The 105,825-nt window shown below is 46.0% G+C and carries 108 protein-coding genes and 1 riboswitch (1 of these 109 running past the window's edge); of the genes, 65 read left to right on the forward strand and 43 right to left on the reverse strand.

Features of this window, described 5'->3' with window-relative positions:
* Together panE and KIT90_RS22040 are read right to left on the reverse strand one after the other, a co-directional pair.
* A protein-coding gene (gene panE, locus KIT90_RS22035) for a 2-dehydropantoate 2-reductase (protein WP_285378736.1) crosses the window boundary here: on the reverse strand, positions 1-717 show its 5' portion. Its footprint begins 174 nt before the window's first position; the window shows 717 of its 891 coding nt (coding positions 1-717); the start codon lies at positions 715-717; the stop codon falls past the left edge of the window.
* A gap of 108 nt (positions 718-825) precedes the next feature.
* Positions 826-1,626 carry an outer membrane protein OmpK gene (locus KIT90_RS22040; protein ID WP_045414476.1) on the reverse strand — a complete coding sequence of 267 codons (801 nt, stop codon included), beginning with the start codon at positions 1,624-1,626 and terminating at the stop codon, positions 826-828.
* Between the two features lie 323 nt (positions 1,627-1,949).
* Between KIT90_RS22040 and KIT90_RS22045 the strand changes: the two genes are divergently transcribed.
* The 4 genes from KIT90_RS22045 to KIT90_RS22060 are packed head-to-tail and all read left to right on the forward strand — an operon-like array spanning position 1,950 to position 5,188.
* Entirely contained in the window at positions 1,950-2,546 is a 597-nt protein-coding gene (locus KIT90_RS22045) for an LON peptidase substrate-binding domain-containing protein (RefSeq protein ID WP_020195471.1), read from the forward strand.
* Positions 2,543-3,901: a DUF4397 domain-containing protein gene (locus KIT90_RS22050; protein ID WP_285378737.1), complete on the forward strand. Its 1,359-nt coding sequence runs from the start codon at positions 2,543-2,545 to the stop codon at positions 3,899-3,901. The genes KIT90_RS22045 and KIT90_RS22050 overlap by 4 nt, the downstream gene beginning before the upstream one ends.
* A gap of 46 nt (positions 3,902-3,947) precedes the next feature.
* Positions 3,948-4,532: an RNA polymerase sigma factor gene (locus tag KIT90_RS22055; protein ID WP_005529413.1), complete on the forward strand. Its 585-nt coding sequence runs from the start codon at positions 3,948-3,950 to the stop codon at positions 4,530-4,532.
* A complete protein-coding gene (locus tag KIT90_RS22060) occupies positions 4,529-5,188 on the forward strand; it encodes a ChrR family anti-sigma-E factor (protein WP_020195474.1) in 660 nt (219 codons plus the stop codon). The genes KIT90_RS22055 and KIT90_RS22060 overlap by 4 nt, the downstream gene beginning before the upstream one ends.
* 56 nt (positions 5,189-5,244) lie before the next feature.
* On the opposite strand, the gene KIT90_RS22065 is transcribed toward KIT90_RS22060, so the two are convergent.
* From KIT90_RS22065 to KIT90_RS22080, 4 genes are all read right to left on the reverse strand, one after another.
* Positions 5,245-6,597: an MFS transporter gene (locus KIT90_RS22065; protein WP_020195475.1), complete on the reverse strand. Its 1,353-nt coding sequence runs from the start codon at positions 6,595-6,597 to the stop codon at positions 5,245-5,247.
* Positions 6,598-6,668: 71 nt separating this feature from the next.
* Positions 6,669-7,214 carry a peptidylprolyl isomerase gene (locus tag KIT90_RS22070; protein WP_009707446.1) on the reverse strand — a complete coding sequence of 182 codons (546 nt, stop codon included), beginning with the start codon at positions 7,212-7,214 and terminating at the stop codon, positions 6,669-6,671.
* Positions 7,214-7,786 (reverse strand): YajG family lipoprotein, encoded by a 573-nt coding sequence (locus KIT90_RS22075; RefSeq protein ID WP_005436640.1) that lies wholly within the window; start codon positions 7,784-7,786, stop codon positions 7,214-7,216. Before KIT90_RS22075 ends, KIT90_RS22070 begins: the two co-directional genes overlap by 1 nt.
* A gap of 39 nt (positions 7,787-7,825) precedes the next feature.
* Positions 7,826-8,980 carry a methyltransferase gene (locus KIT90_RS22080; protein WP_285378738.1) on the reverse strand — a complete coding sequence of 385 codons (1,155 nt, stop codon included), beginning with the start codon at positions 8,978-8,980 and terminating at the stop codon, positions 7,826-7,828.
* Positions 8,981-9,186: 206 nt separating this feature from the next.
* Between KIT90_RS22080 and bolA the strand changes: the two genes are divergently transcribed.
* The 9 genes from bolA (at position 9,187) to nqrM (ending at position 17,235) form a co-directional block, all read left to right on the forward strand.
* Positions 9,187-9,495, forward strand: coding sequence for a transcriptional regulator BolA (gene bolA, locus KIT90_RS22085; RefSeq protein ID WP_005436644.1), 309 nt, complete (start codon positions 9,187-9,189; stop codon positions 9,493-9,495).
* A 472-nt stretch (positions 9,496-9,967) separates the two neighbouring features.
* Positions 9,968-11,308 (forward strand): Na(+)-translocating NADH-quinone reductase subunit A, encoded by a 1,341-nt coding sequence (locus KIT90_RS22090; protein WP_032803016.1) that lies wholly within the window; start codon positions 9,968-9,970, stop codon positions 11,306-11,308.
* Positions 11,309-11,311: 3 nt separating this feature from the next.
* A complete protein-coding gene (locus KIT90_RS22095; protein ID WP_005436648.1) occupies positions 11,312-12,553 on the forward strand; it encodes an NADH:ubiquinone reductase (Na(+)-transporting) subunit B in 1,242 nt (413 codons plus the stop codon).
* Positions 12,543-13,328 (forward strand): Na(+)-translocating NADH-quinone reductase subunit C, encoded by a 786-nt coding sequence (locus tag KIT90_RS22100; protein ID WP_009707443.1) that lies wholly within the window; start codon positions 12,543-12,545, stop codon positions 13,326-13,328. The genes KIT90_RS22095 and KIT90_RS22100 overlap by 11 nt, the downstream gene beginning before the upstream one ends.
* On the forward strand, positions 13,328-13,960 hold the full coding sequence (locus tag KIT90_RS22105; protein WP_285378739.1) for an NADH:ubiquinone reductase (Na(+)-transporting) subunit D: 633 nt from the start codon (positions 13,328-13,330) through the stop codon (positions 13,958-13,960). The genes KIT90_RS22100 and KIT90_RS22105 overlap by 1 nt, the downstream gene beginning before the upstream one ends.
* Positions 13,961-13,967: 7 nt before the next feature.
* The gene (nqrE, locus tag KIT90_RS22110) at positions 13,968-14,564 is read left to right on the forward strand and encodes an NADH:ubiquinone reductase (Na(+)-transporting) subunit E (protein WP_005436652.1); all 597 of its coding nucleotides are present in this window, start codon (positions 13,968-13,970) and stop codon (positions 14,562-14,564) included.
* A gap of 33 nt (positions 14,565-14,597) precedes the next feature.
* A complete protein-coding gene (nqrF, locus tag KIT90_RS22115) occupies positions 14,598-15,821 on the forward strand; it encodes an NADH:ubiquinone reductase (Na(+)-transporting) subunit F (protein ID WP_005436653.1) in 1,224 nt (407 codons plus the stop codon).
* Between the two features lie 153 nt (positions 15,822-15,974).
* On the forward strand, positions 15,975-16,979 hold the full coding sequence (locus tag KIT90_RS22120) for an FAD:protein FMN transferase (protein WP_005436654.1): 1,005 nt from the start codon (positions 15,975-15,977) through the stop codon (positions 16,977-16,979).
* 22 nt (positions 16,980-17,001) lie between these two features.
* Positions 17,002-17,235 (forward strand): (Na+)-NQR maturation NqrM, encoded by a 234-nt coding sequence (gene nqrM / locus KIT90_RS22125; protein WP_005436655.1) that lies wholly within the window; start codon positions 17,002-17,004, stop codon positions 17,233-17,235.
* Positions 17,236-17,307: 72 nt separating this feature from the next.
* Here the strand turns inward: nqrM and KIT90_RS22130 are convergent, their stop codons facing one another.
* On the reverse strand, positions 17,308-18,522 hold the full coding sequence (locus KIT90_RS22130) for a diguanylate cyclase (RefSeq protein ID WP_041058936.1): 1,215 nt from the start codon (positions 18,520-18,522) through the stop codon (positions 17,308-17,310).
* A gap of 208 nt (positions 18,523-18,730) precedes the next feature.
* Between KIT90_RS22130 and dinB the strand changes: the two genes are divergently transcribed.
* On the forward strand, positions 18,731-19,759 hold the full coding sequence (dinB, locus tag KIT90_RS22135; RefSeq protein WP_020195479.1) for a DNA polymerase IV: 1,029 nt from the start codon (positions 18,731-18,733) through the stop codon (positions 19,757-19,759).
* On the opposite strand, the gene KIT90_RS22140 is transcribed toward dinB, so the two are convergent.
* Complete coding sequence (locus KIT90_RS22140; protein WP_285378741.1) at positions 19,756-21,681, reverse strand: ATP-dependent DNA helicase RecQ; 1,926 nt, start codon at positions 21,679-21,681, stop codon at positions 19,756-19,758. The two genes, dinB and KIT90_RS22140, sit on opposite strands and share 4 nt — an antisense overlap.
* 76 nt (positions 21,682-21,757) lie before the next feature.
* Between KIT90_RS22140 and KIT90_RS22145 the strand changes: the two genes are divergently transcribed.
* Both KIT90_RS22145 and KIT90_RS22150 read left to right on the forward strand, forming a co-directional pair.
* Positions 21,758-22,237 (forward strand): GreA/GreB family elongation factor, encoded by a 480-nt coding sequence (locus KIT90_RS22145; protein WP_038895679.1) that lies wholly within the window; start codon positions 21,758-21,760, stop codon positions 22,235-22,237.
* 59 nt (positions 22,238-22,296) lie between these two features.
* Positions 22,297-23,040, forward strand: coding sequence for a YggN family protein (locus KIT90_RS22150; protein WP_020195482.1), 744 nt, complete (start codon positions 22,297-22,299; stop codon positions 23,038-23,040).
* A 77-nt stretch (positions 23,041-23,117) separates the two neighbouring features.
* Here KIT90_RS22150 and KIT90_RS22155 read toward each other — a convergent pair whose 3' ends face one another.
* A complete protein-coding gene (locus KIT90_RS22155) occupies positions 23,118-25,658 on the reverse strand; it encodes an Ig-like domain-containing protein (RefSeq protein ID WP_285378744.1) in 2,541 nt (846 codons plus the stop codon).
* 370 nt (positions 25,659-26,028) lie between these two features.
* Between KIT90_RS22155 and KIT90_RS22160 the strand changes: the two genes are divergently transcribed.
* The gene (locus tag KIT90_RS22160) at positions 26,029-27,393 is read left to right on the forward strand and encodes a sodium-dependent transporter (RefSeq protein WP_005436738.1); all 1,365 of its coding nucleotides are present in this window, start codon (positions 26,029-26,031) and stop codon (positions 27,391-27,393) included.
* Positions 27,394-27,486: 93 nt separating this feature from the next.
* On the opposite strand, the gene KIT90_RS22165 is transcribed toward KIT90_RS22160, so the two are convergent.
* From KIT90_RS22165 to tsaA, 5 genes are all read right to left on the reverse strand, one after another.
* Positions 27,487-27,678, reverse strand: a complete 192-nt coding sequence (locus tag KIT90_RS22165) for a DUF4250 domain-containing protein (RefSeq protein WP_010449802.1) — start codon at positions 27,676-27,678, stop codon at positions 27,487-27,489.
* On the reverse strand, positions 27,678-27,884 hold the full coding sequence (locus KIT90_RS22170; protein WP_005529380.1) for a YaeP family protein: 207 nt from the start codon (positions 27,882-27,884) through the stop codon (positions 27,678-27,680). The genes KIT90_RS22165 and KIT90_RS22170 overlap by 1 nt, the downstream gene beginning before the upstream one ends.
* A 113-nt stretch (positions 27,885-27,997) precedes the next feature.
* Complete coding sequence (locus tag KIT90_RS22175) at positions 27,998-28,666, reverse strand: tellurite resistance TerB family protein (protein ID WP_285378745.1); 669 nt, start codon at positions 28,664-28,666, stop codon at positions 27,998-28,000.
* 171 nt (positions 28,667-28,837) lie between these two features.
* Positions 28,838-30,553, reverse strand: coding sequence for a proline--tRNA ligase (locus KIT90_RS22180; protein ID WP_285378747.1), 1,716 nt, complete (start codon positions 30,551-30,553; stop codon positions 28,838-28,840).
* 111 nt (positions 30,554-30,664) lie between these two features.
* The gene (gene tsaA, locus KIT90_RS22185) at positions 30,665-31,360 is read right to left on the reverse strand and encodes a tRNA (N6-threonylcarbamoyladenosine(37)-N6)-methyltransferase TrmO (protein ID WP_132697947.1); all 696 of its coding nucleotides are present in this window, start codon (positions 31,358-31,360) and stop codon (positions 30,665-30,667) included.
* Between the two features lie 125 nt (positions 31,361-31,485).
* Between tsaA and KIT90_RS22190 the strand changes: the two genes are divergently transcribed.
* The 3 genes from KIT90_RS22190 to KIT90_RS22200 all read left to right on the forward strand — a co-directional run bounded on the left by KIT90_RS22190 (position 31,486) and on the right by KIT90_RS22200 (position 33,690).
* On the forward strand, positions 31,486-31,746 hold the full coding sequence (locus KIT90_RS22190) for a type B 50S ribosomal protein L31 (protein WP_009707432.1): 261 nt from the start codon (positions 31,486-31,488) through the stop codon (positions 31,744-31,746).
* Between the two features lie 3 nt (positions 31,747-31,749).
* The gene (gene ykgO / locus KIT90_RS22195) at positions 31,750-31,875 is read left to right on the forward strand and encodes a type B 50S ribosomal protein L36 (RefSeq protein WP_009847431.1); all 126 of its coding nucleotides are present in this window, start codon (positions 31,750-31,752) and stop codon (positions 31,873-31,875) included.
* 228 nt (positions 31,876-32,103) lie between these two features.
* Positions 32,104-33,690 (forward strand): AbgT family transporter, encoded by a 1,587-nt coding sequence (locus KIT90_RS22200; RefSeq protein ID WP_009707431.1) that lies wholly within the window; start codon positions 32,104-32,106, stop codon positions 33,688-33,690.
* A 52-nt stretch (positions 33,691-33,742) separates the two neighbouring features.
* Here the strand turns inward: KIT90_RS22200 and KIT90_RS22205 are convergent, their stop codons facing one another.
* From KIT90_RS22205 to KIT90_RS22215, 3 genes are all read right to left on the reverse strand, one after another.
* A complete protein-coding gene (locus KIT90_RS22205) occupies positions 33,743-34,468 on the reverse strand; it encodes a MipA/OmpV family protein (RefSeq protein WP_285378755.1) in 726 nt (241 codons plus the stop codon).
* Between the two features lie 95 nt (positions 34,469-34,563).
* The gene (locus KIT90_RS22210; RefSeq protein ID WP_258472773.1) at positions 34,564-35,007 is read right to left on the reverse strand and encodes a YaiI/YqxD family protein; all 444 of its coding nucleotides are present in this window, start codon (positions 35,005-35,007) and stop codon (positions 34,564-34,566) included.
* Entirely contained in the window at positions 35,004-35,297 is a 294-nt protein-coding gene (locus tag KIT90_RS22215) for a hypothetical protein (RefSeq protein WP_009707429.1), read from the reverse strand. The genes KIT90_RS22210 and KIT90_RS22215 overlap by 4 nt, the downstream gene beginning before the upstream one ends.
* 922 nt (positions 35,298-36,219) lie before the next feature.
* On the opposite strand from KIT90_RS22215, the gene KIT90_RS22220 reads away from it, so the two are divergent.
* A complete protein-coding gene (locus KIT90_RS22220) occupies positions 36,220-36,705 on the forward strand; it encodes a GNAT family N-acetyltransferase (RefSeq protein ID WP_005436752.1) in 486 nt (161 codons plus the stop codon).
* Here the strand turns inward: KIT90_RS22220 and KIT90_RS22225 are convergent.
* Both KIT90_RS22225 and KIT90_RS22230 read right to left on the reverse strand, forming a co-directional pair.
* Positions 36,665-36,964: a DUF3301 domain-containing protein gene (locus KIT90_RS22225; RefSeq protein ID WP_009707427.1), complete on the reverse strand. Its 300-nt coding sequence runs from the start codon at positions 36,962-36,964 to the stop codon at positions 36,665-36,667. The two genes, KIT90_RS22220 and KIT90_RS22225, sit on opposite strands and share 41 nt — an antisense overlap.
* A 13-nt stretch (positions 36,965-36,977) precedes the next feature.
* Entirely contained in the window at positions 36,978-38,015 is a 1,038-nt protein-coding gene (locus tag KIT90_RS22230) for a DUF3549 family protein (protein ID WP_285378816.1), read from the reverse strand.
* 76 nt (positions 38,016-38,091) lie between these two features.
* On the opposite strand from KIT90_RS22230, the gene KIT90_RS22235 reads away from it, so the two are divergent.
* A complete protein-coding gene (locus tag KIT90_RS22235; protein ID WP_264403565.1) occupies positions 38,092-38,406 on the forward strand; it encodes a YqcC family protein in 315 nt (104 codons plus the stop codon).
* A gap of 5 nt (positions 38,407-38,411) precedes the next feature.
* Entirely contained in the window at positions 38,412-39,179 is a 768-nt protein-coding gene (gene truC, locus KIT90_RS22240; protein WP_005436758.1) for a tRNA pseudouridine(65) synthase TruC, read from the forward strand.
* A 91-nt stretch (positions 39,180-39,270) separates the two neighbouring features.
* On the opposite strand, the gene KIT90_RS22245 is transcribed toward truC, so the two are convergent.
* From KIT90_RS22245 to map, 3 genes are all read right to left on the reverse strand, one after another.
* Positions 39,271-39,654: a DUF3461 family protein gene (locus KIT90_RS22245; RefSeq protein ID WP_005436760.1), complete on the reverse strand. Its 384-nt coding sequence runs from the start codon at positions 39,652-39,654 to the stop codon at positions 39,271-39,273.
* A 152-nt stretch (positions 39,655-39,806) separates the two neighbouring features.
* Positions 39,807-42,431: a bifunctional uridylyltransferase/uridylyl-removing protein GlnD gene (gene glnD / locus KIT90_RS22250; RefSeq protein ID WP_009707424.1), complete on the reverse strand. Its 2,625-nt coding sequence runs from the start codon at positions 42,429-42,431 to the stop codon at positions 39,807-39,809.
* A gap of 100 nt (positions 42,432-42,531) precedes the next feature.
* Positions 42,532-43,410, reverse strand: a complete 879-nt coding sequence (gene map, locus KIT90_RS22255) for a type I methionyl aminopeptidase (protein WP_285378756.1) — start codon at positions 43,408-43,410, stop codon at positions 42,532-42,534.
* Positions 43,411-43,806: 396 nt separating this feature from the next.
* On the opposite strand from map, the gene rpsB reads away from it, so the two are divergent.
* From rpsB to KIT90_RS22360, 21 genes are all read left to right on the forward strand, one after another.
* Positions 43,807-44,535: a 30S ribosomal protein S2 gene (gene rpsB, locus KIT90_RS22260; RefSeq protein ID WP_005529366.1), complete on the forward strand. Its 729-nt coding sequence runs from the start codon at positions 43,807-43,809 to the stop codon at positions 44,533-44,535.
* A gap of 131 nt (positions 44,536-44,666) precedes the next feature.
* Positions 44,667-45,512: a translation elongation factor Ts gene (gene tsf / locus KIT90_RS22265; RefSeq protein ID WP_005436775.1), complete on the forward strand. Its 846-nt coding sequence runs from the start codon at positions 44,667-44,669 to the stop codon at positions 45,510-45,512.
* A gap of 152 nt (positions 45,513-45,664) precedes the next feature.
* On the forward strand, positions 45,665-46,396 hold the full coding sequence (gene pyrH / locus KIT90_RS22270; protein ID WP_005436777.1) for a UMP kinase: 732 nt from the start codon (positions 45,665-45,667) through the stop codon (positions 46,394-46,396).
* A 98-nt stretch (positions 46,397-46,494) separates the two neighbouring features.
* Complete coding sequence (gene frr / locus KIT90_RS22275) at positions 46,495-47,052, forward strand: ribosome recycling factor (RefSeq protein ID WP_005436779.1); 558 nt, start codon at positions 46,495-46,497, stop codon at positions 47,050-47,052.
* Between the two features lie 96 nt (positions 47,053-47,148).
* Positions 47,149-47,904 carry an isoprenyl transferase gene (locus KIT90_RS22280; protein ID WP_005436781.1) on the forward strand — a complete coding sequence of 252 codons (756 nt, stop codon included), beginning with the start codon at positions 47,149-47,151 and terminating at the stop codon, positions 47,902-47,904.
* 12 nt (positions 47,905-47,916) lie between these two features.
* Positions 47,917-48,759, forward strand: coding sequence for a phosphatidate cytidylyltransferase (locus KIT90_RS22285; protein ID WP_005436782.1), 843 nt, complete (start codon positions 47,917-47,919; stop codon positions 48,757-48,759).
* A 51-nt stretch (positions 48,760-48,810) separates the two neighbouring features.
* Positions 48,811-50,016 (forward strand): 1-deoxy-D-xylulose-5-phosphate reductoisomerase, encoded by a 1,206-nt coding sequence (ispC, locus tag KIT90_RS22290; protein WP_285378759.1) that lies wholly within the window; start codon positions 48,811-48,813, stop codon positions 50,014-50,016.
* Positions 50,016-51,374, forward strand: a complete 1,359-nt coding sequence (gene rseP / locus KIT90_RS22295) for a sigma E protease regulator RseP (protein ID WP_270050074.1) — start codon at positions 50,016-50,018, stop codon at positions 51,372-51,374. The genes ispC and rseP overlap by 1 nt, the downstream gene beginning before the upstream one ends.
* A gap of 44 nt (positions 51,375-51,418) precedes the next feature.
* Complete coding sequence (gene bamA, locus KIT90_RS22300) at positions 51,419-53,833, forward strand: outer membrane protein assembly factor BamA (RefSeq protein WP_009707420.1); 2,415 nt, start codon at positions 51,419-51,421, stop codon at positions 53,831-53,833.
* Between the two features lie 13 nt (positions 53,834-53,846).
* On the forward strand, positions 53,847-54,356 hold the full coding sequence (locus KIT90_RS22305; RefSeq protein ID WP_285378763.1) for an OmpH family outer membrane protein: 510 nt from the start codon (positions 53,847-53,849) through the stop codon (positions 54,354-54,356).
* Positions 54,357-54,362: 6 nt separating this feature from the next.
* Positions 54,363-55,394: a UDP-3-O-(3-hydroxymyristoyl)glucosamine N-acyltransferase gene (gene lpxD, locus KIT90_RS22310; RefSeq protein ID WP_180824718.1), complete on the forward strand. Its 1,032-nt coding sequence runs from the start codon at positions 54,363-54,365 to the stop codon at positions 55,392-55,394.
* Positions 55,395-55,568: 174 nt separating this feature from the next.
* A complete protein-coding gene (fabZ, locus tag KIT90_RS22315) occupies positions 55,569-56,021 on the forward strand; it encodes a 3-hydroxyacyl-ACP dehydratase FabZ (protein ID WP_009707417.1) in 453 nt (150 codons plus the stop codon).
* 1 nt (position 56,022) lies between these two features.
* On the forward strand, positions 56,023-56,811 hold the full coding sequence (gene lpxA / locus KIT90_RS22320; protein WP_009707416.1) for an acyl-ACP--UDP-N-acetylglucosamine O-acyltransferase: 789 nt from the start codon (positions 56,023-56,025) through the stop codon (positions 56,809-56,811).
* A 170-nt stretch (positions 56,812-56,981) separates the two neighbouring features.
* A complete protein-coding gene (gene lpxB / locus KIT90_RS22325) occupies positions 56,982-58,121 on the forward strand; it encodes a lipid-A-disaccharide synthase (RefSeq protein ID WP_285378766.1) in 1,140 nt (379 codons plus the stop codon).
* 9 nt (positions 58,122-58,130) lie between these two features.
* Positions 58,131-58,769, forward strand: a complete 639-nt coding sequence (gene rnhB, locus KIT90_RS22330) for a ribonuclease HII (RefSeq protein ID WP_005430230.1) — start codon at positions 58,131-58,133, stop codon at positions 58,767-58,769.
* A gap of 92 nt (positions 58,770-58,861) precedes the next feature.
* Positions 58,862-62,341 carry a DNA polymerase III subunit alpha gene (dnaE, locus tag KIT90_RS22335; RefSeq protein ID WP_009707413.1) on the forward strand — a complete coding sequence of 1,160 codons (3,480 nt, stop codon included), beginning with the start codon at positions 58,862-58,864 and terminating at the stop codon, positions 62,339-62,341.
* Positions 62,342-62,387: 46 nt separating this feature from the next.
* On the forward strand, positions 62,388-63,347 hold the full coding sequence (accA, locus tag KIT90_RS22340; RefSeq protein WP_005436807.1) for an acetyl-CoA carboxylase carboxyl transferase subunit alpha: 960 nt from the start codon (positions 62,388-62,390) through the stop codon (positions 63,345-63,347).
* Positions 63,348-63,450: 103 nt separating this feature from the next.
* The gene (gene tilS / locus KIT90_RS22345) at positions 63,451-64,797 is read left to right on the forward strand and encodes a tRNA lysidine(34) synthetase TilS (protein WP_285378769.1); all 1,347 of its coding nucleotides are present in this window, start codon (positions 63,451-63,453) and stop codon (positions 64,795-64,797) included.
* Positions 64,798-64,861: 64 nt separating this feature from the next.
* A complete protein-coding gene (locus KIT90_RS22350) occupies positions 64,862-65,176 on the forward strand; it encodes a cytochrome c (RefSeq protein WP_171370584.1) in 315 nt (104 codons plus the stop codon).
* Between the two features lie 223 nt (positions 65,177-65,399).
* Positions 65,400-65,738 carry a nitrogen regulatory protein P-II gene (gene glnB, locus KIT90_RS22355; RefSeq protein ID WP_005436810.1) on the forward strand — a complete coding sequence of 113 codons (339 nt, stop codon included), beginning with the start codon at positions 65,400-65,402 and terminating at the stop codon, positions 65,736-65,738.
* Between the two features lie 134 nt (positions 65,739-65,872).
* Complete coding sequence (locus KIT90_RS22360) at positions 65,873-66,721, forward strand: endonuclease/exonuclease/phosphatase family protein (RefSeq protein ID WP_264403551.1); 849 nt, start codon at positions 65,873-65,875, stop codon at positions 66,719-66,721.
* A gap of 27 nt (positions 66,722-66,748) precedes the next feature.
* On the opposite strand, the gene KIT90_RS22365 is transcribed toward KIT90_RS22360, so the two are convergent.
* The 3 genes from KIT90_RS22365 to gloB all read right to left on the reverse strand — a co-directional run bounded on the left by KIT90_RS22365 (position 66,749) and on the right by gloB (position 70,030).
* Positions 66,749-67,435 carry a YIP1 family protein gene (locus KIT90_RS22365; RefSeq protein ID WP_061008848.1) on the reverse strand — a complete coding sequence of 229 codons (687 nt, stop codon included), beginning with the start codon at positions 67,433-67,435 and terminating at the stop codon, positions 66,749-66,751.
* A complete protein-coding gene (locus tag KIT90_RS22370) occupies positions 67,432-69,018 on the reverse strand; it encodes a LysM peptidoglycan-binding domain-containing protein (protein WP_285378774.1) in 1,587 nt (528 codons plus the stop codon). Before KIT90_RS22370 ends, KIT90_RS22365 begins: the two co-directional genes overlap by 4 nt.
* A 253-nt stretch (positions 69,019-69,271) precedes the next feature.
* Positions 69,272-70,030: a hydroxyacylglutathione hydrolase gene (gloB, locus tag KIT90_RS22375; RefSeq protein ID WP_020195503.1), complete on the reverse strand. Its 759-nt coding sequence runs from the start codon at positions 70,028-70,030 to the stop codon at positions 69,272-69,274.
* A 39-nt stretch (positions 70,031-70,069) separates the two neighbouring features.
* Here gloB and KIT90_RS22380 point away from each other — a divergent pair, with 39 nt between their 5' ends.
* Positions 70,070-70,825 (forward strand): class I SAM-dependent methyltransferase, encoded by a 756-nt coding sequence (locus KIT90_RS22380; RefSeq protein ID WP_005436820.1) that lies wholly within the window; start codon positions 70,070-70,072, stop codon positions 70,823-70,825.
* Here the strand turns inward: KIT90_RS22380 and rnhA are convergent.
* Complete coding sequence (rnhA, locus tag KIT90_RS22385) at positions 70,822-71,286, reverse strand: ribonuclease HI (RefSeq protein WP_005446139.1); 465 nt, start codon at positions 71,284-71,286, stop codon at positions 70,822-70,824. The two genes, KIT90_RS22380 and rnhA, sit on opposite strands and share 4 nt — an antisense overlap.
* Before the next feature lie 58 nt (positions 71,287-71,344).
* Between rnhA and dnaQ the strand changes: the two genes are divergently transcribed.
* The 5 genes from dnaQ to KIT90_RS22410 all read left to right on the forward strand — a co-directional run bounded on the left by dnaQ (position 71,345) and on the right by KIT90_RS22410 (position 75,823).
* Complete coding sequence (dnaQ, locus tag KIT90_RS22390; RefSeq protein WP_005436825.1) at positions 71,345-72,061, forward strand: DNA polymerase III subunit epsilon; 717 nt, start codon at positions 71,345-71,347, stop codon at positions 72,059-72,061.
* A gap of 15 nt (positions 72,062-72,076) precedes the next feature.
* A complete protein-coding gene (locus KIT90_RS22395) occupies positions 72,077-73,327 on the forward strand; it encodes a TIGR03503 family protein (protein WP_285378778.1) in 1,251 nt (416 codons plus the stop codon).
* A 223-nt stretch (positions 73,328-73,550) separates the two neighbouring features.
* A riboswitch (cyclic di-GMP riboswitch) is annotated at positions 73,551-73,627 on the forward strand.
* Between the two features lie 38 nt (positions 73,628-73,665).
* The gene (locus KIT90_RS22400) at positions 73,666-74,646 is read left to right on the forward strand and encodes a hypothetical protein (RefSeq protein WP_285378780.1); all 981 of its coding nucleotides are present in this window, start codon (positions 73,666-73,668) and stop codon (positions 74,644-74,646) included.
* A gap of 177 nt (positions 74,647-74,823) precedes the next feature.
* Positions 74,824-75,216, forward strand: coding sequence for a DUF1353 domain-containing protein (locus tag KIT90_RS22405; protein WP_285378782.1), 393 nt, complete (start codon positions 74,824-74,826; stop codon positions 75,214-75,216).
* Between the two features lie 343 nt (positions 75,217-75,559).
* Positions 75,560-75,823, forward strand: a complete 264-nt coding sequence (locus KIT90_RS22410) for a hypothetical protein (protein WP_039840164.1) — start codon at positions 75,560-75,562, stop codon at positions 75,821-75,823.
* A gap of 105 nt (positions 75,824-75,928) precedes the next feature.
* Here the strand turns inward: KIT90_RS22410 and fadE are convergent, their stop codons facing one another.
* On the reverse strand, positions 75,929-78,373 hold the full coding sequence (fadE, locus tag KIT90_RS22415; protein WP_285378784.1) for an acyl-CoA dehydrogenase FadE: 2,445 nt from the start codon (positions 78,371-78,373) through the stop codon (positions 75,929-75,931).
* Between the two features lie 359 nt (positions 78,374-78,732).
* Between fadE and lpcA the strand changes: the two genes are divergently transcribed.
* Both lpcA and KIT90_RS22425 read left to right on the forward strand, forming a co-directional pair.
* Positions 78,733-79,308 (forward strand): D-sedoheptulose 7-phosphate isomerase, encoded by a 576-nt coding sequence (gene lpcA / locus KIT90_RS22420; RefSeq protein ID WP_005436835.1) that lies wholly within the window; start codon positions 78,733-78,735, stop codon positions 79,306-79,308.
* A gap of 61 nt (positions 79,309-79,369) precedes the next feature.
* Positions 79,370-80,215, forward strand: a complete 846-nt coding sequence (locus KIT90_RS22425) for a class II glutamine amidotransferase (protein ID WP_285378786.1) — start codon at positions 79,370-79,372, stop codon at positions 80,213-80,215.
* 84 nt (positions 80,216-80,299) lie between these two features.
* On the opposite strand, the gene purN is transcribed toward KIT90_RS22425, so the two are convergent.
* Together purN and purM are read right to left on the reverse strand one after the other, a co-directional pair.
* A complete protein-coding gene (gene purN / locus KIT90_RS22430) occupies positions 80,300-80,938 on the reverse strand; it encodes a phosphoribosylglycinamide formyltransferase (RefSeq protein ID WP_285378788.1) in 639 nt (212 codons plus the stop codon).
* A gap of 143 nt (positions 80,939-81,081) precedes the next feature.
* Positions 81,082-82,122 (reverse strand): phosphoribosylformylglycinamidine cyclo-ligase, encoded by a 1,041-nt coding sequence (gene purM, locus KIT90_RS22435; RefSeq protein WP_005436839.1) that lies wholly within the window; start codon positions 82,120-82,122, stop codon positions 81,082-81,084.
* Positions 82,123-82,301: 179 nt separating this feature from the next.
* Here purM and upp point away from each other — a divergent pair, with 179 nt between their 5' ends.
* Positions 82,302-82,928: a uracil phosphoribosyltransferase gene (upp, locus tag KIT90_RS22440; RefSeq protein WP_005445324.1), complete on the forward strand. Its 627-nt coding sequence runs from the start codon at positions 82,302-82,304 to the stop codon at positions 82,926-82,928.
* A gap of 145 nt (positions 82,929-83,073) precedes the next feature.
* Here the strand turns inward: upp and KIT90_RS22445 are convergent, their stop codons facing one another.
* Positions 83,074-84,327: a uracil-xanthine permease family protein gene (locus KIT90_RS22445; protein ID WP_009707401.1), complete on the reverse strand. Its 1,254-nt coding sequence runs from the start codon at positions 84,325-84,327 to the stop codon at positions 83,074-83,076.
* Between the two features lie 235 nt (positions 84,328-84,562).
* Between KIT90_RS22445 and KIT90_RS22450 the strand changes: the two genes are divergently transcribed.
* Positions 84,563-85,831, forward strand: coding sequence for a DUF2066 domain-containing protein (locus KIT90_RS22450; RefSeq protein ID WP_285378791.1), 1,269 nt, complete (start codon positions 84,563-84,565; stop codon positions 85,829-85,831).
* A 159-nt stretch (positions 85,832-85,990) separates the two neighbouring features.
* Here KIT90_RS22450 and KIT90_RS22455 read toward each other — a convergent pair whose 3' ends face one another.
* Genes KIT90_RS22455 through KIT90_RS22470 form a run of 4 tightly spaced genes read right to left on the reverse strand, consistent with a single transcriptional unit; the run spans position 85,991 to position 88,845 of the window.
* Entirely contained in the window at positions 85,991-86,431 is a 441-nt protein-coding gene (locus KIT90_RS22455) for a DUF2069 domain-containing protein (RefSeq protein ID WP_005436847.1), read from the reverse strand.
* A 19-nt stretch (positions 86,432-86,450) separates the two neighbouring features.
* Positions 86,451-87,023, reverse strand: coding sequence for an NAD(P)H:quinone oxidoreductase (gene wrbA, locus KIT90_RS22460; RefSeq protein WP_285378793.1), 573 nt, complete (start codon positions 87,021-87,023; stop codon positions 86,451-86,453).
* The gene (gene arsC / locus KIT90_RS22465; RefSeq protein WP_180824740.1) at positions 87,024-87,374 is read right to left on the reverse strand and encodes an arsenate reductase (glutaredoxin); all 351 of its coding nucleotides are present in this window, start codon (positions 87,372-87,374) and stop codon (positions 87,024-87,026) included.
* Positions 87,375-87,390: 16 nt separating this feature from the next.
* Positions 87,391-88,845 carry a M48 family metallopeptidase gene (locus KIT90_RS22470; protein ID WP_033005399.1) on the reverse strand — a complete coding sequence of 485 codons (1,455 nt, stop codon included), beginning with the start codon at positions 88,843-88,845 and terminating at the stop codon, positions 87,391-87,393.
* A 269-nt stretch (positions 88,846-89,114) separates the two neighbouring features.
* Between KIT90_RS22470 and KIT90_RS22475 the strand changes: the two genes are divergently transcribed.
* Both KIT90_RS22475 and KIT90_RS22480 read left to right on the forward strand, forming a co-directional pair.
* Positions 89,115-89,351, forward strand: coding sequence for a sulfurtransferase TusA family protein (locus tag KIT90_RS22475; protein ID WP_009707396.1), 237 nt, complete (start codon positions 89,115-89,117; stop codon positions 89,349-89,351).
* 1 nt (position 89,352) lies between these two features.
* Positions 89,353-90,423, forward strand: coding sequence for an AI-2E family transporter (locus tag KIT90_RS22480; RefSeq protein WP_005436858.1), 1,071 nt, complete (start codon positions 89,353-89,355; stop codon positions 90,421-90,423).
* A gap of 64 nt (positions 90,424-90,487) precedes the next feature.
* Here KIT90_RS22480 and bcp read toward each other — a convergent pair whose 3' ends face one another.
* Both bcp and KIT90_RS22490 read right to left on the reverse strand, forming a co-directional pair.
* Positions 90,488-90,958 carry a thioredoxin-dependent thiol peroxidase gene (bcp, locus tag KIT90_RS22485; protein WP_005433058.1) on the reverse strand — a complete coding sequence of 157 codons (471 nt, stop codon included), beginning with the start codon at positions 90,956-90,958 and terminating at the stop codon, positions 90,488-90,490.
* 16 nt (positions 90,959-90,974) lie between these two features.
* Complete coding sequence (locus KIT90_RS22490) at positions 90,975-91,517, reverse strand: glycine cleavage system protein R (RefSeq protein ID WP_005436861.1); 543 nt, start codon at positions 91,515-91,517, stop codon at positions 90,975-90,977.
* Between the two features lie 408 nt (positions 91,518-91,925).
* Here KIT90_RS22490 and dapA point away from each other — a divergent pair, with 408 nt between their 5' ends.
* Both dapA and bamC read left to right on the forward strand, forming a co-directional pair.
* Positions 91,926-92,804, forward strand: coding sequence for a 4-hydroxy-tetrahydrodipicolinate synthase (dapA, locus tag KIT90_RS22495; RefSeq protein ID WP_009707394.1), 879 nt, complete (start codon positions 91,926-91,928; stop codon positions 92,802-92,804).
* Positions 92,805-92,870: 66 nt separating this feature from the next.
* The gene (bamC, locus tag KIT90_RS22500; protein WP_005436864.1) at positions 92,871-93,890 is read left to right on the forward strand and encodes an outer membrane protein assembly factor BamC; all 1,020 of its coding nucleotides are present in this window, start codon (positions 92,871-92,873) and stop codon (positions 93,888-93,890) included.
* A gap of 128 nt (positions 93,891-94,018) precedes the next feature.
* Here the strand turns inward: bamC and KIT90_RS22505 are convergent, their stop codons facing one another.
* Genes KIT90_RS22505 through KIT90_RS22520 form a run of 4 tightly spaced genes read right to left on the reverse strand, consistent with a single transcriptional unit; the run spans position 94,019 to position 96,462 of the window.
* Complete coding sequence (locus tag KIT90_RS22505; RefSeq protein ID WP_033005406.1) at positions 94,019-94,222, reverse strand: DUF2897 family protein; 204 nt, start codon at positions 94,220-94,222, stop codon at positions 94,019-94,021.
* Positions 94,219-94,917 (reverse strand): M15 family metallopeptidase, encoded by a 699-nt coding sequence (locus KIT90_RS22510; protein WP_285378796.1) that lies wholly within the window; start codon positions 94,915-94,917, stop codon positions 94,219-94,221. The genes KIT90_RS22505 and KIT90_RS22510 overlap by 4 nt, the downstream gene beginning before the upstream one ends.
* A gap of 39 nt (positions 94,918-94,956) precedes the next feature.
* Positions 94,957-96,093, reverse strand: a complete 1,137-nt coding sequence (dapE, locus tag KIT90_RS22515; protein ID WP_285378798.1) for a succinyl-diaminopimelate desuccinylase — start codon at positions 96,091-96,093, stop codon at positions 94,957-94,959.
* Between the two features lie 18 nt (positions 96,094-96,111).
* Entirely contained in the window at positions 96,112-96,462 is a 351-nt protein-coding gene (locus KIT90_RS22520) for an ArsC family reductase (RefSeq protein ID WP_005436871.1), read from the reverse strand.
* A 304-nt stretch (positions 96,463-96,766) separates the two neighbouring features.
* On the opposite strand from KIT90_RS22520, the gene KIT90_RS22525 reads away from it, so the two are divergent.
* Positions 96,767-97,054 carry a helix-turn-helix domain-containing protein gene (locus KIT90_RS22525; RefSeq protein WP_005445349.1) on the forward strand — a complete coding sequence of 96 codons (288 nt, stop codon included), beginning with the start codon at positions 96,767-96,769 and terminating at the stop codon, positions 97,052-97,054.
* Between the two features lie 38 nt (positions 97,055-97,092).
* Here the strand turns inward: KIT90_RS22525 and KIT90_RS22530 are convergent, their stop codons facing one another.
* Both KIT90_RS22530 and KIT90_RS22535 read right to left on the reverse strand, forming a co-directional pair.
* On the reverse strand, positions 97,093-97,425 hold the full coding sequence (locus tag KIT90_RS22530; RefSeq protein ID WP_285378801.1) for a DUF4156 domain-containing protein: 333 nt from the start codon (positions 97,423-97,425) through the stop codon (positions 97,093-97,095).
* 1 nt (position 97,426) lies between these two features.
* Positions 97,427-97,780, reverse strand: coding sequence for a DUF2956 domain-containing protein (locus tag KIT90_RS22535; RefSeq protein WP_039986318.1), 354 nt, complete (start codon positions 97,778-97,780; stop codon positions 97,427-97,429).
* Between the two features lie 143 nt (positions 97,781-97,923).
* Between KIT90_RS22535 and KIT90_RS22540 the strand changes: the two genes are divergently transcribed.
* Together KIT90_RS22540 and KIT90_RS22545 are read left to right on the forward strand one after the other, a co-directional pair.
* Positions 97,924-98,409 carry a DUF2919 domain-containing protein gene (locus KIT90_RS22540; RefSeq protein ID WP_027726641.1) on the forward strand — a complete coding sequence of 162 codons (486 nt, stop codon included), beginning with the start codon at positions 97,924-97,926 and terminating at the stop codon, positions 98,407-98,409.
* 44 nt (positions 98,410-98,453) lie between these two features.
* Complete coding sequence (locus KIT90_RS22545; RefSeq protein ID WP_005436880.1) at positions 98,454-99,356, forward strand: Dyp-type peroxidase; 903 nt, start codon at positions 98,454-98,456, stop codon at positions 99,354-99,356.
* Positions 99,357-99,433: 77 nt separating this feature from the next.
* On the opposite strand, the gene melR is transcribed toward KIT90_RS22545, so the two are convergent.
* Positions 99,434-100,444: a transcriptional regulator MelR gene (gene melR, locus KIT90_RS22550; RefSeq protein WP_285378805.1), complete on the reverse strand. Its 1,011-nt coding sequence runs from the start codon at positions 100,442-100,444 to the stop codon at positions 99,434-99,436.
* A 328-nt stretch (positions 100,445-100,772) separates the two neighbouring features.
* Here melR and KIT90_RS22555 point away from each other — a divergent pair, with 328 nt between their 5' ends.
* From KIT90_RS22555 to KIT90_RS22570, 4 genes are all read left to right on the forward strand, one after another.
* Positions 100,773-102,125, forward strand: coding sequence for an alpha-glucosidase/alpha-galactosidase (locus tag KIT90_RS22555; protein WP_285378808.1), 1,353 nt, complete (start codon positions 100,773-100,775; stop codon positions 102,123-102,125).
* An 88-nt stretch (positions 102,126-102,213) separates the two neighbouring features.
* Complete coding sequence (gene melB, locus KIT90_RS22560; protein WP_285378810.1) at positions 102,214-103,641, forward strand: melibiose:sodium transporter MelB; 1,428 nt, start codon at positions 102,214-102,216, stop codon at positions 103,639-103,641.
* Positions 103,642-103,793: 152 nt separating this feature from the next.
* On the forward strand, positions 103,794-104,927 hold the full coding sequence (locus tag KIT90_RS22565) for a flagellin (RefSeq protein ID WP_039840105.1): 1,134 nt from the start codon (positions 103,794-103,796) through the stop codon (positions 104,925-104,927).
* 263 nt (positions 104,928-105,190) lie between these two features.
* Positions 105,191-105,825 (forward strand): flagellin (locus tag KIT90_RS22570; RefSeq protein ID WP_285378813.1); only part of this gene is annotated, 635 nt, incomplete at its 3' end.

Raw genomic sequence — 105,825 nt, forward strand, 5'->3', positions numbered from 1 at the left:
TGTTGCGTTCACCACTTGCAGAACAGTGGTGTGAAGAGAATCAAAATCGATCTTTATCCCTTCTTTATTCATTACCTCTACCAACTCGCGAGTGATGTTCGCCAACTCGGTGGCAAATTCCGGAGCGGCAAGCTCACCATTTTTACATTGATGAATGGCCGTCAGGGGGTTGATAGCACAGTTGATCGCAAGCTTGGTCCACAGGGCAGCGTTGATATTTGGGTTCCAATTGACCTCTGGCAAAGCGTGATTCATCACCTCCGCTAAGAAGTCACATTGAGCACCTTTAGCATTAAAACCACCTAGTTGAGTATTTCCCTGACCAGTATGCAGAACCTGCTCTTTACTTGGTTTGTAAGCACCGTGTGTTGTTGTGGCAGCGATTAATGGATTATCAGCAAGTTTGGTTTCGATGAGTTGTGCGGTTCCCATTCCGTTGTGCATCAACATTATGATGGTGTCAGTGTTGATATAAGGAAGAAGAGGCTCAATCGCGGTTTCCACTTGCCATGCTTTTACTGTCACAACAATCAGATCTGCACTTTGAACAGAAGGGACGTGCTGATTAGAAAAATTGATTGCAGTATTGTCATCAAGTTGGAGCAACTGCTCGCTGTTTGAGCTTCTTCCCCATAAGGAAACATTGTGTCCCGCAAGTTTGAATTTAGTCGCCCAAAGTGAGCCAACGGCTCCTGGACCTAAGATGAGAATATTCACCAAACGCTCTCATTAAAAAGGTTTGCTGCAAGGATAATGAGGGAAAAAATGAAAGCAAATAAAAATGGCGCCAAGAGGCGCCATTTTTTGGGGAACTTATCGGTTCTATTAGAACTTGTAAGTTACAGCTAGGTAGTGACCGAAACCAGTAGATTTGAAGCCGTCAGTGTCTTTGATACCGTAAACGTCTTTGTAACCTTTCAGGCCGTAACCCACTGCGAAGCGGTCTGAGTGCCAGTAAATACCGTTAAACATAGCACCGCCGTTGCTAGCAGTAGAGTACTCATCTTTCATACCGAATTGGTAATCGATGTAACCTTGGTAAGAGATGAATGAACCGTTCTCGAAGAAGTAGAATGGCTTGAACCAGTTAGTCGAGATTTGGAAACCGTTCCAATCTTTTTGGTTACCTTGGTATGTACCGTATAGGTTTAGGCCGATTTTGCCCAACCAAGGAACCATTACGTCAGAACCAATACCAACTTTTTGGTTGTTTACAGAGAATGGGTTAGTTTTGTAATCAGTACCATCCCACTCAAATAGAGTTGCAACGTATAGCTCTTGAACTGGACCGAAAGATAGGTCTTTACCAGTTAGGCCGTCGATAGACATACGTGGAGCAAATTTCATAAAGATCTTAGGATCGCCAGCTTTGTCGCTGCCTTTATCTGACGCTAGGTTAAATACGTCAACGTAACCGTAAAGATCGAAAATACCAGAGCGACCGCCAAATTCCATTTCTAGGTAGTCATGAGATGACTCACCTGGAAGTTCATCGAATGCACCCATTAGGTTGAACTGCATCCACTTGTAATCGTTCTTGTGGATATCGCCGTCTGAGTAGTCAGCAGCCATAACTGGAGCTGAAGTAGCCGCTAGAAGGCTAAGAGCTAAAAGTGATTTACGCATAAGGGGACTCTCTATGTTTGTAATGATTCAGAACACGCAATCTGTGCTGCGCTTTCCAATTGGCGGGAATAATAGCGATAAAAATCCCAAATGAAAGTGATAAAGGATGCAAAAATGAAGGTTTTTCGTGAGCATTGTCACGAAACAAGTTTATTTCACGGAACTTTTTGTTTGTTGCATTGATTTGCAATAAATATGTGACGCATGTCGTTTGCGTAATCGTTTTTATGACTTTTTAAGCCAGTCGATTAACCAACACAAATCGTTAGTGATCTGACTAATAGGCCATTCGTATCAGTTGAGGAACCAAAGAGGACGTTTGAATGAAAGAAGTCATGTTATTCCCATTAACCTCAGTCGTTTTACCAGAAGGCAAAATGAATCTGCGTATTTTTGAACCTAGATACAAACGCATGGTGAAAGAATGCAGCCTCCAAGATTCAGGTTTTGGCGTTTGTCTCGTTGGTAATGACGGCGATCCGAAAGCTGTGGGAAACGTGTCATCCATCGGAACCTTGGTCACCATCGTTGATTTTGAAACACTCAGTGATGGGCTTCTTGGTATTACCGTGGCGGGAGAGAGACGTTTTATTGTCAAAAGGGTGAGGGCTGATTCTGATGGCCTTCGCCACGCTGAAGTCGAGTGGTTAGATAACTGGCAAGAGCCAAGGTCTCATCCCGACTTCCTCTATTTAAGTCATCAACTCGCTCATGTGTACGAACAATTTCCTCAATTAGGGACGCTTTACCAACACCGCTTTTACGACGATCCATCATGGGTCGCCCAAAGATGGCTTGAACTTCTTCCACTAGATTGTGAGCTGTTTGAGCAGTTGGTTGGAGCAGAGGATTGCCTTCCTGCATTGCACTTTCTTAATGATGCCATAGAAGCCCCACTTCAAAGAGAGACTAGGATATGAAAGGACTTACAAAAACCGCAGTAACTTTGGTTGCTGTGCTAGGGATTGCTGCGTGCGGGTCAGACAGCGACTCGATTGAGTATTCGAATTTGCAAGCGGTACATGCTTCTTCTGATGCGCCTCTTGCAAATGTATGGATTAACGACCAAGCCGCTCTGACGGGCGTCGATTACGGTGTCGGGTCTGGTTACGTGAGGCTTCCTGAAGGGGCAAACTCAGTACAGGTTGATGTGCAGTTGCCAGGTGGAGATGTCGCGACGGTCGTAGACAAAACAACGCTCGATCTGGACTCGGATCTTAATTACACCGCATTTGTTGTGGGTGATGCTTCTGGAACACCAAACCCTGTTGAACCTCTTATCGTGACTCGAAGCGCGACTTCCATGGCTGATGCAAACAGTCTAGACGTTCAGGTGGTACATGCTGCTTCTGGCGTACCAGCTGTTGATCTTTACGTCACTGAACCCGGTGCAGCGTTAGCAGACTCGTCACCGATTACTAATCTAGCTTATAAAGCGTCGACGGACGTGCTGAACATTCCTGCAGGCGAGTATCAAGTGAGACTAGCGGTGGGTGACAAAGTAGAGTTTGACTCGGGAACTATTTCTCTACCAGCCAATGCTAACTTGACGATCGCTGCTATTAAGACGGGGGATTCCAACAGTACTTCTCCGGTGAAGTTAATGGTATTGGATGGTTCTGGCTCTTCTATACTTGAAGATACGGGAAGCCAAGCAGAGGTGCGCGTTGGTCATTTAGTCGACGATGCACCTGTTGTTGATGTTCATGTTGACGGTGCTGCGTTTGCTCCGCTTGCGGATTTGGAGTTCAAACAAATTCGTGGGTACTTAGACCTTGCGCCAAAAGCATACGATATTGATGTGTTTGTTGATGGTACAACGACGGATCCAATTATCGATGTTGACGGATTAGAAGTGAAAGGCGGTATGGATTACAGCATCTATGCAGTTGGCGTTGTAGCCCCTGCAATCGCAATCGAACCGCTTGTAGTCGAAGACATGCGCCGTGCAGTCGCAACCAGCGCGACGTTAAATGTTACGCACGCAGCAGCGAATCCAGTGGCTGAAATGGTAGACATCTATCTCACAACCAGCGCAGGAATCGACGGAAGTGATCCAGCAATAGCAAACTTCGCGTATAAAGATAGTGTGCAAGGCGTGTACGTTGCCGAAGGTTCTTATTTTGTCACTGTGACAGTGGCGGGAGACCCAAATACAGTAGCGATTGATTCTGCACCTGTAACGGTAATGAACGGCGTCGTATATCAAGTAGTCGCCATTGATGATGGCAATAACGGTGGCTTCAATCTTATTGTTGATGACATCACCGACTAGGACGAAAGGGGGAGGGGGAAACTCCTCCCAATGATTAAGGCTGATTATGATGAGTGAAAGCCCACAAAAGCTCGGGCGAAGCGAATGGAACGATTATATGGACAAAGTGAAAGCGCGAGACAAAGACGCTTTCGCCTTCGTATTTCGTTTTTATGCACCAAAGCTTAAGCAGTTCGCCTACAAACATGTTGGTAATGAGCAAGTTGCAATGGAAATGGTGCAAGAAACCATGGCGACTGTTTGGCAAAAAGCTCATTTATATGACGGCACAAAAAGTGCATTGTCGACATGGATCTATACCATCATCCGTAACCTTTGCTTCGACCTTTTAAGGAAACAGAAAGGTAAGGATTTACACATTCATTCTGATGACATTTGGCCGTCAGATTACTACCCACCTGATTTGGTTGACCATTATTCACCTGAGCAAGACATGCTCAAAGAACAGGTAGTCAAATTTTTAGACATACTGCCGAAAAACCAAAGAGAAGTACTCCAAGCGGTGTACCTTCAAGAACTTCCACACCAACAGGTCGCAGAGTTGTTCGACATACCTTTGGGCACCGTGAAGTCTCGCTTGAGGCTAGCGGTAGAAAAGCTAAGGCATTCGATGCATACGGAGCAATTATGAACAAACATCCAGACAAAATATTGTTAGAGGCATATGCTTCGGGAAGTATTGATGCGGTTTCTGGTCTGGTGGTTGCCACTCACCTAGAAACTTGCCCTAAATGCCGAGCTTATGTCAATCAACTAGAAGCGGCTCAGGCCAGTGCGGTGAACGATATACCATCTGTTTACGACTCTGAGTTCGATAGCATGTTTAACGACATCATCACTGCAGAACCAACGTCTGACAGCATCATCATTAGAGATGTCGCCAAAGTCATGGTCGCAGGCAAAGATTTCAAACTACCGAAAACACTGAGCCGTTTTTCAGACTTGGTGGGCGAATGGAAGAGCTACGGGGGTAAAGTCTACAGTGCGCAAGTTGATTTAGGGGAAGAAGCGCGCGTCAACCTGATGTACATCAGCGAAGACGTAAGAATTCCGCAGCACACGCATAAAGGTCAGGAATCAACGTTAGTTTTACACGGTGGCTTCAGTGATGAGGACGGGCATTATGAAGTTGGGGATGTACTCGTACGAGATGCATCTGTAAAACATAGCCCATTTACTAAGCCTGGCGAAGATTGCTTATGCCTAACTGTGTTGACAGAGCCAATGATCTTCACCCAAGGCGTCGCCAGAATATTTAATATGTTTGGCAAAGGCATGTACCCGTAAATAGTTAACGGTCAAAAAAACCACCGAAGTCGGTGGTTTTTTTCAACTGTTTTTCTTTAGTCCCTTTGCCTTGCTTTTTCGAGTAGTTCGGTAAAGTAATGGCGTAAAGAATAGAGCATGATCAAACTTGGAACGACCATGACTGCGGTAATCGCAAAGAATGTTGTCCAGTCATTCAGATAATCAACTAATTCGCCACTGAATGATGCTAGTGTCGTTCGTCCAAAGTTACCCAGTGAAGCTAGCAACGCGTATTGAGTAGCTGAGAAAGCTTGCCCAGTCAAAATCGTTAAGAAGGAAACAAAAGCGACGGTCGAGAAAGCAGTCGTAAAGTTATCGACAATGATTGTTGCTAGGAACAAGTGTTCGTTCGGGCCCACCTTCGCAATCCAAGCAAACATCAAGTTACTTGCCGCCATGGCGATACCGCCAATCATCAGGCCACGCACAATACCAAACTTAACGTTGAACATGCTGCCAACAAAGGTGAACAGCATGGTCGCGCCCCAGCCAATCAGTTTCGAGTAGTAACCAATCTGTTCGTTGCTGAAACCAATCTCTTTGTAGAAGGCGATCGACATACGTCCCAAGAAGGCTTCACCAATCTTGAATAGGAAAACAAACAAAAGCAGGGTGATGGCAACACGAACGCCATTTCGGTTAAAGAAGTCTAAGAAGGGTTCTACAACCGTTACAGTAAACCAAGCCACTACTTTAGAACCCACTACTTCTTTATGGCGTTGCTCCGCTTCAGATTGAAGTTGTTCTCGTTGAGTTTTCGGTTCACCGACCAATAGAGTAAAAATCATCAGTAAAACGACAATAAATGCCATTCCGTAGTAGACACCGTTCCAACCGATACTGTCAGCGTTGATGAAAGCTAAATAGCCTGGTAAGGAATAACCTGTCCACCAACCAATCACCGCCATAGCTGAAGCTTGCGGAAGCTTAGATTGCTCCGTTTTAGGGAAAGTATCGATACGAAATGCATCAATGGCAATATCTTGTGTTGCGGAAGCCGTAGCAATACACAGAGCAAGAAGTGACGTTAACATCAGGTTTTCTGCTGGGTTTACGCCGGCAATAAACAGCGTGGCAACTAAGACGATGCTTTGGCATAAGAAAATCCAACTGCGTCGCTGTCCCAATAAACGATGCAAAACAGGCAATTTGACGCGATCGACCAATGGCGCCCACAGAAAGTTGATCGCGTAGACCGCGAATACACTACCAAAGTAGCCGATTGCAGAAAGTGTTAAGCCAGCATCTTTCAGCCAGCCTGACATATTTGAACCGATAAGCACCCATGGAAAGCCGCTGGAACAGCCAAGCATGAAAACCCAAAGTAGGCGTTTATCGAGGTAACTTTTTACCGTTTCCAACCAAGTGATGGAAGGTAATGAAGACATAAATCAATCCGTTAAAATAGAGCCACTAAAAGAGAAAGCCCTTCGAATATTCAAAGGGCTTATGGTTTTGGCTATTTGAGTAGTGTTGCTTTGGTGATGACGATTTGCGTCTCTGGGACATCGCGCATGCGACCGATAGATTTGGTTGGCTGAGCGGCCATTTTTTGAATGACATCGAAGCCCTCAGTGACTTCGCCAAATACTGCATAACCAGGTGGACGAGCACCATAGTTTAAGAAGTCATTGTCGACGAGGTTAATAAAGAACTGGCGTGTTGCAGAATCAGGAGCGTTTGTACGTGCCATCGCGATGGTTGCACGGTCATTGTTCAAACCGTTGTTACCTTCGTTTTTGATTGGCGCATAAGTTTTTTGCATCTGCATATCTTGATTAAAGCCGCCACCTTGCGCCATAAAACCAGGAATCACACGATGGAAAATCGTACCTTCGTAGCTGCCGTCTTCCACGTATTTGAGGAAGTTAGCGACAGTAATCGGTGCTTTTTCTTCATTGAGCTCCACAGTGAAGTTACCTAGAGTGGTTTCAAACGCCACTTTAGGACCAGCAAAAACGCTGCAGCTTAATAGCGCGAGAGAAAGAATGGCTTTGCGTAGCATTAGAATCGCTCCTGCATGTATTGACGAAGCTCAGGGTCATTCGCGATTTCTTTCAAAGTAAGAGCAACAACATCATTAAGAGTTTGCTCAATATCAGAGTCTGAAGCGCTTAGTGTGCCTGAACGTTTAGCAGTACCAGTATAGGTCTTAACTAGCTTGCCTTGCGGAGTTTCTGCTGTGATTTCTAAAACCACTTTTGCGTCCATCTCGTTTTCCATTACAGAGTGCTTCACGTTTACTAATGCTTCTTGCACTTCAAGTTCAATCGAGTTGTCGCTGTTCAGATCAGAGTGGAAACCTTGAGAAGAGAATTGCTTCTCCAATGCTTCTTCAAGAGAAATACGTAGGTTCTGCTTCGCGTGAAGCGGCAAAATGTTTGAGCGACCGTTGTCGACTAGCGCAACGTATTGTGCGGCGCGCACATCTTTACTGGTTAGGCTGTAGCTTTTACCTTGCACGATAGGGTTAGTGCTAAGCGTTGTTTCAGGCATCAGGTTCAGTTGAGGTTGCTGTTGTGGCGCAGAACATGCAGCAAGCAAGGCAACCGAAGCCGCTAGTACCAGTTTTTTCATCTTATTATTCCTTTTAAACATTTTGCTAAAGTCAGGACTTTATTGCTTAGCGCCTAATTTAGCAGGATTTTTCGTTGCCTGTAAAATCACGAACTTATTGTTAGAAGCGACTAATTTCACATTTTTGTCGCCGAATAGACGTTTCAGCTTTGCATCGTAACCAAGGTGACGGTTACCTATGACCAATAACTTCCCACCTTGGTTCAGAATTTGTTTTGAGTCACAGAACATTTGCCAAGCGATATGGTCTGTAATGGCCTGTTGCTGATGGAAAGGTGGGTTACACATCACCATACATGTGCTTTCAGGTTTGAAGTCGTCTAAACAGTTGTTCGCGATACATTCAATATCTCGGCCTTCACCTAAGTTAGCGATAAGGTTTTGCCTTGCAGACTCCACCGCCATGAAGCTCTCATCAACACAAGTTAGGTGAGCTTTTGGATTTAACTGCCCCATTTTGATGGACAACACACCATTACCACAGCCCAAGTCGATAATGTTCTTCAACTCAGGATCTTGAGGTAGGTGCTGCAACATAAAGCGTGCACCTAAATCCAAGCTTTCACCTGAGTAAACATTTGGCAGGTTTTTCAGTCGGATGTTCTCTCCGTCTACGCCCCAGACTGTCATCGGATCTACGGCATGGATCGGCGCAGTTGCATGGGAAAACACCAAACGATGCTTTTTCCATGCAAGGGAGGTGGTGGTTTCACCCAAGTATTTTTCGAAGAGCTTCAGAGTAGAAGTGTGGATCTCTTTGGCTTTGTTCACCGCAATAATAGGGCAAGAGGCCGGAAGCGATTTACGCAATTGACTTAACAACCAAACCAAATGGCGGTTGCTTTTCGGCAATTGCATCAAAACCAAATCTGTATTCTCAGGGATCTCATCCATCGTACTGAGAAAGGCAACTTGCTTACATTGGTTATCTTCGAGGTTTTGTTTGGCACCTTTATGAGAAATAAAAGAGTCACTCATCAATGTGACATTATGTTTCTCTGAAAACCAGCATGCCAACGCGCCGAAATTATCATTGATAACCACGATGTTTTGATTCTCTGGCAGCGCTAATTCTTCTACGTGATTGATAAGATACTCATCACCCGCATCCCATGCTTGAAGAGTCTCATTGGAGCGCTTTGGGAAACGATGTAGCGTGAGGCTACGATCGTGAAGGTCTAATTCGGTTTTCATAACTAAACGTAAGTGGATTTGGAAATTAGTGATTATTGTCGCAAATGATGAAGATTCAAGATACAAAAAGCTGTCAAATTTACTGATTTTCACAGGCTTTTAGCGAACTGTGTGGATTATGAGAAGGTAGAGCAAGGAGGTTTCGTTGATTTCATTTGTCAAACTAGAGTATATACTTACCGGACTAGTATCGATGAGGACTGAATATGATCCAAGAAATCATAGAAAAGAAACTGCATAGTGAGCTGCAACCTAATTATTTGAAAGTGATCAATGAGAGCTACATGCACAATGTTCCGCCGGGTTCTGAGAGTCACTTCAAAGTGATTGTTGTCAGTGATGCGTTCGCGGGTCAGCGCCTTATTGGTCGACATCGTCAGGTGCACACAGTGCTTGCTGATGAACTCGATAATCACATTCATGCGTTGGCGATTCATACTTACACTAACGAAGAGTGGAAATTAGAGCAAGATGGCGCGCCAGATAGTCCTATGTGTATGGGTGGCGGTCGTTAAACCGGCTTTAACTCGCTGATTTGAAAAAGATGGTTTCGGCCATCTTTTTTTGTTTTACATCTTTTCGGGATTAAAATGTGGCACAAATGAAGGTTAAAAAATGTGTTAACAGTGTTTCAACAAATGAATGAAAATTAATGCATGTTTCAAAGCGTGAATGTTTTATTTCCATGACAGATGCAAGGGATTTGGCATTTGTGCGATGGGTCAAAGTTATGACTATTCTTTAACCTTTTACACTCGATTCTACCGAAATAAACCCACCTTTCCTAAGATTGGTCATGGCATCAAGTTCCCAAAAAATGCTAGACTACCGCACCTGATAAATCTCGCCTAATATTTGTGACGAGATAATTAATAGGATGTTGCGATTTTGATGTTTTAAACAGCATCGAAACCGGACACTGATGTCGTGTCTAAAAGTTACGCAATCAAAAGAATCTTTTTCCCGATAAAAGTAGTGCAAGTGCGTATGATTACAATAAAGAAGGGCTTGGATCTTCCTATCGCAGGAACTCCATCCCAGGTGATTAATGATGGTAAGACCATCAAAAAAGTCGCCTTGCTTGGCGAAGAGTACGTTGGCATGCGTCCTACCATGCATGTCCGCGTTGGTGATGAAGTGAAAAAAGCGCAAGTTCTTTTTGAAGACAAAAAGAACCCTGGCGTTAAGTTCACAGCTCCAGCAGCCGGTAAAGTGATCGAAGTTAACCGTGGCGCTAAGCGTGTTCTTCAATCTGTAGTGATTGAAGTGGCAGGCGAAGAGCAGGTGACATTTGATAAGTTCGAAGCAGCTCAACTAGCAGGTCTAGATCGCGAAGTGATCAAGACTCAATTGGTTGAATCTGGCCTTTGGACCGCTTTACGTACTCGTCCGTTCAGCAAGGTTCCAGCAATCGAATCAAATTCTAAGGCTATCTTTGTAACTGCGATGGATACTAATCCACTAGCAGCCCAGCCTGAGTTGATCATTAATGAACAACAAGAAGCATTCGTTGCCGGTCTAGACATTCTTTCAGCCCTGACAGAAGGCAAGGTTTACGTATGTAAATCTGGCACTAGCTTGCCACGCTCTTCTCAGTCTAACGTAGAAGAACACGTCTTCGATGGCCCTCACCCAGCAGGTCTTGCTGGCACCCACATGCATTTCCTATACCCAGTAAATGCACAAAACGTGGCTTGGAGCATCAACTACCAAGACGTTATCGCGTTCGGTAAGTTATTCCTTACTGGTGAGCTATACACAGATCGTGTTGTATCTCTTGCTGGTCCTGTAGTGAATAACCCACGTCTTCTTCGTACTGTTGTAGGTGCTTCTCTTGAAGACCTAACTGACAGCGAATTGATGCCAGGTGAAGTTCGTGTGATTTCAGGCTCTGTACTTTCTGGTACTCAAGCGTCTGGTCCACATGCTTACCTTGGTCGTTACCATCAGCAGGTTTCTGTCCTGCGTGAAGGTCGTGAGAAAGAACTGTTTGGCTGGGCTGTTCCTGGCAAAAACAAATTCTCAATCACTAAATCTTTCCTGAGTCACATCTTTAAAGGTCAGTTGTTCAACATGACAACGACAACTAACGGTAGTGATCGTGCAATGGTTCCAATTGGCAACTACGAGCGTGTAATGCCTCTTGATATGGAACCTACTTTGCTACTTCGTGATCTATGTGCAGGCGATACAGACAGTGCTCAAGCACTGGGTGCGCTTGAACTGGATGAAGAAGATCTAGCATTGTGCACCTTTGTATGTCCTGGTAAATACGAGTACGGTCTGCTACTTCGTGAATGCCTAGATACCATTGTGAAGGAAGGGTAATCCATGCTTAAGAAATTCATAGAGGATATCGAGCATCATTTTGAACCAGGCGGCAAACACGAAAAATGGTTTGCACTGTACGAAGCAGCGGCAACGCTTTTCTACACGCCAGGTCTAGTAACAAAACGTAGCTCGCACGTCCGTGATAGCGTTGACTTAAAACGTATCATGATCATGGTTTGGTTCGCGGTATTCCCAGCAATGTTCTGGGGTATGTACAACGCGGGTGGCCAAGCTATCGCAGCACTTAACCACATGTACGCTGGTGATCAACTAGCGACAGTTATCTCTGGTAACTGGCACTACTGGCTAACAGAAATGCTTGGCGGCACCATCGGTGCGGAAGCAGGCGTTGGCAGTAAAATGCTACTCGGTGCGACTTACTTCCTACCAATCTACGCAACAGTATTTATTGTTGGTGGTTTCTGGGAAGTGCTTTTCTGTATGGTGCGTAAGCACGAAGTGAACGAAGGTTTCTTTGTAACTTCTATTCTATTCGCACTTATCGTTCCACCAACGCTACCTCTATGGCAAGCGGCACTAGGTATCACATTTGGTGTTGTTGTTGCTAAAGAGATCTTTGGTGGTACAGGTCGTAACTTCCTGAACCCTGCACTTGCAGGTCGTGCTTTCCTATTCTTCGCTTACCCAGCTCAAATCTCGGGTGACGTAGTATGGACAGCTGCTGACGGCTTCTCTGGTGCAACTGCTCTTAGCCAATGGGCTCACGGCGGTAGCGGCGCGTTGATCAACAACATCACTGGCGCTCCTATCACTTGGATGGATGCTTTCATCGGTAACATCCCAGGTTCAATTGGTGAAGTATCGACGCTTGCTCTAATGATCGGTGCAGCGATGATCGTATACATGCGAATCGCTTCATGGCGCATCATTGCGGGTGTAATGATCGGTATGATTGCAGTATCGACACTGTTCAACGTGATCGGTTCTGACACCAACCCAATGTTCAACATGCCATGGCACTGGCACCTAGTTCTAGGTGGTTTTGCATTCGGTATGTTCTTCATGGCAACGGACCCAGTATCAGCTTCATTTACCAACGGTGGTAAGTGGTGGTACGGCATCCTAATCGGTGCAATGTGTGTGATGATCCGTGTAGTTAACCCAGCTTACCCAGAAGGTATGATGCTGGCGATTCTATTCGCGAACCTATTCGCACCTCTGTTCGACCATGTAGTTATCGAGAAGAACATCAAGCGGAGACTAGCACGCTATGGCAAGTAATAACGACAGCATTAAAAAGACGCTGGGTGTTGTTATCGGGTTGAGCCTTGTTTGTTCAATCATCGTATCAACAGCGGCAGTAGGCCTGCGTGATAAGCAAAAAGCTAACGCTGTCCTAGATAAGCAATCAAAGATTGTAGAAGTTGCTGGCATTGAAGCTGACGGTAAAAAAGTACCTGAGCTATTTGCTGAGTACATTGAACCTCGTCTAGTTGACTTCAAAACAGGTGATTTTGTTGAGACTGCGGGTGACGGTTCTACAGCAGCTAACTACGACCAACGTAAAGCAGCGAAAGATCCATCTGAGTCTATCAAGCTAACGGCTGAAGAAGACAAAGCTAAGATCCTACGTCGTGCTAACACAGGTATCGTTTACCTAGTGAAAAGCGGTGATGAAGTATCTAAAGTTATCATCCCTGTTCACGGTACTGGTCTTTGGTCAATGATGTACGCATTCGTTGCGGTTGAAACTGACGGTGACACTGTGTCTGGTATCACTTACTACGAGCAAGGTGAAACTCCTGGACTTGGTGGTGAAGTAGAGAACCCAGCATGGCGTGCTCAATTCGTTGGCAAGAAACTATTCGACGAGAACCACAAACCAGCAATCAAGATTGTTAAAGGTGGTGCTCCAGAAGGTTCTGAACACGGCGTTGACGGCCTATCTGGTGCGACACTAACTGGTAACGGTGTTCAAGGTACATTCGACTTCTGGTTAGGTGACATGGGCTTTGGTCCTTTCCTAGCAAAAGTTCGTGACGGAGGTCTGAACTAATGTCTAGCGCACAAAACATTAAAAAGAGCATTATGGCGCCGGTGTTGGATAACAACCCAATCGCGCTACAGGTTCTTGGTGTATGTTCTGCTCTTGCAGTAACAACTAAACTAGAAACAGCATTTGTAATGACACTAGCGGTAACATTCGTAACTGCACTGTCGAACTTCTCTGTTTCTCTAATCCGTAACCACATTCCTAACAGTGTGCGTATCATCGTTCAAATGGCGATCATCGCATCTCTAGTAATCGTGGTAGACCAAGTGCTTAAAGCATACCTATACGATATCTCTAAACAGCTATCGGTATTCGTAGGTCTGATCATTACGAACTGTATCGTAATGGGTCGTGCTGAAGCGTTCGCGATGAAGTCTGAGCCAATCCCATCTCTAATCGATGGTATCGGTAACGGTCTTGGTTACGGTTTCGTTCTTATCACTGTTGGTTTCTTCCGTGAGCTATTTGGCTCAGGCAAACTATTTGGCCTGGAAGTACTACCTCTAGTGAGCAACGGTGGTTGGTACCAGCCAAACGGCCTGATGCTACTTGCACCATCAGCATTCTTCTTAATCGGTTTCATGATCTGGGCTATCCGCATTATCAGACCTGAACAAATCGAAGCGAAGGAGTAAGGACGTCATGGAACATTACATCAGTCTGCTAGTTAAATCGATTTTCATCGAAAACATGGCACTGTCTTTCTTCCTAGGTATGTGTACTTTCCTTGCCGTATCTAAGAAAGTTAAGACCTCTTTCGGTCTAGGTGTTGCAGTTGTGGTAGTACTAACTATCGCGGTTCCTGTGAACAACCTAGTTTACAACCTAGTTTTGAAAGAGAACGCGTTAGTTGAGGGCGTAGACCTTAGCTTCCTAAACTTCATCACCTTTATCGGTGTAATTGCGGCACTTGTACAGATTCTAGAGATGGTTCTTGACCGTTTCTTCCCACCTTTGTACAACGCGCTAGGCATCTTCCTACCGCTGATCACAGTAAACTGTGCGATCTTCGGTGGTGTATCTTTCATGGTACAACGTGACTACAACTTTGCTGAATCTGTTGTTTACGGCTTCGGTTCTGGTGTGGGCTGGATGCTAGCAATCGTTGCTCTTGCAGGTATCCGTGAGAAGATGAAGTATTCAGATGTACCTCCAGGTCTACGTGGTCTAGGTATCACGTTCATCACTGTAGGTCTAATGGCGTTAGGCTTCATGTCTTTCTCTGGTGTTCAACTGTAAGTCGGGTAAACCGCAACAATTAAGGAATAGTCAATGGACATTATTCTTGGTGTAGTGATGTTTACTCTGATCGTACTTGCGCTAGTACTAGTGATTCTTTTCGCTAAGTCTAAGCTTGTACCAACAGGTGACATTACAATTTCTGTGAACGATGACCCTTCACTGGCGATCGTTACACAACCAGGTGGTAAGCTACTATCTGCGTTAGCTGGTGCTGGCGTATTCGTATCTTCTGCTTGTGGTGGCGGTGGCTCTTGTGGTCAGTGTCGCGTAAAAGTTAAATCAGGTGGTGGTGACATCCTACCTACCGAGCTTGACCACATTACTAAAGGTGAAGCACGTGAAGGTGAGCGTCTAGCGTGTCAGGTTGCAATGAAAACTGACATGGACATCGAACTTCCTGAAGAAATCTTCGGCGTTAAGAAGTGGGAATGTACTGTTATCTCTAACGATAACAAAGCAACATTCATCAAAGAGCTTAAGCTACAAATCCCAGATGGCGAATCAGTACCTTTCCGTGCTGGTGGTTACATCCAGATTGAAGCGCCAGCTCACCACGTTAAATACGCTGATTTCGATGTACCTGAAGAATACCGCGAAGATTGGGACAAGTTTAACCTGTTCCGCTACGAGTCTAAGGTAAACGAAGAAACGATCCGCGCATACTCTATGGCTAACTACCCAGAAGAGCACGGTATCATCATGCTTAACGTGCGTATCGCTACTCCGCCGCCTAACAACCCAGACGTACCACCTGGCATCATGTCATCGTTCATCTGGTCTCTAAAAGAAGGCGACAAGTGTACGATTTCTGGTCCATTTGGTGAGTTCTTCGCGAAAGACACTGACGCTGAAATGGTATTCGTTGGTGGTGGTGCAGGTATGGCTCCAATGCGTTCTCATATCTTCGACCAGCTAAAACGTCTGCACTCTAAGCGTAAGATGTCATTCTGGTACGGTGCACGTTCTAAGCGTGAAATGTTCTACGTAGAAGACTTTGATGGCCTAGCGGCTGACAACGATAACTTCGTATGGCACTGTGCACTGTCTGACCCTATGCCAGAAGATAACTGGGATGGTTACACTGGCTTCATTCACAACGTTCTTTACGAGAACTACCTACGTGATCACGAAGCACCAGAAGACTGTGAATACTACATGTGTGGTCCACCTATGATGAACGCTGCTGTAATCGGCATGCTAAAAGATCTAGGTGTAGAGGATGAAAACATCCTACTAGATGACTTCGGTGGTTAATCCCTCCAAGTGATTGAATCTATGGCTAGCTCTCTAAGAGCTAGCCATTATTTTTTGTAGAAAACACGACGATATTCAACAGTTGATATAGGAAATCGGTTTATCTCAAGAGAACCCATTTTCCATATCAATTTAACGACAATAGGAGTACAAGTGAAAAAGTGGCTTGTTGCATTCGCTTCTCTATTGGTTTTGGCTGGCTGTGAAAAGTCTGCGGATCAAATTCATCTAAGTGGCCCAACAATGGGCACAACTTACAACATCAAATACATTCAGCAAGATGGCCTACCATCGCCTGAAGCGCTCCAGACAGAAATCGATCGCCTACTTGAAGAAGTGAACGATCAAATGTCGACGTACCGTGAAGATTCAGAGCTTAGCCGTTTTAACCAACACACAACGAGTGAGCCATTCGAGGTATCACCACAAACTGCAACAGTAGTGAAAGAAGCGATTCGTCTAAACGGTCTTACTTTAGGTGCATTAGACGTCACTGTTGGTCCTTTGGTTAACCTTTGGGGCTTTGGACCTGAAGCGCGTCCAGATGTGGTTCCGACAGACGAAGAGCTAGCGGCTCGCAAAGCGAATACAGGTATCCATCATCTTTCTATTGAAGGCAATAAAATGTCTAAAGACATTCCAAACCTTTACGTTGATCTATCAACTATCGCAAAAGGTTGGGGTGTTGATGTGGTTGCGGATTACCTACAATCTGAAGGTATTCACAACTACATGGTAGAAGTTGGTGGTGAAATGCGTTTAAAAGGCATTAACCGTGAAGGTGTGCCGTGGCGTATTGCAATTGAAAAGCCAACCGTCGATGAGCGCTCAATTCAAGAAATTATTGAGCCGGGTGATATGGCAATTGCAACAAGCGGTGACTACCGTAATTACTTTGAGAGCAATGGTGTGCGATACTCTCACATCATTAACCCGCAAACAGGCAAACCAATCCATCATAAAGTGGTGTCTGTAACGGTACTGGATAAATCGTCGATGACGGCTGATGGTCTGGCAACTGGCCTAATGGTGCTAGGTGAAGACAAAGGCATGGAAATCGCGAACGAGAATAACATTCCTGTTTTCATGGTTGTGAAAACGGATGATGGTTTTAAAGAGCTGGCTTCGGAAGCATACAAGCCGTTCATGAAGAAATAACAACAGAAGTGAGCATGTCCTTATGAGTACATTTCTAATTACTTTTGCTGTCTTTGTTGCGGTGATTGCAGCGATGGCAGTAGGTTACATCTTCCAAAAGAAGGTTGTAAAAGGTAGCTGTGGTGGTCTTGGTGCAGTAGGCATCGAGAAAGTATGTAACTGCCCAGAACCATGTGATGCACGTAAAAAGCGAGAAGCCCGTGAAGCTGCGCGTGCTGAGAAGCTCGCAGCATGGGAAAAAGACCGCATTGCTTAATCGGCGATAATCAAAATAGAAAACCCAGCCTTGTCGCTGGGTTTTGTTTTTTTGTAATCGAGAAACAGGGCGCTATTGGTAGACAGTCTGGTTTCGACCACTTTCTTTCGCTTGATATAAACGGTCATCGGCCACTTTTATCTGTTGGTCTAGATTACCCTGTATATTTGATACGCCAACACTGATGGTCACTTGAATGTCTTCTTCCTGATACGGAATAGGGGTTTTCTCTACCCTTTGGCGCATTTGCTCTAAACGAGTGACGAAATCATCATAGCTTCCACAAGCTTGAATACAGAATTCTTCCCCACCAAAGCGAGCGATGACGTCTTCAGGGAAGTAAATCTTTAGGATATTCGCTACCATCACCAGTGCAGCATCACCGCCATCATGCCCGTAGTTATCGTTGACCTTCTTGAAAAAGTCGATGTCCAGCATAGCGATATTGCGCTTCTCACAGCCACCACAAGCTTGTCCAAACAAAAAGCGGCGGTTCCATAAACCAGTTAGAGCATCTTGGTTTGCCATTCTAAATAGCTCAGTGGTTGCTTCTTTCATGTCTAAGATTTGATGAACGCGGCAAAAGAATTCTTCTTGATTGAAAGGCTTATATAGAAAGTCATTCGCACCAGCCTTAAGAAAACGTGCGGTCATGGTGTGATCGTCGCTTCCTGAGATGCCTAATATAGCAAGTTGGTTCTTATCCAATTTCTGGCGCAACTCGCGAATCATGGTAATACCATCTTTTACTGGCATATCGTGGTCAGTCAGCACTAGGGTGATATCTGGGTTTTGCTCGATCAACTCGATGGCTTGTTGACCATTTTCAGCTTGCAACGTTTGGATGTACTGGTGTTCTAACAATTGAACAACGTGGCGACGAACCGTCATCGAATCGTCAACGACTAAGCACTTGTGTCGCTGATTATTGGTCAATCGTTTGATCAGTGGAAGGAGGTACGAGACGGAAGCCATACTGTCTTTTAGAATGTAGTCCAACACGCCCTTCGCCAGCATTTTTTCACGAACATCATCTTGAAACATTGCCGTAAGCACGATGACTTTTTGTTGATGAGCTAAAGAGAGATCGATGATTTCGCCTTCTTGGGCGTCAGGTAAGCAGTAATCTAATACCGCACACAACAGCTCTGGTTTAGTCGCTAAAATGGATTGAGCGTCCGCATAGCTCTCTGCAGCAAGTACCTCATAACCAGCCTGAGTTAAGATCTGTACGAGATAGTTTCTAAAGGCGCGACTGTCTTCGACGACCAGTATTTTATTACTCAAAGAAGTGTCCTTACTTTTTTAGTGTTATTTGAATCAATAATAACGAAATATGAATACATCGCTATTAAAAACTCCGACAAAAATTTCCAATATTGACTCCAGATAACAGTATTTCCAATACGTATATTTGCAGCTATACTGTGTTTTTGAACAGTGTATTTGTGTGTAGAGCGTGATTGAGCGAGTAAGAAAAATTATTCACGTAGATATGGATTGTTTCTATGCGGCGGTAGAAATGCGAGACAATCCAAATTACCGTGGGATTGCGCTTGCAGTAGGTGGCCATGAGAAGCAGAGAGGTGTCATCAGCACGTGTAATTATGAAGCACGTAAGTTTGGTGTACGCAGTGCAATGCCAACCGCAAGAGCATTACAACTATGTCCGAACCTCCTCGTCGTTCCGGGGCGCATGCACGTGTATAAACAAGTTTCTCAGCAGATTCGCGCCATTTTTGAACGATATACATCGCTGATTGAACCGCTTTCTCTTGATGAGGCTTATCTCGATGTTACCGACTCTACGGTATGTCGTGGTTCCGCGACCTTGATTGCGGAATCGATTCGCAATGATATCCGAAATGAGCTGGGAATTACTGCATCTGCAGGCATTGCTCCGATTAAGTTTCTTGCCAAAGTCGCCTCCGACATGAACAAACCCAATGGCCAGTTTGTGATTCCACCCGATAAAGTCCAAGAGGTGGTCGATAAATTGCCTTTGGAAAAGATCCCAGGTGTTGGCAAAGTGAGTTTAGAGAAACTCCATCAGGCTGGCTTCTATCTATGTGAAGACATAAAAAACAGTGATTACCGTGAACTATTGCGTCAGTTCGGCCGTCAAGGTGCTTCGCTTTGGAAACGCAGCCATGGTATTGATGATCGTGAAGTGGTGGTGGAACGTGAACGCAAATCGGTTGGAGTAGAGCGAACCTTTAGCGAAAACATTTCGACTTACGACGAATGTTGGAAGGTGATTGAAGATAAGCTGTACCCTGAACTGGAGAGACGCTTAGAAAAAGCCAGTCCAGATAAATCGATCATCAAGCAGGGTATCAAGCTCAAGTTTGCTGACTTTCAGCTCACAACGATTGAGCACATTCACCCTCAATTGGAACTGGATGACTTCAAAGTTCTGTTAAGAGACATTCTTAAGCGTCAAAACGGCCGAGAGATACGCTTGTTAGGCTTGAGTGTGATGCTCAAGCCTGAAGAACAAGCACGGCAATTGAGTTTCTTCTAAGCTCGCGCTAACTCAACTTGCTTTAGCACGTGTTCAAAAGAGATATTCGCCATTGAACCATAGCCCCGAAGTTTACTGGCTTTGAGTTGAGTGATGATTGGCGTGCTAATACCACATAGGAATCGAGCTACGGCGGCATTACTGATCGCCGTTGGTGAAAGCTGAACAAACTCATCAACCCAAGCGGATAAATGTGCCAGTTCAGGTTGCTCTTGTTGTGGCTGAGGGAATGATGCGACTTGTCCACGACATACTGAGCAGTGACCACATTGCGTCGGTGCATTGTGATCAGCAAAGTAATGCGCTAATTGATAGCTCAAGCAGTCAGATGATTGGAACAGATTCAACATCGTATGAATTCGTTCAATGTCTTTTTGTTCTTTAGATTGGAACAGTTCAACCAAATGTTGAGAGGTCGCTTCTTGGTTTTGAGTAACCGGGAGAACCGAATACACATCCGTTAGCTGTTTACTTTCTAATTCAATCCAACCGTTTTGGTGGAAGTAATCAAGCGCCGCAACCACACGGCTGCGCTCAGATTGATAGTTCATCCACAACGCTTCTAAATCCACTTGGCACCACACTTTCGCTTTGGTCGAGCAAGCAAAAATAGCTTCAATAAACTGGCGTCGCTCACCTTGGAACTGATTGAGGATGAAAGACCGGTCTTGCAGGAACTTGAAGCGATATTCCGCGAAATAACTGTATTTGGCTTCAATCACTTTTGCCAACTCTAGATAAACCAACAAGGTCTTCAGCGGCAGTTGGCGAATGTTGCTGTCGCGAGATAAGCGCAGCGCCATCACTTCCCACTGAGGCGTGTTCTCGCGAATTTGTTCCAGTACATAATTGATTGAGCTTGGCTCAGGCGTGTCGCCGTAAACAAAGTTCTCTAGTACCGTTAAGCCAGAGGTATTACCCAGAAGAATACATTCAGAACGTTGCCCATCACGTCCCGCTCGGCCAATTTCTTGTGCGTAGTTTTCGATAGATTTCGGTAAATCGAAGTGAATCACACGGCGAATATCGGATTTATCTACCCCCATACCAAAGGCGATTGTGGCGACAATGCAGTCGATTTGCGAGTCCATGAATTGTTGTTGGATTTTCTCGCGAATGTCGCTCTTCATTCCTGCGTGATAAGCGTGGGCATTGATACCTAAACGAATCAGGGAGTTAGCAACTTGCTCTGCGGTTTGCTGTTGAGTCACGTACACGATGCTTGGCAGTTTCGGTGCAGCAGCAATAATGTCGCTTAATTGAGTTAGCTTGTTTTCCTCTTCACATGGAAGTACTGAAATATCAAGGTTAGAGCGATAGAAACCGGTAACGGTAATATTCTCGCCAGCGATATCAAACTTACTTTGCATGTCCTCGATAACTGCTGGCGTAGCTGTTGCAGTCAGCAAGAGTGTTTGAGGGATATTCAGCTCACGCTGGTATTGCGGCAGTTTAAGGTAGTCAGGACGGAAGTTATGACCCCACTCCGAGATACAGTGCGCTTCGTCGACCACCATGAGAGAAAGTGGAATTTGACGAATGAACTCACGAAAACGTTCGTTCTTGAGCCGCTCTACCGAGATCATCAAAATCTTGATATGTCCATTCTTTACGCCAGCCATCACCTGTTGGGTTTCTTCACGGCTTTGGCTACTGTCGATAGATGCCGCAGCAATGCCTCTGCCTTGTAAGAAACTAAGTTGGTCTTTCATCAACGCAAGAAGCGGTGAAATCACCAACGTCAGATGTGGTAACTGAGTTGCAGGAAGCTGGTAACAAAGCGATTTCCCTGAGCCAGTTGGAAAGATGGCAGCGGCTGAGTGTCCGTTCATTACTGCTTCAATCACCGGTTGTTGGCCGGGTCTTAATGAGTCAAACCCGAACACGGATTGAAGCGTTTGCTGAAGCGAGTCACTTTGCATAATAGGGAAACCTTGGTTTGATGATAAACTGGGTTACATTAACACACCCTGAGTGCCAAACGCGCGCCCTAAAAGTATGAACAAAGTCGATTTAGTCCAAATAATCATTCAACAACTCGAAGATAAACTCCAAGTTGCTCATGCCTCGACTCAGAGAGCGATTGATGCCGCGACGGATGAAGAAACCGTGCCTGAGCATAAGTACGATACGCTAGCTTTAGAGGCTTCTTACCTCGCACATGGGCAAGCGATGCGCGTGCAAGAGAGTGAAGAAGAACTTCGCCAGTACCGCACTCTTGTGTTGCGTGATTTTGTTGATGCTCGTATCGCGGTTAGTGCTTATGTGGAATTAGTGGACGAGAACGATGTTGAAAAAGCCTTTTTTATCGGTCCTTGCTCAGGCGGGCTGACTGTCGAATGGCAAGGCAAAGAGGTGTTTGTTCTTACGCCGAAATCCCCCCTTGGTCGTGCTTTGATGGGCAAAGAAGAAGGGGAGGAAGTGGAGATGAAAATTGGCGATAAAACAACTTGTTATGAAGTCGTGACGATTTGCTGACATCCCACCCATAGGTGGCTGTTATAGTTAAACAGAATAACCATGAAAAAGAGAAAGTAATGAAGAAACTGCTCACGCTCTCCTTGTTGACTATCAGTGCTAGTGGCTACGCAGCTCAGTGTCGCGTTGATATTAACAACGAAGTTCGTATGGATGGTCAGAACTTAGAAATCGTACATGCTAATGGTGAAAAAGCGGTCGTCGATGAAGACAATAACCTGTTCATCAAAGGTGAAATGATCGAGCTAGACGATGATCAAAAAGCGGCAATTGAAAGTTACCGCGAGAAGATGAATGCTTATATTCCGCAAGCGAAACAGCTCGCGAGTGATGGCTTAGCCCTAGCAAATGACATCATCGATGATATCGCAGTAAGCCTTGATGCACCTGACTCGTTTGATAACGTTAAGGTGGCGGTAAAGGATTTCTTTGCCGATGTAGAAGCCCGTTACTACAAAGACGGTGATTTTATTCTACCTGCTGACAGTTTTGACGCGATGACAGAATCATGGTCAAAAGACTTCGAAAAGGCACAAGAAATCTTTAACAAAGAATTCCTAACCAGCGCATTTGACGCTTTGTCTGCCAAGATGAAAGAAGACGGTGGTTTGAACTTAACTGCGCTGTCTGAAAGCATGACGGAACTGCAAGCCAAGGTACAAGAACGCTTAGCTGAGCATTCGAAAGACGTCGAAAAACAAGCGGAGGATTTGTGTGAATCATTGGATGATATGGCAGGTGAAGAACAAGATCTGCTGAAGAAGATCCCAGCATTAAAAGATTACCAAGTCTTCACGATCTAATTCGCGAAACACAAATAACAAAGAGCGCCTGTTATCGGCGCTCTTTTTACATGGGTACTATTCAGTATCTATTCGAGTTATTCCGCATTCATCTGAGTTAGCTTATCGCCGACTGGTTTCGAGAAGTTGAAGCCATCGTGCTCATCCCAGTTGATCGACCATGTCATCACACCAGCGTAGTTCGGATAGTTAAACGCTGGTTTCACTGTGCCACATGAAGTGCCTTTGGTTAAGCAATCTAATGCGTCTAGGATGTTCTGTGTTGGCGCCTGACCTGAGTTCGCTGAGCTTGGCCCCGATGGTAAGCCAATCGCCACTTGGTCATCACGCAGTGGCTCAAACATGGTGCCATCTGCCAATTCAAAACCTTCAATCAGCATCTTAGACTGCGCTACCATCATATCCACTGATCCCTCTGGAGCCGAGCCAGACATGTATGGGTTTGGCAGGCCGCCGTTGTTGTATAGCTGAACGTGTAGAAGGTCGAGCGTGCTGCGTGTCTCGTTAATCACAGGAATGTACGCGCCCCAAATTCCGCTATAAGCAATGTAACCACCTTGTACGTAAGGGTGCTCAGGTGCCATGGTTAGGTACATATCGCCGCCCATGTTCTGCTCGATTTGCAACAAAGCACCACCCAAACGTGCTTGAATTTGCGAACCATGCAGCAGGTTAGAGCCACTTTCTAGATCCACATCCAAACCATCGAAGCCCCATTCGGCAATCAATGCGGTCAAGCTCGATACGAAGTTTGCTTCATCTTGGTCTGTGTTTAGCGTGATTGTGCCTTCTGCGCCTCCAAGAGACAGAACGAACTTCTTACCTTTAGCTTGCAGTGCGGCCATGTCTTGCTTGAATTGAGTTGGGTCTAGCGCAGGACAATCACTGTAGATGTCACCAGAGTACAGGTTGAAGTGCACGGTACCATCGCTGTTACGGTCGTTTTCTGCAAAGGCAATATCAATCACATCCCATGCATCAGACATGTCGGCGAGGCGGATAGGACAGCCTGCACCGTTCACGAAGTTGTGCCAGTAACCAATCAACTTATGACGTTTCTCAGTTTGTTCAACAACGGTAATCGATGCCGCATCAGAAAGCGCGGTTGTACCTGCAAGATCGGTGGCTTGAGCGCTTACCGTAAAGCTACCAATCGCGGCAGGTGTCCAGTTCGCCGAGTAAGGTGCCGTTGTGTCGGTTGCGACAACTGCACCGTTCACCATAAAGTCGACGTGTTTCACGCCAGAGGTTAGTGAGGTTGCATCTGCGCTTAGAACGAGATTCTTACCTAAACCGACGGTTTGACCTGCACTCGGTGACGTCAATGAAATCACCAAATCTTGGTCACTCACAGTCACATTAACGACAGACTCGGACGTATTGTTATCGTTGTTTGTGGCAACGGCTTTTAGTTGATTGGCACCAACTAGCGTTGCATTCCATAGAACGGAATATGGTGCTTGAGCAACCACACCTAAACTGGTGTCATTGGCGAAGAACTCTACTTGAGTCACGCTACCGTCTGCATCGCTGGCATCCGCCGAGACTTCAACGCTGTCACCTGCGAGTAAGACTTGTCCTTCGCTTGGTGCGGTTATAGCGACTTGAGGCGGTGTAGAACATGCACCTAGCCCAGTCCACGCATCCTGCCAGTACAAACCTTCACCCGGCTCATAAGCCCAGGCTGCATCAGAAGAACACCAACCTGCAACATCACAGCGGTATTTCTGGTTGAGATTAGAGACGAGTGTACCTGCTTCATAGCGGTTACCAGCTACATAAGGTACGGCATCCGCACAGCCACCAGAGCTAGAATCGCTGACGACGAGTGAGACTTCTTGGCTCATAGTTGTCAGGTTTGAATCATCGGTTGCTTGCGCTTTGAAGGTATGAGTATCGACTGCCGCCGTCCAGACGTATTCATATGGAGCCGCAGTATCGACGGCAACGGATTGGTTGTTTACGAAGAACTCAACTTGGGTGACTAAACCATCGCTGTCTGCTGCATCGGCCGTTACCGAAATAGTGTCACCTACACTTGGTGTTTCTGTACCCGTTGGGCTCGTTAGAGAAACGGTTGGAGGTGGTAGTTCGGTTTGCGGTTGAACGAAGATAGATACATTGGTTGTGGTTACCGCCCCTTCGTTGTCTGTGGCGATTGCCGTTAACTGAGAGACGCCCTCTACTGCTGTCCAGTCAGCTTGGAAAGGGGCTTGGGTAACAACAGCTACGGTCTGGTTACCAGCAAGAAATTCGACTTGAGCCACTTGGCCGTCTTCGTCAGCAGCGCTCGCTAACAAAGTGATTACGCTGCCTTCAGGGATCTGAGCGTTATCTGCAGGAGAGGAGAAAGACACCGTTGGAGGGAGGTTTGTACCGCCACCATCACATTGTCCAAGGCCTTTCCACGCCTCCCATGGGCCTGAGTTGTTTACCGGATCATTACCTTGTGTCCAGTAAGCAGCCTCATACGCAGCACCTTTGGTTTGCACTTGATCGCCAGAGTTATAGACGGTTGTGCTATCCCACGTTGATAAGTTTTGGCAGTTGTAGGCTTGAGCTTGATAGCTGACACTAAGAGCGGCTATCACTGCACCATGCAGTAGAGTGAACTTCATTTTTCTCTCCTTGAGTTACTCGATGTTCGTAAGAACATGAACAGATATAGTTAGATAACTAGTTGATAAATAGACCTCAGGAGAGAAATTCGAAGCGTTATGTTTCACTTTTCAACACGAAATCACGTTGAACTATTCGTACTTTACAACTCGGCTCATTATTTTTCGGCTCACTTCACGCTGATTTATAAATTCATCAAAAAGACAGAAAACGATACTTGGCGAATATGAGATGTACGTGAAAATTTACAAACTGAATGTCTGCTAATTGATTTGATTGTCGAGTAATTAACCTAGTGACTCTTGTTGAGTAGAAGATATTGCTATAGTGTACTAGTCAGCTAGTTCATTGATATTTTGTGTGAGTGGTATGACACAACAAACTTCTTCTCAGCCTCGTGAGCATTTTGGTTCGCGCCTTGGATTCATCTTAGCGGCAGCAGGTGCTGCAGTGGGTCTAGGTAACATTTGGGGCTTTCCTACCCAAGCAGCAAGCAACGGCGGTGGCGCTTTCTTGTTGGTGTACTTGGTGATGATTCTTATCGTTGCATTCCCAATGCTGGTGGTTGAAATGGCGATCGGTCGTCATGGTCAAGCAAACCCAGTAGACAGCATGCGTTCTCTAACAGACAACCCTGTGGGCAAGAAGCTTGGCGGCCTAGTTGGTTGGATTGGCCTGAGTGTGCCAAGTGCGGTTTTGGCGTTTTACTCGATTGTAGGCGGCTGGTTGATCTGCTTTATGTTGGGTGCAGTGACCGACATCATGGGCATGGAAGCGGCAACGCAATGGTTGAAAGGCTTCAGCGTTGAACGCAACTTGTTCGGTACGATTACATTTTATGTATTAACCATTTTGATCGTACAAGGCGGCGTGAAACAGGGCATTGAGAAGTGGTCTACGCGCCTAATGCCAGCACTGTTTGTTCTGTTTGGTTTGCTGTTCATCTACATCATGACGCAAAACGGTGCGATGGAAGGTTTGAAGCACTACCTAGTGCCTGATTTCGAGAAAGTATGGGATCGCAAACTAATCCTTGCCGCAATGGGCCAAGGCTTCTTCTCTCTGACCATCGGTGGCTGTTCGATGCTTATCTATGGCTCTTACCTAAGTAAGAAAGAGAACCTGCCGAAGATGGCGATGAACGTGACTATGGTCGATACCGCCGTTGCCTTTATTGCTGGTCTAGTGGTGATGCCTGCAATGTTCGTTGCGATGCAAAAAGGTGTTCAAATCTATGCAGAAGATGGTTCGCTGTTAAGTTCAGATACACTGGTATTTACAGTTCTACCGCTGATGTTTGATAGCTTAGGTTTGCTTGGCCAACTGTTCTCAATTGTGTTCTTCTTACTACTGACGATCGCAGCACTGACGTCTTCTATCTCGATGCTTGAATGCCCGGTTGCACTGGTGGGTGAGCGGTTCAACACGAAACGCAGCACGACAAGCTGGGTATTGGGTGGCCTGATTGCGCTGTTCAGTGTGGTTATCGTATTTAACTTCGGCGCACTGTTTGGCATGGTAGCGACCATCGCAACGCAATATCTACAACCAATGGCGGCGCTATTGTTCTGTCTATTTGGTGGTTGGGTATGGAATCGTCACTCAAAAATCAAAGAGCTTGAGCAAGGTTGTCCTGAGTTCACTCAAGGTTGGTTCGGTAAGTTGTGGCCAGCATACGTGAAGTTTGTTTGTCCGATTCTGGTAGCGACCGTTATTTGGGCTTCGTTCGGCTAATCAGCTTACGCAAAGTACAAAAGAAAAGGGCTTGATGCATCCATCAAGCCCTTTTTTCTATTCGTTGTTTACGTTGTCCGTCGCGATGAGCGATTAACGGAACTGACCTGCGTCAGGCAGAAAGTCAAAACCTGCTGTTGCCAGCTTTGCTTCAAGTGCTGCGCGGTCGATATCAAAGAATGCAACCAGCTTATCCAGATCACCACCGAAGTCGTCACGTAGCTTCATGTTGACGATGCTCATCAGCATGATTGGGTCCATGGATTCGAAATTCGCTAGATTCATTACTTATCCTCGAAATCAGAGATCAGTAGGTTTGCCGCAGCGAACGCCGCTTTTTCACGAACGTCTTTTGGTAGAGATTCGTCTGCCGCAACGTCATTCAGTGCTCTTACGGCACACGAGATTGCTTGAGGCACGTAAGCTTGATCGCCACTACCGATTTGAGCGTAAAGCTCACGAACTAATTCACAACAGCCGTATACTTGCATGGCTAAATCCTTAATAAATGATAACTGCTCTCAAATATACACATAGCCGTTTTGAAACTCAAAGCAGAGAATTGTTTTGGCTCAAGTTAACAAGCAACTTGAGCAAACATTCATCACTGCAACTGTGCTTCCAATTGATGCGTCACTTCTGGCGCAAGGTTTAGCTGCTTAGCAAGTTCCTGCAAATACGCTTTTTCCATAAAGTTTTGCTCATCGGCCACAATCAGTGATGCCAGATATATTTCTGACGCCTGTTGTGGAGAGGTCGCTAAGCGTGCGATTTCTGCCGGATCGAGAGGCTTATGTAGCTCTTGATGAACCAACTGTCTTACACGATCATCTGCTCCCATTTCTGTCAGTGCTTGTTCGATGCGAGCCATTTCTTCTTCATCGACATGGCCATCGGCTTTGGCTGCACCAATCATGGCTTTAAGGATCAGTTTTGCATGTTTGTTGTCATCAGGATCGAAGGTTTCGTTGACGCCTTGTGTATCTTGCTTCGCTTGCCAATCGTTGTAGACTTTGTAAGCCAGAGCACCTAGTGCCGCTGCGCCACCGACTTTGAGTGCGCCCGTACCGACTTTCTTGGCCATCTTTTTGCTCTTTTTAGAGCCCATTAACATGCCGATAAGGCCACCACCAATCGCGCCTGCGCCAAGCGTTTTTAGCTGGCTAGAACTTGATGATGATTTGATATTGCTCGTTTGTTTACTAAGCGCATCGCTACCTTGTTTAAGTAGGTCTGATTTGAGTGCTTGGTTAAGAAGACTTTTTAGATCCATGAGTAACCTCCTTACTAGATTGAATCCAGTGTAAGGTGATAAATCTGAACCAAAGATTAACAACGCAAATATTAGAGAGGGTCTACACACTTAGAAAATCAGACGTAAAAAAGGGCTGACCGAAGCCAACCCTTTTCATCGCTATATCCAGCACAGTGTGCTTAGTGCAGCTTATTGTAGTTGAGCTTTTACGTGCTCAACGATGTCTGCCATTGCAACGGCTGTCTTCTCACCAGAGCGGCGGTTCTTGTACTCGAAGTTGCCTTCTTTCATTGAACGATCACCGATCACGATAGTGTGAGGAATACCGATAAGTTCCATATCAGAGAACATTACGCCTGGGCGCTCTTTACGGTCATCGAATAGTACTTCGATACCCATAGCCGTCAGTTCAGCGTACAGCTTCTCAGCTGCTTCTTTCACTTCTTCAGACTTGTGCATGTTCATAGGAACGATAGCCACTTGGAAAGGCGCTAGTGCGTCTGGCCAAATGATGCCGTATTTGTCGTGGTTTTGCTCGATTGCAGAAGCAACAACACGTGAAACACCGATACCGTAACAACCCATTTCTAGGATTACGTTCTTACCGTCAGGACCAAGAACACCACAGTTCATTGCTTCTGAGTAAACGTTACCTAGTTGGAAGATGTGACCAACTTCGATACCACGCTTAAGCATTAGCGTACCTCGACCACATGGGCTTGGATCGCCTTCTACTACGTTACGTAGATCTTCAACTTGGCCTAGTTCGACGTCACGACCCCAGTTGATACCGAAGTAGTGCTTACCGTCGATGTTTGCGCCTGCGCCGAAGTCGCTCATTACAGCAACAGAGCGGTCTACGATGAATGGCAGTTCAAGGCCAACAGGGCCAAGAGAACCAGCGCCAGCGCCGATAAGTGCACGCATTTCCTCTTCTGTTGCCATCTCTAGTGGAGAAGCAACTTGAGGTAGGTTTTCTGCTTTCACTTCGTTTAGCTCGTGGTCACCACGAACGATAAGAGCGATGATGTCAGCATCTACTTCATCAGACGCTTTCACGAATAGAGTTTTTACTGTCTTCTCGATTGCTAGACCGTGTTGCTCTACAAGCTCCGCGATTGTTTTCGCGTTTGGCGTATCAACCAGCGTCATCTCTTGAGTTGGTTCAGCGCGCTCACCTGCAGGTGCTGCCGCCTCTGCTTTTTCGATGTTCGCTGCGTAATCAGACTCCGTAGAGAATGCGATTAGGTCTTCGCCGCTTTCAGCAAGTACGTGGAACTCTTGAGAACCACTACCACCGATAGCGCCAGAGTCAGCAAGTACTGGACGGTACTCAAGACCCATGCGATCAAATGCTTTACAGTAAGCATCGTGCATCGCTTGGTAAGATTTCTCTAGACCTTCTTTGTCGATGTCGAAGCTGTATGCATCCATCATGCAGAATTCACGTGCACGCATTACGCCGAAACGAGGGCGACGCTCATCACGGAATTTAGTCTGGATTTGGTACAGGTTTAGCGGAAGCTGTTTGTAAGAGCTCACTTCGTTACGCACAAGGCTAGTGATCACTTCTTCAGCTGTAGGGCTAAGAACAAACGGACGAGTATGACGGTCAGTAAAGCGAAGTAGCTCAGGACCCATCTTCTCAGAACGACCTGTCTCTTCCCATAGTTCAAACGGCTGAACAACGGGCATCAAAGTTTCGACTGCACCTGCATTGTCGATTTCTTGACGAACGATGTTTTCGACTTTACGCAGCACACGTAGACCAGTAGGCAGCCAGGTGTAAAGACCTGAAGCCAGCTTACGGATCATACCCGCGCGTAGCATGAGCTGGTGGCTCACTACTTCTGCGTCGTTTGGAGTCTCCTTCAGAGTAGAAAGAAGATAATTACTGGTACGCATTAAATTTATCCGTTTATTAAAGTTAGATACTCAAGCCAGAATGGACAGGAGTATGAAGGTCCCACAAGGGGAAAATTGTTAGCCGCTTATAATATCAGCCAAATGCCTTTGTCAAAAGCTTTCAATCGCAGTAACTGTTATTAAGTTATCGCTAACCATGAACTTAACGTTCAGATCGAACAAATTTACCGCATATTCCTTATTGTCAGGCTTGTTTTTCTTGTAAGCCGGACGAGGATCTTGCGCCAGAACCTGCTCGATCACCGTTTTGACATACTCAGTATCGTCACGCTTTTCGAGTGCCGCCAGTGCCACAGAAGAGAAGTCGACCTGTGATTTTTCAGGTTCGTCTTCCGCATAACCACCTTGTGCCTCTGCAATAGAATCTGAGTAGGGGATGTATGGTTTGATATCAACAATTGGCGTGCCATCGACCAAGTCTACGTTACCAAGATCCAAATAGATCTGATCGCCTTGCTTGCTGATACCTTTAACTTCTACCGCTGACATACCAATGCCATTGGGACGAAAGGTCGAACGTGAAGCAAACACACCAATACGCTCATTGCCGCCCAAACGAGGTGGGCGCACCGTTGGTTTCCATCCGGCTTCTAAATTCTGATCAAACAAAAACAACAACCAAACATGAGAAAACTGCTCCAATCCGCGCACGGCTTCTGGGCTATTTGCTGTGCCTTGAAGTTTGACGCGTGAGCGCGCGGCTGGCACCAAACGAGGTTGGCGAGGGACAGCAAATTTCTCTTTGTATGGGCTTTCAATAACGCCAATAGGCTCAATGGAATACATGGATACGTTGTCTTATGCATGGGAGATGGAAGCTAAAGTACCACAAAATTCCGCTTGCTTTTTTGTTGATAATGATTCTTAATTGCATTGTTATAACGTAACAATTAATCGAAAGGACAATTAATATGAAACCAGGTATCCACCCAGAATACCGCCCCGTGGTATTTCACGACACAAGCGTAGATGAGTACTTTGTTGTGGGGTCGACACTACACACTGATCGCACTATCGAATGGAAAGATGGCAAAACTTATCCATATTTCACTCTCGATGTATCATCCGCTTCTCATCCGTTTTACACCGGTAAGCAACGTGTGGTTCAAGCGGAAGGTCGTATTGCGAACTTTAATCGTCGCTTTGGTCAATTTAATAAAGATAAGGACTAAGAGATGAAAGTTGTTAAATCATTAAAGAGCGCAAAAAGCCGACACCCTGATTGCCAAATCGTAAAAAGAAGAGGGCGTTTATACGTTATTTGTAAGTCGAACCCGCGCTTCAAGGCGGTGCAGAAATAACCATAAATATCGTAATAATTTATGGGATGTAGTTACTTATAATGCTGATTTATGATCTATATGTGGGTGATATAACTATATTTTTATCGATAATAGGTCATAAATCCGCCTTTAAGTTACATTCTGTAACGTTTTGAACTTTCACTTAACCCTTGTGTCGAGTACCCTGCGCAAGCTTTATGACATTTTTGTCACAAATGCGCAGGAATAAATACAAGGAGGGAACAGATGAGTTCATCTGCTTCAATGAAACAAAACTCGCCAAAGAAGCCACTATTCACGCGCTTCTTAGATACAGTTGAATATTTGGGGAACCTTTTACCCCACCCAATCACACTTTTCGCCATTTTCTGTCTTGCAATCCTAGTTATGTCCGGTATCGCGGGCTACTTTGAAGTCGCAGTCATGGATCCTCGCCCAGAAGGCGCACCGGGTCGTGCAGCGGACGGTATGATTCAAGTAATCAGTCTGCTCAATGCTGACGGCTTAGAACTGATTGTTACTAACCTAGTGAAAAACTTTGTTGGCTTCGCACCGTTAGGTACGGTTTTGGTTGCGATGCTTGGTGTTGCCATTGCAGAACATTCTGGACTACTTTCTGCTGCAATGCGTGGCCTAGTAATGGGCGCTTCTCAGCGCATGGTTACCGTTACTGTTGTTTTCGCAGGTATCATTTCAAACACGGCTTCTGAGCTTGGCTACGTGGTATTGATCCCACTAGCTGCAATGCTGTTCCACTCATTAGGTCGTCACCCACTTGCTGGTCTAGCAGCCGCATTTGCTGGTGTATCTGGTGGTTACTCAGCAAACCTACTGATTGGTACGGTTGACCCACTGCTTTCAGGTATCACTGAAACAGCTGCACAGATGATTGACCCAACTTACACGGTAGGCCCAGAAGTAAACTGGTACTTCATGTTTGTTTCTACCTTCTTTATCGCGATTACCGGTGCATTTGTAACGGAGAAAATCGTTGAGCCGAAACTTGGCAAATACAACGATGAAGAAGCAGCGGAAGACCTGTCTCAAGACAAGATGGGTACGCTGACTGACGTAGAGAAGAAAGGCCTTAAACTGGCGGGTATCGCTGTTCTAGCAGTATCGGCGCTACTGGCATGGACTATCGTTCCTGCTGATGGTGTTCTGCGTTCTGATGCAGGCACGGTTGCAGGCTCTCCATTCCTGAAGAGTATCGTAGCATTCATCTTTGTGTTCTTCGCGATTCCTGGTTTTGTGTACGGCCGAGTGGTTGGCACAATGAAAAACGATCGTGACGTGATTGACGCAATGTCGAAGTCAATGTCTTCAATGGGTATGTACATTGTATTGGTATTCTTCGCCGCTCAGTTTGTTGCTTTCTTCAAGTGGACTAACTTTGGTCAAGTATTCGCAGTAGCGGGTGCAGACTTCCTACAAAGCATCGGTCTAACTGGCCCAATGTTGTTCTTCGCATTCATCCTAATGTGTGGCTTCATTAACCTTATGATCGGCTCTGCATCGGCACAGTGGGCTGTAACAGCACCTATCTTCGTTCCTATGCTAATGCTTGTGGGTTACGCGCCAGAAACGATTCAGGCGGCTTACCGTATCGGTGACTCAACGACGAACATCATCACTCCAATGATGAGCTACTTCGGTCTTATCCTTGCGGTAGCAACACGCTATATGAAGAACCTAGGTATCGGTACGTTGATTGCGACCATGCTGCCATACTCAATCTGCTTTATCGTAGGTTGGAGTGTGCTGTTCTACCTATGGGTATTCGTATTTGGTCTACCAGTTGGTCCTGGTGCGGCTACGTACTACACGCCTTAATTGGCAACCTCACTCAGCTCTCAAAGCCTGCGTTTATCGCAGGCTTTTTTGTTTAAAGTCCGGCGAAGCGATAAGTTAGGCCGACTTCAAACGACCAGCCCACATCACGCTGAATTAAAGGGCTGTCGCTATCGTGATGCACAAACTCAGCTTTAGAAATGCCAATCCAAGATGGTGTGAACTCATACAAACCGATAATTCCCGCTTGATAAACAAAAGTAGAATCGGCTTTGAACTCGTTTAACCCAGATGCAGCGGCCTCTTGTGCAGAGACACTGTAAAGGTGGTGAGAGAGCTTTTTGTCACGATAGTCGACTTCAAAGTATGGAGTCAGGGTAAAAGGTGGCAACCAAGTTTCTAACGTCCGACCGAGATGCAATTGAATTTCATAGCCATTGTGTTCTGAAGTGACATCATGCAAATAAGTCAGTCTCGCGCCAACCGTTCCTAAGGTAATACCAAGCTCGCCATTACCATCGCGGTCGTTGATGCCATTTGGCAAATCGGCAAAGGTATCGGAGACTTCTGCAAAACGCCAATTGGCCGATACGCCGACGTAGGGTAATGCTTGCCAGTTGGCTAAGCTGCCATCGATAAAACCTATCGGTCCTGAATAAAACAGATTCGGTGTTGCACCAAATTGAGGGGTGTCTTTGACGGAAAACACGCTTTCGCCATAGGTGACACTGCCGCCAACAATGCCAAAAGACTCATTGTTAGCCAATGAAAGAGGGCTCGATAAAAGCAAAGTGAGAGAAAAGGCAATCCGTGACTTCATAAATAAAACTCCGTTCTTGTTCTAACAACAAAGAACGGAGTTTTGTGATTCCTATTTCATCAACGAATGAATTTCGTGCGGGGGATGAGGCGTAATCAACGCTTGGCAAGGATTCTATCGAGGTGGTTAGCGAACTCTCTGCGTTCCGTTTGAGACAAAGCTGCAGGGCCGCCAGTCTGAATGCCACTTGAGCGCATGGTGTCCATGAAATCACGGATATTCAAGCGCGCTTTGATGGTGTCTTTGGTATATAACTCGCCTCGTGAGCTCAGTGCTTGAGCACCTTTGCTGATCACTTCGTCTGCCAATGGAATATCAGAGGTGATCACTAAGTCATTGACTTCGACACGACGAACAATTTCATTGTCGGCAATATCAAAACCAGCAGGGACTTGCAAGGAGTGGATATTGGCACGTTTTGGTACAGGTACCACATGGTTGGCTACAAATGTACATTCAACGCCTGTGCGCTCAGCGGCGCGTACAATCGTCTCTCTGATTACTTTCGGACAAGCATCCGCATCTACCCACAGCTTCATGATGTTTTCTCATTGAGTTTTGCTTCCAGTTCCTCTACTCGAGCAACCAACTTCGCCACGGTATTCTCCAGCGCAACAATGCGATCTTCTTCTTTCGGAGTTTGTACCGCTACTTCCACTTTAGGGATACGGTTTGCGCTCTTCCAACTTTTGATGGTTGCGATTAATGCAGGCATCGGCACGGGCGTTTTCATTCGTGCTTTTACCAGTGCCACAGTGGGCTCTTTGCCTTGCTGCTGTAGCTGCTCCATCACGGCTTCCAGCTCTTTAGTGACGTCTTGAGTTAACATAATTTGTCCCTACTAAAATGACTTCTATCATCATACTTTGCGCGGTTGATTTTAGCGAATAGCAATTTCGGCAGTGCCTTGTGCGAGATCTCTCACACGGGTTGTGAGAGAAAACGATTTCGTCATCAGCCAAACAGAATATTTTATACTTAAGTGTATGAAAAATATCGTTTTAACATGCTGTTAACTAAGTTTTTCAACAAAAGATTTTCTCGGGTAGATTGTGATTTAAAAGGAAAAGCGTAAATTAAACCTTGTCGGCAGGAAGCAGACATGGAACAGGAAAGCACCAAGGATTTGGTCATCGTCAGGACGACGATTTGATTATTCAGGATGAGTGATCAAGCAAGGAGCGTAGGACATTGTAAGGATACATTCATCAATAGGATGTTGATGACTAAGGATAGACAATGGACCCCTCATAGGATTGAGGTAAGGACAGCATCAGGACGATGCAAAGGACACCGCTCAAGGAACAAGTGATGTGTGCTAACGGGGAATGTTAGCTATCAGGATGATAAGGACACCGCTAGGACGGCGACGTAAGGACTAAGCTGACGGATTCAGCCACTATTATGGATGATGCATGGAGCACTAATTAGTAGCCGGACTGCTGCGAGTAAGACTATGGCCCCGATACTTTTGTGTCGGGGTCTTTCTTATTTATCGCGCTTTCATATTTTTGGATGATTGAAAGTAGGCGATATCACATTATTTATAAATTCCTCATAACACTGAATAAAAAACAATCCAGATCAATATCCTTTCCAATCAGTTGGTTTAACTTTCGGCTTCTCTAAAAGGCGTTATGTGCCGCATACAAATCGATGGCTTTTCAATCGATAGCTCTTGAGCTTCTGCTATGCGGATAAATTAAGTTTGCTGTAATCAAGGAACAGATGTGACCATAGTAACCAGAAGAATGCTTCTTCTACCCTACAATGAGTCGTTGCAACTAGAGTTCGTGATGTTGAATTGCTGCGCTAAAAATCGCGCAGAGATGAATGGACCTCATACCGTGTCTTCTGCCAAACAGTTGTTTGAGAAGATTCTGGACGATGAGAATGTCCACAGTATGGCGGTGCTTGAGAGTACCAGCCGTGATTATATGGGACACGTGTTCATTTCAAACCTAGATCATGAACCAGAGCTAGGGTTTATCTTTGATAAAGCTTATTGGGGTAAAGGGTTAGCGACAGAAGCGCTAAAGGCGTTTTTCCCGAAAGCGTGCCGTGAGCTTGGGCTACACAAAGTCAAAGCAAATGTGAATAGCCACCACAAAGCATCCATGGCAGTGCTGGAAAAACTAGGATTTACAAAAACGAGAGAAAGCAAGGACCTTTACGGCCCTTACTTTGAAATGGAATTTACAAGCGATGTGGCGGTAGGTGAAAGTTCAGCGGCCTAAACCCGATCATCGTTAACTCACCTTGGTAGCAATCATCACCAAGGGATGAAAACTCAAATTGATACACTGTATGCCAACGCCAGATTCCGTCTGGCGTTTTCAATTTATGCGCACCAAATGCAATGCTGACCAATTGCAAATCTAACTGATCGCACTTACGCGAAATAGCCGCTTTTGCCAACTCTGACTGGCGTCGTTGTTGCCAAAACAAAAAACAAAAAAAGCACAGTCCTAAAATGGCTAGTAGGTCACCGATCATCCCTAATCCTTCATTATCCCTTTGTTGCTTGCTGCAGTTTGACTAATGCCGTCGCTAGCTCTTCCGATGGGCTAGAGTGCAGCAAAGGTAGCAATACCATTCTTAGCTCTGGCAGCATAACTAAATCGGCAAACAATTGATTAAATAGGGCTTGGTTCCCTGTTTGTGCGAGGCGCAGCAAAAATTGCTCAGCGACGTTAACGTCAGCGAGTAGGTGCCAAGTACGGCCAGCGATGCCGATCAATACTTCTTGGTGGCTCAAACGTGGGCTTTGTAAAATTGCCTTCAAGATTGGCAAGGAAATCTCGGTTGGTGCACCCGCCAGAGCTCGAATCAAAGCAGAGAGTAAGAACAAGTCAGGTTCGTTGCTTTCGATTTCTTGCTGCGCTTTCTCCGCAATGCGCTCTGCCAAACGTTCTTGTAGGTCGACATGTTCAAGCGCGCCGAGTAGGGCGTAAAGTGGTTCATTAGGCAAGTGGTTAAGCGCTTTACGCAAAGTCACGGCATTTTGCTCTTTGCCTAAGCGTGCAGCCATATCAGTGATGCCTTGTAGACCAACCGTTTGCCAGTTGTCCCAACCTAGGTCACCGGTAAAGTAGTGCTGAGTGTGCTCGTAATACTGGCTGGTGGGTAAGTCTAAGTTCGCGCGAACTTGACTGTGGAAGACTGCCATCTTTTCTTCTGCAGGTTTAAACGTGTATGGGTTGTTAGAAAGCTTTTGTTGTTGCTCTTCCGACATTTCCTCACTCAGGCGAGTACCCATCGCTTCAACGACGTATTTAATGAAGTTTCCGATGTCGGATTGCTTAAGCAAACCACGCTCATCCAGCTCAAACTTTAGAAACCAAATCCAAGGCTGCTTTTGCTCATTCCAGTACGCGATTGCGAGGTGCGCTTTACGCTGCATTGGGAATGGGTAAGGGCACTGGCCTTTTTCCACATCCGCAAACACTTGTGCATCGATGGTTTTGATACGACGACCAAGGTCGAAGATTTGATATTCACAATGGCTGTTGTTTAACAGCTGAGTGAGTGTTTGAATGTTTTCCATTAAATACGACATCCTAATGTTCTTTTCACAAGAAATGGTATCATTCTCGGCTAATTCAAGGTTCGAGGCGGAATTAATGGCAACAAACACCCAATTGATCGACTTACTTCAACAACTTGAAGCACAATTGCGCCATCATGATCTGTGGCAGCACACTATGCCATCGGAAAGAGCACTGCAAAGTACGGAACCATTTGCTATTGATACACTTCATCCGCATGAGTGGCTGCAGTGGATCTTTATTGCCCGTATGCATGCTTTAGTGGAAAGTAACCAACCTTTGCCACGTGGCTTTTCTATTGAGCCGTATTTTGCAGAAGCGTGGAAACAAGAGCCGCATTACGCCGAGCTATTAGTGACTATTCGAACCATCGACGAACTATGTAAGTAACCTCAATGTCAGAACAAGAAACATCACCATCCGTTGAACCCGTTGTATTAGAGATCGTTTATCAGGACGAGTACTTTGTTGCGGTCAACAAACCTGCCGGAATGCTAGTGCACCGTAGTTGGTTGGATAAGCATGAAACTCAATTCGTGATGCAAACGCTGCGCGATCAAATTGGTCAGCATGTGTTTCCACTGCATCGCTTGGATCGCCCAACTTCAGGTGTACTTGTGTTTGCTTTATCCAGTGAAGTTGCTTCACAAGTCATGCCTATGTTTGCTGAGCACAAGATGGAGAAAACCTATCATGCGATCGTTCGAGGCTGGATCGAGGAAGAAGGCGTACTGGATTACGCTCTGAAAGTCGAACTCGATAAGATTGCCGATAAGTTTGCTTCGCAAGAGAAAGAAGCACAAGAAGCAGTAACGGCATACAAACCGCTGGCAAAAGTGGAAGTACCTTATTCAACAGGTAAGTTCCCGACCACACGATACTGTTTGATGGAAATGAAGCCAAAGACAGGGCGTAAGCATCAGTTGCGTCGTCACATGGCTCACCTACGTCATCCAATCGTTGGTGATACGACACACGGTGATGGCAAGCACAACAAGTTGTACCGTACCGAATTCGACTCTCATCGACTGTTGCTGCATGCATCAGAGTTGCGCTTTGTGCATCCGTTTACCGATGAAGAAATCGTGATGAAAGCCAATATCGATGAAACTTGGCAGCAGTTATTTGCGAGATTTGAGTGGGATGCATCGTTGGTGCAATAAGCGGTTAGGTTGATCCGCTATTCGCTGTATTAAACAAAGAAAGGGGTTGGTATCGGTACCAACCCCTTTTTAATTTTTCAGTCTTAATGTTTTATTTCAGCTTTTCTAGATCCGCTTCGATCTCGGCGATCTTGCTGGAAACGACTTTCTCCAAGTGACGAAGATCAGAGAGAATCTTTTCTTTTACATCCACTTCAGCCACTTTCACAGGCTTGGTGATCTTGTTTAGCTCATCGATCACAAGCGTCAGGTTACGGTTGATTTCGGTTACTTCTTTGTATTTATGACTGCCGCTATCCACTAATACATTTTTAACTTGGCGTGGGTATTTGAACTTCACACTCTTAGCGAAAAACTCGCCTTTCTGTTTGTGAAAGTAGATCTTTAGGACGTCTTTGTGTGCTTCTTGGCGCAGGGAGTAACGTTCAATCTGTTTCGGGTCATGGATGCCCAAACCAGTGAGGTGTGGATACATAGGCTACCTCTGTATATTGAATTGGAGTCCATACAACTGTAGCAGCCCATTTATGAGCTAGATAGCTGATATTTAGTCAAATTGCTCAACTTGTGGGCAAGATCGCTATCGTTCTTGCCCACCTTAGTTGTTGATCAAGCGTTGGTTTTCTCTCAAGCCGAAACTGGGTCAGAGAGTTTTTCAATCAGCTTTTCACGCAGCTCGTCTTGTTGCTCTTCACTGAGCCTGCCGCCGGCTTCACTCGTCAGAATAAACAAGTCTTCAGCGCGCTCACCAATGGTGGTGATTTTTGCTGCATGAAGGTTAATTCCCAAATCAGCAAAGGTACGACCCACTTTCGCCAGAAGCCCCGGTGTATCGAGAGCGACAAACTCCATCAAAGTGCGTTTTTTGCTCTTGGTTGGCAGGAAGTCGACTTTGGTTTTAACGTTGAAATGCTGAAGTTTATTTGGTGTACGGCGCGTCTTTATTTTTGTCGGACGGCCATCTTCCAGTACATGCGTAATGTGTTTAGTCACTGCACTGTGACGACCTTCTTCAATCGCTTTACCGTGTTGGTCTAGTACCATAAAGGTATCGAGTACATAGCCATCTTTACTGGTCATGATTTGTGCGTCATGTACGTTAAAGTTGCGACGGTCAAGCTCAGCAACGACGGTAGCAAACAGCGCTGGTTGGTCTGGGCTGTAAACGAATACTTCGGTACCGCCACGTGTGGCCTTCTTACTGATCAGAACCAACGGCTTACTTGGATCTTCCATACGAAGTAAATGTTCGCAGTGCCAAGCGATTTGCTTGTGAGTGTGACGCAAGAAGTAATCGGCTTTAAAGCGTTGCCACAGTACTTCAATTTCACGAGCAGAGAAGCCTTCTTTGCGTAATAGGGCGGACGCCATTTGTTGGTTATGACGAATACGCTCACGCACATCTACAGGGTTTTCTAGGCCACGGCGCAGCGCGCGTTGGGTGGAATAGAATAACTCTGCGAGCAAGGTGCGCTTCCAGCTGTTCCAAAGCTCAGGGTTGGTCGCGCAGATATCGGCTACCGTCAGACACACAAGGTATTCAAGGTACTCCTCATCACGCACTTGCTTGGCAAACTCGGTAATCACGTCCGGATCGTAAATATCACGACGCTGTGCAGTTACGGACATCAATAAGTGATGCCTTACTAGCCAACTTACCAATTTCGCTTCTGGCTTAGACAAACCGTGCTCAATACAGAAGTCGTATGCTTCACCTTCGCCGATCACCGAATGGTCACCGCCACGCCCTTTACCGATATCATGGAAAATCGCGGCCAGAATCAGTAGCTCTTTCTTCTGAATTCGAGGATAAACTTCGCAGCAAATTGGATGTTTACTGTGGTTCTCGGCGTAGCTGAAGGTATTAATGTGCTTGAGTAGACGAATACTGTGCTCATCCACGGTATATACATGGAATAGGTCGAATTGCATCTGACCGACAATTTGGCTCCACTGCGGAAGGTATGCCGCTAGTACGCCAAGCTTGTGCATTAAACTGAACGCCTTATGCAGCGCATTTGGATGACGACACAGCGCCATAAACTTTTCACGCGCTTCTGGAATAGTGTGCAAGAACTTGTTCAATCGACGACGTGCAGTACGTAACTGACGCAACGTAGGAGGGCTCACGCCTTCAATGCTAGAATCATTGGCGATGTGCAGGAACATATCCAAAATGGTTTCAGGACGAGCTTGGAACAGTGCAGGTTTGCGAGCCTCGATCAGTGAACCACGGCGTTGGAAATCTTCGTCGATAATTTCAGCATCTTGCGATGCACCTCCGTTGATGATGGCTTGGTCGAACAGTTTGAGCAGCATCTTATTCAGCTCTGCCACACGACGCAGGGTGCGGTAGAACTCCTTCATCATCATTTCGACGCCGCGATTGCCTTCACCAACATAACCAAGATGCTCCGCGACTTGCGCTTGGTGGGCAAAGGTTAAACGGTTGTCATAACGACGAAGCTCAATATGTAGGGCGAAACGTACGCGCCATAAGAAATCCTGACATTCAACCAGCTCGCGGTATTCCGCATCGGTCAGGAAGCCATAGCGGCTCATCTCTAGTAACGAGGTTGCGCCAAAGTGACGACGTGCCACCCAGCTTAAAGTGTGAATATCACGCAAGCCACCCGGCGTGGACTTGATATCGGGTTCGAGGTTGTAAGTGGTGTCATGGTAGCGTGCGTGGCGTTCACGTTGCTCTTGAATCTTGGCGCGGTAAAAAGTTTCGCTTGGCCAGAAAGAATCAGACAACACCACTTTCTTTAAGGCTTGAAAGGTGTCTTCACTGCCGCAAAGCAAGCGCGCTTCTTGCAGGTTCGTAGCAACGGTTAAGTCTGAACGTCCAATCTCTGCACATTCATCAACAGTGCGCACTGCGTGGCCGACTTCTAGGCGTAAATCCCACAATAGGGTAATGAACTCACTGATTTTAGCTTCCAGAGCATTTGGCAGCTTGTTCTGCGACAGAATCAAAATGTCGATATCAGACAGAGGATGTAATTCACCACGTCCGTAACCACCGACGGCAACTAAGGAAATATTATGGATGTCTTTGAATCCAAAGTGTTGCCACAAACGATTGAGGAGTAAATCCATGTACTCAGCACGTGACAAAACAAGGTTGGTCACAGGGTGGTGCTGTAGAAATTCTTCTTTTTGGTATGAACTGAATTTTTCGAGTTCTTGCTTAAGTTCGCCGATGTTTATCTGTTCATCGGTAAACGTAAGAGGTGACTGAAGGGTCATATTTGCTATCCGTGCAAGCCAAAACTATTAGCAATCTAACAAATTTGCTGCAGATAAAAAATATCCCCGCATGGGCGGGGATATGGAAAGTGATGGGCGATTAAACGTTTTTCATCATTCGTGGAATGGTATCGTCGCTGCGAAGTGTTAGTACTTCACAACCTTCTTTAGTTACCACGATAGTGTGTTCCCACTGTGCAGAGTTTTTACCGTCACCAGTGTAAACCGTCCAATCATCTTGAGCATCAACAGTACAACCGAATTTACCCGCGTTGATCATTGGCTCGATAGTAAAACACATGCCTTCTTTTAGTACGCGGCGGTCTTTGTTCTTGTAGTGAACCACTTGTGGCTCTTCGTGGAACTCATCACCGATGCCGTGACCGCAGAAGTCTTTCACGATAGAGAACTTGTTGCGTGGGTTGTTCTTGTTGTTCTCTTTGATGTACTTCTCGATTGCTGTACCGATATCACCAACCGTTGCACCAGGCTTAACTTGACGCATACCGATGTACAGAGATTCTTGAGCAACCATACACAGACGTTTGTTTGCTGGAGATACATCACCAACTAGGAACATCTTAGAAGTGTCACCGTGGTAACCTTGTGGACGAACGCTTAGATCTGCGTTTTCATCGTTAGGTACGATAACCGTGATATCAACGTTAATGATGTCGCCATCTTTAAGTACAGCTGGCTTCATTTGGCCATTTGCACCTTTTTCATCTTCTGTCGCAGGGATGCCGTGACAAACGATGTGGTTGATTGACGTACAGATTGATTTAGGGAATCCATGGTAATCAAGCGGTGCAGAGTAAGCGCCTCGCTCTAGAGCGTAATCGTGACAGATTTTGTTTAATTCGTCTGTCGTCACACCCGCCTTGATGTGCGGTTCGATCATTTCTAGAGTGTCTGCGGCTAGCTTGCCCGCAATACGCATGCGTTCGATTTCTTCAGCAGTTTTAATCTTGATTGACATTGGCTTTCTCTACTTATTCGTAAGCACGTAAACGTGCGAATGCGCGCATTCTATCAGACATCTTGCGGTTAACCCAAGCCAGTTAAGAATATGAGTCATTCTTACTTGTAGTCTAGTCATGGAATTTAGAAGAGAGTAGGGATAGGTGTGATAGGTAAATTAGAATTGTAAGAAACAATTTTTACTAGCCATCTTAGGCTAAAATATGGTATAAAGCGCGCCGGAATCGAGGACTGTTCTCTTTACTTTTCATTAGAAGAGTAGCGAAGCAAGCTTCTTCCAATTAACTTTTATCTTTAAATCACACACATTCCGTCACATGTTCCGGGGTGCTGAGCAGAAGCTTGGTCGGAATTATGGGGGATGTGGAGGCCTAACCCCATAGAGGATTTTAAAATGGCAACTGTATCAATGCGCGATATGCTGAAAGCTGGTGTTCACTTCGGTCACCAAACTCGTTACTGGAACCCAAAAATGAAGCCATTCATCTTTGGTGCTCGTAACCGCGTTCACATCATCAACCTAGAAAAAACTGTACCAATGTTCAACGAAGCTCTAGCTGAACTAGCTAAAGTTGGCGAGAAAAAAGGTAAAGTTCTATTCGTAGGTACTAAGCGCGCTGCATCTGAAGCTGTTAAAGAAGCTGCAATCGCAAGCAACCAATACTACGTTAACAACCGTTGGTTGGGCGGCATGCTAACGAACTACAAAACAGTTCGTCAGTCTATCAAGCGTCTAAAAGATTTCGAAGCACAAGCACAAGACGGTACTTTCGAAAAACTAACTAAGAAAGAAGCTCTAATGCGTACTCGTGAAATGGAGAAGCTAGAGAAATCTCTTGGTGGTATCAAAGATATGGGCGGCCTACCAGACGCTCTATTCGTAATCGACGCTGATCACGAGCACATTGCAATTAAAGAAGCTAACAACCTAGGTATTCCAGTATACGCTGTGGTAGATACTAACTCTAACCCAGACGGCGTTGACTACATCATCCCAGGTAACGACGACGCGATCCGCGCAGTTCAACTATACCTAAACGCTGCAGCATCTGCAGTGTCTGAAGGTCGCAACAAAGACGTTGCAGCAGTTGCTGAAAAAGACGGTTTCGTAGAAGCTGAATAATAACGGCTCTGTGTCACACTTAGTCTATGTGAAACCTTGTTGTAGCATAGACTGAGTTATAGTTAGCAATGGGGGCCGACAATGTAGGCCCCTGTTTTTTACCTTATTTCGAATCAAACGAGGAATAGAGAATGGCAACTGTAACTGCTGCTCTAGTTAAAGAACTTCGCGAGCGCACTGGCGCTGGCATGATGGAATGTAAAAAAGCGCTTGTAGAAGCAAACGCTGACATCGAACTAGCAATTGAAAACATGCGTAAATCAGGCGCAGCGAAAGCAGCTAAAAAAGCTGGTAACGTTGCAGCTGAAGGCGCAATCATCATCAAAGAAGAAAACGGCGTTGCTGTTCTTCTTGAAGTTAACTGCCAAACTGACTTCGTTGCTAAAGACGGTAACTTCACTGCATTCGCAGACAAAGTAGCACTTGACGCTCTAGCGACTAAAGCTACTGCTGAAGAGCTAGTTGCTAAGTTCGAAGAAGAGCGCGTAGCTCTAGTTGCTAAAATCGGCGAAAACATCAACATCCGTCGCGTTGCTTACGTTGAAGGTACTGCAATCGCTTCTTACCGTCACGGCGAGAAAATCGGTGTTGTTGTTGCTGGTGAAGGCGACGCAGAAACTCTTAAGCACGTTGCAATGCACGTTGCTGCTTCTAAGCCTGAGTTCGTTAACCCAGAAGACGTACCAGCTGACGTAGTTGCTAAAGAGAAAGAAGTTCAAGTTGAAATCGCTATGAACGAAGGCAAGCCACAAGAGATCGCTGAGAAGATGGTTATCGGCCGCATGAAGAAATTCACTGGCGAAATCTCTCTAACTGGTCAAGCTTTCATCATGGAACCTAAGAAATCTGTTGGCGAAATGCTAAAAGAGAAAGGTGCTTCTGTTGCTACATTCGTTCGCCTAGAAGTAGGTGAAGGTATCGAGAAAGCAGCTGAAATGAGCTTCGCTGAAGAAGTAGCACTAGCTCAAAAAGGTTAATCCTTAGCGACTTGTGTAAATATTAGACCGTAGCCTAGGCTGCGGTCTTTTTACGAAAAGAGCGGGCAAAATTAGCCGTGATGAATAGCTATAAGTGACCTTGTGTCTATTCATGACTGTTAATCGACAACTCTCTTTGGAAGGTAAACTCCATGACTACGAACCCTAAACCAGCATATCAACGTATTCTATTAAAACTAAGTGGTGAAGCTCTTCAAGGTGAAGAAGGTTTTGGTATTGATCCAGCGGTTCTTGACCGTATGGCTCAAGAAGTGAAAGAGCTGGTTGAACTGGGTGTTCAAGTTGGTGTGGTAATCGGCGGTGGTAACCTGTTCCGTGGTGCAGGTCTTGCAGAAGCGGGTATGAACCGCGTAGTAGGCGACCACATGGGTATGCTTGCAACAGTAATGAACGGTCTAGCAATGCGTGACGCACTTCACCGTGCTTATGTAAACGCTCGCGTAATGTCTGCAATTCCGCTAAAAGGTGTGTGTGACGATTACAACTGGGCAGACGCTATCCGCGAACTTCGCCAAGGCCGTGTAGTTATCTTCTCTGCAGGTACTGGTAACCCATTCTTCACTACAGATTCAGCAGCGTGTCTACGCGGTATCGAAATCGAAGCTGACGTAGTTCTAAAAGCAACGAAAGTTGATGGTGTATTTACTGCTGACCCAGTAGCAAACCCAGACGCAGAGCTGTATGATAAGCTATCTTACACTGAAATTCTGGATAAAGAATTGAAAGTAATGGACTTGGCTGCGTTCACACTTGCTCGTGACCACAAAATGCCAATCCGCGTATTTAACATGAATAAGCCAGGCGCACTACGTCGCGTGGTAATGGGTGAAGCTGAAGGCACGTTGATCTGCGCTGACGCGTAAATCTCAACGCCATTCAACAAGAGATATTGGATGGCGTTTCGCTTTGCTTAAGCCCTTTAAGCTTTCTTCATGAAAGATGACATTTTTAAGGTGAAACCGTGATTAACGAAATCAATAAAGACGCGCAAGAGCGCATGGACAAAAGCGTTGAAGCGCTAAAGAACAACCTTTCTAAAGTTCGTACTGGCCGCGCACACCCAAGCCTACTATCTGGTATCTCTGTAGAGTACTACGGTGCGCCGACTCCTCTTAACCAAGTAGCGAACGTTGTTGCTGAAGACGCACGTACTCTAGCAATTACTGTATTCGACAAAGAGCTAACTCAAAAAGTTGAGAAAGCGATCATGATGTCTGACCTTGGTCTAAACCCAATGTCTGCTGGCACAATCATCCGCGTTCCACTTCCACCGCTAACGGAAGAGCGTCGTAAAGACCTAGTTAAGATCGTTCGTGGTGAAGCTGAAGGCGCACGTGTTGCTGTTCGTAACATCCGTCGTGACGCAAACAGCGACCTAAAAGGTCTTCTAAAAGATAAAGAAATCTCTGAAGACGAAGATCGTAAAGCACAAGACGAAATTCAAAAACTGACTGACGTAGCAGTTAAGAAGATCGACGAAGTTCTTGCTGCTAAAGAAAAAGAGTTGATGGAAGTTTAATACTCCCACCTACATCACTGTTGGAAAACGCTGTGCTCACAGTGCAGCGTTTTTTTGTGTTAATCTATCCAACTGATGGAACTCAATTAACTCCCTATGCAAAATTCTCAAGCCTTCTCTGATTCCCTCCCTAAACATATTGCCATCATTATGGACGGTAATGGTCGTTGGGCTAAGTCCAAAGGAAAACCTCGCGTATTCGGTCATAAAAAAGGCGTTAATGCCGTTCGTAAGACTGTCGCTGCTGCTTCTAAACTCGGTATTAAAGCCATGACGTTGTTCGCTTTCAGTAGTGAAAACTGGCGTCGTCCGGAGGAAGAAGTAGGTCTCCTAATGGAGCTGTTCATTTCCGTGCTTTCTAGCGAAGTGAAAAAGCTGCATAAAAACAATCTGCGTTTGCGCGTTATTGGTGATACCAGCCGCTTTAGTGAGCGACTGCAAGGCAAAATCATCGAAGCAGAAGCACTCACCGCTGGCAATACGGGCATGGTGATTAACATTGCGGCTAACTATGGCGGTAAATGGGACATCACAGAGGCGGCAAAAACGTTGGCGTTAAAAGCGCGTAACGGTGAAATCCGTGTAGAGGATATCAATGAGCAGTTAATTACCCAGCATTTAACGATGGCAGATCTCCCTGAAGTGGATCTTTTGATCCGTACGAGTGGTGAGTGTCGCATCAGTAACTTTATGCTGTGGCAAATGGCGTATGCTGAAATGTACTTTACTCCGGAGTACTGGCCAGAGTTTGATGAAGACAGCTTAGTAGAGGCTGTGACTTGGTTTATTAACCGAGAGCGTCGCTTTGGTTGTACTGGCGAGCAAGTAAAGGCATTGATGGCTGCTCAATAAGGACTAGTTAGTTTGAAACAGAGAATAATAACAGCACTAATTTTAGCTCCCCTTGTAATTTTAGGTATTTTTAAATTACCCCTAATTGGCTTCATTATCGCTTTGACTGCGATTACGCTATTAGGTTTTTGGGAGTGGACCCAGTTTACAGAAAGCAATTCACGCATCGCTGCGCTTGTACCAGCCGTTGTCGTAACCGGACTCAGTTTTCTATTCATCTCGCCAGATGCGGCAAGCCTTAACCAACTAGCAACTCCGCACTACACAGTGTTAGCGCTCGGTTTTGCATGGTGGATTATCGCAAGTGGGATGGCCATTACTTACCCTAAAACCACCAACCTGTGGCAAAACAGTAAAGCACTGCGTCATGTGTTTGGTTTTCTAACTTTGATCCCTTTCCTTTGGAGTGTGATCATCCTTAGAGCTTCCGATATTTCAGTAGATCCATACCACGGCGCAAAACTTGTGCTGTACGTTTGCTTCTTGGTATGGGCTGCAGACAGTGGCGCTTACTTTGCTGGTAAAAGCATGGGTAAACGTAAAATGGCGCCACATGTTAGTCCAAACAAGACTATCGAAGGTTTGATTGGCGGCATCATTGCAGCATTAATTGTTGGATGGTTGTTCGCAGGTTGGTTTGACATTCAATTTACCAGCCCAATTCACATGGTAATCATCACACTGATTACAGTTGTGATTTCTGTTCTTGGTGATCTAGTAGAAAGCATGTTCAAACGTGTTTCTGGCATCAAAGACAGCAGTAACATCATTCCAGGGCACGGCGGCATTCTCGACCGTATTGATAGCCTAACGGCTGCATTCCCAGTATTTGCTCTTCTTTACTACGTATTCTAATTTATCGGGAGCGGCGTCGTCGCTCCTGAGTTTTTCTAACGGTCTTACATCATGCAAAAGTTAACGATTCTTGGTGCAACAGGCTCAATCGGTGCAAGCACACTTAAAGTGGTTGAACAAAACCCTGAGCTGTTTTCTATCGTCGCATTGGCGGCAAGCACGAACGTTGAAAAGATGGTCGCACTTTGCCGTAAATGGCAACCTAAATACGCTGTAATGGCGGATAAAGCGGCGGCTGTGGCGCTTAAGTCAGAGTTGGCTTCAGTGTCTCCTCGTACAGAAGTGTTGGGTGGTGTTGATGCGCTTTGCCATGTGTCTGCCCTAGAAGAAGTCGACAGCGTGATGGCGGCTATCGTTGGTGCGGCAGGTCTGCTTCCAACCATGGCAGCGGTAAAAGCTGGCAAGCGTGTTCTCCTTGCTAACAAAGAAGCACTGGTGATGTCTGGGCAGCTGTTTATCGATGCAGTTGAAGAGCACGGCGCAGAGCTACTTCCTGTTGATAGCGAACACAACGCGATCTTCCAGTGTTTACCTCAACAAGTTCAAACCAACCTAGGTCGCTGTAACTTAGAAGAGCACGGCATTTCATCTATCCTGCTGACTGGATCTGGAGGTCCATTCCGCTACACCGATATCGCTGAGCTTGAGAGCGTTACTCCTGCACAGGCAATCGCTCACCCTAACTGGTCGATGGGACCTAAGATCTCGGTTGATTCCGCAACCATGATGAACAAAGGTCTTGAGTACATTGAAGCAAAATGGCTGTTTAATGCGGCTCGCGAACAGCTGAAAGTGATCATTCACCCTCAGTCTGTGATTCACTCAATGGTGCAATACCGAGACGGTTCAGTCTTAGCGCAAATGGGTGAACCAGATATGGCAACGCCGATTGCACTGACCATGTCTTACCCATCTCGTGTGAATGCTGGTGTAAAACCACTCGACTTTACTCAAGTGGGTGAGTTGACGTTCCTGCAACCCGACTTTGCGCGCTACCCGTGTTTGAAGCTGGCGGTCGATGCTTGTTACGAAGGTCAACATGCTACGACCGCTCTGAATGCAGCAAACGAAGTCGCTGTTGATGCTTTCTTGAATAACCGTCTTGGTTTCACTGATATCGCTCGCATCAATGAATCAGTTTTGAACAAAATCACTGCAAGCCATAAAAGTGAGAATGTGAATAGCTTGGAAAGCTTGATAGAGCTAGATAGAATGTCACGAACTATCGCCTTAGAATTTTTACGCGAGCGTAGCTAATGACTGGTATTTTGTGGAATTTGGTTTCTTTTATCGTTGCACTGGGCATCTTGGTGGCTGTGCACGAGTATGGTCACTTTTGGGTTGCGCGTCGTTGCGGTGTAAAAGTTGAAAAGTTTTCTATCGGTTTCGGTAAGTCTATTTGGAGAAAAGTAGGCAAAGACGGAACTGAGTACAGCATCTCGATGATTCCGCTAGGCGGTTACGTCAAGATGGTGGACAGCCGTGTTGATGACGTGCCTGAGCACGAAAAGCATTTGGCGTTTGACCAAAAGCCACTGTGGAAACGTACGTCGATCGTGGCGGCGGGTCCTATCTTTAATTTCCTGTTTGCTATTGTTGCTTACTGGTTGGTTTTCCTGATTGGAGTACCAGCAGTGAAGCCGGTAATTGGTGAAGTTACGCCCAATTCAATCATTGCAGAAGCAGGAATTGAATCAGGGATGGAACTAAAATCCATCTCAGGTATCAAAACTCCGGACTGGGAATCAGTCAACATGGGATTAGTTTCCCACATTGGTGATGATTCGATGACAGTAACGCTTTCTTCGGCTAATGAAGTAGGCTCGGAAGTCACGAAGACACTTGATATCCGTGATTGGAAATTTGATCCAGAAACACAATCTGCGATGCAATCGCTAGGCTTCAAACCGTACACTCCAGAGATTTATACGGAGTTGGCACAGGTGAGTGAAGGTGGTGCCGCTGAACAAGCAGGCCTACAAGCTGGCGATAAAATCATCGAGATTAATGGTGATAAGATTTCTAAGTGGGATGAAGTGGTTGAAGCCATTCGTTCTAACCCAGAAACGCCAATTGACCTGATGGTGTTACGTCAAGGTGAAGAGCAATCTTTCACATTGACTCCAGGTAGTCGTGAGCTAGCTAACAAAGAAACGGTTGGCTTCGCGGGTATCGCACCTGAAGTCGCAGAATGGCCAGAAAGTTATCGCTTCGAATTACAGTTTGGTGTATTCGAGTCTATTGGCAAAGCGATTGACAAAACTGGTCAAGTTATTGGACTTACAATCAGTATGCTTAAGAAACTGATTGTAGGTGACGTTGGTCTGAACAATTTGAGCGGACCAATATCTATTGCCAAAGGAGCAGGGGCGACCGCAGACTACGGTCTGGTCTACTTTTTAGGTTTTCTAGCACTAATTAGTGTTAACCTAGGTATTATTAACCTCGTTCCTTTACCAATGTTGGATGGTGGGCATCTGCTGTTTTTTGCAATTGAAGCAGTCATCCGACGCCCAGTACCTGAGAAAGTACAGGAAATGGGCTATCGAATTGGTGGTGCGATTATCTTCTCGCTCATGGCGTTAGCGCTATTTAATGATTTTACTCGTCTGTGATAGTTCAGAGACAAAAGCAGTAGCAAGGAATAATTAGAACAAGTATGGCGATTAAGCGAATTCTGTTTGCAAGTTTACTGGCGACCAGTGTATCTGCAAACGGAGCAGAGAACTTTGTAGTTCAAGATATTGAAATCGATGGATTGCAGCGTGTGGCACTGGGTGCAGCGTTGCTGAAAATGCCTGTACGTGTCGGTGATACCGTTGACCAGGGCGATGTTGCAGAGATCATTCGCGCATTGTACGCATCGGGTAACTTCGAAGATGTGAAAGTGCTGCGTAATGGTGATGTTCTGGTTGTTCAAGTGAAAGAGCGTCCAACTATTGCGAGCATCTCATTCTCAGGCAACAAAGCAATCAAGGACGAGCAGCTACAAGAAAACCTGAATGCTTCTGGCGTTCGTGAAGGTGAAGCGCTTGACCGCACCACGCTAAGCAACATCGAAAAAGGTTTGGAAGACTTTTACTACAGTGTTGGTAAATACAACGCGACCGTAAAAGCGGTTGTTACTCCATTGCCTCGTAACCGTTCTGACTTGAAATTCGTCTTCACCGAAGGTGTATCGGCGAAAATTCAGCAAATCAACTTTATCGGCAATGAAGTCTTTTCTGATGAAGACCTTCTTTCTCGTTTCAACCTAAACGTTGACGTGCCATGGTGGAACTTCCTAGCGGACGAAAAATACCAGAAGCAAGTTCTTGCTGGTGACATCGAAGCACTGAAGTCTTACTACCTAGACCGTGGTTACCTGAAATTTAACGTTGATTCGACACAAGTGGCGATTTCTCCTGACAAAAAAGGCGTATACATTACCCTTGGTCTTGAGGAAGGTGACGTGTACACCGTTAAGGACGTGAAATTCCGCGGCAACCTAATTGGTGAAGAAGCAACGTTTGAAAAGCTGGTTCCATTTGAAGACAACGAGACCTACAACGGCTCTCGCGTAACGTCAATGGAAGAAGGTATCAAGCGTGTGCTTGGTGAATCTGGCTATGCTTACCCACAAGTAAACACCATTCCTGAGTTCGACGATGAAAACAAACAAGTATCGCTTGTTGTGAACGTAGACCCAGGTAACCGTATTTACGTACGTGACATTCGCTTTACGGGTAACAACTCGACCAAAGACGAAGTACTGCGTCGTGAAATGCGTCAGATGGAAGGCAGCTGGCTAAACTCGAAATCAATCGAAACTGGTAAAACGCGTCTAAACCGTCTGGGCTACTTCGAAAACGTAGAAGTACAAACGGTACGAGTTCCTGGCAGCGACGACCAAGTTGACCTAGTTTACTCTGTTAAAGAAGCGAACTCGGGCAGCGTGAACTTCGGTGTCGGTTACGGTACTGAATCGGGCGTGAGCTTCCAGGTTGGCCTACAGCAAGACAACTTTATTGGTAGTGGTAACCGCGTTGGTATTAACGCGATGATGAACGACTACCAGAAAAACGTGAGCTTGGACTACCGTGACCCTTACTGGAACCTAGATGGTGTAAGTTTGGGTGGTAAGATCTTCTACGATGAGTTCGAAGCATCTGAAGCGGGTATCGTTGACTATACCAACCAAAGTTACGGCGCAAGTTTGACATGGGGTTTCCCATTCGACGAACTGAACCGCTTTGAGTTTGGTGTTGGCTACACCCACAATAAGATCGGTAACTTGTCTCCTTACCTACAGGTAGAACAGTTCCTACAGGCGCAAGAGGACAACATTGACTCTAGCGGCGCGTTGAACACAAATGACTTTGACTTCAACATCTCATGGACACGTAACAACCTAAACCGTGGCTACTTCCCGACAGCGGGTAACCACCAACGTGCATTCTATAAGATGACCGTACCTGGCTCTGACGTTCAATACTTCAAGATGCAGTATGATGTCCGTCAATACGTTCCACTGACTAAGAAGCATGAATTCACGCTCTTGTTCCGTGGTCGTCTAGGTTATGGTAACGGTTATGGTCAAACGGATGGCAACGATAACTTGTTCCCATTCTACGAAAACTACTACGCGGGTGGTTTTACAACACTACGTGGTTTCGGCTCGAATACCGTAGGTCCGAAAGCGGTTTATCGTGACTACTCAGGCTCGAACAACGGTGCAGATACTGCAACAGACGATTCTGTTGGTGGTAACGCGGTTGCGTTGGCAAGCCTTGAGTTGATTGTTCCAACACCATTTGCTTCTGACGAAGTTCGTAACCAAATTCGTACCAGTATCTTCTTCGATATGGCGAGTGTTTGGGATACGGAATTCGACTACCGTAGCTCAGGTGCGGAATACGGCGACCGTTACTACTACGATTACTCAGATCCAACCAACTACCGCTCATCTTACGGTGCGGCGTTGCAATGGATGTCTCCAATGGGGCCTCTAGTATTCTCGCTAGCGAAACCAATTAAGAAATATGATGGCGACGATGAAGAGTTCTTCACGTTCACTATCGGTAGAACCTTCTAAAGAGGAAAATATTTTGAATAAAATGATCAAAGCAGCTGGCCTAGGCCTTCTAGTACTTAGCTCTTCAATATTTGCTAACGCGGCTGAAGCTGCTCAGAAAATTGCTTATGTAAATACTGCTCAAGTTTTCCAAGCGCTTCCTCAACGCGAAGTAGTTCTACAAAAAATGCAGAAAGACTTTAAGAGCAAAGCAGATGAGCTGAAATCTATCCAAGCGCAAGCTAAGACTAAGATTGAAAAGCTACAACGTGATGGTGAGCTTCTAGGTCAAGACGAAGTTGAAAAACTACGTATCGACATCGCTAAACTAGACAGCGAGTACAAAGTGAAGGCACAAGCTCTAGAGAAAGCAAGTGCACGTCGCGAAGCTGAAGAGAAAGCGAAGCTATTCAAAACTATCCAAGACGCAGTGAAGAAAGTAGCAACTAAGAAAGGCTACGACATGGTAATCGACATCTCTTCACTTCAGTACGGTAAGCCAGAATACAACATCTCTGAAGACGTAATTAAAGCTCTAAAATAAGAAGTTATGAAGACATTAACATTAGCCGAGTTGGCGACAATTACCGGGGGTGAGCTATTTGGTGACGAGTCTCTCGTTGTAAGCCGCGTAGCTCCAATGGATAAAGCACAAGAAGGTGACATCACTTTCTTGTCTAACCCAAAATACGCAAAACACCTTTCTGAGTGCAAAGCGACAGTTGTGATGGTGAAAGCCGAACACAAAGACCAATGTGTGGGTAACGCATTAGTTGTGGCTGACCCTTATGTTGCATTCGCTCGTGTTGTTCAAGCAATGGACACCACGCCGAAGCCTGCTGATGAGATCGCACCAAGTGCCGTCATCGCAGCAGACGTGAAGATGGGTACTAACGTAACAATCGGTGCAAACGCAGTGATTGAAACGGGTGTTGAACTAGGCGACAACGTAAGCATCGGCGCTGGTTGCTTTATCGGTAAGAACGCAAAGCTAGGTAACAACACCAAGCTTTGGGCTAATGTGACTATCTATCATGAAGTATCAATGGGCGATGACTGTCTGGTTCAATCTGGCACAGTCATTGGCTCTGATGGTTTCGGCTACGCTAACGACAAAGGCGAGTGGATTAAGATCCCTCAACTTGGCTCAGTGCGTATTGGTAACCGCGTTGAGATTGGTGCATGTACTACGATTGACCGTGGTGCACTTGAAGACACCATTATCGAAGACAACGTAATTCTTGATAACCAGCTTCAAATCGCTCATAACGTGCAGATCGGATATGGTACCGTGATGCCAGGTGGTACTATTGTCGCTGGCAGTACCAAAATTGGTAAATACTGTCAGATCGGCGGCGCGTCGGTTCTTAACGGACATATCACGATTGCAGATGGTGTAGCTATCACCGGTATGGGCATGGTTATGCGCAGTATCGAAGAGAAAGGCTTGTATTCGTCAGGTATTCCACTGCAAACGAACCGAGAGTGGCGTAAAACGGCAACTCGAGTTCATCGCATTGACGATATGAACAAACGCCTGAAAGCTGTTGAGAAACAGCTGGAACCGAAAGAAGAATCTTAGTTCCATAATTCTGAACAAAGACTCGCGAAATGCGGGTCTTTTTCTTCTATAATGACGCGCTATAAGTAGATTTATCACCAAGCTGGTATACACTTTGCAGGCATTTCCTGATTAAGTGGCTTTTGCCGCTGCCTTGCCATCTTGGTTGTTGAGTATTGATATAGGAAGACGACTTTGACTACTGAAAAGAAAACGATGAACATCTCTGAAATTCAAGAGCTACTACCTCATCGCTACCCATTCTTATTGATCGACCGAGTGATTGACTTCCAAGAAGAGAAGTACCTTCACGCGATTAAAAACGTGTCGGTTAACGAACCTCAGTTCACAGGTCACTTTCCACAACTGCCAGTTTTCCCAGGTGTTCTTATTCTGGAAGCGATGGCGCAGGCGACAGGCTTACTTGCATTTAAATCATTTGGTGCGCCAACTGAAAACGAACTGTACTACTTTGCAAGTGTTGACGGTGCAAAATTCCGTAAACCAGTAGTACCAGGCGATCAAATGATTATTGAAGTAGAATTTTTGAAAGAGCGTCGCGGCATTGCTGCATTCAAAGGTGTAGCGAAGGTTGACGGCGAAGTAGTATGTTCAGCAGAGCTGAAGTGTGCTCGTCGAGAGTTTTAATATGATTCATGAAACCGCTAAAATCCACCCAGCTGCGGTGGTAGAAGAAGGCGCGAAAATTGGCGCTAACGTGACTGTTGGTCCATTCACTTACATCACCTCAACGGTAGAAATCGGTGAAGGTACTGAAGTGATGTCTCACGTAGTGATCAAAGGTCACACCACAATTGGTAAAGACAACCGCATTTTCCCACACGCTGTTATTGGTGAAGAAAACCAAGACAAGAAGTACGGTGGCGAAGATACAACAGTGGTTATCGGTGACCGCAACGTGATTCGTGAAGCGGTTCAGATTCACCGTGGTACGGTTCAAGACAAAGCAACAACAGTGATTGGTGATGACAACCTTCTTTGTGTTAATGCACACATCGCACACGACGTTATCGTTGGTAACCATACTCACATTGGTAACAATGCGATTCTTGGTGGTCACGTAACCGTTGATGACCATGCAGGTGTGATGGCGCTTTCTGCGATTCATCCGTTCTGTACGGTTGGCGCTTACGCATACGTTGGTGGCTGTTCTGCTGTTGTTCAAGACGTACCAGCATACGTACTTGCTCAAGGTAACCACGCAACACCATTTGGTTTGAACTTGGTTGGCTTGAAGCGTAACGGTTTCGAAAAACCAGAAATTCGTGCGCTACAAAAAGCGTACAAAGAAATCTACCGTTCAGGTAAGACTCTGGAAGAAGTGAAACCAATCCTAGCTGAAATGGCACAAGAGTGGCCGGCAGTGAAACGTTTCTCAGATATTCTGGAAACAACGGAACGTGGCATTATTCGTTAATCAACGAATGAGCGGTTAAATTGAAAAGATCGCGCCCAAATTGGGCTGCGGTCTTTTTGTGTTTTATGGATAACGGTTTGTAAGCTGCAGATTGTGCGGCTACTGCGGTTTATGTGTCTACATAGTTTAAAACGTTACCCATAGCGCACAGGAAAAATAGCGAAGTAGATATGGAAAGACCATTACGTATCGGCATCATTGCCGGAGAATTGTCTGGCGACACGCTAGGTGAAGGCTTTATCAAAGCAGTAAAGCAACAATACCCAGACGCAGAGTTTGTTGGTATTGGTGGCCCTAAGATGATCGCGCAAGGCTGTGAGTCTCTGTTCGATATGGAAGAACTTGCCGTAATGGGTCTAGTGGAAGTGCTAGGTCGCTTGCCACGACTACTGAAAGTCAAAGCGCAACTTGTGAAGTATTTCACCGAGAATCCACCAGATGTTTTCATCGGAATTGACGCTCCAGATTTTAACTTACGAGTTGAGCTAGACCTGAAAAATGCGGGCATCAAAACCGTGCATTACGTCAGTCCATCGGTTTGGGCTTGGCGTCAAAAGCGCATCTTCAATATTGAAGCCGCAACCAATCTGGTACTGGCATTCCTACCGTTTGAAAAAGCGTTCTACGACAAATTCAATGTACCTTGTGAATTCATTGGTCACACATTGGCAGATGCTATTCCACTGCAATCGGACAAAGCGCCTGCACGTGAACTGCTTGGTTTAGAACAAGATAAACAATGGCTAGCGGTACTTCCGGGTAGCCGTGGCAGCGAGCTAAAAATGCTCTCTCAACCGTTTATTGAAACCTGTAAAAAACTGCATCAGAAATTCCCAGATCTTGGTTTTGTTGTTGCCTTGGTGAATCAAAAACGCCGTGAACAATTTGAGCAAGCATGGAAAGAACACGCGCCAGAGCTTGATTTCAAGTTGGTGGACGATACAGCACGTAACGTGATTACTGCTTCTGATGCGGTGATGTTAGCCTCGGGCACCGTTGCACTTGAATGTATGTTGATTAAACGCCCAATGGTGGTGGGTTACCGTGTTAATGCTGTAACGGCATTCCTTGCTAAGCGACTATTGAAAACCAAATACGTGTCGCTGCCGAACATTTTGGCTGACACCGAACTTGTAAAAGAATACCTGCAAGAAGATTGCACGCCAGAAAACCTATTCAATGAAGTCTCTCGTTTATTAGAGAGCGACAACCGAGAAATGTTGGATAAGTTTACTGAAATGCATCATTGGATTCGCAAAGATGCGGATCAACAAGCCGCGAATGCGGTTCTAAAACTGATTAATAAATAGAGATTTACCATGGCTGTAAAACCAAAAACGACCAAAGCAAAAGTAGAACTACCACCGTTTGAATACCCGCAAGGCTATCAGCTGGTTGCAGGTGTCGATGAGGTAGGGCGTGGTCCTTTGGTGGGTGATGTTGTTACCGCAGCGGTCATCTTAGATCCAAACAATCCAATTGAAGGTTTGAACGATTCTAAAAAGCTGAGTGAGAAAAAACGCCTCGCATTGCTACCAGAAATCAAAGAGAAAGCCTTAGCATGGGCGGTAGGCCGTTGTTCTCCTGAAGAGATTGATGAACTCAACATCCTGCAAGCGACCATGGTTGCGATGCAACGTGCCATTGCTGGCTTGAAGGTCCAGCCAGATTTAGCGCTTATCGATGGTAATCGCTGCCCGCAGTTGCCAATGGATTCTCAAGCGGTGGTGAAGGGTGACTTGCGCGTAGCGGAAATCAGTGCGGCCTCTATCATTGCCAAAGTGGTTCGTGACCAAGAAATGGAAGAGTTGGATAAACAATATCCGCAATTTGGTTTTGCTAAGCACAAAGGGTATCCAACTAAAGCGCACTTTGAAGCGATTGAACAACATGGTGTGATCAGTGAACATCGTAAGAGCTTCAAGCCTGTGAAGAAAGCGCTCGGCATCGAAGAATAAAGCAAAGTAATAGAATGGGCGTATCGGTGTTATAAACCACGCCCGCTTTAGGTTAGAATCCCAATCAAGATATAGTTTTACGGTACCTGTTAATGTCAGATCCCAAGTTCATTCACCTAAGAATCCACAGTGATTTCTCTATGGTGGATGGTATCAACAAAGTTCCACCGCTCGTTAAGAAAGTCGCCGAACTCGGTATGCCTGCAATGGCGCTGACCGATTTCACTAACCTGTGTGGTTTGGTGAAATACTATGGCACCGCACACGGCAGTGGTGTGAAGCCAATCATCGGTGCAGACTTCAAAATGCAATCGGATGAGTTTGGTGAGGAGCTGACGCAATTAACGTTACTCGCAGCAAACAATGAAGGTTATAAAAACCTGACTTTGCTGATCTCAAAAGCTTACCTTCGTGGTCATGTACAACACCAACCAGTGCTCGACAAAGCTTGGTTGGCTGAACTATCAGAAGGTTTGATCGTTCTTTCAGGCGCGAAAAACGGTGAAATCGGTAAAGCATTGCTCAAAGGCAACCGCAAAGTTGTCGACAGTTGTGTCGAGTTTTACAACCAATACTTCCCAGACCGCTTCTACCTAGAATTGGTTCGTACTGGTCGTCCAGATGAAGAAACTTACCTGCACTTTGCGATTGAATTGGCAGAAGAGGTTGAGCTGCCAGTTGTCGCAACCAACGAAGTCGTTTTCATCAGTGAAGACTTGTTTGACGCTCATGAAATTCGCGTTGCGATCCACGATGGTTACACCTTAGAAGATCCACGTCGTCCAAAGAACTACAGCCCAGAACAATACCTGCGTACTGAAGAGGAAATGTGCGAGCTGTTTGCTGACATTCCGGAAGCGTTAGAAAACAGTGTTGAAATTGCCAAGCGTTGTAACGTGACAGTACGTCTTGGTGAATACTTCCTTCCAGCCTTCCCAACTGAAGGTATGGAAGAGACCGACTTCTTGGTCATGAAGTCTCGTGAAGGTCTGGAAGAGCGCCTAGAGTTCCTGTTCCCAGATGAGGAAGAGCGAAAACAGCGTCGTCCTGAATACGATGATCGTCTGCAAATCGAACTCGACGTAATCAACCAAATGGGATTCCCTGGTTACTTCTTGATCGTAATGGAGTTCATCCAGTGGTCGAAAGACAACGCGATTCCTGTAGGTCCGGGTCGTGGTTCAGGTGCGGGTTCCTTGGTGGCATACGCATTGAAGATCACCGACCTTGATCCATTGGAATACGACCTTCTATTCGAACGTTTCTTGAACCCAGAACGTGTCTCGATGCCCGATTTCGACGTCGACTTCTGTATGGATAAGCGTGACCAAGTAATTGATCACGTAGCGGAAATGTATGGCCGTGATGCGGTATCTCAGATCATCACTTTCGGTACCATGGCGGCGAAAGCGGTAATCCGCGACGTAGGACGTGTACTTGGCCACCCGTTTGGCTTCGTTGATCGTATTTCAAAACTGGTTCCGCCTGACCCGGGTATGACGCTGGAAAAAGCGTTCAAAGCTGAGCCTGCACTGCCAGAGTTGTATGACGCAGACGAAGAAGTGAAAGAGCTTATCGACATGTGTCGCCTCCTTGAAGGTTGTACACGTAACGCCGGTAAGCACGCAGGTGGTGTTGTAATCTCACCAACCACCATTACAGACTTCGCGCCGATTTATGCCGACTCTGAAGGTCATTTCCCGGTTACTCAGTTCGATAAGAACGACGTGGAAACCGCCGGCCTGGTTAAGTTTGACTTCTTGGGTCTGCGTACCCTAACCATCATTGACTGGGCGTTGGGTCTGATTAACCCGCGTCTAGAACGTGAAGGTAAAGCTCCTGTTCGCATCGAATCGATTCCACTGGATGATGCGGCGTCATTCCGTTTGCTGCAAAACTCAGAAACCACTGCGGTATTCCAGCTTGAATCGCGCGGTATGAAAGAGCTGATTAAACGTCTGCAACCGGACTGTTTTGAAGACATCATTGCATTGGTGGCACTGTTCCGCCCAGGGCCGCTTCAGTCGGGCATGGTAGATAACTTTATCGACCGTAAGCACGGTCGTGAGGCGATCTCTTATCCTGATGAAAAGTGGCAACACGAATCGCTTAAAGAGATTCTCGATCCGACTTACGGCATCATCCTGTATCAAGAACAGGTAATGCAGATTGCACAGGTGCTGTCTGGCTACACCCTAGGTGGTGCGGACATGCTTCGTCGTGCGATGGGTAAGAAAAAACCGGAAGAGATGGCGAAACAGCGTGCTACCTTCGAAGAGGGGGCAATTGCCAACGGCGTCGATGGCGAGTTGGCGATGAAGATCTTCGACTTGGTAGAGAAGTTCGCGGGTTACGGCTTTAACAAATCTCACTCGGCAGCCTACGCATTGGTTTCGTACCAAACGCTATGGCTGAAGATGCACTATCCAGCGGAGTTCATGGCAGCGGTAATGACCGCCGATATGGATAACACTGAGAAAGTGGTTGGCCTAGTAGACGAATGTTTCCGCATGAAGCTCACCGTGCTTCCGCCAGACATCAATGCCGGCTTGTATCGTTTTAACGTCGATGAGAATGGCGCGATTGTTTATGGCATCGGCGCGATCAAAGGGGTGGGTGAAGGTCCAATCGATGCAATCTTGGAAGCGCGCAACAAAGGCGGTCACTTCATCGACCTATTTGACTTCTGTGCGCGTATCGACCTGAAGAAGGTCAACAAGCGTGTAATCGAAAAGCTGATTTACGCAGGCGCACTCGACAGGCTAGGTCCACATCGTGCGGCATTGATGGCATCACTCAATGATGCGGTGAAAGCGGCAAGCCAACACCACCAAGCGGAAGCCTTTGGTCAAACTGACATGTTCGGTGTATTGACTGATGCGCCAGAAGAGGTGGAACACAAATATACTCAAGTGCCAGCGTGGCCAGAGAAAGTATGGTTAGAGGGTGAACGTGAGACGCTCGGTTTATATTTGACCGGACACCCAGTTAACGCATACATAAAGGAACTAAATAAGTACGTTAGTTGTCGACTAAAAGACGCAACCCCAACTCGTCGCGATCAATCCGTGACAGTGGCGGGTCTGGTTATTGCAGCTCGCGTGATGACAACCAAACGCGGTACGCGTATCGGTATCATGACTCTGGACGACCGAAGTGGTCGAATGGAGGTGATGTTGTTCTCGGATGCGCTTGATAGGTATGCAGAACTTCTCGAAAAAGATAAAATTCTGGTTGTTTCTGGACAGGTCAGCTTTGATGACTTCAACGGTGGCCTTAAAATGTCGGCGCGTGAAGTTATGGATCTGGGTACCGCACGTGAGAAATACGCACGTGGTTTGTCGGTATCTATTGATGCTAGCCAGATCAACGATAAATTCTTTGAGCAATTTACTCGTATTTTAGAACCGCACAAAGCCGGAACCGTACCTGTCAATGTATACTACCAGCGTGCCGACGCCAGAGCGCGGTTAACATTGGGCACCGAATGGCGAGTAACGCCAACAGATACATTACTAGACGATTTAAAACAGTTGCTTGGCAAAGGCCAAGTAGAACTCGAATTTAACTAAAAATTCAGCGCAATATGTAAGACGCTGAGTAAAAAAGGATTCATAGATGAGCCTAAACTTTCTTGAATTTGAAAAGCCAATTGCAGAGCTAGAAGCGAAAATCGAAGCGCTACGTGACGTATCTCGTCACGGTGGTGATTCTGCGGTTGACCTTGATAAAGAAATCGAACAGCTTGAGAAAAAGAGCCTAGAACTTAAGAAGAAAACCTTCAGTAATCTAGGTGCATGGGAAACAGCTCAACTGGCTCGTCACCCTTTACGTCCATACACGCTAGATTACATCAAGCACGCATTTGATGAATTTGATGAACTAGCGGGTGACCGTGCGTTTGCTGACGACAAAGCGATCGTTGGTGGTATTGCACGTCTTGAAGGTCGTCCAGTGATGATCATTGGTCACCAGAAGGGCCGTGAGACCAAAGAAAAAGTAAAACGTAACTTTGGTATGCCTAAACCAGAAGGTTACCGTAAAGCGCTACGTTTGATGGAAATGGCAGAACGTTTCAACATGCCTATCATCACTTTCATCGACACAGCAGGTGCATACCCAGGTGTTGGCGCGGAAGAGCGTGGCCAATCTGAAGCGATCGCGAAGAACCTAAAAGTGATGTCTGGTCTTAAAGTACCAGTAATCTGTAACGTTGTTGGCGAAGGCGGTTCAGGCGGTGCACTTGCAATCGGTGTAGGTGACTACGTGAACATGCTTCAGTACTCAACGTACTCAGTAATCTCTCCTGAAGGTTGTGCTTCAATCCTATGGCGTGATTCAGACAAAGCACCACAAGCAGCAGACGCGATGGGCCTAACCGCTCCACGTCTGAAAGAGCTTGAACTTATCGATGAAATCATCGAAGAGCCACTAGGCGGTGCACACCGTGACCACGTTCAAATGGCTGAAAACATGAAAGCAAACTTGCTTCGTCAGCTAGAAGACCTAGAACAACTGGATCACGAAACGCTACTTGAGCGTCGTTACCAGCGTCTAATGAACTACGGTTACTGCTAATTACAGCTGTCGCTAGGCGCTAGCTGAATTCTCGCAAGATTACAGATAAAATAGAAAGGGTTGGGCATGCGTCCAACCTTTTTTTGTTTCTATCGGATGATTTATGGAATCGCTTTACTCGCAATTTGCTCAAGTTCTTGATCGTTATTACCAATCAGGCACCAAGATTGTCTTGGCGTTTAGTGGCGGGGTGGATTCGCGTTTATTACTTGAGCTGCTTAGCCGTTATCGCCAAGCGCATTCGATAGGCAATCAATCAGCAGATTCTAAATCCGTTAGCTGTCGCGCGGTGTACGTACATCATGGTTTGAGTACGAATGCGGACGACTGGGCAAATCAATGTTTAGTTTGGGCTCAGCAAGCGGGAATCTCATGCTCGGTTGAGCACGTGAACTTAGACATCAATAGTGGTGAAAGCATTGAGTTGTTGGCGCGTGAAGCACGTTACCAAGCCTTAGCCAAGCATATCCAAATGGGTGACTTATTGCTGACAGGGCAACATGCCGATGACCAAGTGGAAACCTTCTTGTTAGCACTTAAACGTGGCAGCGGACCAAAGGGGTTATCATCGATGGCTGAAAGCATGCCGTTTGCTGATGGCACATTAGTTCGCCCATTACTGGCCGTTAAGCGAGAGCAAATCGAGGCGGCAGCCAGAGAACAAAAGCTGGATTGGGTAGAAGACGAAAGCAACCAAGATACTCGTTACGATCGTAACTTCCTCCGTCATCGCATTGTGCCTGAGCTATCTGAACGTTGGCCGAGTATCCATCAAGCGGTGCAGCGCAGTGCGAGTTTGTGCGCGCAGCAAGAAGCTTTGCTGGACGAGTTGCTTAGCGCAGTGTTTGAACGTGCTCTACAAAGTGATTTGAGTCTGAGTATTGAAGAGTTAGCGACGCACAGTGAACTGGCTCGTGCGCGATTGGTACGTATGTGGCTGGCTAAGTTGAACGTTAACATGCCAACCCAAGTGCAACTCAATTTAATTTGGAATGAAGTCGGATTGGCACAGCAAGATGCGAACCCTAAGCTGCAACTTAAGCAGGGTGAAGTTCGCCGTTTTCAGAATCGCCTGTATTGGGTAACCGAAACGGTCGATGTCACGATGTGGCAGAGTAACATTCAAACTGATACTGTTTTGGTATTGCCTGAGCGACTAGGAGAGCTCACTTTGAGTACCAACTCAGAGCAAGCCACCATTGCTATGCCGCCTCAGCCAGATCTATTACGAGTGACGTTTAATCCAGAAGGGCTCTCTGCGCACCCAACTACGCGTAATCACAGTCGTAAGCTGAAAAAGTTGTTTCAAGAATACAATGTGCCGAGTTGGCTGCGCCGCCAGATCCCGATTCTGATGTACCAAGATCAGGTGGTGGCGGTCGGCGATTTGTTTGTTGATCAAGCCTTCAGTGGTCAAGATTGTGAACTTATCTGGCGCAAGTCGTTGTAATTCATGCCACAATGTCGATTATAAAATATAAAAATCCTTAAATAAGAATCGATTAGGTGAAGCAATGAAGAAAACAATCATGGGCGCAATGGTGGCGCTAACCATGTTAAGTGGGCAAGCTCTGGCGGCAGGTGATGTAGCCGCAGGGCAAGCAAAAGCAGGTGTTTGTGCTGCTTGTCATGGCGCGGATGGTATCGCGGTGATTCCTGGTTACCCAAACCTGAAAGGCCAGAACGAGCAATACATCGCAAGTTCAATCAAGGCGTACAAAGCGGGTCAACGCACAGGTGGTCTTGCCGCAGTGATGCAAGCGCAAGCGAATCTACTGTCAGACGAAGATATCGCAAACTTAGCAGCGTACTACGCAAGCTTGAAGTAAGCGCGGGTATAACCCAGATAAAGATTTAGACCAAGCCAGAGCCAGTGCTCTGGTTTTTTCGTTTCGGGTATGCGGGATTGCTGACTGCGCGACTTTGTTACATTCATCCGCAAATAAATTCCACCAGTGTCAGGATTTTCAGGTGCTTGGTGACAACAAGGATTGAATGTTGTGAGACGCTAACCGATAATATGCGCAAACGATTGAAGCTTAAGGGATGAACATGAAAAAGATTGAAGCGATTATCAAGCCATTCAAATTGGATGATGTTCGAGAAGCATTGGCTGAAGTAGGCATTACAGGGATGACCGTCTCTGAAGTGAAAGGCTTCGGTCGCCAGAAAGGTCACACTGAACTGTACCGTGGTGCTGAGTACATGGTGGATTTCCTTCCTAAAGTGAAGCTAGAAATCGTTGTGACAGAAGACGTAGCAGACAAGTGTGTAGAAACCATCATTGAAACGGCGCAAACCGGTAAGATTGGTGATGGTAAGATCTTCGTAACCGACGTAGAGCGTGTAGTACGTATCCGTACGGGTGAAGAAGACGAAGACGCAATCTAATCTTTATCCAGATAGATATAAGATTTCACTACAGCATGTGGTGAAAATTTGAGTAAGCTAAAAGGGAGCCGAGAATGGCTCCTTTTTTATTGCTCGTATTTTTGATTCCATTTTATTTGCATTCAGGTAGGTCTATGTATCAGCGTTTAGCTTTTGCGTTAGTTTTTCTCATTATCGCTGGGTTTGTGAGTTTTCAGGTAATCTTTACTGTGCCGGAACAACCACAAATTGTTACTCAAACAGGGACGAACATTACTCAAGATATCCGCTGTATGGAGTTTAATAAGCCACAAGCGATTGATAAGGATGGTGAGCTTAACGTTTTGGTATGGAACATCTACAAGCAAAACAGAGACAACTGGCAACAAGCGCTCGATGCTTTCTCTGCCGATAAACAGTTGTTGCTTTTACAAGAAGCCAGTTTGACCGATGAGTTTAAAAACTGGCTGGTGGAAGGCCATTGGATGAGCAACCAAGTAAGCGCGTTTAAGGCACTAGGAAGTGGTGCAGGGGTAATCAGTATTGCGCAGAAAGAGCCAATTCGTGCTTGCGCATACACTTCTAAAGAACCATGGTTGCGTTTGCCAAAGTCGGCTCTGTACAGCAAGTATCAACTTAGTAATGGTGAGACCCTAGCCGTGGTAAATATTCACGCGATTAACTTTACCGTTGGAACTGAAGAGTACACTTCACAGTTGTCTGGTTTAGAAATGGTTCTAAAAGAGCACAAAGGCCCAATTTTGTTTGCGGGAGATTTCAATAGCTGGAGTGAGGACCGCGTTAAAGCAATGAAGAATGCGCTTCAAAAGGCAGATCTACAAGAAGCGAAGTTCAGTCAAGATAACCGCACTCAGTTCATTACCGGATTACCACTCGACCACGTCTTTTATCGAGGTCTGACCCTCAAAAACGCGAAAGCGCCGCAGAGCGACGCTTCCGATCATAATCCATTATTGGTGTCGTTTACGCTTAACGACCGGTAAGGGCTCTTATGAGCTCGCTTAAATGGCTTAAGTAATAACGATGTACAACGCCCAAATCACGTAAAACGCAATCCAAGGCAGGCTCGAAATCACAAGAGCCTGTCCACGTTCAAACTCTGTCCAAGTCAGAACCACACCGTAACCAAGCACAATGTACCAAGGCAAAAGCAGCGGTAATGAGCTAGCAAAATGTGACCATTCATTAGTGAGTGGCAGTTTTAACAAACCATTTAGGCTGTTTAAATCCGCTGCGTACGTCATTACCTGACCGTGTTTCAGTAACAGGCTCGCATAGCTTGCGATGTCGCCTAGTACCGCTGGGAATAAGATTGCAGAAGCCGCCGCAAACCATTTCCAGTAACCGTATTGTTGTTTGCTTGCTTTCGTCGCTAGGAAGAACCACAGCGCCAAAAGCAGCAGAGTTGCAAAGCGGTTAAACACATCATTGATGATCGCACTTGCCATCAGCGTGTTTGGCTCCAACAGCTCAATCTGCTTAGGATCGACCTGTTGAAATTGAGCCGTTAATTGTTCACTTAGCCAAGTGAAATCCACATTCGAGAAATAGGCACCCCAGAATAGGAATGGACTGAGCATCAAAAAGATGAACGGTTGCCATCCCCAGCCTCCACGCTGATATAGCGCCAAGAAGCTAGATGTTGGAGAGCGAAAAATATCCAACAACATTACAAGCGGGTTACTCGATGGGTTCATACACTTACCTTAGTTACGTCAACATACAACTTAAGCTTCTGACCTGGTTTCAGGTACTTCTGCTTTTGAAGAGAATTCCATTTCACGATGTCGTTGCTCTTCACCTTAAACTTGCTCGCAATGCCACTGATGGTGTCGCCAGAACGCACGTCATAGAACACTGTGCGAATTACTGCGCCTTTGTCTGAGTTTTTCCAGATCACCAGTTTTTGGCCAACGCGCAAGGTGTCTTTTGGTCCCATGCCGTTCCATTTCGCCAGAGACTTATGAGAAACCTTGTTCTCTTTTGCGATAGACCACAAGCTCTCGCCAGATTGCACAACGTGAGTCAGTTTGAATTGACCGCGAGCTTGAGATTGCGTTTTGTTCAGGCGATTTTCGGCGGTAAGCGCGTACTTAGCATCGTCTTTTGTTGACGTTGGGATCATTAGGTACTGACCAACGCGAATATTGTTGTTCTTTAGGCCATTAGCACGTTGGATAACTTTGGTTGTCGTACCGTACTTCTGAGCCAATACGCTGAGCGAGTCACCAGACTTCACTTTGTAGCGTGCGACCTTCATGCCTTTACCACGGTTCTTCTTCACCTGAGCAAGGAACTGATCCTTTTTCTCGATAGGAATAAGAAGCTGATGCGGGCCGTCAGGTGCCGTAGACCATTGGTTGTAAGCTGGGTTGTAACCTTGCAGCTCTTTCACACCAATGCCTGCGTAGTCTGCCGCAATTGCGAGATCCAATTGTTCTTTTGGATCGACTTGCGTAAGCACAGGTTTGTTCGGGATCGGTGGAATGTCGATGCCGTACTTATCTTGGTTCGCAATGATGTCTGCAAGCGCAAGTAGCTTAGGAACGTAACTGCTGGTCTCTTTTGGAAGATCTAGAGAGAAGAAGTCCGTAGGCTTACCTAGCTTTTTGTTCTTACGAATCGCGCTTGATACACGACCGCCACCACTGTTGTAAGCAGCAATCGCTTGATCCCAGTTACCGTCAAAGCGCTTGCTTTGTTGCTCTAAGTAATCAAGTGCTGCATCTGTCGCTGCGTACACATCACGACGACCGTCGTACCAGTAGTTCTGCTCTAGGCCCATCATCTTGCCGGTGCCAGGAACGAACTGCCAAAGACCTGCCGCACTACCGTGTGAGTACGCGAATGGGTCAAATGAGCTCTCTACGATAGGTAGAAGCGCCAATTCCATTGGAAGACCACGTTCTTCAATGCGTTTTGTAATCATGTACAAAAACGGCTGTGCACGCTCAGAGACGGTGCGCAGGTGGTTAGGGTGCTTCAGATACCATGTACGGTAGTAAGCGACTTTCTTGTTGTCTGGGATGTCCATTTCAAGCTGCATGCCGATACGACGCCATACATCTTCTTGTTCCTGAGGAGAAAGGGTTTTCGGCGTCTCTTTAGCAGGTTTCTTCGCTATCGATTGCTTTTTCTCGGAGTCCGCTTGAGCCGCGCCTTGTTTTACCGCTTGCTCGGACTTATTGGTTTCTGGTGTTGGTGTGTTTGTTGAATCTGACTGTGTCAATTGACAGCCAGAAAGTAGTAACGCCAACGCCCAACTGTACTTTAAACGCATGGATTCAGCCTATTTAGGGCCTGTTTATCTTCTCCTGCCTGTCGCGCAGCTAAGGTGCGTGGCAGTCGCAAGATAATAGACATCTTGTAACACTAACTAAGGGTAGGGCGCGAAAGCCGCTACTTTTATGCGATTGGGTGAAATACAAACAGCTTTATATCAGCCCCAAACGCAATAGAAGCGCCAGAGGCGCTTCTATGAAAATCAGCTCACGATAATACTTGCGTCGAGCAAAGTTACAAGCAGAAATTGGTTAAAATTCGTTCTTCCACTCACGTAAAGCTGTAAAAACCGAGCATGGGTCGCTATTTTCGATACGGTTTGTTACAGATTTTATGACCTCTGCGTTTGTTGCACGCAGGAATGGGTTAATTAACTTCTCTTTGCGAAGCGTGGTAGGAATGGTGGGAATGTTTAATCCGCGTAGTCGGTTTACGTCATCACGGTACTGGCGTAAGTGCTCATTGTCTGGCTCAACCGCTAGGGCAAAGGCTACGTTGCTTGCGGTGTATTCATGCGCGCAGAAGACTTCAGTCTCTTCTGGTAGCTTCATGATTTTGCTTAGTGACTCGAACATCTGCTCTGGTGTGCCCTCAAAAATACGGCCACAGCCTGCAGAGAACAGCACATCGCCACAGAACAACTTACCGTCACCAGCGTAGCCGATGTGACCAAGCGTGTGCCCCGGCAAACCCAGCACCATGAAGATTTCTCCGAAAAGCTCAAGCTTATCGCCTTCTTCCATTGCATTGGTTAATGTTGGGATAGGTTCAGCTTTTGGTCCTACAACAGAAACATGAGGAAAAGCATGAACTAAATCTGGAACGCCACCAATGTGATCGTTGTGGTGGTGCGTAATTAAGATCGCTTCTAAAGTTAACTCGTTAGCCTGCAAATATTCTAACACTGGCTTAGCATCGCCCGGATCGACCACGGCACATCGCTTGTCGCTATTTTGTATCAGCCAGATGTAATTATCGTTAAATGCGGGTATGCTTTTGATCTCTAACACGATTCGTTCTCCGTCACCCTTTATATAGTCAGGTGGTTAATGAAACCAGCACTCAGCAACAAAACTTTACAGCACCCGTCGACTTGGTCAGACATGAACAATGGGCCGTGGGTACTTGAGTCAATCCAAACCCGACTTGATGAGTGGTGTCCGAAACTGTTCGGTTACCACATGTTGAAATTGGGTGGTTTGAGCTGTGAGCTAACCAGCTGTAGTTGTAACATTCAACACCAAGTCAACGTAGATATCCAGAACCCGTTGCATAATGTCATTGCAGATGGTTACGAATTACCCTTTTTAGAAAAAAGCTTTGATGTTGTGGTGCTTGCTCATCAGCTTGACTATGCAAGTGATCCCCATCGACTGCTGCGCGAAGTTGATCGCGTCATGATGGATGATGGTTATCTCATTATTACGGGATTCAATCCGATCAGTCTCACTGGGTTAGCGAGTTTATTACCTTGGCGAAGAAATAATTTGCCATGGAGTGGTCGCATGTTCACGGTGAACCGGATTAAAGATTGGTTAGGGGTGTTGAACTACCAAGTGATTCACTGCGATCGCTATGCGCTGTTTCCAATGACGCGTTACAAAACCATGTGGACGTGGTTAGAGAACAGTTTGGGTGATTGGGCATCACCGGCGGGGAGTTTGTATTATATCGTGGCTCGTAAACGAACGTACCCTCTCAAACCTATCAAGCCACATTGGCGCTTGAAGAGAAAGCTAACACCACTTGGCGTGATGAACAGAGAGGGCAGTGCAGTGAAAAAGGTCTCAAGCAGCAAAAACTAGGACGCTTGATACCCTGTATCTTCTTCAGTTGGGTTTTCCGCGGCTGCGCGCGCTAGCTCATCACAGATTTCATTTTCACGATGACCTGCATGGCCTTTAACCCAATGCCAATCGACTTGGTGGCGAGCGGTTTCTTTATCAAGCGCTTGCCATAAATCGGCATTCTTCACCGGCTTTTTATCCGCTGTTTTCCAGCCACGTTTCTTCCAATTGTGAATCCACTGCGTAATGCCTTGGCGCACGTATTGGCTATCCGTCGTTAACGTCACTTGGCATGGCTCTTTTAGCGTTTGAAGTGCCACCACGGCGGCCAACATCTCCATGCGGTTATTCGTGGTCAGAGTGTAGCCTTTCGCGAGGGTCTTTTCTGTTTGCTTGTAACGCAAGACAATGCCGTAACCGCCAGGGCCTGGATTGCCTAAACAAGATCCATCAGTGAAAATCTCAACGTGTTTGGTCATATTTTTGGTACTATTAGCCGAAACATTTAATAAAGCATAGTCTGACACACATAACCTTATGAATACCAGCAGCAATTCTGAACATAATCGTATTGTCGTTCTCGATACCGAAACCACGGGTATGAACCTAGAAGGTGGTCCTCACTACATGGGTCACCGCATCGTCGAAATTGGTGCCGTGGAGATCATCAACCGTAAGCTGACTGGTCGTCACTTTCACGTTTACTTAAAGCCTGACCGTGAAATCCAACCAGACGCGATTGGAGTCCACGGTATAACGGATGAATTCTTGGTCGATAAGCCAGAATACTCTGCCGTACACCAAGAGTTTCTAGATTTCATTAAAGGTGCCGAGTTGGTTGCCCACAACGCGCCCTTCGATACCGGCTTCATGGATTACGAGTTTGAAATGCTCAATCCAAGCATCGGTAAGACGGATGATTACTGTAAGGTGACCGATACCCTTGCTATGGCGAAGAAAATCTTCCCGGGCAAGCGAAACAACCTCGACGTATTGTGTGAACGTTACGGCATTGATAACTCACACCGTACTCTCCACGGGGCATTGCTCGATGCGGAGATTCTAGCCGACGTTTACCTATTGATGACAGGTGGACAAACAAGCCTAGAATTTAATGCCAATAAAAAAGACGGTGAAGCGGAAGGCATTCGTCGTGTTGAAGGAAGAAAAGCGCTAAAGGTTTTGCGTGCAACTGCCGATGAAGTAGAAGCACACCAGAAAAGACTCGAACTGGTGAATGACAGTATTTGGTAGTAAATAGGAGAGACTATGTTGAGGGCTTTGTCAGTCGCTATTTTAGCGTTCTGGAGTTGTTTCGCGTTTGCCGCGAGCGAGTCCGCCATGTCTTTGTTAGATAACCGCTTTCGTGTCGATCCCACCATCGAACAGATTACTTTTTTGGTTTATCGTGAACAGAGCTCTCAGCCTGTCGTCCTTGTCCGCCCTGACGGTAAAAAGTATTACGCTTGGGGCACCTACGACAACGTTCGTTGGTATCAAGAATCTTCCCTCGATATCATCTCGGTAGATAAACCCATGCCAGGTCCGTGGCAGGCTGTCGGAAAAGTCACCCCGAAAAACAACATTCGTCTGATCTCGCACTTAAAGCTCAGCACTGATGTGTTCCCAAATCGCCTTTATCAGAATGAAGCGCTCAAGTTCACCGCACGTTTGACTTCAGACGATAAGCCGCTCGTACTGCGTGATTTCCTAGACCGCGTAAATCTGCGCGTCACTTTCACTAAGTTTGTAGAAAACGAAGACGAACTGATCAAAGAAGCGCGTCCCGTACCTATGGTTATTGGTGAGTTTGCTGATGATGGCCGTGGGCTAGATGAAAAAGCCGGTGATGGTGTATTTACCGTTCAACTGCCAATTGATATCGAGCCGGGTAAATACCGTGCGCGTATTACATCGGGCAATGGCGTATTTTTGCGAGCACAGGAGCAAGTGGTACTGGTTTACCCATCGCCAATCACACGCACCTTTATTCAAGCGCGTCATGCAGACCAACCACACCAGCTGGTGGTTAGTGGTGAGCAAGGTATGATCACGCCGGGATCCATTGCCGTGAACGTTGAGCAAGAAGCGCCAGATGGCTTTATCAGCTACAGCCAAGGTCAAGTGTCTGCTGATGGCACCAAAACCACGCTTGAGATGGATAATGATCCAGAGTTAGGCAAGTACTCATGGCATGGTGAAGTCTTTGCCACAGACCTAGCAACCAAGCGCTCATTGGTCTTCCCAATTAAAGAGCAGTCATTCAGCGTCGTCGATGAAGTGGATCTAGAAGCGGCGCGCTTAGCGAAAGAAGCTGAGATCGCCGAGCAACGCCGCATCGAAATGGAAAAACGCATCATCGCCGAGCGCGAAGCCGAACGTAAACGTAGCATGATCATCATTGCCATCGGCAACGTCATCGCACTGATTCTGGTGATTCTATTCTGGATCATCTGGAGTAAGCTCAAAGCTAAACGCCAAGCCATGCCAGAGATGCAATTAGAAGTGCCTAAGAAGTAGGGCGCAGAATTTAGATTATAGAACGGAGCCGATTGGCTCCGTTTCTTTTTGGAATATATGACAATAATATAAGCCTAGTTGAATATTAATGGCTTACCAATAATAAGTGTATCGTTGCGCATAAAGTGATGTAAGTACTGTTTTATCAATAAAGCTCAATTAACTAATACTAAATTGGTATTAAGAGCTTGAATAGTAATCCTAATATACTAAATTTATGCCAACTCATTAAGGGCAAACCAATCGTGAGGTTGGGACGCAAAGTGACAGCACAGGGATACTGTGGGCTGCATTGCTGAGTGTATTTTGATGGATCAATAATTACACGAGAGCATATAATGAGAAACTCTACTTCTAAAAGCCTTTTGGCTCTTTCCATATTAGCTATTTCTACAGGGGCACAAGCTGCCACGTCCGTTGAAACTTGTACACTCGACTTCCAAGGCAACATCAACGCATTGGTTGATATTGATGGTGAACTGCATGCCATCGCTAAACTGAAAGGTGAGAGTGACAACAAGTTTACATACGGAGATTCGATTGAGCGAAAAGGACACTTAACAACAACGTTCAGTTTAGTTTTTGACGATACTAACTGCGGCTTTAGTCCAACTAGCGTCGAACCTCTGGCGAGTCAAGATGAAGGTAAGCCGTGGAAGCAATTCCAGATGGTTCAAGATCAACGTCGTGAAGTGACTGCTCAAGTCAGTTTTGAACAAGACATCCCAATGTTTATTGCTGATGGGCGAGTTCCTGACAGTAAACTTGTTCGACCATTTGCATTTGAACTGGATGACGGTAAGTGGCGTCCGATAAAGACTGAAATCACTAAAGGGAATGGGTCTCTGCCGCCTGCTAAGGTCGGTAACCGTAGCATGAGTCAGAACAGTGACGGTGGTGATTGGCGTTATCAATTAGCGGAAGTCAGTCAAGATGGTCGACTTCTGACAGCATCAACTTTTGTAAACAACCCAATTACTTTCAAAAATGGTGATGTTTTAGATAAAGACACTAAATTTGCAGTTCTTTGGCAAGTGAGAAGAAGCTGTGATGTGAATAAAGGTGCTTGTAATAACAAAACGGCAAGTACTCTAACTCTAGAGAAGTCGGGCAAAGTCATCACTTCGGAACAGATTAAACGCAATCCATCCAATAATGCTGGTGGCATGGGCCTAGGTACATTTGACCAAATTATCTACGATGCGGATGCAACGATGGCGCAAGTCAGCAGTGTCATTGAAGTTGCAGATGATACTTACCTTTTGTCTGGTAAATCTGTTTCAGGGAAGGCGATGGTGGCGAAGGTAAACTTCGAGTAGGCCAAAGGTATCAATTGGGTTAATTATGAATATTGGGGAGCTTTGGCTCCCTTTTTGTTTTAAAGCGAATGTAAAATGGCGGAGTCATGACAACAATGAGTTGGCAAAAAACGACCTAAAGAAACTTGCAGACAAGGTTAAGTGCCTCAAATAAGTGAGGTGACTAGGAGGTCTCTTATGAAGTATAAAAAACGTCGGACGTACAAATATAACCTTCATTCCGAAGAACAGATTGAAACCGGTATTACCCTCGCGCAGCCTTTCGATAGTCCGTTTCTGAGTTTATCCGGTCAAGGGTTGCTAACGATCAAACAAGGCTATTCATGGGATGGGGCGAGTGGCCCGGCGATTGATACCAAGAACATCCTCAAGGCGTCTTTGGTGCATGATGCGTTGTATCAGCTCATGAGGGAGGAAGTATTGCCGCAAAGCAGTCGAGAGCAAGCGGATAGGCTTCTGCGTCAAATATGCCTTGAACATGGCATGTCGAATTTTAGAGCTACGTACATCTATTACGGAGTCAGAGTGTTTGGCGGATTTTTTTCTAAACCGGATCTTTTGTCTGCTTAGTTAAGCTCTCTTGGTGAGTAGATTCTGAATCACGTTCGTTCCTCACTGTTCAGAATGACGAAAACCTAGGAACAATGTGCGTATAGTAACCTGACAACTCAAAGTAAACCGTCATTCTAGCGAGCTCCAGCGAGACTAAGAATCTATTGTCAGCGCGCTGGGGCGTTTGTTTCTTCACCCTCTACAGAGTACTCGGCAGTAGGTTCTAGTGCGCACATACAATCACTTCGCTGTTCCTTTACGTATCTATGCTAGACTCACGCCATCAGCTACATGAATGACTTCTCATTTGTTTACCTGAAGGCAGCAATTGGGCTGCTGTATTCTTATTAAAGGCATAAAAATGAGTAAATTAACTTCAGCTGAACGTAAAGCACGTGACAACGAACGTTTCTCGCAACGCGTGAATGAACGTCGTGAAAAAGGTGAAGATGTCGTGGCGTACGCATTGGCGAACAAAAAAGCGGTGAAGTTCCTGACCAAGTCAGAGAAGAAAGCATTGAACGAACGCAAAGCGACGCTTCAAGAAGAACTTAAGCTGAAAGAGCAGGAAGAACTGCGCAGAATTGAACAGTCGTTTATTGTTGAAGAAGATAACGAACAATAAACGCTTCTTTGCGATTGCCGTGTTGTGCGAAGCAGAGATTCAATAAAAAACGGGAGCTTCGGCTCCCGTTTTGCTTTCCTACTTATCGTTTAAGCCATCATTCGCTTAAGCGACGTTTTCCATCTGAGGGTACAGCGGCTTTGCGGCCAATAGCTCTGGCTCAAAATCGTCTACGTTGATGGTGTCTAGGCGATGCTGTTCAGCTTCTCTCAACAAATCAGCTTCTTCTTGAGTAATCACGCCTTGCTCTAGGCCTTCTTGAGCAATCATATCCAAACGCATGAATGGACGGCGTTTACCTTGCGCTTTGCATATCTTGTCAAACACAGGTTCAGCTTGAAGAATCACAGACAGTGCCAGTTCAATCTTACCTGCTGCGTTGTGTTCTGTTGGTTCTAGGTACTGACCTCGACCAATACGTGAACGTGTTGCACTTGGCGTTTGTAGAATACGAGCGACTTTACTGTCTAGCTTGTCGCTTGGTGCCTTACGTACGCGGCCAAATGGCATGATCAATACGCGTAGTGCACGACCAATCACTTTGTTCGGGAAGTTCGCTAGGAACTCATCAACTGCCGCTTCCGTTTGCTTCAAGCTGTCTTGCAAGCCCCAATGTACTAATGGCAAATCTTCAACAGGACGGCCATCTTGCTCAAAGCGTTTCAATGTTGCAGAGCTCAGGTATAGCTGGCTTAGAATGTCACCAAGACGCGCAGACAGACGCTCTTTACGTTTCAATGAACCGCCTAGTACTGCCATCGAGATATCCGACAGTAGAGCAAGGTTTGCGCTGTAACGGTTCAATTGTTGGTAGTAACGTTTGGTTGCGTCTTTGGTTGGTGATGAAGAACCTAGACCGTCACTTAGACCAAACCAAATACTGCGCACTAGGTTACTCATGGTGAAGCTTACGTGACCAGCTAGTGCTTTGTCGAACTTCTCTACCGCATCGCCAGCGTCAGAATATGCTGCGTTCATCTCTTCAAGAACGTAAGGGTGACAACGAATCGCGCCCTGACCGAAGATGATCATTGAACGAGTTAGGATGTTTGCACCTTCTACCGTTACCGCGATTGGCGCGCCTTGGTAACCACGCGCTAGGAAGTTAGAAGGACCCATACAGATACCTTTACCGCCTACGATGTCCATCGCGTCGATGATGCTTTGTTGACCACGATGCGTACAGTGGTACTTCACGATAGCTGAGATAACCGAAGGTTTTTCACCTAAGTCGATACCCGCCACGGTTAAGTTGCTCGCTGCATCCATGACGTAAGCATTACCACCTAGGCGTGCTAATGGCTCTTCTACGCCTTCCATGTGACCGATAGGCTGTTTGAACTGACGACGAATGCGTGAGTAAGCGCCCGTTGCCATCGCTGCAGTTTTGATGCCGCCTGTTGAGTTAGAAGGTAGCGTGATACCACGACCAACCGATAGACACTCAACCAGCATACGCCAGCCTTGGCCTGCCATTTTTTCGCCACCGATGATGAAGTCCATCGGTACGAAGATGTCTTTACCGCGAGTTGGGCCATTTTGGAATGGTACGTTAAGCGGGAAGTGACGGTTACCAATCTCAACGCCTTTAAGGTCAGTTGGGATTAGAGCACAAGTGATACCAAGATCTTCTTGGTCACCTAGTAGGCCTTCTGGGTCACGCAGTTTGAATGCAAGACCAAGTACCGTTGCGACTGGCGCTAGAGTGATGTAACGCTTGTTCCAAGTTAGACGCATACCAAGGACTTCTTCACCTTGCCATTCGCCTTTGCATACCACACCGTAATCTGGGATAGAGCCCGCATCTGAACCTGCTTCTGGGCTAGTCAGTGCGAAACATGGGATTTCTTTACCCTCCGCTAGGCGCGGTAGGTAATGATTTTTTTGTTCTTCTGTACCGTAGTGTTGCAGAAGTTCACCAGGGCCTAACGAGTTTGGTACGCCAACGGTAGAAGACAGCACGCCAGATACGCCTGTTAGTTTTTGTAGTACCAAAGATTGCGCGTATGCAGAGAATTCTAGGCCACCGTATTTCTTCTTGATGATCATGGCGAAGAATTTGTTGTCTTTCAGGTATTGCCACACTTCTGGTGGAAGGTCCGCCAGCTCGTGCGTCACTTGGAAGTCACTCACCATGGCACACACTTCGTTTACTGGGCCATCTAGGAAAGCTTGCTCTTCTTTGCTTAGCTTAGGCGCTTTGATTGCGTGAAGCTTTTGCCATTCAGGTTTGCCTTTGAATAGCTCGGCTTCCCACCAAACTGTACCTGCGTCCAATGCTTCTTTCTCGGTTTGAGACATAGCAGGCAGGACTTTCTTAAACATGACGAGTGCTTTGCGGCTAATGAGTGATTGGCGAATGCTAGAAACCGCGAACACTGCAACAGCAAGAACGTAAAGTGCCCAGCCAATAACACCAACTGAGCCTGCGATAGTCAGTGCTAGCATGGCAGCAGTTAGCAGACTGACGGATTTCACGAGTGACATTCTGTGGTAAAGCGTAATGCCTAATACAACTGTCATCGCTACGATTGAGAGCAAGATGTCCATATGTTTTTTCCTTTTCAGACTTTAATTATGTTGTACGTCTGTATTTTGGTAAGAGGTCTAACCAGTTCTCATAAGTGTAATCAAAATATTAATAAAATGTAAAACCCAAGATTGAGTAAAAAGTGATCTAAGTAGAGTTAAAATTCTAAAGTTGGGAGTTGGGTGATGATTTCGTAAGCAAGTTAACAAGTTTATTACCGCGATGAATCCAAATCTGTTGGATCGCTATCGACACTAATTCTCGTTTGTGGGTAAACTCAGAGTAATGAACTGTCCGGTGTGAATTTCGCATCAGAACAATTTGCCAAGTGAGAAGCGGAAACGCTCCGCTGTGGCCGAAATAATAAAGAGAACGTCTTATGTACCAAGATCTGATTAGAAGTGAATTAAACGAAGCTGCTGAAGTTCTGAATAAGTTTTTAAGTGATGACCACAACATCGCGCAAATCGAAGCGGCAGCGAAAATGATTGCTGACTCATTCAAGCAAGATGGTAAAGTGTTGTCGTGCGGTAACGGTGGTTCTCACTGTGACTCTATGCACTTTGCAGAAGAGCTAACAGGTCGTTACCGTGAAAACCGCCCAGGTTACGCTGGTATCGCTATTTCAGATCCAAGCCACCTTTCTTGTGTAAGTAACGACTTTGGTTACGATTTCGTATTCTCTCGTTACGTAGAAGCAGTAGGCCGCAAAGGTGACGTTCTGTTTGGTTTGTCGACTTCTGGCAACTCAGGCAACATCCTAAAAGCGATTGAAGCGGCACAAGCGAAAGGTATGAAGACGATCGCGTTAACGGGTAAAGATGGCGGTAAAATGGCAGGTCTTGCAGACATCGAGATCCGCGTACCACACTTTGGCTACGCAGACCGTATCCAAGAAGTGCACATTAAGATCATTCACATCATCATTCAGTTGATCGAAAAAGAGATGGAATAAGATTTACAACTAAGCCGAATACTGGCTTAGTTGTGTTTTAAGGTAAGGAGTTCGTTAAACCATGTGTGAATTGCTCGGCATGAGCGCAAATGTTCCTACAGATATTTGTTTCAGTTTTACAGGCTTGATGCAGCGCGGTGGTCGCACTGGCCCGCACCGTGATGGCTGGGGAATTACTTTCTATGAAGGAAAGGGGTTCCGTACTTTCAAAGATCCAAACCCAAGTTGTGACTCGAAAATTGCTGAATTAGTGCAAAACTACCCGATCAAAAGTCGTGCGGTGGTCAGCCATATTCGCCAAGCAAACCGAGGTGGCGTGAATCTAGAAAACACACACCCGTTTACGCGTGAGCTTTGGGGACGTTATTGGACTTTTGCACACAATGGTCAGCTAACTGACTACCAAGATTTGTATACGGGTCGTCACCGTCCGGTCGGAGAAACCGACAGTGAGATGGCTTTCTGTTGGCTACTCAAGCAGATGGAAGACAAATACCCTGAGCCTCCTCAAGATATGGAAGCGGTCTTTGCTTATGTTGCCCAGTGCTGCGATAAGTTGAAAGAAAAGGGCGTGTTTAACATGCTGCTCAGCGACGGTGAGTTCGTGATGACTTTCTGTACCAACCATCTTTACTGGATCACGCGTCGAGCACCATTTGGCAAGGCGGCTCTGTTGGATGAAGATGTAGAAATCAACTTCCAAGAAGAGACAACACCAAACGACGTGGTTTCTGTGATTGCGACTCAGCCTTTAACGGGCAATGAGACTTGGCATCGAATGAAGCCGGGTGAGTATGGCTTGTTCCATGTTGGTGAGTTGATATTGAACAACGCCGAAGCGCTAACGGATGTACCGTTTGCCGCGCCGAAGCCGGGTAACCAAGCGCCGACTGAGCCGTTGGAGTGATGGTTTTCTCGCAGTAAAACATTTGAATAAAACAAAAGGCAGCCTGATGGCTGCCTTTTTACGTTTGGTGTTTGGAATTAAGAGTTACTCGGCGGCGTAGCCGTGAGCGCCTAGTTCAAAACCATCGAGATACGCTTTGCCTTCGGTCATCGATAATCGCCCGTCGACTAACCACTTCGTCACCATTGGGTAGATGTTGTGCTCTTGAGTCTGCACGCGTGCGGCAAGTGTATCGGCATCATCGTCTTCAAATACCGGTACTTTAGCTTGCAGTACAACAGGACCGCCGTCTAACTCTTCTGTCACAAAGTGAACGCTGGTGCCGTGCTCTTTGTCTCCGGCATCAATGGCACGCTGGTGGGTGTGTAACCCTGGGTATTTAGGCAATAGAGAAGGGTGGATGTTGATCATCTTACCCAGATAATGGGAAACAAACGCGCTGCTGAGAATACGCATGTAACCCGCGAGTACAATCACATCTGGTTGGTATTCATCAATTTGCTTCATCAGTTCGGCATCAAAGTCTTCACGAGACTCAAATGCTTTAGGATCGACAAAGTGACTATTCACATCAAACTGTTTTGCACGCTCCAAACCGTAGGCATCAGCTTTGTTAGAAAAAACCGCTGCCACTTGTGCGTTTGGCATGTTGGCTTCACAGGCTTCAAGTATTGCTTGTAGGTTACTGCCGTTACCCGAAATGAGGACCACTATGTTTTTCATGATATTGAGACTGCCTTGATACTGTAGGTTTGACGTGCGTAATCACTAAATTACCTACTATTAGAATGGTTTTCGATGTTCCAGATAGCAGAATGAGGACATGGCGTCCTCATTCTTTTTATTTTTTGAGCTTGATTCGCAAGTTATTGGATTTCAACTTGCTCTTCGTTTGCTTCTGCTTGAGCGATTTCACCAATCACCCATGCGTTTTCGCCTTCTTCTTTAAGAAGAGCAACCGCTGCGTCTGCTTGGTCTTTTGGTAGTGCAACGACTAGACCAACACCACAGTTGAACGTACGGTACATTTCGTGCGTTTCAACGTTGCCTTTCTCTTGTAACCATTTGAAGATGATTGGCCATTCCCAGCTGCTACCATCGATAACGGCTTTTGTGCCTTCAGGCAGTACGCGTGGGATGTTTTCCCAGAAACCACCACCAGTGATGTGAGAGATCGCGTGGATGTCGTGCTTCTCAATCATCTTAAGTGCTGATTTGATGTAAATCTTAGTTGGTTCTAGTAGGTGTTCACCGATAGTACGACCTGCTAGCTCTTCGTTCTTATCTGCGCCAGATACTTCTAGGATCTTACGGATAAGTGAGTAACCATTTGAGTGTGGACCGCTTGAGCCAACAGCGATTAGTGCGTCGCCTGCTGCTACCTTTGTGCCGTCAATCACGTCTTCTTTTTCTACTACGCCAACACAGAAACCTGCAACGTCGTAGTCTTCGCCTTCGTACATGCCCGGCATTTCAGCAGTTTCACCACCGATAAGTGCACAGCCTGCTTGAACACAGCCATCAGCAATGCCAGAAACCACGTCTGCTGCTGTGTCTACGTCTAGCTTGCCAGTCGCGTAGTAATCTAGGAAGAATAGCGGCTCAGCACCTTGCACGATTAGGTCGTTTACACACATCGCTACTAGGTCTACACCGATGGTGTCGTGCTTGTTCATATCCAGTGCTAGACGAAGTTTTGTACCTACACCGTCAGTACCAGAAACCAGTACAGGTTGTTTGTATTTAGTCGGTAATTCACACAGTGCGCCAAAACCACCGATACCACCCATCACTTCAGGGCGACGAGTACGCTTAACCGCACCTTTAATACGATCTACAAGCGCGTTGCCTGCATCAATATCTACACCAGCGTCTTTATAGCTAAGAGAAGAGTTGTTACCACTCACAGGGAAGTCCTCGGTTTTTAAGTTGGATATGAAAACGGCGCTATTCTACCAGTGGTTAAATACAGATAGCAAACGTTTGCGTCGGTTTTTTTCTTTAGTGATCTATCCTGATATCCCTGCAAAAATCATGTATAATCTGAAGGTTTGTTTAAATATTGCCAAAAAAGCCGGAGATGGAAATGAAAGTTGTTGAAGTTAAACACCCTCTAGTAAAACACAAAATTGGTCTAATGCGAGAAGGTGACATCAGCACGAAGCGTTTTCGTGAGTTAGCGACAGAAGTCGGTAGCCTACTTACTTACGAAGCGACAGCAGACTTTGAAACAGAAAAAGTAACCATTGAAGGTTGGAACGGTCCTGTAGAAGTTGACCAAATCAAAGGTAAGAAAGTGACAGTAGTGCCAATCCTACGTGCTGGTCTTGGCATGATGGACGGCGTACTTGAGCACATGCCAAGTGCACGTATCAGTGTTGTTGGTATCTACCGTGACGAAGAAACACTTGAGCCAGTACCTTACTTCAACAAGCTTGCTTCTAACATCGACGAGCGTATTGCTCTAGTTGTTGACCCAATGCTTGCAACGGGCGGTTCTATGATCGCAACAATCGATCTTCTAAAAGAGAAAGGTTGTCAGGCAATCAAAGTACTTGTTCTTGTAGCTGCTCCTGAAGGTATTGAAGCGCTAGAAAAAGCTCACCCAGACGTTGAGCTATACACAGCAGCAATCGATGAGAAGCTAAACGACAAAGGCTACATCGTTCCTGGTCTTGGTGACGCAGGTGACAAGATCTTCGGTACTAAATAATTCGAGCTTGATGCTAGATTATTACTGAATTGAAAAAACAAAGGCTTGGTGAAAACCAAGCCTTTTTTGTACCTGTTATATAGAAGCTAGATACGAAATACGAGAGCAGTAAGGGCGGCTTAAATCGATTAAGCCGCGCTGCAAATTACTTCGCGTTCTCTTCTTCCATTTGTGCGTTATCCACCACGTGGTTTTCACCAAGGTCGTGTGGTAGCACTAGGTTAAGAATGATAGCCACGATACCACATAGGCTCACACCTTGTAGGCTGAACTCGCCAATACCGAAAGCCATGCCGCCGATACCAAACACTAGCGTTACTGCTACGATCACTAGGTTACGTGATTTGTGAAGGTCAACGTGGTTCTTGATCAGTGTGTTCAGGCCAACTGTTGCGATAGAGCCGAACAGTAGAATCATGATGCCGCCCATAACTGGAACTGGAATCGTTTGTAGAGTTGCACCTAACTTACCAACCAGCGCAAGTACGATGGCTGTGATAGCGGCCCATGTCATGATTACAGGGTTGAATGCTTTCGTTAGCATTACCGCGCCCGTAACTTCACTGTAAGTCGTGTTTGGTGGCGCGCCAACCATAGAAGCAGCAATTGTTGCTACCCCGTCACCTGCAATCGTGCGGTGAAGACCTGGTTTCTTCAGATAGTTTTTACCCGTTACGTTAGAAATCGCTAGCATGTCACCTACGTGTTCAACTGCCGGAGCGATAGCCACAGGGATCATGAATAAAATAGCATTGATGTTGAACTCTGGCGCGGTGAAGTTTGGCATTGCTAGCCAAGCCGCTTGAGCAACCGGAGTGAAATCAACGACTCCGTAGAACAGTGACACAGTGTAGCCTGCCAAGATACCGCCAACGATAGGAACCAGTTTTAGGAAGCCTTTTGCGAATACGCTTAATGCGATTGTCGTTAGCAATGACACTGCGGAGATGATAATCGCTGCGTCGCCGTTCACTAATTGAATTGCACCGTCACCTGATTTACCTACCGCCATGTTTACAGCCGTTGGTGCTAAGCCAAGACCAATCACCATGATTACTGGGCCAACAACGACAGGCGGAAGAATTTTATGGATGAATCCAACGCCGCGCACTTTGATCATCGCACCAAGGCCAACGTACACCAAACCTGCAGCCATCAAGCCACCCATGGTTGCACCGATACCCCAAGTTTGGATACCGAACATGATAGGAGCAATAAACGCGAAAGAAGAGGCAAGGAAGATTGGAACAGAACGTTTAGTAATCAGTTGGAAAAGAAGAGTACCGACACCAGCACCAAACAAAGCAACGTTTGGGTCAAGGCCAGTCAGAAGTGGCACAAGTACGAGAGCACCAAAAGCGACAAAGAGCATCTGAGCGCCTTGTAACGCATTTTTCATAATAATTCCCTATTCAAAGATACGCAGACAAATCCGGCGAATCTTATCATCTGGCAATCGATTGCAATGTTGCCTAGATCAAACTTTTGTGTGGATTTATAAGGTCAGCGAATGTTTAGTTTCATGCGTGCCTTTTAAGTTGGTCAGAATACAGACAATTCACTCAGTACTCTTCTTGCTCAAGATTTGATAGTTGCTTATCATGCGTGTTCTTGTTCAGAGGATTATGAAAACTATGCGCTATTTAGCTCTCTTATTGATAGGTTGGTTGTCTCTGCCAGTTTATGCATTAACTCAGGTAGATATCTATCGTGCCGAAGTGGCGATCGACGGTGAGCAAAAAGACGGCGAAGAACTCGCGCGTCAACAAGGTATGCAAGATGTGATTGTGCGTGCGACAGGCAGCCAATCTTCCCTTAGCAACCCAGTAATTAAGAAAGCAGTGGGCTCAAGTTCTCGCTATATTTCACAACTTGGCTATGGCCAAATGGATGGTCAAAGCAGCTTAAAAATGCTGTTTAACAGTGGTCAGATCCGCTCACTACTAACGCAAGCTCAACTTCCTCTTTGGTCACCAAACCGTGCGAACATTCTGGTTTGGATGGTAGAAGAGCAAGGCTACGATCGTACGATTACATGGGAGCATTCAGACTCAACGAGTGCAGCGACCCTTCGTGATGCTGCACAAGCACGTGGTCTTCCAATCACGATGCCAGTGGGTGATTTCGATGATGTAACAGGCGTGAACGTTTCAGATCTATGGGGTGACTTTGTTGACCCAATCAGCCAAGCGAGCCAACGCTACCCTGTGGATGCGGTACTGATTGTTCGTGTTCAAGGCGATAAGATTCGTTGGACACTGTACGACCAATCGCCAGCTCAGCTTTCTGAGTCTAAACAATCTCCACGCAGTGGCTCAGCATCTGGCGCAAATGCGATTCCAGCAATGGTTGGTGGCATTGCCGATTACTATGCGAAGAAGAGCGCTGTCGTCGTTTCCAGCAAATCATCAGAAGCGATTGATGTGAAAGTACTTAGCGTTTCCTCTGCTATGGATTTCTTCGAGCTAGAAAACTCACTAACAAAGTTGAGTTCGGTTGCTGGTGCTGAAATTAAGCGTATTCAAGGCAATCAAGTCACCTTAACTATCCATCTATTGGCTTCTCAACAAGCGTTTGAGCAAGAAGTCTCTTCTATTCGTTCTTTGGAAGTAACGGAAGACCCAATGGCTGGTATGGAAGAAGTTGTGCCGGCCCAGTTACCTGAAGAGCCTGCACAGCCAACGCAATTGCCAGCAACGACAGAAGACGCTCAAACAGCGGCAGTGGTCGACCTAAATACAGATACTGCGCAACCAGAACAGCCTGTCGTGGTGAAGCCTGCACCAGAACAGTACGACTTGATCTACAAGTGGAATGCGCCAGTTCGCACGCCAGTCGAGCCTGAAGAAAACTCAGAGATTGCGCCAGTGCTAGAAACGGATGTGGTTGAAGACCTAAACTAAGCATTAGGCTGAACAACAAGCTGAACAAAAAAAGAGTCGCCAAGTGCGACTCTTTTTTATTGTTTGGTATTTCTTGCTGGGAGTGAGAAAACTGGAGGCTTCATCATCCAGATACGTATTGGGCTAGCTACTTATTGAAATTGCTATTTATTGAAACTGCTATTTATTGAATTTAGCTTTCTCTTCTTTCTCTACTTGAGATAGACGTTTTAGCTTCAACCCCAACTCTTTACCACGCGCTCGTGCAAACAAGATGTTACCTGCAAAACCGAGTGAAGTAAGGAGTAGTTCCACAGCTGCTAACCAACGCTCACCACCATCGATATACAAAATTGTCAGTGCGTGTAAGAAGTACAGCATCAAGACAAAGTTTGCCCATGCGTGCGTGTATGGTTTACCTGCAAGAATTCCCGGCAATGGTAAAAGTAGCGGGATACACCACGCTATCGCCAGCGTGGTACTGCTTAGATGCGGGTGAGGGGAAAGCGCTAATTGCCAAATCGCGACCCAAGCTAACAATGCCAAATTACCGAACAGCGCCATGTAGCGATAGGTTTGGGTTCGGGTGCTTAGAGGTGGTTGGTCAATAATGTCAGACATCGATTTCTTATCCTTGAGCTTACTGACTTCCTTTGAGCTTTTTCGCTGCGGTCGCCAGTCGTTTTCCTAATTGTTGTGCGAGACGAATCTCTTCTGCCGTAAGACTTGGTTCTTGTCCTACACTGCTTGCCCCGTACGGGGTCCCACCTGATTGAGTGGTATGCAGTTCTGGCTCTGAGTAAGGGATTCCTAATACCATCATGCCGTGATGCAGAAGTGGGGTCATCATGCTCTGTAGCGTGGTTTCTTGACCGCCGTGCATTGAGGATGATGAGGTAAACACACAAGCTGGCTTATCGATAAGATCGCCGTTCACCCACAAAGGTGTGGATTGATCCCAAAAGTGCTTAAGCGGTGCTGCCATGTTGCCAAACCATACTGGGCTGCCAAACGCGAGGCCATCACACTGCTTCAACTCATCTAGAGTAACAATTGGATCGGAAGGGGTATGTGAGTGAGGTGACAATTCTTCAACTGTACGCAAAATCGCTTCGCAATGAGGAGTCGATTCGACCCCTCTTGCTATTTGTCTTGCCAGCTGTTTTGTCGAGCCATGACGGCTGAAATACAAAATGAGGATCTGGCAATCCATTTATAGAATTTCCAGTACTTGCTCTGGCGGACGACCAATTTTCGCTTTGCCGTTGGCAACCACAACAGGGCGCTCGAACAGTTTAGGGTTTTGTGCCATTGCTTCGAACAGCTGCTCGTCTGTCACTGACGCTTCACCCAGTGCAAGCTCTTTGTAGATGTCTTCTTTTGTACGCATCATTTCACGTACAGAAGAGAAACCAAGTTGAGCGAAAAGTGCTTTGAGTTGTTCCACATTAAGCGGTGTATCAAGGTACTTAACAACTTCCGGTGTAACACCGTTTTGCTCTAGAAGTTCTAGAGTTTGACGGCTCTTTGAGCAACGAGGGTTGTGATAAATCACGACTGACATGGTTTTCTCCATTTCGTTATTGTAATGCCATGAATCGATCTCTTTGGATCATTAACTGGTCGATACGAGCGTCGTATCGTGCTTGCTTTAAGCTGCCCAGTTCAGCAATTTTACTTGCTTCAGAATAATATTGAATGGCTTTATTCCATCCTGCACGCAGCGCTAAAATTTCTGCGCGAGCGGCGAGTTCTTCGTCATTGCGACCCAGTGCGTGGTTACCTTTTGATAGAAGGTGCCAGCCGTTGGTATCTTCTGGGTTATCGTGCGTGTAGCGTTGAAGAATGCGCACGGCTTCTTCATTCTTATTCGCTTCCAGCAAAGCATTAGCGTAGTTGATGGTCAGCACTTTATTTTGCGGGTTGCGTTTCAGCGCACTGCTTAACATATCCACCGCTTTTTGTGGCTTCTTCTGTGCGATGTACAAGTCGGTCATGGCATCCAAATAGAATGGGTTGCCAGGGTCTTGCTGCAGCAGCTTTTTCAGAAGTGGCTCCGCTTCACTCAAACGTTTGTTGTCTAGGTGAACGAGCGCTCGACCGTAATCAAAAGACGGGATGATTTCTGGAGACGCTTTCTTTTGAGTTCGATTAAACCAACTCATTGCCGCCTGTCCATCGATACCTGCATAACGTGCAACGATTCGAGCACGCGTCAAATGGTAATCAATCGAAGGCATGATACGCATTGGCGGGTAAGCTCGCGCACGCGCTCGGCTATCGGTAATACGGTCTTCAGGCAATGGGTGAGTCAGCAGCATTGGTGGCGGCTTACTCGCGTAACGGTATTCATCCGCTAGGCGGCCAAAGAAGCGCGGCATTGCTTGTACGTCAAAGCCTGCTTTCGCCAAGGTTGCAATACCAAAGCGGTCGGCTTCTTTTTCGTTTGAACGGGTGTAGTTGATTTGGCTCTGCATGTTACCGGCTGTTGCTGCCGTCACGGCTGCCATCCCGGCTTCTGGAGAAGCAATGGCGAGTAGCAATGCACCAGCGAGCGCTGCCATAGTCGCTGGCGAGCGACGAGCTTGTTCTTCCATGCTTCGTGCAAGGTGACGCTGTGTTACGTGGGCAATTTCGTGCGCAACAACAGAGGCAAGCTCACTTTCAGTACGAGCATGCAAAAATAGACCCGAGTGCAGGGCAACGTAACCGCCAAAGAAGGCGAATGCGTTAATGTTGCGGTCACGGATCATAAAGAAGTGGAACGGAGTTTTTACGTCATTCGCATTGGCAACCAAACGGTGTCCAAGTGTGTCAATATATTCATTGATGACGGGATCGCTAACAATAGGGCTGCTGGCTCTGAGCATACGCATGTAAGCGTCGCCATAAATCAACTCCTGATCTATCGTCAGAGTGCCTCCAGCTGCCGTACCAATATCAGGGAGATCAAGGCTATTGGCGTAAATAGGTGTTGGTGTACTCAATGCAGCAGCAAGGCATAAACAAACTAGCGAGCGAGTGCGTTTTAACATACGGTTTAAAGATTCTCCAAAATACCGAAACATGGGTTGGTGCCGAGTTCCTCTCAGCATGACCACCATGCATTATGGTCATCCTTATGGGATGAATATGCTAGCTATAAGACCGAAAATAAACGGATTGGTTTCGTAGATACTTCTTACAAGATGTTAAAATTTTGAATTATAAAGTCTTTGTCGTCTACGCTTAAATCACTAGCACCAGCTCAAAAAGCCGTTACAATACAACCCTATCACAAGTGCAGAGCAATACAATGGAATCCATGTTACTCGATTTGCGCGAGCAACGCTGCCCTATGGCACTGTTACTTGCTAAGCGTCACGCTGCAGATGTGTTTCAGGGAGAAACACAGCAATATCATCAGCTTGTCATTCAAGTGGTGGATAAAAGCTCTAAACACGATATCGTGAAGTATTTACTTAACCAAGGGTATGCGGTGGATTGCCAAACTTCACCGGAACACTTCACGTTGACAGTATTCAATAAGGAATCTTCATAAGATGCTTGAAATGGTAAGTCGTTGGTATAAGCGACGCTTTTCAGACCCACATGCAGTGAGCCTAGTGGCGATCTTGCTGTTCGGCTTTATCACAATTTACTTTTTCGGGCATTTGATTGCACCATTGCTGGTGGCGATCGTTCTTGCATACTTACTTGAATGGCCAGTGACACAAATGTGCCGTTTAGGTATTCCGCGTACTTTCTCCGTCATAACCGTCATTCTGATTTTTATCGGTTTGATGCTGATTGCCGTCTTTGGTCTCGTACCAACGATTTGGACTCAGGTGGGGAATTTAATAAACGATATTCCGAACATGTATGCAGGGCTACAAAAGTTCATTGCTACACTGCCACAGCGTTATCCTGAGCTGGCAAACCTAGAGATCGTAGAAACCGTGGTTACCAACGCGAAAAACCAAGCAATTGGTTTGGGTGAAAGTGTGGTAAAAGGCTCTTTGGCATCTTTGGTAAGCTTAGCGACACTGGCGGTTTACCTAATTCTTGTTCCGCTGTTGGTGTTCTTCTTGCTCAAAGATAAAGAAGAAATGCTGCGCATGGCGAGTGGCATTTTGCCGAAAAACCGTAAGCTAGCGAACAAAGTTTGGCACGAGATGAACGAGCAAATCTCGAACTACATTCGCGGTAAAGTTTTAGAAATCCTTATCGTGGGTGGCGTAAGTTACGTGACGTTCGCGATTCTTGACCTGCGCTACTCTGCATTGCTTGCTGTAGCGGTGGGTTTGTCAGTGCTTATCCCGTATATCGGTGCGGCTGCAGTGACTGTGCCTGTTGCGATTGTTGGTTTGTTCCAATGGGGCTTAACACCACAGTTCTACTGGTTATTGGTCGCTTACGGCATTATTCAGGCACTAGACGGTAACGTATTAGTCCCTGTGCTTTTCTCTGAAGCGGTAAACCTTCACCCTGTGGCGATAATCGTTGCCGTGTTGGTCTTCGGTGGTTTGTGGGGCTTCTGGGGCGTCTTCTTTGCAATTCCATTGGCGACACTAGTGAAAGCGGTGTGGAACGCGCTGCCAAGTACTGAAGAAAACGAACCGATACAAGAATAGAAATCGAATCCAATAAAAAGCCCAGCGATTGCTGGGCTTTTTGGTATTTGGATGAAAGCTAAGCTTACGCGTTTTCTTTCAAGTAGTTCACAACCACTTCGTGGTGATCTTTGGTTTTGAACTTGTTGAACACGTGCTCAATCACGCCTTCTTCGTTGATCAGGAAGCTAATACGGTGAAGACCATCGTACACTTTACCCATAAACTTCTTCTCGCCCCACACACCGAACTGGTCAGCAACTGCATGGTCTTCGTCTGAAAGTAGCGTGAAGTTTAGCTCATCACGTTCGATGAATTTACCAAGGCGTTTTACTGGGTCGATACTTACGCCCAATACCACAACATTGTGTGCATCTAGCTCTGCTTTTACATCACGCAGGCCTTTTGCTTGAGTGGTACAACCCGGCGTCATCGCTTTCGGGTAGAAGTAAAACAGAACTTTTTTACCTTTGAAGTCACCGAGAGAAACGGTGTTGCCATCTTGGTCGAGCAAAGAGAAGGCTGGCGCTGGCGAGCCTGCTGTCAGCGTATTCATTGTTATATCCTTTACTTTATAGATTGTTTTTAATGAAATTCAGAGAACCTTGTACGTTGAGCGTATTACAAAGTTCATCGAAATCTTCTTGTAATTGCATCAGATTACAGTCAGAGCTCACAGAGGCGGTAATCGCAATGTGGAACTGATCGGCATCTAATTGGATTTTCGATTTACTGATTGTTTGCGCACTAAGGGAATCTAGACCAATCTGTTTATCGGCGAAGAATTGTGTGAACTTCTCGGTGAGGCCGATGCGGTCTTCTGATTCAATGAACACTTCCATGGTGTAGCTGTTGTCGAGCAACTCATGTGCTGACGTGCGCTTCATGATAGTGATAAGGTCGTGTTCTTGACCTAGTAGTGGCAATTGCGTTTCGACGCGGGTGACATTACTGGCGTTACCAGTAAGCAGCATGATAAGAGTGAATTCATTACCAAAGATAGCAATACGGCTATCGACAATGTTACAGCCAGCTTGTGTGACGAGCTTAACCACTTGGTTACATATGCCCGGACGATCCGTTCCAACCGCTGTAAGTACCAGATGTTGCTTCATAAATGAGCTTCTTGTCCTTTCTTCAATAGAGAGATGTTAGCACAGATACGGCACAGAAATGTCGAGTCAGTTCTTTTTTTAAACTTGTTAAAACGCTTTGTTGATTAAGTGAACAGTTTGATTGTTGAGTACTCTATTAATTCACTCAACGCTGACTTGAGCTTCATGACGAGAGAGTATATTCCGCGCCTAATTAAAAGCGGCGGCCTAGGCTTATTCACGGCATGTCGCCACCAAACACAATTATCAGAATGGCTAGGATTGAGAACAAAATTCACATTTTAGTTGCGAGACCTCTAACAACTGATAATTATTCATTCATTTGTACTTTGTAAGCGAGTTTACGCTCTTGTGTTTTTCAATCGCATTACAGTACCATGCAGAAAGAGTAAAATGAGGGAGATAAACATGTTTTCAGGAAGTATCGTAGCGCTGATTACACCACTAAAATCAGATGGTGAAGTAGATTTTGATAGTCTACAAAAGCTTGTTGAGTACCATGTTGAAGCAGGTACAGACGGTATTGTTGCAGTTGGCACCACTGGTGAGTCAGCGACTCTAACCATTGAAGAGCATGTAAAGGTCGTAAATAAAACCGTTGAGTTTGCAAACGGTCGTATCCCAGTGATTGCTGGTACGGGTGCAAACGCAACCCACGAAGCAGTGACATTTAGCAAATTATTGGCTGATTCTGGTATTACGGGTTTCCTGAGCGTAACGCCTTACTACAACAAACCAACTCAAGAAGGTTTGTACCAACACTACAAAGCAATTGCTGAAGCGAGTGACGTACCTCTAATTTTGTACAATGTACCGGGTCGTACTGCGGTAGATATGTTGCCTGAGACAGTGGCACGCTTGTCAAAGCTTGATAATATCGTGGCTCTAAAAGACGCGACAGGCGATTTAAGCCGAATTGCACTTCACCGTGAACTTTGTGGCGAAGATTTTATCTTACTAAGTGGTGATGATGCGACTGGCCTAGAATTTGTTAAACTTGGCGGTCATGGCGTTATCTCGGTAACGAACAATATCGCGGCTAAGGACATGGCAGACATGTTCCATTTGGCAAGTGAAGGAAAATACGACGAAGCAGAAGCGATCAATGAACGTTTGATGACTCTGCACAAAAACCTATTCGTTGAATCAAGCCCAATCCCAGTAAAATGGGCTGCACATAAGCTTGGTTTGATTGAAGAAGGTGAACTGCGTCTTCCTTTGACCCCACTTTCTGAAAAATCGCAGCCAGTCGTGGAACAGGCGCTAACCGACGCCGGTATTTATTAAGATTGAGTTGCTAGGATTGAAGTTCATGCTGGGGGCAAATAAGCCCTCAGTGTTTTAGGAGTATAAATGAAGCTTTCAAGCCAGTTAGTGTTAAGTTCACTAGCTGTATTCGTATTGACTGCCTGTTCAGGTGGTGCAAACCAGCGTCGTCAAGCAAAAGACGACTTCGAGTACTTGAACACCCCACCTCTTGAAGAGTGGAGTGTTCCCGCAGGTGCTGTTCCTCAGTTTTACCCTAACTACCGCATCCCACAAGGTGAGTACGCTGGTGGTATTGGTAAAGAAGTGGATATTCGTCCGCCGCAGCAAGTATTGGAATTGATCCCTGGTGCTCGCCTAGATCGCAGCAATGACGGTGAAGTAACACTGTGGCTGCTTCGCAAGGATGAATTGGATAAAGTTTGGCAAACCGTTCAAGACATGGTTGCTGAGAACAAGATCCCAGTAGAAAACCAAACCGACAATCGTATCGAAACAGGTTGGGTAACTTGGAACTCACCAGATGAAGACATGGAAATCGGCAGCCGCTACGAAATTACTCGTGGTGAGATGAACGGTCGCCATGGCTTTAAAGTGAGCTTGATTGATTGGCGTGAAGGCAATCAAGTTAAAGAGGTAACACGTACTAACCGTGAGCGTTACAACGTGTTTATGACTAACTTGGTTACTGCTCGTTATGACCAGCACGTTCGTGAAGAAGCACAGCGTAAAGCACAAGAGCTAGTGAAACACATCCCAATTACCATGGGTAAAGACCGTAGTGGTCTACCAGTGATCATCGCTCGTGCTCAATACAACGTAGTGTGGAACCGCCTACCAGACATCATGCCGAAGATGGGCTTCACTATCGAAGAGCGCAGCCAATCTCAAGGCACGGTGACTGCGAAATACGCATCACCTGATGATGCTTTCTGGAATGACATCGGCGTTAAACCAGTAGACCTAGCAGCAGGTAAATACACTTTCCTATTGGGTGACTTGGGTAACCGTACTTCTATCAACATTACCGACTCTTCTGGTAAGCCAGTAGAAGAAGAATTCTTGAAGTCACTTGCGCCAGTATTGGCTGCGGTAGTGAAAGATTAATTACTTAAGACAGCTAAGTAGTTAGACACAGATAAACAAAAGGGACCTTCTTGGTCCCTTTTTAGTGCTTGTTTTCTTGAGAGTACCCAGTACCTTGGTTTGAGTTCAGAGTAAGCTCAAATGAGATATTAACGAGAGTCGTCTTTCTTCTCACCATTTTCGCCGTAGCGTTCTTTATCCAGCTCGTTCAGCTTATCTAAATCGTTCTTACGACCTTTATCCATCTGACCAAACTTCATTTTTGCGGTGTACTTGAGCGCAGCAATATTCCCCACCACGATGCTGACCACTATGATGATAATGACCCAAGGGTTGGTTAATAGTTCGATCATAGAGCCTCCGGCGGCGTGATATTGTGAATGAATTTGGTAACGACCTTGTCCAAATTATTCAATATGACGTCAATCCCTGCAATGTTATCGATCTGATTTTGCTCAATGAGCTGATTTCTCAGAACTTCGGGCGTCAAATAGGTTAGACATTGCTGCCCTACAGAACGATGGCTGATGTGCCAGGGTTCAATGGCAACGCCCCCCAGATCTTGCTGATAAGGGAAGAAGAAACCAAAGCGCTCTAAATTGGCTGATAACCATTGATAGAAAGGTAACTGGTGACCTTCTAAGTATTCCCACGGCTCTAATTGCAATTGTGTGTCTGACGGTAGCAAGTTACGCGCGTAGACATCAAAATCACAACCCCAATGATGTCGGCTTCCGCCCGGTAGGGCAGACCAACGAAGAATGGCCATCAGCTTTTGTTCATCACTGAGTTTCGCCTTGTCTAGAGGCTGGGAGTGAGAATCTAAGATGGTTAAATCACCGGCAAACTTACCGTTCCAGATGGCTTTTTGGCGGTTGAAATCGCGAAAGCCGCTGGCAATTTCCATCTTAAACCCCGCTTTGTTTGCCGCATCAATCATCTGCAACAAATCATCTGCGACCTCTGGATGAAGCAAAAAGGCTTTTTGACCCACTAAAGTGGATTGCAGATGCGAGTCAGTGATTCCGGTAAGTTGCTCTGGTGTCATGGTGTTCTCGTTAAATACTACTTGCTACACACGTAGGCGCTATTTTGCTAACAGATGCTTTAACGTGTTCTCGTACATGTCAGTCAACTTTTCTAGATCGTCCACTTTCACGCACTCGTTCACTTTATGAATCGTCGCATTAACAGGGCCAAGTTCAACTACCTGACCACCCATGCGGGCGATAAAGCGACCATCAGACGTACCGCCAGTTGTCAGAAGCGCTGGCTTAGTGCTGTTTACTTCATCAACTGCTGCTACCACTGCGTCTAGCAATGCGCCAGTGTCAGTTAAGAACGGGTCGCCGTTGAAGGTCCATTTTAGATCGTAGTCTAGCTCGTGTTTATCCAGCGTCTCAGTGATGCGTTGAACGATCACTTCATTGCTGAGCTCAGTGCTAAAGCGCAGGTTGAACTGAATGTTGAACTCGCCAGGAATGACGTTAGACGCGCCAGTCCCTGCTGAAACATTCGGGATCTGGAAGCTAGTCGGAGGGAAGTAGTCGTTACCTTGGTCCCACTCTGTGGTAGCAAGTTCATGGATAGCCATTAGAGACTGGTGAACTGGGTTGTTTGCAAGGTGAGGGTAGGCCACGTGACCTTGTGTACCTTTTACAGTTAGGTCACCAGTGATGGAGCCGCGACGGCCATTTTTCACTACATCACCTACCACTTCTGTGCTTGAAGGTTCGCCAACGATACACATGTCGATGTTTTCGCCGCGCTCCATTAGGGTTTCAACAACGCGAACGGTACCGTTGATGAATGGGCCTTCTTCGTCTGAAGTGATCAAGAAGCCGATCGAGCCTTTGTGGTCTGGGTTTTCAGCAATAAAGCGCTCAACTGCAACCACCATACAAGCCAGTGAGCCCTTCATATCAGCCGCACCGCGACCGTGAAGGTAACCATCAATAATGGTCGGCTCAAATGGTGGTGTATCCCACTGTTCTAACTTACCCGCTGGCACAACGTCTGTGTGGCCGGCAAAAGCAAACAATGGTGCTTCTGTACCACGGCGAGCCCAGAAGTTTGTGGTGTCTTCAAACACCATGACTTCGATTTCAAAACCAAGCGCTTTCAATCGCTCGATCATTACTTCCTGGCAGCCTGCATCTTCAGGCGTTACGGACTGGCGGCTAATCAGGTCTTTAGCAAGTGCCAGTACTGGACTGTCTGTCATCCTTGAGTGTTCCTTAAATTAAGAGTTAAAAATGGTCGCGTATTGGTCTGCTTTGAAACCGATATGAAGTTGGTCTTCAACTTTCAAGATTGGGCGCTTAATCATCGCTGGATTTTCTACTAACAGCGCGATTGCGTTTTCTTCGTTAAGAGAATCTTTTTGCTCTTGAGTCAGTTGACGGAAAGTCGTGCCACGCTTGTTCAGAACCTGCTCCCAACCTAGTGCGTTACAAAATTCAGTTACCATTGCCGCATCGATACCTTGTTTGCGGTAGTCGTGAAAATCAAAAGCAACGTTTTCCGCTTCTAGCCATTTCTTGGCTTTTTTAATCGTGTCGCAGTTTGGGATGCCGAACATAGTGATCGTCATATTATTTCCTTTTCTCTTTGTACTTTACTTATCGGTTTGCGCTATGGAACGCCCGATTTTGCATTGTTTTTGGCTGTTCAAGCATCCTATCAAGAAGCAACCAATGTGACAAAATCATGCGGCGAATATTTCACAGGTCAGTGCTCTATTCAGGCTTATTTTGTAGCTCATTCCTCCACCAAATGGTGATCAGATTGATAAAAAACTCGGCTAAATAGCACGGAAAAGTCGAGTTATTGATCAAACGCAACATCTCGCCGAGCAAAAAAGAAATAATGAATCAGCACAATTTTAGGAGGTGTCAATGGAATTGAGTCCTGTTTTTGCAAGGCGGCTATATTTGGCCTTGTTGGTGGAAAACCTAGAAAGGCCAAATGTACCAAAATTGATCGAAAGAACGGGGTGGCCTCGTCGTACTATTCAAGATGTACTCAAGGCATTACCGGGGATCGGCATCGAACTCATCTTCGTTCAAGATGGTCGACGTCATAACGACGGCTATTACCAACTTTCGGATTGGGGACCTTTTGACAGTCAATGGGTTCTTGAGCGAGAGGGAGATATCGCTAGCAGTCTTGGATTTCGTGCATAAGCCAGCAATTGCTGGCTTTTTTTACGTCTGGAAAACGCTTATTGGCAGCGGTAGGCAGTACCTAGCACGCTGAAAGAAGTCACAAAGTCTTGAGGTGAGACCATGTAAACGGTGTCGGCCTCGAGCAAAGCGGCGTTGTTTTTCAAATCGGCCATCGCACCATGCATCATGGCATCGTTGGTGTAGAACAAGTAATTATACCAATGTCCTTCGCTGCCAGTGACTTCACCTAGGTACTCGCATTGCTCTGGATTGAACTGACTATCAATGCGGATCTGAACATCACCACCTAGATCAGTTGGCTCTATGGATGGTGATGAACACCCCATCAAAGCCAATGCGATGCTTCCTATCATCACATAACGTTGCATGTTATTTCCCCATTATGATGTAAGCCGCAAAACCTGCCCAACTCAAAACCAATAGCGCCCAAGGTAAGACGGCAGGTTTGCTCGTTGGTGCTTCAACGTTTGCTGAATCTTGTTCAACTACGTCATCGACTTGGCGCTGTTTTTCTCTCTGCTGTTTTTTCTTCGCTTTATCGGCTTGTCGATTACGCTCTTTCTGCTGCTTCTTGTACTGAGCAATGCCTTTCTCAATACCTTGAGCGATCAGTTTAGTCTGTTCTTTGGTTTGCCCTGGCTTTTGCGTGGATTTAGCAATCTTCATCGCTTCAGTTTGGGTTTCTTGGGAAGGAACGGGTGCTGCTGTGTTTTTCTTCTTCATGTTTCCATCGACGTCACTGTAAATCTAAACCTAGTTTACCTGCGTAAGATAATGAAATGAACTTTAGTTCTCAGCTTTGCTGGGTTGCAACTCTGAAGCGATCAGTTAAAGTGGCGTTTTTATGAAACTAAGAAGACGATATTGTGCGTTACTCATTTGATCAGTACGACGCTCATGGATTTTTGAAAGCGCCAATTATGTTATGGCTAGGGTGGATGTTCCTAGCGCGCTCTTGGGTGGTGTTTGCCATGGCAGGAGTGAGTAGAGACAGCGGTAGCAAGATATTATCGATTGTTTATCCCGACTCTAATACGCTATATCTCGGACTATCGATGGGTATTCCAAGTTTATTATTGATGTGGTTGATGGGCTTGCGCCATCCAGACAGAGGTTGGGTGAATCAAATTACCCAGCATGGTCGTGCCATGACTTTGATCTTGTGCGGTATTCAATTGGTTCAGACCATGTATCATGTCTACTTAGAACATGGTGTATTCAACTGGGCAAACGCGCTCACTATTACCCTGTTAGCTTGGTTTATGATCTATCTTTTTAATGGAAGATGGGTGAAAGACTGTTTCAACGTGCCACAAGTTGAGCACAAAGAAGAACAGCCATCGAAGAATTAAGAACAAAAAATTCCCGCATGGGGCAATGTATAGAGGATTTCTCAATGTCACAAGCTCAAACGGCGATTGTGCCTGAAGCAGGACCATTTGCACTTTACACTCAGTTAAAAGTGAACCAAAACCGTGAAAACGTACTGGCGAAACTGAAAGCGCTACCTGAGCTAGTAAAAGAGCTCAATGCGAACCAACCAGGTGCAGACCTAACGATTTCTATCGCATTCACTAAGTCTTTCTGGCAGCACCTAAACATGCAAATGCCAGAAGAGTTGATTGATTTCCCACAATTGGGTGAAGGTGACGTGATTGCTCCGGCATCAGACGTTGATGTGCTGATCCACTGTCATTCAACGCGTCACGATTTGCACTTCTACGTTCTGCGTAAGTTCCTAGTGGACACAGCAGAAGACGTAACAATAGTTGATGAAACATACGGCTACCGTTACCTAGATGCTCGTGACATGACAGAATTTGTTGATGGCACAGAGAACCCGAAAGGCGACGCACGTGCTGACGTAGCATTGATCAAAGACGGTGCTTTCGCTGGTGGTAGTTACGTGATGGTTCAACGCTTTGAGCACAACCTTCCTGCATGGAACCGTTTGAACGTATCTGCACAAGAGAAAGTGATTGGCCGTACTAAGCCAGATTCTATCGAGCTAGAAGATGTTCCAGCCGCTTCTCACGTAGGTCGTGTGGACATCAAAGAAGAAGGCAAAGGCCTTAAGATCGTTCGTCACAGCTTGCCATACGGCACAGTAACGGGCGCACACGGTCTGCTGTTCATTTCTTACTGCAACACTATCCACAACATCAAAGTGATGCTTGAGAGCATGTACGGCGTGACAGATGGTAAGACTGACCAACTGCTTCGCTTCACTAAAGCGGTAACAGGTGCGTACTTCTTCGCTCCTTCACAAGAAATGCTAGCGGAATTGGCGATTAAGTAATTCTTCGCTAACCCTCCAATGATTAAAAGGCAGAGTGATCTGCCTTTTTTGTTTCCTCTCATTCTTGCCTGATAAGACTAACTGACCGTCAGTGGTCTTTTGCCATCAATGGCGCCTTTCTCTAGTTCGTAAAGTGGGCTAGTACTGTGACTGCTCCAGCGATGATCTTCGCGTGACTTCTTGCGATATTGCGTTGGCGTTACACCAATATAATTCTGAAAAGTCTCATAAAATCGGCTGCTAGAATTAAAACCTACCGTTAAAGCGATATCTAAAATTGTCCGGTCAGTATCACTCAACAGCGCTCTGGCGTGGTTAATCCGCATTGCCGTGATGTATTGCTTGATGGTCATCTGCATGGTTCGTTGGAACACGTTCATCGCGTAGTTAGTGTGCAGCCCAATGTGTTCTGCAATATCTTTTATCGTGATCGGCTGGTTATGATGGGTGGCAATGTATTCCAGCATTTGACTAACGTAAAACTGCGAGTGCTTGGAGACGCCTTTTTTGGTCGACTTCTCTTGTCGGTTGATACTCAGTTGTTGCCATCCATCTAAACACATTCTTTTTAACATCAATCCAATTTCATCAATCGCTAATTGCTGGCGACTTTCCGAAGAGTGGCTTATTTCTTTTGTCCAGCGTGCTAACTCAAACTCGCTGACTAATGAACTGGCGTTTGATTGCAGCACACAACCATGAGTGATCTGATTGACGAAGTCTCGATTGAGCGTCCAAGACATAAAGTGGTGAATCGGAATATTGATGATCCCCATATTATGACTTTTGCCCGGATTGGTGAGCCGATGAGGAACTGACGCCCAAAACAATCCTATCGAGCCTGCTTTCACCACCACTGGGCTGCCGTTAATGATGTACTCGACATCATCGCCAAAAGGAATGTTCACCTCTACTTGTCCATGCCAGTGATAACCCGGCATAGAGTGGGGCGGCCTAAGCTCGATATCGATTTTTTCATAGGATGAGTACAGCGAAAGTGGGCTTACAGAAACCGTTTCGGAAGAATACTTATCTTGAATCACGACTTTCAATGTATCTAACTCTGCCTTGGACTCTACCTTCTCCATCGCCCACCTCTTAGGAAACTGTATAAGTTCTTTGTACTAAATCTGTTGAAACAAAACTCAGAACAGCTTCAAAAACACCGATTACTCTGTTTTATAAGATTTTGGTTATGTGACTTAAATCGCCGTAATAGCTAGCCTTAGCGTATCTTTTTACCTTCTTTATCCGTGATTTACACAAAAATATCCCATTTCCTAAGATTTTTTATTGGTTGATTTTAAATATTAGGAAACGGGAGAGTGATTGGTTTATCTGAGACGAATTCGGCCTTGCGACAGGTGTAACTTAAATGCATCGAAACAAAAGTATGAAAGCAAAAAGGATTCAACTATGAAAAGCCCTAAAATCACATTCATCGGTGCGGGTTCTACGATTTTTGTGAAGAACATTCTTGGCGATGTGTTCCATAAGCCGGCCTTCAAAGGGGCGCAAATTGCCTTGATGGATATTGATGAAATCCGCTTGGAGGAATCACACCTAGTAGTGAGCAAGTTGATGGAATCATCCGGTGCGACGGGGACGATCACTTGTCACTTGAACCAAAAAGAAGCATTGCAAGGCGCAGACTTTGTCGTTATCGCATTCCAAATCGGTGGGTATGAGCCATGCACTGTAACGGACTTTGAGGTTTGTAAGCGTCACGGTTTGGAGCAAACCATCGCCGACACATTAGGCCCAGGCGGCATCATGCGCTCACTGCGCACTATTCCTCACCTTTGGAGCGTGTGTGAAGACATGACGGAAGTGTGTCCAAATGCCACCATGCTCAACTACGTTAACCCAATGGCGATGAACACTTGGGCGATGTATGAGAAATACCCTCACATCAAACAAGTGGGCTTGTGCCATTCCGTGCAAGGGACGGCGGGAGAGCTGGCTCGCGACCTTGATATCGAATATTCAGACCTTCGTTACACCTGTGCTGGCATAAACCACATGGCTTATTACCTGACGTTCGAAAAGAAAAACGAGCAGGGGGAGTATGTCGACATTTATCCTGATTTGCTTGAGGCATTTGAATCAGGCAAAGCGCCGAAGCCGGGTTTGCATCACAAGGGTCGCTGCACCAACCTAGTCCGCTACGAAATGTTTAAGAAGTTAGGCTACTTCGTGACGGAATCATCAGAACATTTTTCTGAATACACCCCATATTTCATCAAACCAAATCGCCCAGATCTGATTGAACGTTATAAAGTGCCATTGGATGAATATCCTAAACGTTGTGTAGAACAAATTGCTGACTGGAAAAAAGACCTCGAAGACTTCAAAAACGCGGATCAAATCACCGTCAAAGAGTCCCATGAATACGCGAGCACCATCATGAACTCGATTTGGACAGGCACGCCAAGCGTTATCTACGGCAACGTGAAGAATGAAGCGTTAATTGACAACTTGCCACAAGGTTGTTGTGTGGAGGTAGCTTGTCTGGTCGACGCAAATGGCGTGCAACCTATCAAAGCTGGCCGACTACCAAATCACTTAGCGGCATTAATGCAGACCAACATCAATGTTCAGACTCTGCTGACGGAAGCCATCCTCACTGAAAACCGAGATCGTATCTATCATGCTGCCATGCTTGATCCTCATACTGCAGCAGTGCTTGGACTCGAAGAGATTTATGCCCTTGTTGATGACTTGATTGAAGCACATGAAGGTTGGTTGCCTGCGTGGGTGCATCAGTAAATACAGAATCACAAAACCAATATCAATAAAAACGACAATAACGTGAATATACTGCGCCTTCTCGATGAGGGGGCGTAAGGAGTAACAAATGAGTATCTCTATGAATACCAAGCTAAGCTACGGCTTTGGCGCATTTGGTAAAGACTTCGCTATCACCATCGTTTACATGTACCTGATGTTCTACTACACCGATGTTGTTGGTATTTCGGCTGCCGTGGTGGGAACCATCTTCTTAATTGCGCGTATTTGGGATGCAGTGAATGACCCAATTATGGGCTGGATCGTGAACAATACCCGCACACGTTGGGGTAAATTTAAACCTTGGATCTTAATTGGCACCATCACCAACTCAGTGGTGTTGCTCATGTTGTTTAGTGCGCATTACATCGAAGGGCCATGGCTTATTGCTTATGCAGCAGTGACTTACATTTTGTGGGGCATGACCTACACCTTAATGGATATTCCTTTCTGGTCACTGGTTCCGACACTCACTCTGGACAAACGTGAGCGTGAAGAGCTTGTGCCGTACCCTCGATTCTTTGCCAGTCTTGCATGGATTGTTACTGCCGCTATCGCAATGCCGTTCGTTAATTATGTCGGTGGCGACGACAAAGGATTTGGCTTCCAAGTGTTTGCCATTTTGCTTGTCGGTTGTTTCCTAGTCTCAACGTATATCACGTTACGTAACGTGAAAGAGCGTTACTCAACCAGCAACCTTGACGTGACGAAACCTGAAGAAAAGGTCTCGCTGAAGAAGCTCCTCTCGCTTATCTACAAAAATGACCAACTGACTAGCGTGCTTTGTATGGCACTGTCATACAACCTCGCTACCAACATCATCACAGCATTTGCGGTTTACTACTTCACCTATGTGGTCGGAAATGAGGAACTTTTCCCTTACTACATGGCTTACGCTGGTATTGCAAACCTAATTACACTGGTGTTGTTCCCTAAATTGGCGCAAATGTTCTCACGTCGAGTGTTGTGGGCGTGTGCATCGAGCTTCCCAATCTTAGGCAGTGCAGTTCTTATCTACGTAGGCATGTACGACAAGCAAAGCATTCTGCTGATTTCTACAGCGGGTGTGTTATTGCAAATCGGTACGGCGCTATTTTGGGTACTGAACGTCATTATGGTGGCGGATACAGTGGATTACGGTGAGTACAAGCTAGGTTCACGCTGCGAGAGCATCGCGTACTCAGTACAAACGCTGGTGGTTAAAGCTGGTTCAGCTTTTGCGGCTTTCTTCATTGGTATCGCATTGACCGCAGTGGATTATGTACCGAACATGGAACAAAGCCCTGAAACCGTGTTTGGCATGCAATGCATCATGGTTGGTCTGCCAGCATTCTTCTTTGCTATCGCTTTGGTTGTGTACTTCCGCTTCTACAAACTCAACGGTGCTTACCACCAAAAAATTCAGGATCATCTGACCGAGAAATACGACCATATTACGACGCAAGAGACGCCAAAAGACCTTACGCGCAAACCTGCTAAACCGGCAGAAGCACTCTAATCCTACATAGTCAGCGTAAGCTTATTGTTTACGCTGACCTGTCCACACTACGAACCGCCTTTTTACTTCTCGATCTCTTTTCCAAAAAACATTAAACCTTTCTGAAATTTGGTCGATAAGTATCCAAAGCCTTAATTTCAGGACCAATATTTGTGGCGATCACCGTTAATACCAATGTGGCAGCACTTGTCGCACAGCGTCATTTGACCAGTGCAACCGACATGCTGAACCAATCCATGGAGCGTTTGTCTTCAGGGAAGCGTATTAACAGCGCAAAGGATGACGCTGCGGGTCTGCAAATCTCCAACCGTCTCCAATCGCAAATGCGTGGTTTAGATGTTGCCGTGCGTAATGCGAACGACGGCATTTCCATTATGCAAACTGCGGAAGGCGCGATGAATGAGGTGACCAATATCATGCAGCGCATGCGTGATTTATCGCTTCAATCTGCTAACGGTTCAAACAGCAAAGCGGAACGTACAGCGCTTCAGGAAGAAGTCTCTGCACTTAACGATGAGCTAAACCGCATTGCGGAAACTACCTCTTTTGGTGGTCGTAAACTGCTTAATGGCAGCTTTGGCAAGTCGGCATTTCAAATTGGCGCTGCGTCAGGTGAAGCCGTGCAAGTTGAATTAAAGTCGATGCGCAGTGATGGCATTGATATGGGCGGCTTTAGTTACATTGCAAACGGACGTGCAAGCTCTGATTGGAAAGTAAAAGACGGTGCGAATGATCTTAGCATGTCATTTACTAATCGTTTTGGTGAAACGGAAACCATTCAAATTAATGCCAAAGCTGGCGACGATATCGAAGAGCTTGCGACTTATATCAATGGTCAAACTGACAAAGTCACGGCATCGGTGAATGAAGAAGGTCAGTTACAGCTATTTATGGCTGGAGAAGAAACTTCAGGCACTTTATCGTTTTCAGGTGACTTAGCGAGTGAGCTGGGGTTACAGCTAAAAGGTTACGATGCGGTTGATAACATCGACATTACGTCTGTCGGTGGTGCGCAACAAGCCGTAGCCGTCCTAGATACTGCGATGAAGTACGTTGATAGCCATCGTGCTGAGTTAGGTGCGTATCAAAACCGCTTTAATCATGCGATCAATAATCTGGATAATATCCACGAAAACCTAGCGGCCTCGAACAGCCGTATTCAAGATACTGATTACGCCAAAGAAACCACGCAAATGGTGAAGCAGCAGATTTTACAACAGGTCAGCACTTCTATTCTGGCGCAAGCAAAACAAGCGCCAAACCTTGCTTTGACGCTGCTTGGTTAATGATTCGTACCACACGAATTTAACGCAAAATCAGCCTGTATCGACAATTCGAAAAGAAGCTTTAGCGAAAAATGAAAGTTTTTTTGCTTTTTTATCCGCTTCGTCACGATTACCTCTCCAAACGAATTATTTTCAAAAAAATCTAAAATTTTTTCTAAAGAAAACAGGGCATGCGCCGTTAATAAAAGTAACTTTGAGAGAACTACTTGGTTTTCCGAGACGTCGGAAACCGCTACATCGGAAAATCAATTGGAGAAATCACCATGGCAGTGAATGTAAACACAAACGTATCAGCGATGACCGCTCAGCGTTACCTAAACAACGCAAACTCAGCACAACAAATTTCTATGGAGCGTTTGTCTTCAGGTTTCAAAATCAACAGCGCGAAAGACGACGCTGCGGGTCTTCAAATCTCGAACCGCTTGAACGTACAAAGCCGTGGCCTGGATGTGGCTGTTCGTAACGCGAACGACGGTATCTCTATTGCACAAACTGCTGAAGGTGCAATGAACGAGACAACTAACATCCTGCAACGTATGCGTGACCTATCTCTTCAATCAGCGAACGGCTCTAACTCAAAATCTGAGCGTGTTGCAATTCAAGAAGAAGTAACGGCACTGAACGACGAACTAAACCGTATCGCTGAAACAACATCTTTCGGTGGTAATCGTCTACTTAACGGTACTTACGGCACTCAGTCTTTCCAAATCGGTGCGGATAACGGTGAAGCAGTAATGCTTAACCTAAAAGACATGCGCTCAGACAACAAAATGATGGGCGGCGTGAGCTACCAAGCTGACAACGGTAAAGACAAAAACTGGAACGTTGAAGCTGGCAAAAACGACCTGAAAATCAGCCTGACTGACAGCTTTGGTCAAGAGCAAGAAATCAACATCAG

Source organism: Vibrio sp. B172a (assembly GCF_030248355.1).
Lineage (GTDB): Bacteria > Pseudomonadota > Gammaproteobacteria > Enterobacterales > Vibrionaceae > Vibrio > Vibrio owensii.

Coding starts and splice junctions, on each gene's coding strand:
- KIT90_RS22040 (WP_045414476.1), bottom strand. CDS start 1,626: ATGCGTAAATCACTTTTAGCTCTTAGCCTTCTAGCGGCTACTTCAGCT.
- KIT90_RS22045 (WP_020195471.1), top strand. CDS start 1,950: ATGAAAGAAGTCATGTTATTCCCATTAACCTCAGTCGTTTTACCAGAA.
- KIT90_RS22050 (WP_285378737.1), top strand. CDS start 2,543: ATGAAAGGACTTACAAAAACCGCAGTAACTTTGGTTGCTGTGCTAGGG.
- KIT90_RS22055 (WP_005529413.1), top strand. CDS start 3,948: ATGATGAGTGAAAGCCCACAAAAGCTCGGGCGAAGCGAATGGAACGAT.
- KIT90_RS22060 (WP_020195474.1), top strand. CDS start 4,529: ATGAACAAACATCCAGACAAAATATTGTTAGAGGCATATGCTTCGGGA.
- KIT90_RS22065 (WP_020195475.1), bottom strand. CDS start 6,597: ATGTCTTCATTACCTTCCATCACTTGGTTGGAAACGGTAAAAAGTTAC.
- KIT90_RS22070 (WP_009707446.1), bottom strand. CDS start 7,214: ATGCTACGCAAAGCCATTCTTTCTCTCGCGCTATTAAGCTGCAGCGTT.
- KIT90_RS22075 (WP_005436640.1), bottom strand. CDS start 7,786: ATGAAAAAACTGGTACTAGCGGCTTCGGTTGCCTTGCTTGCTGCATGT.
- KIT90_RS22080 (WP_285378738.1), bottom strand. CDS start 8,980: ATGAAAACCGAATTAGACCTTCACGATCGTAGCCTCACGCTACATCGT.
- bolA (WP_005436644.1), top strand. CDS start 9,187: ATGATCCAAGAAATCATAGAAAAGAAACTGCATAGTGAGCTGCAACCT.
- KIT90_RS22090 (WP_032803016.1), top strand. CDS start 9,968: ATGATTACAATAAAGAAGGGCTTGGATCTTCCTATCGCAGGAACTCCA.
- KIT90_RS22095 (WP_005436648.1), top strand. CDS start 11,312: ATGCTTAAGAAATTCATAGAGGATATCGAGCATCATTTTGAACCAGGC.
- KIT90_RS22100 (WP_009707443.1), top strand. CDS start 12,543: ATGGCAAGTAATAACGACAGCATTAAAAAGACGCTGGGTGTTGTTATC.
- KIT90_RS22105 (WP_285378739.1), top strand. CDS start 13,328: ATGTCTAGCGCACAAAACATTAAAAAGAGCATTATGGCGCCGGTGTTG.
- nqrE (WP_005436652.1), top strand. CDS start 13,968: ATGGAACATTACATCAGTCTGCTAGTTAAATCGATTTTCATCGAAAAC.
- nqrF (WP_005436653.1), top strand. CDS start 14,598: ATGGACATTATTCTTGGTGTAGTGATGTTTACTCTGATCGTACTTGCG.
- nqrM (WP_005436655.1), top strand. CDS start 17,002: ATGAGTACATTTCTAATTACTTTTGCTGTCTTTGTTGCGGTGATTGCA.
- dinB (WP_020195479.1), top strand. CDS start 18,731: ATGGATTGTTTCTATGCGGCGGTAGAAATGCGAGACAATCCAAATTAC.
- KIT90_RS22140 (WP_285378741.1), bottom strand. CDS start 21,681: ATGCAAAGTGACTCGCTTCAGCAAACGCTTCAATCCGTGTTCGGGTTT.
- KIT90_RS22145 (WP_038895679.1), top strand. CDS start 21,758: ATGAACAAAGTCGATTTAGTCCAAATAATCATTCAACAACTCGAAGAT.
- KIT90_RS22150 (WP_020195482.1), top strand. CDS start 22,297: ATGAAGAAACTGCTCACGCTCTCCTTGTTGACTATCAGTGCTAGTGGC.
- KIT90_RS22155 (WP_285378744.1), bottom strand. CDS start 25,658: ATGAAGTTCACTCTACTGCATGGTGCAGTGATAGCCGCTCTTAGTGTC.
- KIT90_RS22160 (WP_005436738.1), top strand. CDS start 26,029: ATGACACAACAAACTTCTTCTCAGCCTCGTGAGCATTTTGGTTCGCGC.
- KIT90_RS22165 (WP_010449802.1), bottom strand. CDS start 27,678: ATGAATCTAGCGAATTTCGAATCCATGGACCCAATCATGCTGATGAGC.
- KIT90_RS22170 (WP_005529380.1), bottom strand. CDS start 27,884: ATGCAAGTATACGGCTGTTGTGAATTAGTTCGTGAGCTTTACGCTCAA.
- KIT90_RS22175 (WP_285378745.1), bottom strand. CDS start 28,666: ATGGATCTAAAAAGTCTTCTTAACCAAGCACTCAAATCAGACCTACTT.
- KIT90_RS22180 (WP_285378747.1), bottom strand. CDS start 30,553: ATGCGTACCAGTAATTATCTTCTTTCTACTCTGAAGGAGACTCCAAAC.
- tsaA (WP_132697947.1), bottom strand. CDS start 31,360: ATGTATTCCATTGAGCCTATTGGCGTTATTGAAAGCCCATACAAAGAG.
- KIT90_RS22190 (WP_009707432.1), top strand. CDS start 31,486: ATGAAACCAGGTATCCACCCAGAATACCGCCCCGTGGTATTTCACGAC.
- ykgO (WP_009847431.1), top strand. CDS start 31,750: ATGAAAGTTGTTAAATCATTAAAGAGCGCAAAAAGCCGACACCCTGAT.
- KIT90_RS22200 (WP_009707431.1), top strand. CDS start 32,104: ATGAGTTCATCTGCTTCAATGAAACAAAACTCGCCAAAGAAGCCACTA.
- KIT90_RS22205 (WP_285378755.1), bottom strand. CDS start 34,468: ATGAAGTCACGGATTGCCTTTTCTCTCACTTTGCTTTTATCGAGCCCT.
- KIT90_RS22210 (WP_258472773.1), bottom strand. CDS start 35,007: ATGAAGCTGTGGGTAGATGCGGATGCTTGTCCGAAAGTAATCAGAGAG.
- KIT90_RS22215 (WP_009707429.1), bottom strand. CDS start 35,297: ATGTTAACTCAAGACGTCACTAAAGAGCTGGAAGCCGTGATGGAGCAG.
- KIT90_RS22220 (WP_005436752.1), top strand. CDS start 36,220: ATGCTTCTTCTACCCTACAATGAGTCGTTGCAACTAGAGTTCGTGATG.
- KIT90_RS22225 (WP_009707427.1), bottom strand. CDS start 36,964: ATGATCGGTGACCTACTAGCCATTTTAGGACTGTGCTTTTTTTGTTTT.
- KIT90_RS22230 (WP_285378816.1), bottom strand. CDS start 38,015: ATGGAAAACATTCAAACACTCACTCAGCTGTTAAACAACAGCCATTGT.
- KIT90_RS22235 (WP_264403565.1), top strand. CDS start 38,092: ATGGCAACAAACACCCAATTGATCGACTTACTTCAACAACTTGAAGCA.
- truC (WP_005436758.1), top strand. CDS start 38,412: ATGTCAGAACAAGAAACATCACCATCCGTTGAACCCGTTGTATTAGAG.
- KIT90_RS22245 (WP_005436760.1), bottom strand. CDS start 39,654: ATGTATCCACACCTCACTGGTTTGGGCATCCATGACCCGAAACAGATT.
- glnD (WP_009707424.1), bottom strand. CDS start 42,431: ATGACCCTTCAGTCACCTCTTACGTTTACCGATGAACAGATAAACATC.
- map (WP_285378756.1), bottom strand. CDS start 43,410: ATGTCAATCAAGATTAAAACTGCTGAAGAAATCGAACGCATGCGTATT.
- rpsB (WP_005529366.1), top strand. CDS start 43,807: ATGGCAACTGTATCAATGCGCGATATGCTGAAAGCTGGTGTTCACTTC.
- tsf (WP_005436775.1), top strand. CDS start 44,667: ATGGCAACTGTAACTGCTGCTCTAGTTAAAGAACTTCGCGAGCGCACT.
- pyrH (WP_005436777.1), top strand. CDS start 45,665: ATGACTACGAACCCTAAACCAGCATATCAACGTATTCTATTAAAACTA.
- KIT90_RS22280 (WP_005436781.1), top strand. CDS start 47,149: ATGCAAAATTCTCAAGCCTTCTCTGATTCCCTCCCTAAACATATTGCC.
- ispC (WP_285378759.1), top strand. CDS start 48,811: ATGCAAAAGTTAACGATTCTTGGTGCAACAGGCTCAATCGGTGCAAGC.
- rseP (WP_270050074.1), top strand. CDS start 50,016: ATGACTGGTATTTTGTGGAATTTGGTTTCTTTTATCGTTGCACTGGGC.
- bamA (WP_009707420.1), top strand. CDS start 51,419: ATGGCGATTAAGCGAATTCTGTTTGCAAGTTTACTGGCGACCAGTGTA.
- lpxD (WP_180824718.1), top strand. CDS start 54,363: ATGAAGACATTAACATTAGCCGAGTTGGCGACAATTACCGGGGGTGAG.
- lpxA (WP_009707416.1), top strand. CDS start 56,023: ATGATTCATGAAACCGCTAAAATCCACCCAGCTGCGGTGGTAGAAGAA.
- lpxB (WP_285378766.1), top strand. CDS start 56,982: ATGGAAAGACCATTACGTATCGGCATCATTGCCGGAGAATTGTCTGGC.
- rnhB (WP_005430230.1), top strand. CDS start 58,131: ATGGCTGTAAAACCAAAAACGACCAAAGCAAAAGTAGAACTACCACCG.
- dnaE (WP_009707413.1), top strand. CDS start 58,862: ATGTCAGATCCCAAGTTCATTCACCTAAGAATCCACAGTGATTTCTCT.
- accA (WP_005436807.1), top strand. CDS start 62,388: ATGAGCCTAAACTTTCTTGAATTTGAAAAGCCAATTGCAGAGCTAGAA.
- tilS (WP_285378769.1), top strand. CDS start 63,451: ATGGAATCGCTTTACTCGCAATTTGCTCAAGTTCTTGATCGTTATTAC.
- KIT90_RS22350 (WP_171370584.1), top strand. CDS start 64,862: ATGAAGAAAACAATCATGGGCGCAATGGTGGCGCTAACCATGTTAAGT.
- glnB (WP_005436810.1), top strand. CDS start 65,400: ATGAAAAAGATTGAAGCGATTATCAAGCCATTCAAATTGGATGATGTT.
- KIT90_RS22360 (WP_264403551.1), top strand. CDS start 65,873: ATGTATCAGCGTTTAGCTTTTGCGTTAGTTTTTCTCATTATCGCTGGG.
- KIT90_RS22365 (WP_061008848.1), bottom strand. CDS start 67,435: ATGAACCCATCGAGTAACCCGCTTGTAATGTTGTTGGATATTTTTCGC.
- KIT90_RS22370 (WP_285378774.1), bottom strand. CDS start 69,018: ATGCGTTTAAAGTACAGTTGGGCGTTGGCGTTACTACTTTCTGGCTGT.
- KIT90_RS22380 (WP_005436820.1), top strand. CDS start 70,070: ATGAAACCAGCACTCAGCAACAAAACTTTACAGCACCCGTCGACTTGG.
- rnhA (WP_005446139.1), bottom strand. CDS start 71,286: ATGACCAAACACGTTGAGATTTTCACTGATGGATCTTGTTTAGGCAAT.
- dnaQ (WP_005436825.1), top strand. CDS start 71,345: ATGAATACCAGCAGCAATTCTGAACATAATCGTATTGTCGTTCTCGAT.
- KIT90_RS22395 (WP_285378778.1), top strand. CDS start 72,077: ATGTTGAGGGCTTTGTCAGTCGCTATTTTAGCGTTCTGGAGTTGTTTC.
- KIT90_RS22400 (WP_285378780.1), top strand. CDS start 73,666: ATGAGAAACTCTACTTCTAAAAGCCTTTTGGCTCTTTCCATATTAGCT.
- KIT90_RS22405 (WP_285378782.1), top strand. CDS start 74,824: ATGAAGTATAAAAAACGTCGGACGTACAAATATAACCTTCATTCCGAA.
- KIT90_RS22410 (WP_039840164.1), top strand. CDS start 75,560: ATGAGTAAATTAACTTCAGCTGAACGTAAAGCACGTGACAACGAACGT.
- fadE (WP_285378784.1), bottom strand. CDS start 78,373: ATGGACATCTTGCTCTCAATCGTAGCGATGACAGTTGTATTAGGCATT.
- lpcA (WP_005436835.1), top strand. CDS start 78,733: ATGTACCAAGATCTGATTAGAAGTGAATTAAACGAAGCTGCTGAAGTT.
- KIT90_RS22425 (WP_285378786.1), top strand. CDS start 79,370: ATGTGTGAATTGCTCGGCATGAGCGCAAATGTTCCTACAGATATTTGT.
- purN (WP_285378788.1), bottom strand. CDS start 80,938: ATGAAAAACATAGTGGTCCTCATTTCGGGTAACGGCAGTAACCTACAA.
- upp (WP_005445324.1), top strand. CDS start 82,302: ATGAAAGTTGTTGAAGTTAAACACCCTCTAGTAAAACACAAAATTGGT.
- KIT90_RS22445 (WP_009707401.1), bottom strand. CDS start 84,327: ATGAAAAATGCGTTACAAGGCGCTCAGATGCTCTTTGTCGCTTTTGGT.
- KIT90_RS22450 (WP_285378791.1), top strand. CDS start 84,563: ATGCGCTATTTAGCTCTCTTATTGATAGGTTGGTTGTCTCTGCCAGTT.
- KIT90_RS22455 (WP_005436847.1), bottom strand. CDS start 86,431: ATGTCTGACATTATTGACCAACCACCTCTAAGCACCCGAACCCAAACC.
- wrbA (WP_285378793.1), bottom strand. CDS start 87,023: ATGGATTGCCAGATCCTCATTTTGTATTTCAGCCGTCATGGCTCGACA.
- arsC (WP_180824740.1), bottom strand. CDS start 87,374: ATGTCAGTCGTGATTTATCACAACCCTCGTTGCTCAAAGAGCCGTCAA.
- KIT90_RS22470 (WP_033005399.1), bottom strand. CDS start 88,845: ATGTTAAAACGCACTCGCTCGCTAGTTTGTTTATGCCTTGCTGCTGCA.
- KIT90_RS22475 (WP_009707396.1), top strand. CDS start 89,115: ATGTTACTCGATTTGCGCGAGCAACGCTGCCCTATGGCACTGTTACTT.
- KIT90_RS22480 (WP_005436858.1), top strand. CDS start 89,353: ATGCTTGAAATGGTAAGTCGTTGGTATAAGCGACGCTTTTCAGACCCA.
- bcp (WP_005433058.1), bottom strand. CDS start 90,958: ATGAATACGCTGACAGCAGGCTCGCCAGCGCCAGCCTTCTCTTTGCTC.
- KIT90_RS22490 (WP_005436861.1), bottom strand. CDS start 91,517: ATGAAGCAACATCTGGTACTTACAGCGGTTGGAACGGATCGTCCGGGC.
- dapA (WP_009707394.1), top strand. CDS start 91,926: ATGTTTTCAGGAAGTATCGTAGCGCTGATTACACCACTAAAATCAGAT.
- bamC (WP_005436864.1), top strand. CDS start 92,871: ATGAAGCTTTCAAGCCAGTTAGTGTTAAGTTCACTAGCTGTATTCGTA.
- KIT90_RS22505 (WP_033005406.1), bottom strand. CDS start 94,222: ATGATCGAACTATTAACCAACCCTTGGGTCATTATCATCATAGTGGTC.
- KIT90_RS22510 (WP_285378796.1), bottom strand. CDS start 94,917: ATGACACCAGAGCAACTTACCGGAATCACTGACTCGCATCTGCAATCC.
- dapE (WP_285378798.1), bottom strand. CDS start 96,093: ATGACAGACAGTCCAGTACTGGCACTTGCTAAAGACCTGATTAGCCGC.
- KIT90_RS22520 (WP_005436871.1), bottom strand. CDS start 96,462: ATGACGATCACTATGTTCGGCATCCCAAACTGCGACACGATTAAAAAA.
- KIT90_RS22525 (WP_005445349.1), top strand. CDS start 96,767: ATGGAATTGAGTCCTGTTTTTGCAAGGCGGCTATATTTGGCCTTGTTG.
- KIT90_RS22530 (WP_285378801.1), bottom strand. CDS start 97,425: ATGCAACGTTATGTGATGATAGGAAGCATCGCATTGGCTTTGATGGGG.
- KIT90_RS22535 (WP_039986318.1), bottom strand. CDS start 97,780: ATGAAGAAGAAAAACACAGCAGCACCCGTTCCTTCCCAAGAAACCCAA.
- KIT90_RS22545 (WP_005436880.1), top strand. CDS start 98,454: ATGTCACAAGCTCAAACGGCGATTGTGCCTGAAGCAGGACCATTTGCA.
- melR (WP_285378805.1), bottom strand. CDS start 100,444: ATGGAGAAGGTAGAGTCCAAGGCAGAGTTAGATACATTGAAAGTCGTG.
- KIT90_RS22555 (WP_285378808.1), top strand. CDS start 100,773: ATGAAAAGCCCTAAAATCACATTCATCGGTGCGGGTTCTACGATTTTT.
- melB (WP_285378810.1), top strand. CDS start 102,214: ATGAGTATCTCTATGAATACCAAGCTAAGCTACGGCTTTGGCGCATTT.